This window comes from Lederbergia galactosidilytica (assembly GCF_017873565.1).
Classification (GTDB): domain Bacteria; phylum Bacillota; class Bacilli; order Bacillales; family Bacillaceae_C; genus Lederbergia; species Lederbergia galactosidilytica.
Genome location: NZ_JAGGKH010000006.1, coordinates 57,672 through 173,014, shown reverse-complemented (window position 1 = coordinate 173,014; position 115,343 = coordinate 57,672). Strand labels below are relative to the sequence as shown.

The following is a 115,343-nucleotide window of genomic DNA, read 5'->3' as shown; positions in this document are numbered from 1 at the left end:
TGTTAAACATCATGATTTACAGCAGACATTGCTCGCTATTACTTCGCAAAGGTTAGTAAAGTTAAGATGCCCTTTTTGTGGGTTTGAATGTTCCAAATATTGTATTCGTTCCCAAACAATGAAGAGAACAGGGATTTATGAACTTTTACATGGTCAATTTTTGCAAGCGGCAATAGAAGAATTAAAAGGTGGTGACATTATTTCTTTGTCATTATCCTTGCCAAAACTGATTGCAAAGGGGGTTGCGCTTGGCTATATTTCAGAAGTTGAATATGAAAAATGGATTGTCGATGAAAAAAATATCGATAAAAGATCAAGGACAGTTTTTTATTAGAGCAAGTGATATGTTGGAAAATGGTTATCCCTTTTTAGAAGTCTTTCAATTCTTTATAAATATTCACGAGCAACATCGTTCACTATTTGCATCCATGGTGAGAGAATTACAAGGAGGCGATCCTATCCATGAGGTTTTTATCAGACATGGATTTGATAATCAAGCATGTGCGGCAATTTATTTTGCGGAAAAACATGGATTTCTAGCAAAATCTTTTCAAGAAAGCGGAAATTATTTACTAAAAAAAGAACAACAGCAGAAAAAAATATTGAAATTAATTCAATATCCATGTGTATTGCTGTTTGCTTTATTGTTTGTAATATTTATTTTAAAAACCGTGCTATTACCGCAGTTTCAGCTTCTCTATCATACAATTGGTTTTCAACCAAATGGAATAACACAAACAATTCTTCATTTGGTTGACCATATCCCCATATATATCGCTATTTCTCTCTGTTTTTGTTTTCTCATCTTTTTCGGTATGAAAAGATATTTTGACAAAAGAACAGCTTTTGAAATAGCGGCATTCCAATCCACCATCCCAATCTACCAATCCTTCTACAAACTATACCAAACAATTTTTCTTGCCAGAGAGTGGAGCTTACTATTCCAAAGTGGACATTCATTAAATGAAATTATCACAATGATGGAGGCTCAAAATTTCCGTCCCCTTATGCAGGAAGTTGGAAAGCATTTGAAAAAGGAATTGCTATTGGGGAGCACTTTCCCAAACGCTCTTTCCAAACTCCATTTTATTGCAGATGAAATGGTTATGATTGTCGCTCATGGAGAAAAAAATGGTCGATTGGGCAGTGAATTACTTTACTATAGTCAAATTTGTACAGAGATATTAGAGGAGAAAATGCTGCGGTTTATGTCTTTTATACAGCCATTGATTTTTATTTTAATTGGATTAATGGTTGCAGTAATTTATATGTCAATCTTTTTTCCCATGTTTCAAATGATGGATTCAATTTGATATTAGAGGAGGAGAAATAGGTGAAATATCTTCGGAATCAAAAGGGATTTACTTTAATCGAGATGCTGATAGTATTACTCGTCATTTCCATAATATTACTCATTACTTTGCCTAATGTAACGAAGCATAATAAAACTATCAATGGAAAAGGCTGTGAAGCGTTTATATCTATGCTTCAAGGTCAGGTGCAGGCTTATCATATCGAGAAAAATCAATATCCAAAAGACTTTGAAGAGCTTGACGCGGCAGGATATCTTGAAACGGAACAAGTCACTTGTCCAGATGGTAGTGAATTGGAGATTGTGAATGGGAAGGTTCAACCGGTCAACCAGTCAGACTCATGAGATATTGCCGTTCAAACAAAGGTTTTACCTTGTTAGAGATGCTAATTGTACTATCCGTTTTATCTATTGTCCTGTTATTTAGTATTTTCACGTATCAATCATTTTCAGAGACGATGCAGAGAAGATTATTCATTACCCAACTTGAGGCAGATCTATATTATGCTCATGCCCATGCGATAAATAGAAAAGTTAGAGTTCAAATTCAATTTTCACCATCAAATAGACAATATGTAGTTGTAAATACGGGTACAAAAGAAACTTTATTACAGAGAAAATTTCCATCAACGATTTATATTCAAAAAAGTAATTTAACAAGCTTTACCATTAATGAGAATGGCAATATCTCTAATTTTGGTACGATTAATTTTCAACAAAATCAACATACGATTAAGTTGACATTTTATATTGGAAAGGGGCGTTTTAGCATTGAAGAATGAGAGAGGTTTTAGCTTTTTAGAAGGGCTGCTCTCTCTTTCCCTCCTTTTTTTAATCTGTATAACTTTATTACCTTTCGTTTTTTCGATGATGAATAAATTATCTGATGGGAAAAAGGAAATGATTGGCTACCGACTTTTATATGAATATGTGGAGCAACACCCAATTTCTGAATATCCGGAAAAGGAAAATAGATTGAGCCAAGGAATTCAATATGAATTATTTTATGAAGGAAAGGCTGGAAGTAGGAGAGCGTGTTTCCGTTATGAAGATAAGCAAAAATGTGTTCAATAATCAGTCAGGTTTTACTTTATTAGAAACGCTATTTTCGATCATGTTAATAACTTTAATCATGTCAATATTACCATTCATCCTGCAAACGATGTATACATTAGATAGTATCGTGGAGACAGATCAAGATTATGAATGGAATTTATTTATCATTGGATTACGAAAGGAGCTTAGAGAAGCTGAGCAAATTAATGTCTTGAGAGTAGAATCGAAAACAACGCTTATTTTAGAAAAAAGTAACCAAATAATTGCCTATGAGCCGTATGGCCGATCGATACGGAGGAATGTGAATAAACTTGGTCATGAAATTGTCCTACAAAAAATTCATAGGCTTGATTTTATATTGAATGAAGAAATGCTCCAGATAAAAGTCGAGTTTATAGACGGGCTAAAAGATGAAACAAGTTTTACTATTAAGGAGGCAGGATGATTATAAAGCAAGAAAAAGGAGCCATTTATCCTCTTGTTATGCTCGTTTGTGCGTTGGTTTTAATTTTTATTGGCGAAATGATATATATCTATACATCGGAATGGGGGTATATAAAAGAAATTCAATCTTATTATCAGAGAGAAATAAAGGAAATAATTCAACAAAATGAATTACAAATATAAAATAAAGAAAATTAATGATAGAATAGCGTTACATGAGAGTGTGAAACAAGGGGGAACATTGTTTTGAATGTAAAGGAACCGTTATTTATAATCGGGTTTATGGGGGCTGGAAAAACCTCAGTTGGTGAGAAATTAGCAGAAATTTGCGGATATTCCGTGATAGATACAGATCAAGAAATTGCAAGAAAGATGAAGATGGAGATCCCGCAAATATTTGCTCAGTATGGAGAAGAGAGGTTCCGGGAAATTGAGACCGAAGTATTAGTGGAGTTATCACAAAAATCTGTGATCACTACGACGGGTGGAGGGATAATATTAAAAAAAGCTAATCGGGAGGTATTAAAAACAGGTAAAACGATTTTTCTTCAAGCCGCTCCCCAAACTGTTCTTGAACGAGTCGGGTTAGATAGTGGTAGACCGCTCATTCAAAATAAAAGTCTAGAAGAGATTACTGAGATGTATCAAACTAGACTGCCTTTATATTTGGAGTGCGCGTCTTTTGTAGTGGATACAACAGATTTATCCATTGAAGAAGTGGCCAATACCATTAATAAAGAAATGAATGTTTGCTAACTCAATTGGTTATACTTTTTACAAAGGAATGATTTTCCAAAAAGTAGTTCCTAATTGTAGAGAGGTGAAGGCGATGTCGTTTGATGATTATATGAGATACATGACAGAGACCTTTATTAAACATTTTGAACGACCGAAAGCCGAACGCAAACAAATAAGATTAAAGCGGAAAGAGGCTAGTCCACCAAAATTATATCAATGGTTTGGACTAATGCCTTATTCGATTCGGATGATATTTAAAAGATAGGCCTAACTCATCAAGAGTAAGGCCTATCTCTTTTATAGAAGCTACAAGTTTTAAAATTTTATTGAGGTAGAGCATTTAAATAGAAGATCCCTCCATTAATAATTTCGATATTTATACGGGGCTCATATTGGTCTTGTAATGCTTTTTTTTCAACTTCGTAAGTTTCAGGTTTTTCATCTTGGTCTTCATAGAAATGATCTAAGAGCTCTAAATCTTGCTTCCAACGTAATTTCGCTTCTTCAGCCCACCGATGGTCTGCGGATTGAAGTTCTTTTTCTAAATAGGTCTCCATCCTTTTTAAACCACTTTCCGGTTTAATCATAGGGGATACTGTGAAGCAATAATCAGGAATTTTTGGCTGGAGATTTGTCTGCTCCATTTTATCAAAAAATTGGTCGATTAAAATTCCATTTATCAAATTTAAGCCAAGCGATCTTAGAATATCCTTCTTTCTATCACATTCATAAGAGATTTTAATATTTAGCATTAACCACGGGTGTAAAGGAATCTGTTTATTTATACTCACTTTATTAGGATTTTCATAAAGACGTATAAAGGCAGCTCTTTGCTTCGTAAGGGCAAAGAGCTGATGGAGACGTGGGGCCCCAAAATGGATTACTTCTCCTTTTAAGTCAGCTGGTGCTCGTTTAGGATCTGTAATTAAATGAACCTTCATTGGATTGGGTGTTCCACCGGTTTTTTCTAAATAAGTCCAGTAGAAGGGCCGATTCATTAAGGCTTTATCCATGTCAATTGTTAGTTGCACAGTCATATAGCTAGGTTCATTTTTTTCAATTTGGCAATCATTTTCTTTAAAAAAGGTTTCAAGATATTCGCGAATTTCACTCTGCTGCAATATTATCATCGTCCTTTCTAATAGTATCAGCAAATTGGATGATGGAAGAGAGATTCTCCATTTTAATTTTCATTTCGCCTTCAGAGTGGGAGGATTGAAAAATATCTTTCACATATTCTTCCATATTTAAGTGATCAAACTTTGTGAGGATTTCGTCCAATTCACCGACAATTCTTTCAAATAAATTTATTTTTTCATAAAGAAGTTTTAAAATATGCTCCTCGATGGTATCTTTGATCGAGAAATTGTAAATGTGAACATTATTTTCCTGACCTAAACGGTGTATTCTCCCGATTCGTTGCTCTAAACGCATGGGATTCCATGGTAAATCAAAATTAATAATATGGGAGCAAAATTGTAAGTTGATTCCTTCTCCACCCGCTTCAGTAGCAATAAGCACTTGGGCATGATTTTTAAATAGTTCCCGCATCCAATCTTTCTTACCACGTTTAAAACCACCTCTGAAAGGAACAGAGCGGATACCATTTTTTTGTAAAAACCATTGTAAATATAATTGTGTTGCACGGTATTCCGTAAAGATAATGACTTTATCATTAATCGATTGAATGAGTTCTAAAGCCTTTTCTGCTTTTGAGTTTTGTTGAACCAAATCAATTTTGTTTTTGACAAAATTCATTTTCTCGATAATTGTTTGAGAAGGATTGTCAATTTTATTGAACATATTTTTTAAAGTCAGAAAAACTGCTTCCCTACTACTACATGCCTCTCTTTTAAGGGTAAGAAGAGAAAAACCATGGGCAACAAAGCCATTTTCTACACTTTTCAATGAATCAATGGCATCATATAATTCTTTTTCTTCCTTTGAAAAATTAATCAAAACACTTTCCACATGGCGTTCAGGCCATTCAACTCCTGTTTCTCCTCTTCTATTTCGAATCATTACTTTATTTACTAATTCTTTTAAATATTCGTCTTGTTGAAGTGACGTTTTTTTGTTTTTATATTGATCTAAAAAGCCACTTTCAGATCCTAAATGTCCAGGTTTAAGTAAAGAAACAAGGTGAAAAATTTCTTCAATTTTATTTTGAATAGGTGTAGCAGTTAATAACAGGCAAAACTTTTTCTTAAGAGATTGGACAAATTGATAGTTTTTAGTTTTAGGATTTTTTAATTTATGAGCTTCATCGATCACGATAAGATCGTAATTTTGTTCAGCGATTATTTCTTGATGTGGGCTACGCTTAGCAGTGTCAATAGAGGAAACAACTACAGAAAATTGGTCCCACACATAACTTTTCCTCTGGGGAACAGCAGGAATGTGAAACTTTTCATTCAATTCGCTAACCCACTGAGAGACAAGCGACGCTGGTACTAGAATCAGAGCTTTTTTTACTAATCCCCTGATCATATATTCTTTTAAAATTAACCCAGCTTCGATTGTTTTCCCTAGCCCGACCTCATCAGCCAAAATCGCTTTGCCGTTCATATTTTCAACTACTTGTTGAGCGGTTTCTAATTGATGGGGCAAAGGAGTTAATTGTTGTAAGTATTTTGGTGCAACTAACCCTTCGAATGTTGGGATTGTTAAATGTTTTTCGGTTGTCATCGCAAGTTTAAAAAGCTGTAAATTAGCCCATGGGCCATCTTTTTCAAATTTTTCTACAAAATCTTTTTTCCACTCTTGGTCAAATTGTATTTTTACGGACATAAGTACCTCCTGTAACTCGATGAAACATATTAGAATATGGAGCCTATAAATCAAGTAGGTATTAGTATATCCAAAAAAGCAATAATATATTTTTACTTAGGAAGGAAAAGGGATAGAATTCAGATATTTAGGGGATTGGAATTAGAAATGATGAAGTGATCAGCCTTACTAATAATTGGAATAGGCGAGACTCCTACAGGGAATTAAGAAGGGCTACTGAAAAAGATAAAAAATTATCCCTTAACTGTAGCCCCACATATACCTTGTATTCCGCATACGAAAATCTGTCTCCTCAATTTTACCAAACGCCGATCTCATACATCCCATAGAAGTCTCCGTATCTGTAGCTGCTTTGAATCAAAAGATCGATCATTATATAGTTTTTCGGCACTTACTTAAGACGCGACAGTGGAAAAGGAAGCATCAAAAGCTAAATATGTGACTTCATATTAGCTTGGTGCCCATTAGCCGTCCTCGAAGGGGAGCATCATCCATTTGCGTCATTCTAAAGCTTTGTCGCATTATTTTTCGACAAGCGGAAATAAATTAGTTGATACTTAATAATGAATAGGATTTTGTTTAGATGTTTAAAACACCGCAGGTATCTGCGGTGTCTGGATTAACTATTATATTTTTTTGTGGCTTTTATTTTACCCGACCATTTTTTAAATCCACCTTGTAGATGGTAAAGCTGTTTGTATCCTTTTTTGTATAGCATTTGCCCGGCTCTCCCACTACGCATTCCACTTTGACAGTAAAGATATACTGGTTTATCAGGACGAATTTCTTTCATTCTATTTTTTAATTGCGAAATAGGGATGTTGCGCGCTCCTAAAATATGGCCGGCATCAAACTCATTTGGTTCACGCACATCAATAAGCTGTGCTTTTCGATAACCTGAACGAAATTCATCTTCTGATAGTGTGTTTAAAATTTTCTTTTGACGAAAAAAATTATATAGGGAAAATATGATGATAATCCCTAGAATAACAAGTAATGTGTATAAAGCTGTCAATTTTTTTCTTCCCCCCTCTGGTAAACAAGCCTATTTTTTATTATATTATTCAAGGCGGCCTTTATCAAAACTTTTATATGATTCATGAGAAATTTTAATATGATAGATGAATAACTGAAAAACAAATAGAAAAATGTCCAAAATCGTCGTTTTTCTTGTTAATTTCATAAACTATCCTCGTTTTTCTCGTGATATCATCCATTTTCGGATTTGACAAAAAGAAAAAGCATTTTACTTGATTTACAATATATTGTGTTTGATAATAGGTCAGAAACAATATATAGTGTTAGTAGAGATTATCTTATAAGAAATAATGTGTTTCTTAGGATGTAGAGAGGAGTTAGTTAAATGGCAACAGCTTTCCAACAATATTCGAATTTGAATATTGAAAGATTGAATAAGGATATTCGACAGTTTGAACAAGTGTTTCCCATTACAGCAGATATGAAGATCACTCATAAGGGAGTTTCTCGTCTCGTTATGATTGATCGATATGCCTTTAAGGATACAGAAAAACTAACATTAGCTGCCGGTGACTTTATCGTATTAACGATTAAAGATGATCCGAAATTTCCGGCAAGAGGATTAGGTTTTATCCAATCGATTGATTGGGAAGAGAATACAGCGAAAGTTCTTGTAGAAGAAGAATTCCGTAATTCTTTGGACGAAGCAGAAGAAAGAAAGACCGGCCTGATTGTTCGTCCACTTGACGTCATTGAAAAACCGTTGGAAGTATTTTATGAGCAAATTGCAAAAAGAAATGCTAATGGTTTAGCTGCAGTAGAAGAGACAGCAGAAAAAAGACAAGAATGGTTTGAGAAATTTTATCAAGAACTTTCAAGCTTGAATTTTATTCCAGCAGGTCGAGTTTTATATGGTGCTGGCTCTGAAACAGATGTAACTTATTTTAATTGTTATGTGATGCCATTTGTGCCAGATTCTCGAGAAGGTATTTCTGAGCATCGTAAGCAAGTAATGGAGATTATGAGTAGAGGTGGCGGAGTTGGTACGAATGGATCCACGCTAAGACCGCGGAATACACTTGCTCGTGGTGTTAACGGTAAATCCTCTGGATCTGTTTCATGGCTTGATGATATCGCAAAGCTTACACATTTAGTTGAACAAGGTGGGTCTCGAAGAGGGGCTCAAATGATCATGTTATCTTCCTGGCATCCAGATATTGTGGAATTCATCATTTCTAAAATGCAAAATCCACGGATTTTAAGATTTTTAATCGAAAATACAACAGATCCGATGATTAAAAAACATGCGAAAGATAAATTGAAATTTACTCCTTTAACCCAAACAGAAGAAGCAATGTACCAAGGAATTCTTAACTACCGTAATATGCCCGGATATGGCGGCTTTGATGAGTCTATTTTCCGTGAGGCTGAGGAAAAGTTAAACGAAGGTGGCACATATTCTGTGCATAATTCAGAGTTTTTAACAGGAGCTAATATTTCTGTTTGTTTAACTAAAGAATTTATGGATGCTGTTGATGCAGATGGCGAATATGAGCTTCGTTTCCCAGACGTTGAAAATTATGACGAAGAAGCTATGAAAATTTATAATGAAGAATGGCATAATGTTGGTGATGTACGTGAGTGGGAAAAGCTTGGTCATAAAGTGCGTACATACCGAAACATTAAAGCAAAAGAATTGTGGAATTTGATCAATATTTGTGCGACATATTCTGCTGAACCAGGGATTTTCTTTATTGATAATGCTAATGACATGACAAATGCAAAAGCATACGGTCAAAAGGTCGTTGCCACTAATCCATGTGGTGAACAGCCACTTGCACCGTATTCTGTTTGTAATCTAGCTGCTGTCAATCTTGCTAATATGGCAGATCGAGAAAAGAAAGTAGTAGACATTGAGAAATTAAAACAAACAGTTAGAATTGGTGTTAGAATGCAGGATAATGTGATCAATGCCACTCCATATTTCTTAGAGGATAATAAAACACAGGCGCTTGGAGAAAGACGTGTAGGCCTTGGTGTAATGGGGCTTGCAGATCTCTTAATCTATTGTGAAAAGGAATATGGATCTACTGAAGGAAATCAGTTAGTTGATCAAGTGTTTGAAACAATTGCTACAGAAGCCTATCGTGAATCGATTAAAATCGCTCAAGAAAAAGGAAGCTTCCCGTTCCTTCAAGGTAAATCAGAGGAAGATACAAACAGATTGCGTAAAGCTTTTATTGAAACGGGTTATATGAAACGGATGCCAGAAGATATTAGGGAATCTATTTTAGAACATGGTATTCGGAACTCACATTTACTTACTGTTGCTCCAACAGGATCTACGGGAACTATGGTAGGTGTTTCAACAGGATTAGAACCATATTTCTCCTTTACGTATTATCGAAGTGGTCGCCTCGGTAAGTTTATTGAAGTAAAGGCAGATATAGTGGAAGAATATTTGCAAGCAAATCCAGATACGGACCCAGACAATTTACCTGAATGGTTTGTGACATCTATGAGCTTAGCTCCTGAAGCACACGCAGATGTTCAATGTGTGATTCAACGTTGGATTGATAGTTCCATTTCAAAAACAGTAAATGCACCAAAAGGTTATGCAGTAGAGCAAGTGCAAAAGGTTTATGAGCGACTCTATCGTGGAGGTGCCAAAGGTGGAACGGTGTATGTAGATGGAAGCCGTGATTCTCAAGTTCTTACATTGAAGGCTGAGGATAATACAATGGAGACAAGTGAACAACTACAGTTTAGTGAACCAGTGGTACTTGTCGAGACAATCCAAGATCTTCGCTCAACAAGTGTTACCTTTGGATCTGAGGTTGGAGATACATGCCCAGTTTGCCGCAAAGGGAATGTAAAAGATATTGGTGGCTGTAATACTTGTGATAACTGTAATGCCCAATTAAAATGTGGCTTATAACCTATAGGTTTAAAAATCCCAAATCAATTTGCATTTGGGATTTTTCTATCTTAGCAAGAAAAATTCCACCTACAGTTGAGCTGTGGCTTTCACTCACAGTGCTGGGGCGTCTATTTATGCCCCTTATTAAGGAACTGAGGGACATGCTAAATGCAAGCACAGCGTAATAATAAAGGACTACAGTTTTCCGTTTTCGTCCGAAAGGCGATTAAGTTTTACTGACTCGAAAAGTGAGAAAATTCAGATCATCAGTAAGTGGACTTTTCGCATAAAGCTCAACATTGTAACTCATCAAATTCCAGCTTGTATTATGTTCTAAATCTCTTTTTATCCCCCTAGAATAGTAAAAGAACTGGTCAATAGGAGGGATAAGAATGGATGTCGATGGCGTCTTTTCTGGTGGCGGGATAAAGGGATATGCCCTTTTGGGTGCATGCGAGGTCTTGGAAGAACAGGGCATTACTTTTAACAGATTAGCAGGAACAAGTGCTGGCGCAATTATGGCTGCTTTTATCGCTGCTGGCTATACAAGTAAAGAAATTCTTAAAATCTTGAATGAAACAAAAATTTCCACTTTTTTAGATCAAAAGAAGACCATTATCCCTCTCCCTATCTCAAAATGGCTATGTTTGTATTGGAGAATGGGGCTGTATCAAGGCAAAACATTAGAGGACTGGATTCGCCAAAAATTGGCGAATAAAGGAGTGTATACTTTTTCAGATTTACCTAAGGGGAAATTAAGGCTGATTGCATCAGATATATCATCGGGAAAATTATTAGTGCTCCCAGATGACCTAGAGGGATTAGGAATTCCTAAAGAAACATTTCCAATTGCCAAAGCTGTAAGAATGAGTTGTGGACTTCCCTTTTTCTTTGAACCTGTAAAATTACATTCTCTATCAGGAAAAAGCATCGTTGTCGATGGGGGATTATTAAGCAATTTTCCGATCTGGTTGTTTGATGAGGATAACAAGAGAAAACGTCCCATCCTTGGAATTAAATTAAGTTATAAAGCGGATGAACAGCCAAAAAGGGAAATAAAAAATGCTTTATCATTGTTTGAGGCTTTATTTAGTACGATGAAAGATGTTCATGATGCGCGCTATATTTCAAGAAGGCATGAGAAGGATATTATTTTTATCCCTCTAGAAGAAGGTTTAACAACGGAATTTAATTTATCTGACCAAAAAAAAGACGTCCTTATTAAAACAGGACGTTTGAGAGCAAAAGATTTTTTAAAAACATGGACATATTAAGGGGGTTGTTCAAGAGGAAGAAGAGACTGCGAAGATGTAAGACTAGAATTTCAAGGGAACGCAAGTCTCAAGCAACAGAGTTATATAATAGTTGATTGTATTTTTCTCGCCTTTTGAACTTTTAAAAAATAGCCCGGTCCTTTTTTTTGCCTTTTTTTCCTTCGATTACAGTTAAATGGGCTGATGATTTTCTGCGAAGTGGTCGTTTTGAAGACTTAATAGTATGAGCGCTTTTTCTTGGCTGCTCATACCTCTTTTTAGAAAACTTCGCTGCTTTCGCATAAGATCTACTTTCCTTAAAACCCTGCTTTCTTCCCATAAAAGCACGAATAACAAGAAAAATAATCCCGGCGATGAGTATCGTGACAAACAGCTGAAGAAATAGACTTGCAGGATTATGATAAAGCCAAGTACCTAAACCAATTAAAGCAGTAATAATAATTCCACCAAATAACCAATTCCGTATGGTCAAGAATGCCACCTCCTCGGGATATTGAACAGTATTCCCAAAAAGAAAACCAAATATACCATTTTAAACCTTAGTAGAATAGAATGTATTTATTTCATTTTCCACCGAACTTAATAACTTAAACAATCATTCTTTTAGTGAGGTAAGATTCCAGTAATAACATCATAATATCTTGCTTTATCTCTATCTTACTAAAAAAACAAAAAATTCACCAGGAATAATTTTAAACGCCGGAAATGGGCAAGATAAAGCAGAGGTGAGGACAGTGGAAAATAAAGAACATAACAATCAATATTATATGTCATTGACTCAATTATCGGCGATAACAGGATTTGTCGCAGGGGTTGGGGGAGCTTTATTATGCTTTGCTGCACATTACTTCAATCTTACAAAAATTAAGCCATCATTTGTATTAATGATTTTTAGAGGAGACTGGAAAGATGGGTGGCTTGGGATTATTATCACCTGTTTAATTTATGGAGTCATTTCGATTGGAGTTGCATTTGGTTATTATATTTTATTAAAAAGAAAACACTCAATTATATGGGGTGGGATTTACGGAGCAGCTCTTTTCTGTCTTGTTTTTTTAGTGCTCCATCCTGTTATTCCAACTATTCAATTCATTACGAAATATAATCTAATCACTATTTTAACAGAAGCTAGTTTTTTTATTTTGTACGGGATTTTTATTGGTTATTCGATTTCATATGAATATAATGAACAGCAGTATTGGGAGAAAGAATCGCATTAATTTAACACTACATTCTAACTAGGTGCTAGTTGGCTTTTTATGGTAGAATGTTTTTGCGTACGATTTTGCTTTTAGGGTGTGAGGAGAATGAAGATACTCGTTTTAAATGGTCCTAACTTAAATATGTTGGGGAATAGAGAACCAGATATTTATGGGAGAGATTCATTAGAGCAATTGGAAAAGAACCTACATGAATTATGTCAGCAGGAGAAAGTGGAAGTAGACCTTTTTCAATCTAATTATGAGGGGGCTCTTCTTGATGAATTGCATAATGCAACGAAAAAGGGATATGCGGGCATTATTATGAATCCAGGTGCCTTTACGCATTATAGTATTGCCTTAAGAGATGGGATTGCTGCCATTGATTTACCCGTTATTGAAGTGCATATCTCAAATGTTCATGCTAGAGAGGAATTTAGAAGTAAATCAGTAACCGCTCCAGTTTCAATTGGACAAATTACAGGATTAGGACTTTATGGTTATGAATTAGCTCTTCTAGCTTTGAAGCAATACATACAAGGGAGAGGATAAGATGAGCAAGTTGGATAAAATCCGTTCATCATTCCAAGAACAAGGGATTGACGGAATTTTAGTGACGAGTCCATATAATTTGCGTTATATGACAAATTTCACAGGATCAGCTGGTATGGCTTTAATTTCAGGGGAACGAGCAATTTTTATTACAGATTTCCGATATACGGAACAAGCGAAAAATCAAGCTAGTGAATATGAAATTTCCATCCATTCAGGCTCGATTATTGATGAGATTGCGACGAAAGTAAAGGAATTAGGAATAACGAAATTAGGATTTGAACAAGATTATATGTCCTATTCTACTTGGGCGCAATATAATCAAGTAATTTCAGTAGAATTTGTCCCTGTTTCTAATTTAATGGAGCAAATGAGATTAATTAAGACAAATGATGAAATCGCTAAGATTAAAGAAGCAGCTGATATAGCTGATGCAGCCTTCAAACATATTCTTGATTTTATAAAACCTGGAAAAACGGAGTTAGATGTATCAAATGAATTAGAGTTTTTCATGAGAAAATGTGGCGCAACCTCTTCATCTTTTGATATCATCGTAGCTTCAGGAAAAAGATCATCAATGCCACATGGTGTTGCCAGTGATAAACAGATTGAAAAGGGCGATTTCGTAACGATGGATTATGGTGCTCTTCATAAAGGGTATGTATCTGATATCACCCGTACAGTTTCGGTGGGAGAGCCATCCGCTAAGTTAAAAGAAATTTATGATGTAACACTTGAAGCACAATTACGGGCAATGGAACAAATTAAACCAGGTATGACCGGAATAGAAGCAGATGCGATTGCTAGAGATTATATCATTGAAAAAGGCTATGGCGATTATTTTGGGCATTCACTTGGTCATGGGATTGGCTTAGAAGTGCATGAAGGACCCGGCCTTTCGAAGCGATCTAAAACGAAATTACAACCGGGTATGGTTGTGACAGTAGAGCCAGGGATATATTTACCAAATATTGGCGGTGTACGTATTGAAGATGATACACTTATCACAGCTAAAGGTAACGAAACATTGACCCATTCAACAAAAGATTTAATAATATTATAGTGTTTAAATAGTAATACTACAGACTAATGTAAATTTGGAGGAATAACGATGATTTCAGTAAATGAATTTCGTACAGGACTTACAATTGAAACAGATGGGGGCATATGGCGTGTAATTGATTTCCAACACGTGAAACCGGGAAAAGGAGCAGCATTCGTTAGATCTAAGCTACGTAATTTACGAACTGGTGCAATCCAAGAAAAAACATTCCGTGCCGGTGAAAAGGTAGAAAGAGCACAAATTGATAATAAAACTATGCAATACCTTTATGCCAACGGTGATATGCATGTTTTTATGGATAATGAAACATATGAACAAATTGAATTACCAGGAACTCAAATTGAGTATGAATTACAATTTCTGAAAGAAAATATGGAAGTTCATATTATTATGTACCAAGGGGAAACTTTAGGTGTTGATTTACCGAATACAGTCGAGCTCGAAGTGACTGAAACTGAACCAGGTATAAAAGGCGATACAGCTTCTGGGGGCTCTAAGCCAGCAACTTTAGAAACTGGTTTGACTGTTCAAGTTCCTTTCTTCGTTAATTCAGGAGATCGCCTAGTTATTAATACATCTGATGCTAGTTATGTCTCAAGAGCGTAAATGAACTCTTTTTAGGAAGTCGAGAATGCTTCTGGTTGTTTACAATTAAAATAAAAATAAAAAACGACTCTACATTCATTCATTGAATTAGAGTCACAGAGTGCAGACAAAAGGGTTGGAAATCAAAATGATTTCCAACCTTTTTGCTATTCATACAGGATCATTCTATGAAAAAGAGCCATAAATGCTCTCCTTATGGTTTCTATTACGCCATGGTAGGCAAGTACCAATCCCTTTTCATCTTTAACGTAATAACCACTTTCCGGGTCTGTTGTCGACTCCTTACTCTCCTTGTACTCTTCCTTATCAAACTTTTCCGGTGGGAATGGTTTTTTCCCATTCTTTTCCCGATCTAAGTTGAGCTCCTTTTGGAGCCTCTTCTCATAAGCTCGCATCCCTTTACGAACAACCTTCTTTTCAAACTTTCTTTTATTCGCGCTGGCTTTCACATGAGTCGAATCAATAAAGACAACATGGTCGGGGCTGAGAAGCCCGCGGTTTGCCACCTCGTTTAGAACTTTATAGAAGATCTGCTCGAATAGGTCTGTATCTGCAAATCGACGCACATAGTTTTTTCCGAACGTGGAACCTCTGTATGAAAGCCAAAGCCAAGGAACCAGGAATTGCCACATTCGTTTCAAGTTCCTTGATTGTCTGGCGCATGGAACGGATGCCGAAGGTATACTGAATGAATGTCATCTTGATCAGTACGACAGGATCTATGCTGGGTCTCCCAATGGTTGAGTAAAGATCTTCGACTAATGGATAGATAAAGGAGAAATCAATAGCCGCATCCAGTTTGCGCACCAGATGCTCTTGAGGATCAACTGCTCTATTGTCAGCATTTCTAGCTGTTCGCGTTCATTAATTTGATTTTTCGTCATCATATCCATCAACTCATTCAGTTAATAGAAAATACAGTTGATTGGAGCGGAGAGCGGCGACACCAGCGGGAACATCGCGAGCTGAAGACCCTGGACTGAGCGCAGCGAGGGAAGCGGCTGAAGCCGTGCCTGCGGAAAGCGTCCGCTCGCAGCGGAAATTAACCTTTCTAGCTTTATCTCTATTTTAAAGAAAAAAGACTCTACATTCATTCATTGAATTTGAGTCGTTTTTGTATGCGAAAGAATCATTTTCAATGGACTAAGTGGTTTTATTTTAGACTTTTCGTTTATTCTTACTAGGCAATAAAGTCTGCTCCTACAGATTTAATTATTACTGTTCCAAGCGTTTGCTGACCGAAAGATGTTTATTTCCTTTCCGCCGCGAAAATACATTCAGTGTCATCCTTGTGGCTCTTATCTCTCCAAGCAGAACATTTAGATCATCTTAAAAAGTAAATTTAGAATTTTATTTTATGGGTGTTGATTTAGGCCTCTTTTTTATTGATTTTTTCTAATAGGTTATTTCATATTTAGAGACAAGCTGAATACATATTAGATAGAGGATTGATAGAGGGGGAGGAACATATGAAAGCTGTGTTGCAAATGGTGCCTCGCCGAATTAATGAATTGATCACACAACTTCCTAGTCAAGTGTGGAATGAGATAGAAGAAATTAGACTGCGGATTGGAAGACAAGTGGAAATAGCTGCAAAAGGAAAACCTCATTTTCTTTCCTATATATTTACAAAAGAAGATGCGGAACAATTTATTGCAAAGCTGGCAAACCATTCATTTTATACACTTGATGAAGAATTGAGAAAAGGCTATGTCACCATTGATGGTGGACATCGAATTGGTTTAGCTGGAAAAGTCATACTTGAAAACAGTCATGTGAAAGCAATTCGCCATCTAGCCTCATTTAATATTCGCATCGCAAGAGAAAAAATTGGAATTGCAGAAAAGTATTTGCCGTTTTTGTATCAAGAAGAATGGAAAAATACAATGATTATTGGCCCACCTCAAACAGGGAAGACAACTTTATTAAGAGATATGGCCCGCATGATTTCTACAGGTGCTCCTCTTCGGAAAATTGCAGCAGCAAAAGTTGGTATTGTTGATGAGAGATCAGAAATTGCAGGTTGTGTCCATGGGATTCCTCAACTTCAATTTGGCCAAAGGGTAGATGTGTTAGATGCGTGTCCTAAAGCAGAGGGGATGATGATGCTCATACGTTCCATGAGTCCGAATGTATTAGTTGTAGATGAAATTGGTCGAGAGGAAGATCGAACAGCGATTATGGAAGCGGTCAATGCTGGAATCACCTTAATGATGACAACGCATGGTCATTCCTTTGAGGAAGTGAGAAAAAGACCATTACTGCAAGAGATTATGGATTCACACGTATTTGATCGATTTATTGAATTATCACGCTTTAACGGTCCAGGAACGGTAGCGGCGATTAAAGATGCAAATGGAAAGCCAATTAAATACAAAGAGTTGATCCATTATGTTTAAATTAATCGGCTCTCTCTTAATTCTAGGTGCTACAACAATTATTGGGTTCGAAATAGCAAGAGGATTAAGCGAGAGACCCAAACAATTGCAATTGTTTGCCGCTTCCCTTGAGACCCTAGAAACGGAAATTATGTATGGCCATACACCACTTGGAGAGGCATGTATAAAAATATCGAAGCAATTACCAAACCCTATTTCCGCCCATTATGTAAGATTTTCTAATTTTCTGCAGAAAGAGGAAATAACCGTTTATAAAGCATGGGAAGCAGCTCTAAAAGAAACTTGGAAGCAAACAGCATTAAAACAAAATGAATTTGAGATCCTACAACAGTTTGGCGCCAACCTTGGTAGGCATGATCGCGAGTCCCAACAAAAACAAATTATCTTAACACTGAATCATTTGAGCAGAGAAGAAAAGGAAGCAAGGGAAAAACAAAAGATTTACGAAAAAATGTCCAGGAATTTAGGCGTTTTAATAGGAGTGCTCATTATTCTTTTATTGTTATAAACCATCACAGCTATCATACGATAGCAATGAGTCCGATACGATTGCTTATGTTTTTTAATAAATAGGAGGTTGTGAGAATGGGCATAGAGGTAGATGTCATCTTCAAAATTGCTGGAGTGGGCATCGTTGTTGCTTTTTTGCATACGATCCTTGACCAAGTGGGAAAAAAAGAATATGCCCAGTGGGTAACTCTTTTTGGTTTTATTTATATCTTATTTATGGTTGTTACGATAGTTGACGGGCTTTTTCAAAAAATCCGTTCCGTATTCTTATTTCAGTGATAGGGGGAGTCCGTCATTGTTATGTTACAAATTGCGGGGATTGCCCTGATTACGACATTTCTTGTATTAGCAATCAAGGAGCAAAAGCCTGGTTTTGCTTTTTTACTTATATTATTTACGGGAACAGGCATATTCCTCTTTCTAGTTGATCAGATCCAGAAGATTATTATGATGATTGATACGTTAGCAGCCAACGCCAATGTCAATTCCATGTATGTAAAAACCATCCTGAAAATTATTGGAATAGCTTATATTGCGGAATTCACCTCCCATATTAGTAAAGATGCTGGCCTTGGTTCCCTCGCAGCAAAGGTAGAATTAGCCGGAAAAATATTAATATTAGCTATGGCAGTGCCGATTCTAACTGTTCTAATTGAAACAATCCTTGCACTTATGCCTGCCTGAAATGCACTTGTAGAACGGAGTGGAATATAGATGAAATTCCGCCATTGGATCATATTTTTATTCTCGATTTTAATATTTATAGGACCTGATCATGTTAGCGCTCAAGAGCAACAATCTATCGAAAGCAAAGAAGAGAGTACTTTAGATCGTTACATGGATGATTTAGGGCTTGAAGAATTAAATCAATACTGGGATAAAGTTGTTGAAAATTACGGGAATTATTTGCCCGAAAGCAAACGGGGCACGCTTGTTGAGTTTGTGAAAGGGGACAAGTCCTCTTCGATGCAATCCTGGGTGAACGGCATCATTGCATTTATTATTCAAGAAATATCACTCAATTTAAAACTTTTAGGTACACTGATGCTTTTGACTATTTTCAGCGTGTTCTTACAATCTCTCCATAATGCTTTCGAACAAGGGGCAGTAAGTAAAGTTGCCTATTCCATTATTTTTATGGTACTTATTATTATCGCATTAAATAGTTTTCGGGTAGCAAGTGAATATGCAATTGAAGCGATTGATAATATGAGTCAATTTATTATGGCTTTATTGCCGCTGTTACTGGCTTTGATTGCTTCTTCTGGAGGAGTGACTTCTTCAGGCTTTTACCATCCGATACTTGTGTTTTTAGTCAATATTAGCAGCTTGGTGATCAAAAATGGTGTTTTGCCACTTTTGTTTCTTTCGACACTATTAAGCATTGCTAATGCATTGAATGGAGAAATAAAAGTATCTCAATTAGCAGGCTTATTAAAAAAAGCGAGTGTTGGCTTGTTAGGAGCTTTTATTACAATTTTGCTAGGGGTGATGTCCCTACAAGGGGCAGCATCTGCAGTCGCTGATGGGGTAGCGATTAAAACAGCTAAGTTTGTAACAGGAAATTTTGTGCCCGTTGTTGGAAAGATGTTTACAGATGCAGCTGATACCGTTCTATCAGCTTCAGTTTTATTAAAAAACACCATTGGTATTGCAGGTGTGATTATTGTGCTTTTGATTGCTGCTTTTCCAGCTATAAAAATATTAATCATTTCATTTATTTACAAGCTCTCAGCAGCATTATTGCAACCACTTGGCGATGGTCCCGTTATATCTTGCTTAAATGCGGTTAGCAATAGCATGATATATGTATTTGCTTCATTGGCTATAGTATCATTCATGTTTTTTATAAGTATGACGATTATTATTACTTCTGGTAACATCACGATGATGGTGAGGTAGATTGATATGGAATTTATAAAAGAATGGATTCTAAATATTATTATCTTTCTCCTTCTATCCATGATTGTTGACATGCTTTTACCAGCAAACAATATGCGCAAATATGTGAAACTTGTGACAGGACTTCTCCTTATTTCAATCATTATCACACCCTTATTTCAATTATTATCAAGCGATTATGAACAAGTATTGGGAAATTTAACAAAGAAGATAGAAGTAAGTGAACAATCTACAGGAAATTTACTAGAAAAGAAAAAAATAGAGATACAAGCTTCACAACATGCATATACATTAGAGCAGATGGCTGTCCAAATGAAAAAGGAAGTGGAAAAGGAGTTGATGGATCATTATCAGGTCGTAATTAAACATATTAAAATCTCTGCCGATGCCGATATGGATCAACCAGAAGAACAGATCAATCATGTGGTGGTTCATGTAGCCCCTTCCAAAAATGAAATAGAGATTGTTGAACCAATTGTAATTAATACAAACGAAGAAAAGCCAAAGGAAAACAGTCATCCAAATAGTGAAATACTAACATTACTATCTAATCGATGGGAAATTCCTGCAGAAGTCATTGAAATTGTTTCGGGGGAGGAACCAGCAAAAGATGGCGAATCATAATAATCCGTTTCAATGGTTAAAGGAAAAATTAGAGAGCCTTAAACAAATGCCTCCCAGAAAAAATGGCGGAAAAACATCTTATCTTCTCATCTTACTCGCCTTAGGAGCTTTATTTATGATCATGGGCAGCATGTGGAACAATGATGGGGATGAACATCCAGCAGCCGTTTTAGATAAAACAGCTCCTGAAGAAAGTTCCGAAGCATTTGGCTCAAATCAATCGGAATCAAATGATGGGATGAAGTTATTTGAAGATCAGTATGAACAGCAGCTAAAAGAGGCTTTGGAATCAATTGTAGGAGTTCGAAGTGTAACCGTTATTGTCAATGTCTCAGCAACCGAAAAAAAAGTATTTGAAAAAGATACTATCTTAAGAAATCAGACAACTCAAGAAGGGGACACAAACGGAGGGACTAGACAAGTTGAAGACCAATCAAAAGAAGAACAAATTGTTATCATCCAAAATGGAGATAAAGAAACGCCTCTAACTTCAGAAACAAAAAAGCCAGATATTCAAGGTGTTTTGGTTGTGGCAGAAGGGGCGGAGAATATGCAAGTGAAAAAGTGGATTAGAGAAGCTGTGACAAAATCTTTAAATGTACCTGTTCACAAGGTTGCAGTTATTCCAAAAAAATCTAAGGGGGAATCTTAATGCTTTTGAAAAAGCAAACGGTTTGGCTATTAACAATGTTAAGTCTTGTGGTCGTATTATCGGTTTATTATGTTTTACAGGAACCAGCACCTAATGATTTGGCGACAAGTGGTAAAGAGGATGCCGAAAGCGCTAGTAACCAAATGAGTGATAAAGACTTAGAAATTCTGACTCAGGCGGCAGGTGATGAAGTCTATGAAGCAATTCGCATGGACTTGCAAGACAAGCGTGGCGAAGAAAAGATGAGTTTACAAAATCAATTGGGTGAGAAGGAATTAACAGCGGATGAAAAAAACAAATTATATGATGAAATGGAAAAAATTGATGAACTTACGACAAAAGAACAAATTATAGAAACAAGTATAAAAGGATTAGGTTATAGTGATGCATTAGTTGAAATTGAAAATCAAACAGTCAACATTTTAGTGAAGGCAGAAGAGCATTCAAAAGCGGATGCTGTAAATATTCTTAAAGTTGTTAAAGATGAGATCAGCACAAATTATGTACCGAATATCGAATTTGATACGAAATAAGCCAAGGACGGAGGGGAGAATCCCATCCGTCCCATTTCTTTTTTCATGTTTTTTTAAGAATAGGAAAGGAAGGATTGAATTTTTATTAGGTATTATATTATGATATTAGCAGCTACTCATAAATTTTAAGGAGTGTCATTATGTTGAAAATAGAAGAAATCCGCGAGATTATCAAATTAATTGATCAATCTTCCATAGAAGAATTTGTGTATAAACATGAAGGATCTAAAGTAGAATTGAAAAAGCGTACTAGCGTAGAAGTGGTTCAAGGGCCATCAATTAATACTATTCCTGCAGCTATTGCTCAGCCATCTACACCACCAGCAGTGGAAGTAAGTGCACCACAAAATAATGAGCAAGAAAATACTTCACAAGTTGAATCAGAACAATTTCATAAAATTGTTTCTCCGATGGTAGGAACTTTCTATATGGCATCTTCCCCTGATACTCCAGCTTACGTTGAAGTGGGTTCAACAGTCAATGAAGATTCGATTGTTTGTATCGTAGAGGCAATGAAATTATTCAATGAAATTGAAGCAGAGGTTGAAGGGGAAATTGTTGAAATCCTTGTTAAGGATGGTCAATTGGTTGAATATGGTCAACCATTATTCTTGGTCAAGCAAAAGTAAGGAGTATGGGCTATGATAAAAAAATTATTAATCGCCAATAGAGGCGAAATCGCAGTAAGAATTATTAGGGCATGTAAAGAAATGGATATTGAGACAGTAGCTGTTTATTCTGAAGCAGACCAGGAAGCTCTTCATGTCCAGCTTGCTGATGAAGCTTATTGTATTGGGCCAAATGCCTCTAAAGATAGTTATTTAAATACGTTAAATGTCGTAGGGGTAGCTAAATTAACAGGCTGCGATGCAATTCATCCTGGTTATGGCTTTTTAGCTGAAAATGCAGATTTCGCGGAATTATGCCGTGTATGTAATATTATCTTTGTAGGGCCTAGCCCAGATGCAATTTCTAAAATGGGTACAAAAGATGTTGCTAGAGAGACAATGAAACAAGCAGGGGTACCTATTGTCCCAGGTTCCCGTGGTATTATTGAAGATATTGAGGACGCCATTGATTTAGCAAATGAAATGGGATATCCAGTTATTATTAAAGCGACGGCTGGTGGCGGCGGAAAAGGCATTCGAGTAGCCCGGACAGAGGATGAATTAACGAAAGGAATTAAAATCACAAGACAAGAAGCTGAGACAGCTTTCGGTGATCCCGGTGTTTATTTAGAAAAATATATCGAGGATTTCCGCCATGTAGAAATTCAAGTTTTGGCAGATCAGTTTGGGAATGTCATTCATCTCGGTGAAAGAGATTGTTCCATTCAAAGAAGATTGCAAAAATTATTAGAGGAAACTCCATCTCCAGCTATTGATCATGAGACACGAGAAAAAATGGGCCAGGCAGCTGTTCAAGCCGCAAAAGCGGTAGAATATACTGGAGCTGGTACGATTGAATTTATTTATGATAGAGGGAGTCAAGAGTTTTATTTCATGGAGATGAATACGAGGATCCAAGTTGAGCATCCTGTTACAGAAATGGTTACTGGCATCGACTTGATAAAAGAACAAATTCGTGTTGCATCAGGGGAACAACTTCTTCTCAAGCAGGAAGATGTTGAATTTCGTGGTTGGTCGATAGAATGTAGAATTAATGCAGAAAACCCTGAAAAGAACTTTATGCCATCTGCTGGACGGATTGAAATGTACCTAGCTCCAGGAGGACCGGGGGTAAGAGTTGATTCTGGTGTATATCCAGGCTATACAATCCCGCCATACTATGATTCAATGGTAGCAAAGGTCATTTCTTATGGAAAAACCCGTGATGAAGCAATTGCAAAAATGAAGCGTGCCTTAGGAGAATTTGTAATTGAAGGAATTAAAACAACCATCCCATTTCATTTAAATCTATTGGAGAATGAAACATTTGTAAACGGGGACTTTAATACAAAGTTTCTTGAAATCCATGATGTAATGGGTCAAAAATAATTGGGGGTGCAAAGCGTGGAAGAAACATTAAATATGTTGGAAATGATTCAGGATGATGAACAAAGCCACGGTAAAATCGAAATCGCTCCAGAAGTGATTGAAGTCATTGCGGGGATTGCTGCATCTGAAGTAGATGGGATTGCGCAAATGCGGGGTAATTTCGCTAGTGGCGTTGTTGAAAAGCTAGGAAAGAAAAACCATGGAAAAGGTATCCGAGTTGAGTTAACAGATGAGGGAATTAAAGTAGACGTGTTCTGCTTGATGGATTTTGGTGTATCAATTCCCACAGTTGCCCAAAAAGTACAAGACAATATTAAACAAACGCTTTATAATATGACTGCTTTAGAAGCAAAAGAGGTCAATATTCATATCGTTGGGGTTACATTTGAAACCCAAAAATTAGAGCATGAAACAGGAATTGAAGAATAATTAGAAAAGCGAGGCAAGCTCGATAGAGGAGAGAACGGTTAAGGCCGCAACAATGATCGTCACACCGTCCTGACTCTACGCCGGGCGAGCTCAAAAGCCCATCAAAGGCTAAATTGGCCACATCCTGTGGCCACGCTGTTCTGACCCGCATCATACGGGCCTAAAGGAGATCTTATATTACATGAAAAGAAGAACTGCACGTGAGAAGGCATTACAAGCTTTATTCCAAATGAATATAAGTGGAATAGAAGCTGATGAGGCTATTGAAAATGTATTAGAAGATGAAAGCAAGGATCCTTTCTTACAACAATTAGTTGAGGGGACCATTCAGCATTTACCTGAAATTGATGCTGAAATCCAAAAACATTTAGAAAATTGGACACTGGATCGTTTAGCTAAGGTAGATATAACCATATTAAGAATAGGTATGTATGAATTACTGTTTAATCAAGAAATACCTGAAAACGTGGCAATTAATGAAGCCATTGAAATTGCAAAGATATTCGGTGATGATCGATCAGGGAAATTTATTAATGGAATCTTATCCAAAGCGAAAAAAGAAAGATAACTAATATCTAATCACTAAGCATATTAATCGCGTTTGGGTGTGTAGCACGTGTCTAGCATCATATAGTGTTGTGTTTGTAATCTATATGACATGCCAAATGGATACGGCTCCGCCCTTTTTTACATATAGGTTAGCATATTTAAAACTACCGTGCGACTTTTGGTGACTGCTTGTGAAAGTTAAGGTTGGCTTACCTAAGGATGTATCTGTCGTCTAGTTACAAATGGTGGGAATATGTTAAAAAACATGAAAAGCTGAAGCAAAAAGATAATGGACCATTCCCGGAATCTATTCCTATTTGTACATCGCTAATGGACGTTTATGTTAACCTTAAGACATTCAGGAGGGAAGAGAATGACAGCTAAATTAATTGATGGAAAGAAAATAGCCCAAGCAACCCGAGAAAATCTTAAAAAAGAAGTAGAAGAACTGATAGAAGCGGGAATAAAGCCAGGACTTGCAGTAATTCTTGTTGGGGATAACCAGGCTTCTCGAACATATGTTACATCCAAACAAAAAAGTTGCAAAGCGATAGGGATGGAATCGATTTTGATCGAACTTCCAGAAAGTATCACGGAAAATGAGTTGTTACAGCATATTGAAGAATTAAATAACCGTGATGATATTCATGGGATTTTAGTACAGCTACCACTACCCAAACATATTTCCGATAAGAAAGTAATTGAAACAATCTCTCCTGAAAAAGATGTAGATGGATTTCATCCTATTAATATTGGGAAAATGATGACAGGCCAAGACACATTTTTTCCATGTACACCTTTTGGCATTATGGAGATGCTAAAGTATGAAGGAATTACTATTGCTGGAAAAAATGCAGTTATTGTTGGGAGAAGTAATATTGTTGGAAAACCAATGGGCCAACTCTTATTGAACGACAATGCCACTGTCACTTACACGCATTCAAAGACAAAAGATTTAGCATCATGCACAAAAGAAGCAGATATATTAGTAGCCGCTATTGGTAAAGCAAAAATGATCACATCGGAATATGTGAAGGAAGGTGCCACTGTTATTGATGTAGGCATGAACCGTGATGAAAATGGAAAATTATGTGGAGATGTTGACTTTGCAGATGTTTCCAATAAAGCTGGCCATATTACTCCGGTTCCAGGTGGTGTTGGCCCTATGACCATTACGATGTTATTGTACAACACAGTGAAGTCAGCCAAAAATAAATTAAATCATCGCAATCAGGAAAAAAAACGAGTACAATAGAATTAAGAGCATAAATAGAAGCTGTCATCCAGTTATGGAATGCAGCTTTTATTATATGAATTGGAAATGTTATGTAATCAATATAAAACTTTCTCCTAGCTACTGAATGTCCAGTAACTAGCAATCTTATATAGAGTTTATGCTTCATTGATGAAATACAAAGTTTTATGCTAATCCAAAAACAAGACCTTTGTGCTCAAAGATGTTCATCCGTTAAAAACGGATTTAAGGGGAAGGTGAAGAAATGAAGAATCCATCCTATTTATCTGTCCAAGCCTTAACGAAATACATAAAAAGAAAGTTTGATGTGGACCCCCATTTAATGAATGTTTTTGTGAAGGGTGAAATTTCAAACTTTAAAAAGCATACGAGTGGACACTTATATTTCACCTTAAAAGATGATCAAGCAAGAATTATGGCTGTCATGTTTTCGAGGTCTGCTAGAACAATGAAATTTAACCCGGAAAATGGTTTGCATGTACTTATTAAAGGAAATATCTCGATATATGAACAATCAGGTCAATATCAAATCTATGTGCAAGAGATGTTGCCAGATGGGATCGGAGAGTTATTTCTTGCTTATGAACAATTAAAGGAAAAATTAGAGATAGAAGGGCTATTTCAATCTTCTCATAAAAAGCCAATTCCACCTTATCCGCAAAAGATCGGAATCATCACCTCTCCTACTGGTGCAGCCGTCCGAGATATCATTACAACAATCAAAAGACGCTATCCAATGGGAGAAATCCTCTTATTACCTGCTCTTGTACAAGGAATGCATGCAGGAAACTCAATCGTTGAAGCAATACAAGCTGCCAACAATCGTCGAGATATTGATGTGCTCATTGTGGGTAGAGGGGGTGGCTCAATTGAAGATCTGTGGGCTTTTAATGAGGAACCTGTAGTAAGGGCCGTTTTTCAATCCAGCATTCCCATTATTTCCGCGATAGGACATGAGACAGATTTTACGATTACAGATTTTGTTGCAGACTTACGTGCGCCTACACCCACCGGAGCTGCAGAACTAGCCGTCCCACATGTAGAGGAATTAACGGAGCGACTATTGAATTTACAAAATCGATTAAATCGAGGAATGGCTGAAACCATCCGTTCAAAAAAAATTCAACTGAATTATTTGCGGCAATCTTATATCTATCGTCACCCCCATAAAATTTACGAGCAAAAATGGGAGACGGTAGACCGCTGGATCGAGAGATTGCAAACATCTCAAGAACGTTTATTACGCCAAAAGATGGAACGTTTCCGTAAATTAAACCAGGCATTAATGGCACGTCATCCTGCTACAAAAATCGAATTACATAAGGAGAAGTTACGCTATCTTCGCGAACGATTAAATAAGCAGACACAATTTGTTATAAAGCAAAAACATCACACTTTCATGAACAATGTTTCAAAATTAGATGCTTTAAGTCCATTAAATATTTTACAGCGTGGTTTTAGTGTAGCGTATAATGAAAAAGGAAAGTTAATCAAGAATACGGAAGCTTTAAAATCTGGGGAAAAAATGATTGTCAGGGTTATGGATGGGCATTATTATTGTACGGTTGATTATGCGGAGAAAGGTGAAAGCAATGAAAGAAAACATGACATTTGAACAAGCGATAAATGAACTAGAAAAGATTGTAGGGCGTTTAGAATCAGGTGATATTCCATTAGAGGAAGCATTAAGCATTTATCAAAAAGGGATGGAATATTCCAAGTTTTGCCATGACCGGCTAAAAAATGCAGAAGAACAATTAACAAAAGTTTTAACTGATCATGGAGAGGAGGATTTTCATCTCCAAGAGGAGGAGCAAGAGTGAGCGTAAACCTAGAAGAATACTTCAACCATTATAAACAAAAACTTGATGAAAATCTTATTCATGCAATAGAGGAATTACCGGCACCAAAATCACTGAAAGATGCTATGAAATACTCGCTAAAAGCTGGTGGCAAGAGAATTCGTCCACTTTTGTTATTTGCCTCCATTCATGCATATGGGAAAGACCCAGAAATGGGGATGGCGACAGCATGTGCCTTAGAAATGATCCATACATATTCTCTCATCCATGATGATTTACCAAGTATGGATGATGATGATTTAAGACGCGGAAGGCCGACAAATCATAAGGTATATGGAGAAGCTCTGGCTATATTGGCAGGGGATGGGTTATTAACATATGGTTTTGAACTTATTGCGAATGACGAGAATCTAAATGATGCAGATAAAGTGTGGCTTATCCAATTATTGGCTAAAAATGCTGGTCCGGTCGGAATGGTTGGTGGACAGGTTGCAGATATCGAAGCGGAAAATAAGGAATTAACGATTAAAGAGCTAGAATATATTCATCATCATAAAACAGGGAAATTACTCTCTTTTGGTGTCTTGGCTGGGGCAAAGATTGCTGGCGCAAACGCGAACGAATTAAAATTATTCAAAGAATTTTCTCAGCATTTAGGATTGGCTTTCCAAATTAGCGATGATATTTTAGATGTAATCGGTGATGAAAAGGTGATTGGCAAGCCTGTTGGAAGTGATGACGGTAAGGCAAAAAGTACTTATCCAGCGTTACTCACTCTAGATGGTGCTAATGAGCAGTTATCTTATCATACCGAACAAGCTAAAGCAGCTTTAAATCTCACGAATCAAAATACAGACCTGCTTTATTATCTAACGGATTTAATTGCAGATCGCAATAATTAAATCCTACCAGTATAATTATATACAAAAGGCTTTTATAAGGAGAGAAGTAAATAGTAGGTTGGTTAAACTTACTGGTTATTTCTCTTTTTTCACTTGCTTGATTTCCTTCTTATTGATGAAAATTTAAATATATGGTATAATTTCGCTACATCGCCGGATGGTGCAGTATTCTAGTCAATCTACCGGTTCTGAAGGTGGGCCTAAAAATTCACTAAAGGGCATATCGATGAAGTTCCTTGTTCCGGCTTGAGGAGCCCAGCCTTGGGTCGGAGCTGGGAGTAAAGGTTTAAGGGCGATCCACAAAGGCATGTGGGCGTAGACCCTTTACCGCGGAGGCTTCACATATTCAGCTGGTAATTTGCACTGCATGAATAGTGGAGTATAGACCTGCAATGTGACAAAAGGGTATCACTAGCAGCGTAGCCTGCCTTGAGTGAAGTTAGAGGGGATTATGGTTATAAGAAATAAGACACGGTTGGCCATCGTACTTATTTTTTCCGTCCATATGAAATCTGCTTTGCAAAAGAGGCTAGGAACCAGGTTCAGGGTTGTTGAGGAAATCTCCTAGACTGTTCTTTGACGTAATAAGGGGATTATAGTGCGGACTAAGTGGTAATCCAGTCTGACATAAGGCGACTTTGTCAAAGCGAATTTAAAGGGAAACCGCCGAGATGGTGACATTCGGTATTTGTTTGGGAAAACCTACTGGACCTAAGCCGTAATTTTTACTCTTATTATGACCATCCGGCACACTAATGGAAAGAATGGAATTAAATGATTATGAAAGAAGTTGTACATAAATCAATGAAATGGAGCATCACGATAGCCGTTATCACATTTGTGTTAGCGGCTATTTTTTCAATCGCTTCCAATGGAGCCTTACACGGGGTTTCATGGACTTTTGGATTGATAATTGTGCTTTTTATTGCCATGATTGGGATAATATTTGATATGATAGGTATTGCAGCTACTGCAGCAAATGAAGTTCCTTTTCATTCCATGGCAGCGAGAAAAATTTATGGTGCTAAGCACTCTATTCGTATTATTCGAAATGCCGACCGCTTTGCTAGTTTCTGTAATGATGTGATTGGGGATATCTCTGGAATTATTAGTGGGACGGCGACAACATTAGTAGTCATTCAATTGGCTCAAAGCAACGATATTGCTAATAATTCCCCACTTGATTATGCTTTAAATGTAGGATTAACTAGTCTTATAGCTGCTATTACTGTAGGTGGGAAAGCTTTTGGTAAAACATTTGCTATCACCTATTCAAGAAATATTATTTTTCAGGTAGGAAAGGTATTACAATTTCTTGAAGAAAAAATACACCTTACAATCATAAAAGATCATAAGAAAAAGCAAACAAAGACAAAATCAAAGAAACGAAAGTGAGTGATCCAATTTGGATCTTTTATCTATTAAAGACCCTTCCTTTTTAAAAACTATGAATAAGGAGGAACTCCAGCAACTAAGTCAAAAAATTCGCGAATTCTTAATAGAGAAGTTATCGTGGACAGGCGGACATATTGGTCCCAATTTAGGTGTTGTTGAGTTAACAATTGCCCTTCATAAGTGTTTTGATAGTCCGAAAGATAAGATTATCTGGGATGTCGGTCATCAATCTTATGTGCATAAAATTTTGACAGGACGTGCAGATCAATTTGGTAGTTTGCGACAATACAAGGGTCTATGTGGTTTTCCGAAAATGTCAGAAAGTGAGCATGATGTTTGGGAAACAGGGCACAGTTCCACTTCTTTATCCGCTGCAATGGGAATGGCTATTGCTCGGGATGTAAAAAAAGTAGATTCACATGTTATTCCAGTTATTGGAGACGGAGCACTAACAGGTGGGATGGCTTTAGAGGCTCTAAATCATATTGGCGATAGTCAAACGAATATGACTGTCATTTTGAATGATAATGAGATGTCTATTGCGCCTAATGTTGGAGCATTAAATAATGTACTCGGAAAATTAAGAACAGCGGGAAAATACCAATGGGTAAAAGATGAATTAGAATATTTATTGAAAAAAATTCCAGCCGTTGGTGGTAAACTTGCTTCAACTGCTGAACGTGTGAAAGATAGTTTAAAATATCTACTTGTATCTGGGATGTTTTTTGAGGAAATGGGTTTTACTTATTTAGGACCGATTGATGGGCATAATTTCGATGAATTGTTGGAAAATATTCAATACGCTAAAAAAATGGAAGGCCCGGTTTTGCTTCATGTTATTACCAAAAAGGGAAAAGGGTTTAGTCCTGCGGAAGATGATAAGGTAGGAACATGGCATGGTACAGGTCCGTATAAAATGGAAACTGGGGATCTTATTAAGCCTGTTAATACAGCTCCAGCCTGGAGTGCGTTAGTAAGTGAAACTGTGCGTAAACTTGCTCGTGAGGACCAAAGGATCGTTGCAGTAACGCCTGCGATGCCGGTTGGGTCAAAGCTTGAAAAATTTGCTGAGGAATTTCCGGAGCGGATGTTTGATGTAGGCATTGCCGAACAACATGCTGCTACAATGGCGGCTGGGTTAGCAACTCAAGGGATGAAACCTTTCCTAGCGATTTATTCAACTTTTTTGCAAAGAGCATATGATCAAGTGCTTCATGATATTTGTCGGCAAAATTTAAATGTTTTTATTGGAATTGATCGAGCTGGATTAGTAGGAGCAGACGGTGAGACTCATCAGGGGGTATTTGATATTGCTTTTTTACGATCTTTACCCAATATGGTGATCATGATGCCGAAAGATGAAAATGAAGGGCAGCATATGGTTTACACGGCAAATCAATATGATGAGGGACCGATCGCCATGAGATTTCCACGCGGAAATGGTTATGGTGTCCCAATGGATGAACAATTCAGAAAAATTCCAATCGGAAGTTGGGAAGTTTTAAAAGAAGGTTCTACAGCAACAATATTAACCTTTGGAACAACAATTCCGATGTCTATGGAAGCAGCTTATCAATTAGAGAAGCAAGGAGTCTCCGTTCAAGTTATCAATGCCCGCTTCATTAAGCCGCTTGACCATGAGATGCTCGAAAAAGTTTTGAGTACTGGTACTCCTATCTTAACGGTGGAGGAAGCGGTACTTGAAGGTGGTTTTGGTAGTGCAGTTCTAGAATTTGCTCATGACCATGGCTATTCCAATACATCAATTGGGCGAATAGGGATTCCAGATCGTTTTATTGAGCATGGCAGTGTTAAGGAATTATGGAACGAAATTGGACTAACTTCTGATCATATTGTGAATAAAATAAAATCGATGCTCCCTGCAAAGAAAAAAAGGGCGTAATCATATGAAAATAAAGAAACAAAGACTAGATGTCTTACTCGTTGAAAGAGGTTTAGTAGAAACACGTGAAAAAGCCAAAAGGACTATAATGGCAGGGCTTGTTTTTTCCAATGAAACACGCTTAGACAAACCTGGAGAAAAGATCGCTATTGATCTCCCTTTGCAAGTAAAAGGGAACCCTCTGCCATATGTGAGTCGTGGTGGTTTAAAATTAGAAAAAGCTTTGGCTGAATTCCGATTAACTGTAAAAGATAAAGTGATGTTAGATATTGGTGCATCGACTGGAGGATTCACTGATTGTGCTTTACAAAATGGTGCGAAAATGGTCTATGCCCTTGATGTCGGTTACAATCAACTAGCTTGGGAATTGCGAAATGATCCACGTGTTGTGGTGATGGAAAGAACCAATTTTCGCTATGTTAAACCCGAAAATTTAGATGGAGGCATGCCGAGTTTTGCCACTATTGATGTGTCTTTTATATCTTTAACTCTGATTCTGCCTGTATTAAAAGGGTTATTAACACCTGAAAGTGATGTTATCGCGTTAATTAAACCTCAATTTGAGGCTGGAAGAGAAGAAGTAGGCAAAAAGGGAATTGTCAGAGAAAAAACGATTCATGTAAAAGTAGTAGATAAAATTAAACAATTTTCATTGCAACAAGGGTATGATATACAGAATGTATCGTTTTCTCCGATTACAGGGGGAGAAGGAAACATTGAATTTCTTATTCACCTTTCATGGTCTGGTTTTGTCAATCAAAATGGTAGTGGAAGTGACTTTTCTGCCATTTCCACGATAGAGGTTGTTGAACAGGCCCATAATCAATTCGGAAAATAACAAGAGGGATGTCCAATGGATACCCCTCTTTTGATTTTTAAGTCTTTTGTTGTATAATACAGTATAATTATACAGAATTACCTATCCAAAAATTGAAGGCGGTATGAGAATGACAAAAGGACAAAGACATATAAAAATACGAGAATTGATTGGGAAGAAGGAAATTGAAACGCAAGACGATTTGGTTGAAGAATTAGAAAATGCGGGATTCAATGTTACTCAGGCTACTGTCTCTCGAGATATTAAAGAACTGCATCTTGTAAAAGTTCCTTTATCAGATGGGCGTTATAAATATAGTTTACCAGCAGATCAACGCTTCAACCCGTTACAAAAATTAAAACGTTCCTTAACCGACTCGTTCGTAGGGATTGATTATTCACAAAATTTAATTGTCATGAAAACTTTACCGGGAAACGCTCAAGCGGTAGGAGCTTTAATTGATCAATTAGATTGGGATGAAATAATGGGAAGTATTTGTGGAGATGATACTTGTTTAATTATCTGTAGAACAGGGGAAGCTGCCGTTTCGGTTAATCAAAAATTCATTGATATGCTTTAAAAAGTGGCGCGCTTTTTCGGCGGCTTTGCTTTCTGTAAGGTGGAGTATAACGGTGTATCTTTTTTGAACATTATTCTAAAGAAAACAAAAGAAGAAATGTGAAATCTGATTGGAACTAGCTCTGCACATAGTCTAGGGAAGTTTGTAAGAAGCAAGTCTATCGGCGATACATTTTGTTCTAATGTCCAATAAAACGGCGCTTACGCTTTTCTTAGAAAAGGGGAATTTAATTTGTTACAGGAATTATCGATTAAAAATTTCGCGATCATCGATGAAATCCATGTTTCTTTTGAAAAAGGCCTTACAGTTTTGACAGGAGAAACAGGTGCGGGTAAATCAATTATTATTGATGCATTACACTTACTAATGGGTGGTCGAGGTTCTTCTGAATTTGTTCGGCATGGTGAAAAGAAGGCAGAAATTGAAGGTTTATTTGATTTAACACCAGAACATCCATGTTATTTACGTTCTAGCGAATTTGGAATTGAAATAGAAGATGGAATGTTGATTTTACGACGTGAAATATCTCATAATGGTAAAAGTGTATGTCGGATAAATGGAAAATTGGTGACAATTTCTATTTTGCGCGAAATAGGGAGTACTCTTGTTGATATTCATGGCCAGCATGAACATCAAGAGTTAATGGACGAATCACGACATTTATCTTTGTTGGATCAATTTGGCGGAGAAAAAATTGCGAATGCATTAATGAATTACAGAGAAATTTATACAACATATGTGAAAATACTTAAAAAAATAAACGATCTTAAGTTAAATGAACAACAAATCGCTCAGAGATTGGATATTTTACAATTTCAAGCTAAAGAGATTCAAAATGCTGATTTAAAACTAAACGAAGACGAACAGTTACTTGCGGAAAGAAAACAATTAGCAAACTTTGAGAAGATTTATGCGTCATTAAAAGCAAGTTATGAAGGACTACAGGGGGAGAAAGCTGGATTAGATTATATTGGACATGCTATGGGACACTTAGAAAGTGCGGCAGAATTAGATGATAAATACTCTGAAGCTTATGAAACGACTGCAAATAGCTATTATTTATTAGAGGATATCTCGACACAAATAAGAGAAGGCTTAGAGAATATGGAATTTGATCCTGATCGACTAAACGAAATTGAAGGTCGCATACATGAAATTAACCAATTGAAAAGAAAATATGGGGGAACGATTGAAGAAATTTTAGAATACGGAGCCAAAATTGAAGAGGAAATGGAAACTTTAACGAATCGTGAAGCTCGGATTGATGAGTTGGAGCGAAAACTAGATTCCATTAAGAAAGACCTAGCTGTGGAAGGGAAATATTTAAGTAAATTAAGAAAACAAATTGCAGAAATATTGTCCACATCCATTCATCGTGAACTAAAGGGACTTTATATGGAAAAAGCTATTTTTAAACCTGTCTTTACATTAGATGAAAAGCCTCATATAGAGTTTAAGAAAGATGGTATAGATGAAGTTATTTTTTATATTTCTACAAACCCTGGTGAACCATTAAAACCACTGTCTAAAGTGGCTTCTGGTGGAGAGTTATCCAGGATTATGTTAGCGCTAAAAACGATTTTTTCCAAACATCAGGGGATCACCTCTATTATCTTTGATGAGGTAGATACAGGTGTTAGTGGAAGGGTTGCACAAGCAATTGCCGAAAAAATAGCCAAGATCTCGCAACATTCCCAAGTACTTTGTATTACCCATTTACCACAAGTAGCAGCGATGTCTGACACCCATTTTTTGATCTCTAAAAAAGAAGAATTTGGAAGAACGAAGACCCATTTAACCAAATTACAAAAGAACCAAAAAATTAATGAAATAGCAAGAATGATTTCGGGTGCTGAAATGACGGAATTAACGAGAGAACATGCAAAGGAATTACTTGAAATTGCTGGTACTATAAAAAATACTTGAAAAGCTATCCTTTATTGGACAGCTTTTTTACTTTCTTCCACTTATAAATAAACAGCAACCGGGCTAAATTAAAGATGTGGGCTAGAAAGCGAGGAGAGTGAAAAGTACATGCATGATTGGATAAGAAAAGCTATAGGTGGAATTCTCCTTGTTTCACTTTTGATGTTAAGTCTTACTAAACCTGTCCAACAATTCATTCAAATACCGGGAAGTATTACTTTATTTGAAGGTCAAAAGCAATCCATAGTGAAAGCTAGCGCTATGACGGTTTCAACGCCATCTTCCGAGAAGGTGGATGTGGTGGAAAGTCAAAAAGCTATTTCATTAGAAGGGAAAAACCCAGGTACAGATGAATTTGTTTTAGAATTTGCGGGCATTCCGCTAAAAAAGGTTGATGTTAATGTTTTAAAGGATATGAAAGTATATCCTGGTGGACAATCTGTAGGGGTTAAGCTAAATACGTTAGGCGTTTTAGTAGTAGGGCACCATTTAGTATTAGCTGATGGAAAAAAGGTATCCCCTGGTGAGAAAGCGGGTATCCAGCTTGGAGATATTATTACAAAGATAAATGGAAAGAAAATTAATAATATGGCTGATGTAGCACCATTTGTAGATGAGGCAGGAAAAAAGCAAGAAGAGTTAGATATTTCTCTACAAAGAGGAAATGAGAAATTAAATACAACACTTCAGCCTATAAAAGATGATAAAGAAAAATCATTTAAATTAGGTTTGTATATACGCGATTCTGCTGCTGGGATTGGAACTATGACATTTTATGAACCAAAGTCCAATAAATATGGGGCACTAGGACATGTTATTTCAGATATGGATACAAAAAAGCCGATTGTAGTGGATAATGGGCAAATTGTAAAATCAACTGTTACGGCAATTGAAAAAGGCAAAAATGGGGCACCTGGAGAAAAATTAGCGCGTTTTTCAGCTAACCGAGAGGTGATTGGCGATATTACAACTAATAGTCCATTTGGGATCTTTGGAAAATTAAAGAAACCTATTACTAATGGAATTATGGATAAACCTCTTCCCATTGCTTTAGCACATCAAGTCAAAGAAGGACCAGCTCAAATTTTAACTGTAACAGATGGCGATAAAGTCGAGGCTTTTGATATTGAAATCGTTAGTACGATTCCACAAAAGTATCCTGCCACTAAAGGAATGGTTTTAAAGGTCGTAGATCCTAAGCTTTTAAAGAAAACAGGGGGTATCGTCCAAGGAATGAGTGGTAGCCCGATTGTCCAAGATGGAAAAATGATTGGAGCCGTTACCCATGTTTTTGTGAATGACCCAACCTCAGGCTATGGAGTTCACGTTGAATGGATGTTAAATGAGGCAGGAATTGATATATATAAGGACCAAGCTGATAAAGCTAGCTGAGGGTGCGCAATTGCGTTCCCTCTTTTTTTATGAACTCAAAAAAGAAATTGATGGACTAAAATAAAGAAAAATCGACAATATGAGGAAGTGAGTCGAATAAGGGCGAAAAATAAAGAAAAACAGAGCGTATGTAAGATTTTATAAAAAAAACAATAAATTTAAAGGATTTTTACTTTCTTTGGCGTATTTATCTATTAGTGTCAAAATAAGGGATCAACGGGTTAAGGAGGAAACAATTTGAAGAAAATTAAAGTATGTGTTGTGGACGATAATCGTGAGCTAGTTGGATTATTGGATGAGTATCTTTCTGCACAGGAAGATATCGAAGTTATTGGAACTGCTCATAATGGGCAAGAGTGTTTAGAACTATTAGCCGATGTTGAACCAGATGTTTTGGTTTTAGATATTATTATGCCTCATTTAGATGGATTAGGGGTATTAGGTAAATTACGGGATCTTAACAAACGTGTTCCAAATGTCATCATGTTAACAGCCTTCGGTCAAGAAGATGTCACAACAAAAGCTGTTGAATTAGGTGCTTCTTATTTCATTTTAAAACCTTTTGATATGGAGAATTTAGTTACTCATATTCGCCAAGTTAGTGGGAAAACAAGCGGAGTGAAAAGGAATACTAGTCAGATGAAACATCATTCGCCTGAACCTAAACCAGAAAAAAACCTAGAAGCTAGCATTACTTCTGTGATACATGAAATCGGGGTTCCAGCACATATAAAAGGGTATCTCTATTTAAGAGAAGCTATCTCAATGGTTTATAATGATATCGAATTGCTCGGTTCCATCACAAAAGTTTTATATCCAGATATTGCTAAGAAATTTAACACAACAGCTAGCCGAGTTGAAAGAGCGATCAGACATGCTATTGAAGTAGCATGGAGTCGAGGTAATGTAGATTCTATTTCATCTTTATTTGGTTATACGGTGAGCATGTCTAAGGCGAAACCAACCAATTCAGAATTCATCGCAATGGTAGCAGATAAATTAAGATTAGAACATAAGGCATCATAAATTTCATATTTAGCTGGGGTTCAAAAAGTGCAGTAAAAAGTGAGATCTTGTTGGGAAGCATGGCTTCCTTCGAATTGTCCAACATTGCGTTCCTCCGAATTTTAATCGGAACGTGCCAATGACTGGCAGTTCTTTTTACGGATCCCGTCCTATTATTTTCTTTTTTCAATACACAGTTTTACTCAGATTGGATCAGACAACGGTGGTGAAAAAATGACCATAATATTAGCACATCGAGGTGCTTCGGGAACAAAACCAGAAAATACAATGGAGGCATTTATAGCTGCAGAAAGGGCTGGCGCAGACGGGATTGAACTAGACGTTCAATTAACCTCAGATGGAGAAATTGTGGTGATTCACGATACCACTGTTGATCGCACAACAAATGGTAGCGGGCTTGTTAAAGACTTTACAAGAACATCTATGCAAAGTTTAAAAGCAAATAATCACTTTAAACATTTTTTTAAAAAAGCTAGTAAAATTCCAACCTTAATTGAAGTATTTGATTGGATGAAAGAAAATAGATGCCTGTGCAATATCGAATTGAAAAACAACATCATTCCTTATGAGGAGCTTGAAGAAAAAGTAGCTGCTTTAATTTATAAATATTCTTATGAGAAGCGTATTATCATTTCGTCATTTAATCATACTTCCCTTCAGAAAATGATAGAAATTTGTCCGGAAGTTGAAACAGCCCCATTATATAATCATCATTTATATAAGCCTTGGGAATATGCTTCAACAATAAAGGCAAATGGGATCCATCCAAAATTAAAAATAATGACAGATGATCTAATTAAAACAACAATGGAATTTGGCATTCATGTTCGGCCTTATACGATTAATAATAGGCGGGATATGAAAAGACTCTTTCAATTAAAATGTTCGGCTATAATTACTGATTTTCCCGAAAAAGCGGTGAGATTAAGAAAACTACAGCCCCATGAATAGGTGACATCCATATCTTTAACAGAGAGCCTTACACTGTGGCCTCTCCGCAAAATTGAGATATTAATGGATAAGGAGCCAAACTTTTATCTTTCCATCATAGACCAGACCGTTAAGGTAAAACAAATGTAGAGCTGTAGAGCTATATCGACTGTAAGCCTTTTTAAACAATAAAAAAGACGCAACTGAACGATACACTACTTTCAGTTTGCGTCTTTCTTATCGTCGACAAGTCCATTGTCAAGCTTGCCCAAGATTATTTTCCATCACTTTTATTAAAGCGATTTTGAACTTTATTTCTTTTCCGGTCACGATGTAGGACAAAGCCTGCTATAAAACCTAATCCTGCCACAAAAAGAATGGCACCACTTAGAAATTGTAACCATAGAAACGGAAAAGGCTTTTGTAAAATACCAAATAGCATATCTCGCATTAATTTAATCCCATATCCAGCTAGGATACCAGGAATAACTAATAAAATTAGCGCCACAATTCTACCCATATATAGACCCCTTCTATTTTTGAATTACTGATAATGTAAGCTCTCAGGAGAATCACAAATCAAAAAAATTTAGCCACTTATATTTTTTTCTGTATAAAAAAATCATAGTACACCTTAAAGATTTGTCAAGCAACGGGCTTTTCGTTACAATAATAAAGTAGGAATTAGTATTAGGTATCAATATTAGGTCATAATAGAGACACTTCTGGAGGCGCTCAAAATGAAAATATTTGATTATATGGTGAAATATGATTATGAACAACTTTTGTTTTGTCAAGATGAAGCATCAGGTTTAAAGGCGATCATTGCTATTCATGATACCACGCTTGGCCCTGCACTTGGAGGAACAAGAATGTGGACTTATACAACTGAAGAAGACGCTATTGAAGATGCTTTACGATTGGCGAAAGGAATGACATATAAAAACGCAGCAGCAGGTCTGAACTTAGGTGGCGGAAAAACTGTTATTATCGGGGACCCGAAAAAGGATAAAAATGAGGCAATGTTTAGAGCTTTTGGTCGCTTTGTGCAAGGGTTAAATGGCCGTTATATTACTGCTGAAGATGTCGGCACAACTGTCGAAGATATGGACTTGATTCATGAGGAAACTAATTTTGTAACGGGGATTTCACAAGCTTCAGGGTCATCAGGAAATCCATCACCAGTGACCGCTTATGGTTGTTATGTTGGAATGAAAGCTGCTGCAAAGGAAGCATTTGGCTCTGATTCTCTTGAAGGGAAAGTAGTAGCCGTTCAAGGTGTCGGAAATGTTTCGTTTGAATTATGTCGTTATTTACATGAAGAGGGTGCATCTTTAATTGTAACGGATATTAATAAGGATGCTGTAGATCGTGCGGTAGAGGCTTTTGGAGCGAAAGCAGTAGACCCAGATGAGATTTATGCAGTTGAGGCAGATATTTTTTCACCATGCGCTTTGGGAGCAATTATTAATGACCAAACGATTCCGCAATTAAAGGCAAAAGTGATTGCTGGATCGGCCAATAACCAATTGCAAGATCCTCGGCATGGTGATCACATTTATGAAATGGGAATTGTTTATGCTCCGGATTATGTGATAAACGCTGGGGGCGTCATCAATGTAGCGGATGAATTATATGGTTATAATCGCGAAAGAGCTTTAAAAAGAGTGGAAACCATTTACCAAAACGTTGCAAAGGTAATCGAAATTTCGAAGCGAGATCATATCCCGACGTATCTAGCTGCAGATCGGATGGCAGAAGAAAGAATCGAACAAATGAGAAAATCTCGTGGCCAATTCCTCCTTAATGATAAACATATTTTGGCTAATAGAATTTAATTTGAGGATCGTACAAACTTATAAGTGAGGGATATTGAATGGCTACTGAATATGATTTAGTAATCTTGGGAGGCGGAACAGGTGGTTATGTAGCGGCTATCCGTGCCTCACAGCTAGGATTGAAAACGGCTATTGTAGAACAAGATAAACTTGGTGGTACATGTTTACATAAGGGATGTATTCCAAGTAAGGCCATGCTTCGAAGTGCTGAAGTTTTCTCTTTGGCAAAGCGAAGTATTGAATTTGGCATCAGTACGGATCATGTGCATTTGCATATTGAAAGAGTGCAAGAGAGAAAAAATAAGATAGTAAACCAATTATTTAAAGGTGTTCAGCATCTTATTGAAAAGGGAAATATCGATGTTTATAACGGGATAGGTACGATTTTAGGGCCTTCTATTTTTTCACCATTACCTGGAACAGTGTCTGTCGAATTAGAAGATGATAATGAGCTTTTAATTCCGAAAAACCTAATCCTTGCAACGGGCTCCAAACCACGAACTTTACCTGGATTAGAAATAGATGGTGACACGGTGTTAACCTCTGAACATGCCCTAGAACTAACGCAATTGCCTAAATCAATTTTAATTATTGGTGGGGGCGCCATTGGTATAGAGTGGGCTTCAATGCTTGTAGATTTTGGAGTGGAAGTGACTGTATTAGAGTATGCGGATCATATACTGCCTAACGAAGACAAGGATATTTCTCGAGAACTTGCTAAAGTGCTTGAAAAGAAAGGAATTAAATTTATCACGAATGCAAAAGTATTAGCTGAAACGGTTCAGAAAAGCAGCGATGGAGCGACAATTCAAGTCGAGACAGGTGAGGGGATAAAGAGCTTTACCGGCGAAAAGATCCTCGTTTCTGTTGGAAGAGAGGCGAATATCTCCCAACTCGGCTTGCAAAACACAGACATTCGTTTGGAAAAGAATTTTATACAAGTAAATCGCAATATGCAAACCCAAGAATCGCATATATATGCGATTGGAGATATTATTGGTGGGTTACAACTCGCTCATGTCGCTTCACACGAGGGAATTTTAGCCGTTGAACATATCGCTGGATTGAATCCATCTCCTCTTGATTATCAAAATGTGCCTAGATGTGTTTACAGTTCTCCTGAGGTTGCTAGTATCGGTTTGACAGAAAAAGAAGCCTTGAATAAAGGGTTTAAAGTTAAAATAGGAAAATTCCCTTTTATCGCAAATGGAAAAGCTCTAGTTTTGGGTGATACGACAGGTTTTGTTAAAATTATAGCGAATCGAGAAAACCAGGATTTATTAGGAGTTCATATGATTGGCCCGAATGTGACAGACTTAATTTCTGAAGCCGGCTTAGCTCATGTACTTGATGCAACTCCATGGGAGGTTGGCACAATGATTCATCCACATCCGTCACTAAGTGAAACAATCGGTGAAGCTGCATTAGCTGTTGATCGCGCAGCAATTCATATATAAGAATGTATATAGTCAAATTTAGGGAGGGATTTATGTGACAAAAACCCGTCATGCTGAGCTAGGGCTTAGTAATGAAGATGTCTTGGAAATTTATGAAACAATGCTAATGGCAAGGCGACTAGATGAGCGAATGTGGCTCTTGAATCGTGCTGGAAAAATCTCCTTTGTCGTTTCTTGTCAAGGGCAAGAAGCTGCACAAGTGGGAGCAGCATTTGCCTTGAATCGTGAAAAGGATTATATTTTACCTTATTATCGTGATCTTGGGGTTGTACTTTCATTTGGCATGACAGCTAAGGATATCATGCTTTCAAGTTTTGCTAAAGCGGAAGACCCTAACTCAGGTGGAAGACAAATGCCAGGTCATTTTGGTGATAAGAAAAATAGAATTGTCACAGGCTCCTCTCCTGTCACAACCCAAGTTCCACATGCCGTTGGGATCGCTCTTGCCGCACGTATGAAGGGTGATGATATAGTTTCCTTTGTTACCTTTGGTGAAGGTTCATCGAACCAAGGTGATTTTCATGAAGGAGCCAATTTTGCTGGCGTTCATAAATTACCGGTCATCTTTATGTGTGAAAATAACCAATATGCGATTTCCGTCCCTGTTGAGAAACAATTAGCTTGTAAGCAAGTTGCTGATCGTGCTCAAGGATACGGCATGCCGGGATTCACGGTTGATGGACAAGATCCACTAGCTGTGTATGAGGCAGTAAAGATTGCTGCTGAACGAGCAAAGCGTGGGGAAGGTCCTACATTGATTGAGACAATGACACAGCGGAATACTCCTCATTCATCAGATGATGATCATCGTCATTATCGTTCGGAGGAAGAGTTAGCCCAAATACAGGAAAATGACCCTATTTCATTATTTAATCGTTATTTAACTGAAGTGGGCGTTTTGACTGAAGATATAGAAAAAGAAATACAAGGTCGTGTGATTAGACAAGTAAACGAGGCAACGGAATACGCGGAAAATGCACCATATCCGGACCCGGATACAATTCTAGATTTCGTTTATGCAGCGGAAAAACAGGGGGAATGAAACTATGACGGTCCTATCTTATATTGAAGCTGTTACTCTAGCTATGAAGGAAGAGATGGAGCGAGACGAAAAAGTCTTTATACTTGGGGAGGATGTTGGTAAAAAAGGGGGCGTTTTTAAGGCAACCCAAGGTCTGTATGATCAATTTGGTGAAAATCGAGTCATAGATACCCCACTAGCTGAATCTGCTATTGCTGGTGTAGGAATTGGGGCGGCAATGTACGGGTATAGACCTATTGCAGAAATGCAGTTTGCTGACTTTATTATGCCGGCGGTTAATCAAATCATTTCAGAAGCAGCTAGGATTCGCTACCGTTCTAATAATGATTGGAGTTGCCCAATAGTTATTCGGGCACCCTATGGTGGAGGAGTTGGGGGTGGGTTATACCATTCTCAATCAATTGAAGCGATTTTTGCCAACCAGCCAGGTTTGAAAGTTGTCATGCCGTCTACCCCTTATGATATAAAAGGATTATTAAAAGCAGCTGTTCGCGACGAAGATCCTGTCCTATTTTTAGAACATAAAAGAGCTTATCGGATGATTAAAGGAGAGGTTCCAACGGAGGATTATGTATTGCCAATTGGAAAGGCTGATGTAAAAAGAGAAGGTGATGATATTACGGTTATTACCTATGGCCTATGTGTGCATTTTGCTCTCCAAGCAGCCGAACGTTTGGCAGATGAAGGAATAGAAGCACATATTCTTGATTTGAGAACAGTTTATCCGCTTGATCAACAAGCTATTATAGAGGCAGCGGCTAAGACAGGTAAGGTATTACTTATTACGGAGGACAATAAAGAAGGCAGTGTGATTGGTGAGGTCGCGGCGATAATTGCTGAACATTGTTTATTTGAACTGGACGCACCAATTATGAGATTAGCTGGGCCAGATGTTCCTGCAACATCTTTTGCTCCAACTTTGGAAAAAAGCTTCTTGATTAATCCCGACAAAGTCGAAAAATCAATGCGTGAGCTCGCTGAATTTTAATGCAAGTAAGGAGGTTACATCTTGGCAACGGAAAACATCACCATGCCCAAGCTCGGAGAGAGTGTTACGGAAGGAACGATCAGTCGTTGGCTTGTAGAGCCAGGCGATCATGTTGAAAAATATGACCCAATCGCAGAGGTTATGACGGATAAAGTGAATGCTGAAATACCCTCTTCTTTTAAGGGAGTTATTACAGAATTAATTGCTGAGGAAGGAATTACCTTAGAGGTAGGAAAGAATATCTGTACAATTGAGGTGGAAAACAAAGATAACGCACAAAATCAGCAAGAGACAACCGCTAAAATAGGTGCGAAGCGGGAGGAAAATGTGCATATGCGTAATCAAAATGACGAAGCGCAAAAATTAAGGTTTTCGCCGGCTGTACTTAAACTTTCACAAGAACACCAAATCGATTTGTCACAAGTCGTTGGAACAGGTAAGAGTGGACGAATTACGAGAAAAGATGTATTGAAATTTATTGAATCTGGTGAAACTTCTATAGTTGATGAGAAAGCGAGCCAAATCAAAGAGCGAGAAGTTCAATCAACTCCAACCCAGAAACCACAAAGTCATCCGCTTGTTGCACCGAAACAAAAGATCCAAACAGGATGGGGAGATATTGAAATTCCTATTTCAAATGTAAGGAAAGCAATTGCGACCAAAATGGTTCGGAGCAAGGCAGAAATTCCCCATGCTTGGATGATGATTGAAGTGGATGTCACGAAACTTGTTCAATACCGTGATTCTTTGAAAGAAGAATTTAAACAAAAAGAAGGCTTTAATTTAACTTATTTCGCGTTCTTTATTAAAGCTGTCGCACAAGCATTGAAGGAATATCCAATGATCAACTCCGTGTGGGCTGGAGATAAAATAATTCAGAAAAAGGATATTAATATTTCAATTGCTGTTGCATCAGGTGACGAATTATTTGTGCCTGTAATAAAACATGCGGATGAAAAATCGATTAAAGGGATTGCCAGAGATATTGCTGATCTAGCTAATAGAGCTAGGGCGGGAAAATTAACCAATGAGGACATGGAGGGTGGAACCTTTACGATTAATAATACAGGTTCATTTGGATCTGTTCAGTCAATTGGGATTATCAATTATCCTCAGGCTGCTATACTGCAAGTTGAATCGATTATTAAGCGCCCTGTTGTTTTGAATGATGGGATTGCTATTCGTGATATGATCAATCTTTGCCTTTCATTAGATCATCGAATATTGGATGGGCTAATTTGTGGGCATTTTATGCAACGTGTTAAAGAAATTCTTGAAAATATCCCGAAAGAAAACACGTCTGTGTATTAAGGAATGACAGAGCAGGTGGTGAAAATTATCTGCTCTGTTTTATATTGATGCGTAATTTTCGAATTTATATGGAATTGACCATTGCTATGCCCCTATTCCGAATTTAGAGTAAGATTTAGCTGCCTTCCATAGGGATTTTCTGTGAAAAACAAAAAAGGACAGCCATTCGCTGTCCAAAACATCTAGGGAGTTTAGGGGTATGGATCTAGATGTATTACTAGAATACCCATTTTTTGGAAAGTTAAACCCCTTTTGCGAATAAGTTTAAGGATTTGTTAGAAGAAGTTTTATTTTATGATTTGCTAACATAAAATATAGCTACGCTTCCTTATGTCATGCCTTTCAAATATAATATTTGTTGCTTACTAAATTGCATTCAGGGGGAGTCCGGAAGCAAACGGCGGCCCTAGCAATGTTCGGATTAAGGCAGGGAATTTTAAAAATCTCACACATTCATAGAAAACTGATTATTTGCCTAAAAGGCTCAGAAACTGGTATGATATCAAAGAAGAATGCTTGTGCAAAGGAGTGTAAATGCAATTGAGTATGGATTTTAATCTTTATATGAATGATGTAGTAACTCAGGCACGTGAAGATATGGAAAGAGCAGGCTATACACAGCTTACAAACCCTGAGGAAGTTGAAGAGAAATTAACACAAGAGGGAACAACACTTGTGATGATTAATTCAGTTTGTGGATGTGCTGGCGGAATTGCTCGTCCTGCGGCGGCTCATGCTGTTCATTATGATAAACGACCTGATCACCTTGTGACAGTATTTGCCGGTCAAGATAAAGAGGCGACAGCAAAGGCTCGTAGCTTTTTTACCGATTATCCTCCATCTTCTCCATCCTTTGCTTTGTTAAAAGATGGTAAAGTTTGTACAATGGTTGAGCGGCACGAGATTGAAGGGCATGATCCTATGTCTGTAGTAAATAAGCTTCAACAATATTTTGATGAATATTGTGAAGAAGTTTGATGAAAATCCCTAACATATGTTAGGGTTTTTTGCCGTTTACACACTATGATAAGAAGTTTTTTCTATAATGCCTTAGCTGATTGGCTGAACTACTAGTATTGTTCTTTTGATGTATGGGGACTAAGTCACTAGCACAAGCTATAAATAAAAAGGGTGCTGTTAGTGAAGATTTGGATGATGATTTTTCTATTCGTTCCTACACCATTCTGGCCAATGGATGCCACATTACTACCAGGGGATTCGCTTATTATTGTGAACAAACAAACCAATGAGCTTGCTTGGATCGATCAAGGTAAAATAAAATTAAGAACTACAGTCGCAACAGGTAAAAGGAAGGATTGGACACCAGAGGGGCTCTTTACAGTTACTGTCAAAGCCAAGAATCCCTATTATCGAAAATTAAATATTCCCGGAGGATCTTCAAATAATCCGCTCGGCTCAAGATGGATCGGCTTTGATGCGAAGGGGACAGACGGACGAACTTATGGTTTACATGGAACGAATCAGCCTAACTCAATTGGAAGGTATGTTTCAGAAGGGTGTGTTCGCTTAGATAAAGAACCATTAGAATTTTTATATGACCAAATTCTAATTAACACAAAGATATTAGTCACAAATTCTTCATTATCTTTTGAACAACTTGCTCAATCGCAAGGAGTATTGTAAGGTTCAACTAATAAAGACTGATTACAGGATGTATTGGCTTCACCCTGTTGTTACATAATACACAGGATTTTTAGGGAATTAATTATAAAAGGTGAGTGACAAAAAGTCCTCACCTTCAGACTTCCCTAGAGGAAAGAAAGACCAGCTATAATCGTGGTTGCTATCATAGAAAAGATCATAAGATAAATGACGACTTTTTGAATTTTTTTATTGGACAATTTGAAGCACCTCATCATTATTTCTTTACAACCATTTTAGACGGAAAAGCAAGAGGATACAAGTCTATTCTTTAATTTTCCCTTATCAATCATACAAAAATAAACCGTTTATACCGATAAATTGAATTGTTTTTTTGCAATTCTATATCTGGCTAAGTTTTCAAATCGTTGTTTTCTCCTTAAATCGTGATAAAATTGTAAGATAAATAGTATTTACTGAATGACAATTTGGAGGTTTGACGTATATGGTTAATCAAGAACGAATCGTAAATGAATTTTTAGAGTTAGTACAGATTGATTCTGAAACGACTCAAGAAACCAATATTGCAAAAGCACTAAAGGAAAAATTCTCCTCTCTAGGTCTTGAAGTTTATGAGGATGATACGAAGGAAAAGACGGGTCATGGTGCTGGTAATTTATTTTGTACGTTAAAGGCTAATAAACAAGGGATAGACCCAATTTATTTCACCTGTCATATGGACACTGTAGTCCCGGGAAATGGAATTAAACCAACAATCAAGGATGGTTATATTGTTACGGATGGAACAACCATTTTAGGAGCAGATGATAAAGCTGGTATTTCCGCCTTATTAGAGGCGATTCGAGTCATTCAAGAAGACAATATCGAGCACGGAGATATTCAGTTTGTTATTACAGTAGGAGAAGAATCCGGATTAGTTGGAGCAAAAGCATTAGATCCTAATTTGCTGCAAGCAAAATACGGATTTGCTCTTGACAGTGATGAAAAGGTAGGAAATATTATTGTCGCAGCCCCAACTCAAGCCAAAATTACTACTCATATATATGGTAAAACGGCTCATGCTGGTGTTGCGCCGGAAAAAGGTGTTTCAGCGATTACCATTGCTGCTAAAGCAGTTTCTAAGATGCCACTTGGTCGTATCGATGAAGAAACGACAGCAAATATTGGTCGTTTTGAAGGTGGTAAAGCGACAAATATTGTGGCGGATGAGGTATTTGTATTAGCGGAAGCACGCTCTCTTGTCGCCGAAAAAATGGAAGCACAAGTAGAAGCAATGAAGAAAGCTTTTGAAGAAACAGCTAAAGAAATGGGTGGATCTGCCGATACTGTTATTGACATTATGTATCCAGGCTTTAAATACTCTGATGGTGATCTTGTTGTGGAAATAGCGAAAAAAGCAGCCAAAAAAATTGGACGTGAACCAAAATTATTAAAAAGTGGTGGAGGCAGTGATGCCAATGTTTTCGCAGGCTTTAATATACCGACAGTGAATTTAGCGGTTGGATATGAAGAAATTCATACAACAAATGAAAAAATGCCAGTTGAAGAACTAAGTAAATTAGCGGAGATGACTGTTGCTATCATCGAGGAAGTTTCCAATCAATAAGTAAGGCGAAATGTCTGTTTAGCGTGTACAAACTTTTTGGCAAAGGATGTAGTCTAAAGACAAAGACATGCCTTTCTAGCAGCAGGCTTAATCAGTGACATTCTGTCGCGGGTTAAGCCTGCACTATAGTACCAACCTGTATTTCGTAACGTCAATGGACTCGTATCCTTCGAGCCACTCGTCTTACTACCTATATTTAGATATAAAGGACGAACTGATGTTGCTCCTCATAGGAAAGAACCGAAAATTTGGCACTGGAACGAATCCAGTATTAATCAATTTTTCTCTCTTATCATGTAAAATCTCGGTAGGGAAACGGTCATGCCTGTTTTTCTAACCCTTTTTAGAAAGGATTGTGTAAAAAATTGTCTATGACGAGTGTTGTTTTTAGTGCCGGGAATGAAGAATATGCTATCCCTGTACAGTACATCATTTCAATTGAAAAAATGGAAGAAATTAATCCCATACCTCATCTACCTTCTTATGTAAGGGGAGTCGTAAGATCTAGAGATGAATTAATTCCCGTTTTAGATTTAGCAACGATTTTATATGAAAGCGCAACCCCGATGAATATGGAAGCGCGTCTACTTGTTATTCAAACGAAAGAATTTTCGTATGGTTTAGCTGTTCATGACGCTAAAGAGATCCTCGAAATTCCTTCTGAGGCATTGCAACAAGTTGGACTTGTCGCTTATCATAAAACCAAGTATTTTTCTTCTATCGCTAATTTACAAGATCGATTGATCACAATGATTGATCCTGACGAATTACTAAATGTTTTAGATGGTGTAAAAGAAATTAGAAATTATATGATTGAGTTACAGCAAGAAGCTTAATCACTAGTTTTATTTTTTTCAGAGGATGATTTAATGTGCAGCAATTCTATCCAAAAAAAGGCCGTGTTATTTTACATGTGGATATGAACAGCTTCTTTGCTTCTGTAGAAATGGCTTATGATCCAACATTGAAGGGGAAACCTTTGGCCATTGCAGGGGATGAGAGGCAAAGAAAAGGAATTGTTGTGACATGCAGTTATGAGGCACGGAAGTTTGGAGTCAAGACGCCGATGCCCCTTTGGGAAGCGAAGAAACTCTGTCCAAATTTACTTGTAAAGAGACCGAATTTTGAGCGCTATCGTCAAGCTTCACAAGCAATGTTTGAGCTGTTACGAACGTTTTCTGATTTAGTGGAACCTGTTTCGATCGATGAAGGATACATAGACATTTCAGCATGTCAAGAACTGGGAAGCCCTTTAGAAATTGCCAATCGAATTCAACAACTGCTGCTAAACCAATTAGATTTGCCTTGTAGTATTGGCATTGCACCGAATAAGTTTTTGGCGAAAATGGCTTCTGATATGAAAAAACCACTTGGAATCACAGTGTTACGTAAAAGAGATGTCCCTCATATTTTGTGGCCCTTGCCTGTAGTAGAAATGCATGGAGTCGGCGAAAAAACGGCGATAAAAATGGCTGATTTACAGATTAAAACAATTGGTGACTTGGCAAAAGCAAATGATATGCAGCTTCGCGCTACATTAGGGATTCGAGGACTAAAATTGAAAGAACGGGCTAATGGTGAAGACATTCGTGCTGTTGATCCCGACGCAGCAGCTGAAAATAAAAGTGTCGGTAATTCTGTAACTTTGCCGCAAGATTTAGCTATTCAGGCCGAGTTGCTTGCTGTTCTTGAGAAATTAGCTAAGAGTGTTTCAGATAGAATGAAGAAAAAAGGATACCTAACCATGAATGTGGCGATTACCATTCGTTATAAAGATCGTAAAACCATCACACGGGGAAGGAAATTACGCAACCCTTTGATTCGATCTGATGAGATCTTTTTGGAAGCTAAAAGTTTATTTATTGAAAATTGGAATGGACACCCGGTTCGTCTTCTAGGTATTACGGGGTTGGATCTTGTCGATGAAGATCAAGCCAATGAACAGCTTAATCTTTTTACATTTGAAAAAGCGGCAAAACTTGAGCCGCTTCATCAAGTGGTTGATCAACTTCGCGATAAATATGGTCATGCGATCTTCAAGAAAGGGAAGGACTTTGATTAAATATATATTATGTCATTTCCTTAAAAAGCTTTTTAATCCAGAAAAAATTCCCTTTTTTTTCTTTGTGGGCGGCTGTTGCTGCTCCTTTTTTTTAGAAATAAAGATCTCATCTTTTTCTATGGCATGGTTATATGTGAGCACTAATCCAATATTGGTATCAGCCGTATGATTGTTAATAATAGAAAAGGCTATTTGGTTGTTTCTTGCTATGGCGATATAGTCGGATATATAACTATAATCTAGATCCCCATTAAGTAATAATGTTGCTTTAGGATTTTCTTTCATCAATTGTACTACTTCTGGGTAGGTACCTTGTTCCATAACTTGCCCTTTAGTTAAGGCAACGACAATTCTTTCTCTTAAGGTTCCAAGGTATTTTTTGCGTTCTGCAGGTTTTATTTGCTTTTCCCCATACATACCCTTTTCAAGATAATCGTCTATATTTGTTCGATCCACGGTAAACACCTCCGCGATACTATATTCAAAAAAATGTTTAACTGTTAATGAGAATAGGAGGGGCATGGATTTGCAGCCCCTCCGACAATCAATAATCAGTTTTCATCATTTGTGACAGACCACCACTGGAATCCGTCTTTTTCTAATAATTGGTCAGCTTCCACTGGACCCATTGTACCGGCAGGATAATTAGGAAATGCTGCCTTGTTTTCTTCCCATACCCGGCTAATTTTATCAACGAAATTCCAAGAAAGCGCAACTTCATCCCAGTGTGTAAAGTTAGTTGCATCACCGCGTAGGCAATCATGAAGAAGTTTTTCATATGCTTCAGGTGTATTATACCCGGCAATATCATTCGTTGAAAAGTCCAGTTTTACTGGTTTCGTCTCCATAGAATGTCCAGTATTCTTTGCATTTAAGTGGAGAGTGATTCCTTCTTCAGGTTGAATATGAATGACAAGTAAATTAGGAGCCAACTTCTCATCAGAATTATAATATAAATTCATTGGCACATCTTTAAATTGGATAATGATTTTTGTTGATTTTGTTGACATCCGCTTGCCTGTTCGGATATAAAAAGGAACACCTGCCCAACGGAAATTATCAATCATTAATTTTCCTGCTACAAAAGTAGCTGTGTTAGAGTCAGGCTGTACATTTGTTTCTTCACGGTAACCAAGCGCAGGCTGCTCTGAATTGGTACTTGGTCCATATTGTCCGCGAACAAAATAGCTTTCAACTTCTTCATCCTTCATTGGTTTTAAAGCTCTTAAAACTTTTACCTTTTCACTGCGAATTTCTTGAGGTGTTAAGCGAATTGGAGGCTCCATAGCTAATAAGGCAACCATTTGTAGCATATGATTTTGTACCATATCACGTAGAGCACCACTATTTTCATAATACCCTCCACGTTCCTCGACACCTAAGACCTCGCTTGAAGTCACCTGGATATTAGAAATAAAGCGATTATTCCAAAGCGGTTCGAAAATGGCATTGGCAAAGCGAATCACTTCGATATTTTGCACCATTTCTTTTCCAAGGTAATGATCGATACGATAAATATCATTTTCATCAAACACATTACGAATTCGTTTATTTAACTCTTTAGCTGATTCCAAATCATGTCCAAAAGGCTTTTCAATGACAAGTCTATGGAAACCAGGAGTATCTGTTAATCCATCTTGTTTTAGATGTTCAGCAATCGTTCCGAAAAATTCAGGTGCCATAGCTAGATAGAAAATTCGATTCCCTTGTAAGGAATATTTTTCGTCCAAATCGTTCGCTAACTCTTTCAATTGTATGTAAGATGCAGAATCGGATACATCATGAGCTTGATAATAAAAACGAGAAATAAATGTCTCGACGTTTTCGGCTTCGGGAATAGAAGATAGCACAGAATCTTTCACATGAGCTCGTAATACATCATTGCTCCATGGTCTTCGCCCAACACCAATTACAGCAAAATGTTCGGCTAGTTGCCCTTTTGTAAAAAGGTGATAAAGGGAAGGATAAAGTTTTCTCTTCGCTAAATCGCCTGTTGCTCCAAATATTGTAATCAAAGATGCAGGTGTTTCTGATTGAATCATTTCGTCAACCTCACTTTTTTATAAGTAATACCTATATATTTATTTTATCAACTTTGTTGAAAAAACTCGACTATTGGATCAAAAATTTGCAAATTTCCCCTTAACCAGCTCATAATGGTAAAATATATGAAAACGATCATTTGGGGGTGCAGAATGGAACTTTTATTTTTAGGTACTGGAGCTGGGATGCCTGCCAAACAACGTAATGTCTCATCACTTGCGTTGATGTTGCTTCAGGAGCGAAATGCTGTATGGCTTTTCGATTGTGGGGAAGCAACCCAACATCAAATTTTACATACCTCATTAAAACCAGGGAAAATTGAAAAGATTTTTATCTCCCATTTGCATGGAGATCATATATATGGATTGCCTGGTTTAATCGGGAGCCGATCCTTCCAAGGGGGAACGACAGAATTGACCATCTATGGGCCAAAAGGAATTCGTGACTTTATCGAGGTCTCCCTTAGTGTCAGTCAAACTCGATTACGCTATCCCTTAACCATTATTGAAATAGAAGAAGGATGCATTTTCGAAGATGACCAATTTCTTGTTGAAACAGCTCTCTTAGATCATGGTATTCCGAGTTTCGGTTTTAGAATTACCGAACGAGATCGGCCTGGAACTCTTGATTCTGGACGTCTTAAGGCAAAAGGTATTCCCCCAGGTCCCATCTATAAAAAATTAAAAATGGGAGAATCCGTCCAATTAGATCATGGTGAAACTGTGTCAGGATTAGATTTTTTAGGCCCTGATATAAAAGGACGAATTATTACGATTCTTGGTGATACCCGTCCATGCGCTAATGCTTTACAATTGGCAGAAAAAGCAGATGTACTTGTCCACGAAGCCACTTTTGCTGCCGGTAATGAAGAAATGGCTGTGGAGTATTTTCATTCTACTACTACGCAAGCAGCCAATATAGCTAAAGAAGCTGGGGTTCAAGAATTAATCTTAAATCATATTAGCTCCCGGTATTTAAAAGCAGATTGGGATCAACTTGTGCATGAAGCGAGAAACATTTTCCCAAACACACAATTATCCAACGACTTTTCGCAAATGACGATTGCCCCACATAAATCATAATAGGGCAATCGTTTTTTGGTCCAGCTAAGATTTTTATCCAGAACATTTACTAATCTGCATTAATCAAAACATGTGCATGATTGTTTTAGTCCCAGCCTCTCCGATATTGCTCCGGAGCTTTAATGGCATAATTTAATTCTTTTGCAGCTTCTTTTGCCCAATAAGGGTTTTGGAGCAAAGCCCGCCCTACAAAAATAAGATCTGCTCGTTGATTTTGTAGAATTTCTTCAGCTTGGATGCCATTTGTAATTAATCCAACAGTTCCAGTTGGGATCTTAACAGCATGACGGATTTGTTCGGCAAATGGCACTTGGTAACCAGGATAGACATGGATTGAAGCAGGGACAACCCCACCTGAACTTACATCAATCAAATCTACACCTTGCTCTTTCAGCCACTGCCCGATTTGGATAAAATCCTTTGTATGTAGCCCTTCATTGTGATATTCATTTGCAGATATCCGGACAAACAATGGTCCATCCCAAACTTGGCGAACGGCATCAATGGTTTCACGTAAAAGCCGATAACGCTTTTCTTGTGTTCCGCCATAATCATCTGTACGATGATTCGTGAGCGGCGAGAGGAATTCATTGATTAAATATCCATGGGCAGCATGAAGTTCGATCACATCAAAATCAGCTTTTTTTGCCCGCTCCGCTGCAATGGCGAAAGCCTCAACGGTTTTCCTTATTTCTTCTATCGTCATTTCTTTTGGCGTTTTCATCTTGTCATCGAACGGAAGTGCACTTGGAGCTAGAATATCTCCTTCCAAGACGGCTTTTCTTCCGGCATGCGCAAGTTGAATGCCAGCTGCCGTTCCGTGTCGTTTCACTCGCGATGTTAATTTTTTTAAACCTGTAATATGCTCATCGCTCCAGATTCCTAAATCCTGAGGACTAATTCTCCCCTCAGGAACAACAGCTGTAGCTTCTACCATGATTAGGCCTACTTGCCCAACGGCTCGGCTTGTATAATGCGTGTAATGCCAATCATTAACCATCCCATCTTCCTGTTCACAGGAATACATGCACATCGGGGACATCACAATTCTATTTTTAAATGTCTTATTTTTTATCTGATAGGATTCAAATAATTTTATTGACATTATCGACCACTTCCTTTACTCCTTTAAAATATGACTGTGTACCATTATAGCAATGGTTGAAAAGAAGGGGTAGTAGGAAGCTCACGAACAATCAGAAAATTACTTAATTTGTTCGTGAAATAGAGCAGCTAATTTTTTAGATTGCTTTTCAGCTGCTAAAATACAATTGGCAAAAGTTTTTGCCACTTCCTGTTCCTGAAGAACTTTAAGACCTGCTTCTGTTGTTCCCCCAGGGCTAGTGACATTATCTCGTAATTCGGCCGCCTCTTTGCCTGTCTCCTGTAACATATGAATTGCCCCATTCATCGTTTGAATAATGAGTTGTCGAGCCATATCTTTTTCAATCCCTAATTGCTCGGCTGCTTTTTCCATCGCCTCGACGATATAATAAAAGTAGGCGGGACCGCTTCCGGAAAGGGCTGTAATGGCATCAAGCTTATTTTCCTCCACAATAACAGTACTGCCAATTGCTTTGAAAATCGTTTGGGCTAATTGCTGTTGTTCTTGGGAAACAAATTCATTAAAAGTAATGGCTGTCGCGGATTTTCCAACACTTGCTGAAGTATTGGGCATGACGCGTGCGACTGCATAATCGTTTTTTAGATTAGTAGAGATAGATTCAATCGATATTCCTGCCATCACTGAAACGATAAACATTTGCTTTGTGAGATAGGGGGACAGTTGTTGTAAAATCTCTTCAGCGTTCTTTGGTTTTACAGCTAAGATCACCATATCTGCGTTATGGAGCAGTGCTTGCAAATCATAAGTTATTTGCACTGCATATTGCTCCCGCAAACTTTCTAATCTTGCTTGTGCCTGCCGATTTGTCACCCACAGATTTTGAGGTGAACAGGCTTCCTTGTTTAGTATGCCTTTTAAAATAGCTTCAGCCATAGAGCCTGCCCCTATAAAGGCTATTTTCATTTTATTCACTCTCTTCTTTTGAAAATAAAAGGTAATCGGATAAAAGGAGGAATTCAATAGGAAAAACCGCTTATGAAATATGCCTGTTTCTACGGGTGCGTGGGGAGTTTCCTTATGGCAAAGCCACTGGATTTTTAAATAACTCTATCCTTCCGCAAGAGTGACATATCCTATTCGCTCATTTATCCTTCAATTCTGGAATTCCACACAATACTCCGAATACCCAAAATAAAAAACTTCCATCCAAGTTAGGATGAAAGAGCTTTTTTGACTTGTTTTTTGACTTGAAGTTATCTTTGATTATGCAAATCATCCTCGCGCTTGTCAAGAGGAAGTAGTGAAAAACTTATAAGCCTATTCGATTAGTGAGATTTCATTTATACTGTTGAATAGATAATAAACGTAATGAGGGATTGGCAATGGAGAAAAGTTTAACGAGGAAAAATAATCGAATACAAGGAAAAACAATTGTGATCACAGGGGCCTCAGGAGGGCTAGGTAGAGAACTTGCAAAGCAATGTGCTCAAAATGGAGCTAACCTTTTTTTGCTCGCTCGTCGAGAAGGAGAGTTAATCAAACTGGCCTATGAGCTCCAAGAAACATATAAAGTGGATTGTACAGCAATAAAAGTTGATGTAACAGCTACGAATGAAATACAGAATGTGTTCCAATATATTCGCGAACAAATAGGGAAGATTGATGTACTCGTTAATAATGCTGGTTATGGAATTTTTGCTGAGGCTGAATCGCTAGACTTAGAAGAAGTCGAAAAAATGTTTGCTGTGAATGTTTTGGGATTGATCACTTGCACAAAAGAAGCAATTCCTTTGCTACGTTCCAGTAAACATGCCCATATTATCAATATTGCTTCACAGGCAGGAAAATTAGCTACACCTAAATCAAGCGCTTATGCAGCTACTAAACATGCGGTTCTTGGCTATACGGATAGTTTGCGGATGGAATTAGCACCAGCTAGTATTTTGGTGACTGCGGTGAATCCGGGTCCCATTCGAACAAATTTTTTTGAACATACAGATCCAGAGGGGAATTATTTGGAGCAATTAGGAAAGGTCGTCTTGGAGCCTCATTATGTGGCGGAGCAAATAGTGAAAGCAATGCTTACATCAAAAAGAGAAATTAATTTACCATGGTGGATGAACTTCGCCGCCATTCTTCATACCCTTATGCCGAGAGTAGTTGAAAAAGTAGGGAAAAAGGCTTTTTATAAAAAATAAACATGGAGAGAAAGCTCACAATAAAGCGAGGAAAAAGTATGGAGCAATGTCTCTTGTATATAAGGCGATGGGTGCGAAGTCAGTTCGTTTCACGACTGTGGCGAACTACCCATCATTTTGGCTCAATATATTATGAATAAAAATTAGCCTGCATTGCTGGCCCCCTTTTCACTGAAATAGCAGCGATGGCTAAGGCAATCATTAATAATAGGTAAAAATTGGTGCTTGCAAAATGATCATTAAAGAGAAGGAGCTCACTTAAAGGGCTCCTTCCATTTTTTCAATTTGGAGGATTTTGTGAAAAGGTAGGGTTAGCACCATATGTCGATTGCTTACTTTCAGGGATGCCTCTTGGCTATTGATCTTTTTGATTTTACCAGAAAACTGCGCAGGTCCATATTTTTCCGCATAGGTTATAGTAATAGAACAATTTTGTTTGATAGCGGCTTGAATGATAAGGTCCATTTCTTGAAGTTGTTCTTCGGTGAGTTGCGGCATGTGAAAGAGCTCTTGGTTTCGTCGTTCTTTCAATAACTGCTCCTTATGTTCTGGTAAAATCATTCGGCTTGATTCCCACATTAAATTGTGTCCAGCTGTTAATTTATTTGCTTTCATTGACATTCTCCCTTCTAATGTTAAAGATCCATCATGACAATTTACTTATAATGGCCACCTATTTTTTCAGCTCTATGAAAAGCCTGCCCAGCTTCATTTAAAGAGGAAGCGCGAATTAAAGCGGTCGGTCCATATTTCAGATAAACAAAATCTAAAGCCTGATTGATTTTTTCCTTTTTTAGTTCAGAATTAAATAAATTTAATTGATATTGCTGGGCGATTTGTAATTGGGAAAGCGTTACTCCGATACTACGCACTGGTAAGCCATCCCAATATTTTTGAAAAAGTAGACAAACTGCATGAAAGATATCTAGGTCAAAATGGGTAGGAGTGGTTAATTTCAGCTGCCGCTGGAACCCTGTAGGGGTTTTGAAGCTAGTGCCCCGAACACTCAATGATACAGTGCCTCCCATATAGTCTTTAAAACGGGCGCGCCGGGCAACTTCCTCACTTAATTCAAGTAGGACTACCTTGATATCCTCTAGGCGATTATAATCTCTTGGTAATGTCATATGATGGCCAATAGCCTTTTGCTGATCATGGGTCTTGACAGTTACAGGGGAGTGATTGATGCCATTTGCTGTCTGCCAAAGTACCTCTCCATTAATTCCCCATCTTTTCTTTAAAATATGTAAAGGGAAGTTGGCTAAATGGCCAATCGTTCGGATACCCATACGTTTTAAATGTTGTTCCATCCTTCTACCGATCCCGAACATTTTCTCAATGGGAAGTTTCCACATATATTCCTCTATATTGTCAAAATCTAGTTGAAATATGCCGTCCTTATTTTTCTTAGCAAATTGATCACAAGCCATTTTAGCTAATATTTTATTAGGACCAATTCCAACTCGCGCTTTTATGCCAACTTTATTCAAAATAGTGGCTTGAATATTTTTGGCGATTGCCAATGGTTCTCCAAATAAATGCTGGCTCGCTGTGACATCTAGAAATTGTTCATCAATCGAGTATACTTCTACCAGGTCGGTAAATTGATTTAAAATATTCGTAATCTTGATGGAGATATCAACATAGAGTTGCATCCGTGGTCGGAGAATGATTGCCTGTGGGCATTGCTTCTGTGCTTCCCATAAGCGGGAAGCATTTTGTACACCATGTTTCTTTGCGAGTGGGCATGCAGCTAGAACTACGCCACTGCGTCTTTCTGGATCTCCAGAAATTATAACTGGCTGCTGAGCAAGTTCAGGATGAGCCGCTTTTTCTATTGATGCATAAAAGGATTGCATGTCTACTAGAAAAATCACTTTTTTCTTCATGTTCCTTCTCCTTCCAGAAAACAGTTTTAAGACTCTTGTAAAGTAGGATGAAACTGTATAAAATAATCTTTACAGTTTTTAGTTTTGAAAAATAATATGTGTCCCAACAAAACAAGGAACATACTTTCGTATTTATTATATACGAAAGTATGTTCCTTTAATACTGTAAAAAAAAGGAAGTTGGTGTAAAGAAGAAGGAAAAAGCGGTTTAATGGAAGCAAGATAAAACAATAAGATAACCTCCAAATTTGCCCATTTTCGGAATATACGGATGTCGGCAGTGAGTGTCATCCATACGCGTAAGCAGAAAAGGAGCAGAACCTTAATATCACTTTTGGTCAATAATTTGTATTTGTTACGGAATATGCGAAAGATAGAAGGGAGGACATAACAAAATTTCAAGTATAATAGACGAATCCTAGCGTGTACTATTAGCAATATTTAAAGCAAGAAGAAATGTAGGTTCAATGTGAAGTGAAACAAGCTTTTCAAAGTTCCTGGAAAATGTCTCAGCTAATGCATTAATAAGTTATAGCCTAGATCCAGGGATGGATCCTGAATTTAGGCTAATAGTATTATTGGTGTAACCCAAAAGCTTGTGCCAATAAACTTATTCCTTCTATGCGGTTATCGGCACCATAAAAATTAGGGATAATGGTGATTTCATTTGTCTGATATAGTTCAGCTATCTGTTTGATTTCCTCTTTAACTTGTTCGGCATTTCCAATGATCATGCGCTTTCGATTTTGCAGGACCTTTTCCTTTTCAACAAAGCTAAATCCCCGGTTTTTTGCAGTTTGAATAGATGGATAATAAGGCGGAGGGGTGGCAGACTCAACAAATAGCAACCATAAATCAAAAGCTTGTGCCAGTTCCATCGCTTTTTCTGTTGTCTCTGCAATAATAGCAAATACAGCTATCATAACTTTTGGCCTCTTGAGTAATAGCGAGGGCCTAAAATCTTTGCGGTAATGAGCTATGGCATCCAGTCCAGCTTTAGATGGTTTTGCGAAATGGGCAAAAGCATAAGCTGTTCCATTTTCAGCAGCCATTTTAGCACTATCTTTGCCAGTGCCTAACATCCACATTTCTGGAGTGGTCTCTATAACTGGGGTGGCGACCAGGCTGTTGAATCGATGATTTTCGAAAGTATGATTCGATAAAAATTTAGCTAGATCCTGTATTTGTTGTTCATAGGATACTCGTTTACCTTTTGTTTCGTTCAAGGCAAGATTAACAATTTGATAGCTAGGTGATCTTCCAATGCCGAGGTCAATTCGGTTGGGGTGCAATGCCTCAAGCATGCGAAAATTTTCTGCCACCTTATATGGGCTGTAATGAGGCAGCATGACACCGCCTGAACCAATTCGTATAGACTTAGTTGCTGTGGCGAGATGCATCATCAGCATCTCTGGACTACTGCCGGCAACAGATAACACATTGTGATGTTCAGCTACCCAGAATCGATGATAACCAAGTTTATCAGCGTACCGCGCTAATTCCGTCGTCTGCAGCAATGCCTGGCGTGCGTTAGTCCCCTCATCTATTGGGGAATAATCAAGTATATTTAATGTAAGCAATGTTGTATCTCCTTATCTAAACGATTGAACGTCTCTGCCCCAAATTTCCGGGTGACATCTAATCAACGTTTTGGCTCCATAAATATCTACTTCATTATCAGTTCAATATTAATGAATTGATTATATGCTTGTATTTATTATAGAGAAATTTTAAGGAGATCACAATTGGTCCAGTATTAAAGGAATCTTATATTATTCTGCTTTCAAGGTTTGTTTTTATCCAAATTAAAAATATGAGAAGGCGCAAGTAATTGTGAATGGCCAATTGGAAAATCTTTGGAGGAGCGAGAAAGATGATTGAAAAAGGGTATTTTTGTTGAGTCATAATCTGCATTCCTGTGAGAATATAAAGTTCATGTTAAGATAAAGGAAAGTGAACGAAAGGTGAGGAGAGTTATGAAGTTATTTATTACAGCAGAAGCGGAGAAACAAATAAAGAAAAAAATGAACACAGATTATTCTATTGTAACCTTAAAATATGAAACAGAGGGCTGTGGTTGTGCAGTTAGTGGTATACCTACCCTAGAATTAACTAACAAAGAAAATTTTATTGAAGAGGATTATTCAAAAATCCCAACTAATACAATGGATGTATATATAGAAAAGACAAAATTAGTTTTTTTCGATGATGAAATGAAAATTAACTTTTTACCAGAGAAACAAACTTTCCAACTTAGCAGTCCTAGCGAAATATTAAATGGGCGAATGAGTTGTCAATTAAAATAGGCGTAAAAATTAGAACCCGGACATCATGGATGATGTCCGGGTTTGTATAAAGGTGGGCCACAGTAATTCACTCAAGGAGTAATATCTTGGCCTGAGCTTATGTTAATTTCAAAAGTTTTTCTTTTAAATCATTTTCCATAGAAACAAGCTCTTGTTCGGCTTGAGCACGTTTTGTTCGGCCTTCTTGCTGAATTTTAATGGTTTCTTCTAGAGTGGAAATTAAATTAGCTTGAGTCTTTTTCAGTGTCTCGATATCAACAAGGCCACGTTCATTCTCACGTGCGGTTTCAATTGTATTGGATTTTAACATTTCCGCATTTTTTAAAAGCAAGTCATTGGTTGTCTGAGAGACTTGTTTTTGAGCTTCGACGGCCTGACGCTGGCGAATCAAGGTTAGTGCGATTGCGATTTGGTTTTTCCAAAGCGGAATTGCAGTCATAATAGATGTCTGAATTTTTTCGGCCAAAGCTTGATTCGTATTTTGTATCATTCGAATTTGAGGGGCACTTTGGATCGTGATTTGCCGGCTTAGTTTAAGATCATATAATCGTTTTTCAAGTCGATCAGTGAATTGCACCATATCATTCACTTCTTGATACATCATTTGATCATCGGTTGCTTCTGCTTTTTTCTTTAGTTCGGGAATTGTTTTAGTTCGTAATTCCTCAATTTTCAGTTCTCCTGCTGCAATATAAATATTTAAAGCCCGGAAATAATCTTTGTTTTTTTCGTATAATTGTTCTAGCGTTTTAACATCTGTAATTAATGTTTCCTTTGATTGATTAAGCTTTACCGTTATCCGATCAATCTGTGCACCTGTTTTCTGATATTTAGACATTACTTCTTGAATAGAGTTTGACATTTTACCAAACATTTTCGAGAAGAAATTTTTCTTTTCCGGGGTAAGCTCATCAGGGTTGACATCCTTTAGCTTTCCCATTAATTCATTCAAAATATCCCCAATGGGACCAATGTCCTTGTTTTGCACGTGATCAAGCATCGAACTAGAGAAATTTAATAATTGAGATTGAGCATTGGTGCCATAGGCAATAACCGCTTGATGATTTGTTGGATCAATTTGATTAGCGAGCTCTAGAGCGCGTTTTTTATTTTCCTCCGGGAGACTATCTACAAGTCTAACAGGCTTAGCTTCCTGGAGTTGAGGACTCTGTTCAGGTTTGATTAATTCTTCTTCTCCAAAGGGGTTTGCTAATAGGTCATCTAAACTATCAAATTTTAATTCAGTATCTTTATTTTGTTCACTCATTGTTTGGTACTCCTTTCATCGGTGTCGATTGGATTGTATTCAAGTTTTTTTAAGGAATGCTTAGCGACATCTAGTTCAAAATTTAGATCTTCCACATCTCGGGATAATACATGATAAATATCTTTTTTTACAGAATCACTCAAATCTTCGAGTGTACTTTGTGTTTCCTTAAGTGAGATATACATTTGTTCGTTTTTCACTGGCTGTGAGGCTAACATCGCGTAACGCTCGGAAAGCTCGACAATTGAATCTAAATGATAGAAAAAGAAACGTTCAGATTGATAAAATCGTCGTGGATCTTTATGAACAATTTGGTACATTCGTTTTGTTAATTTAGTGAGTTCGTATAATTGTTTAAAAGCACCCATCGAACGTACGGATAAAAAAGCTTTTTGGAGCCTAGCCATTTTTGATTTTGCATCTTGCATGTTTTTTTGAATGTAGGCATATTCTTTTCTTGTCAATTTATTTTTTTTCAAAAATTTATGATCGAAAAAGAATTTCACACCGAAAAAGGTGAGACCACCAATGAGGATAGAGCTTAGAGACGCACTCCAATAGGGTAAGTCAAAACCTAAAAACAATATGATCCATAACATGAATGTTTCGGCAGCGGAGAACATCCCTAATAAAAATAAAAGAATAGGTTTCAAGGCTACATCGACTCCTGTCTCATTCTTTTCCCTATTTGTAAATACGTTTTTTATACTAAAAAGTTTCAGCTATTTCATACTATTATAAGGAAAAAGCCGAACTTTTAAAAGCACTCCATTCTAAAATAGAAAAATTACCTAAATCTAGAATAAAAAAAGAATTATCTTGGTGACTAAATGCAAAACGCACAGAGACAATATGTCTCTGTACGTCTTTACTTATGCTTCATTTTCCACTTATTAAACTCAAGGAATTCACGGAACTCTTGTTTGGAAACACCAGAAGCCATCGCTTCTCGAACAAGCGCTTCCCAATCTTCATCCAAATGACCATCCGATATTTTTTCAGAATCTCCATGCAATAATGATTGAACAGAAACATTCAAGACAGAAGATACCTTTTCCAAGAATTGAATGGAAGGATTTGATTGAATGTTTCGCTCAATAGAGCTTAAATATGATTTTGCAATCCCAGCTTTTTCAGCCAGCTCTGATAAAGACATATTGTTTTGTTTTCGATATTTACGTATTCGTTCGCCAATCACGGATGTCTTCACCTTCCTTACACCCAATATTATATCATATAACGAAGGTGTGTTTCGTATTTCGAACAAACTATTTTGACAAACTTAATATATGACAGGAATTTAAATGGTAATTGTACTGGGTTAAATGATCGAGTGTAACATCTAGATAAAATGTTCTAGTAACTCTTCACTTTTTAGTAGTTGGTTAATACTAAGAACTAATATTTCACGATATCTTGTTTGGATCTTGAGAATTTGTCTTTTGCTCAACGGATTCTTTTGTTTCTGGACTTATATAATCGCGAAAAAAATCCCGGATTGTATCTGTGGACATCCCTGCTTCTAATGCTTTCAAAATTAAATCTCTCCATTCATGATCCAATGCTTTATTCGTTAATTTATCCATCTTTATACCCCCTAATTACCCAACAATGATTAGGTACCCCAGCTACCATAGTTATTTGTTCATGCATAGGAAATTTTAAAATCCTAGCACGTAGATAGATAAGTTGCTTAATGTCGCGGTTGTTGTCTAGCTCTAGGCGCTTGCGCATTTCTAATAACCTTAGGTCTGAGGTTTTGCGTCTCTGACTTTCGTCAGGTTTGCTCTTTTCTGTCTATTATAGAATTATATTCTAGAATAAGTATAAACGCTACAAAAGTCACAAACCTGAAAAAAATGTCGATGTCGATAAATTATCCGAAATTAGCTTAGAGATTATTTTTATGACATTTAGTAGGGAAGTTTGTAAATAAAAGCAAAGCAATCTTGTTTTATCGGGGTAATATTAAAAAATAACTTGAAATTTTGTAGGAAATTGATGGATTTTTTTAAATAGATCCCTGAGTGGTCATAACCTGAACCAAGCAAATAGATAATAGGTTGGTCCAGGTTATGTTTTGCAGGATTTTGCTGAATGGAGGAACAAATACTTTTCGTTCTGCCAATAAAATATTGCATAAGCTATTGAATCAATTTCATAATAGAGATTTTAGCCTACAAATCCGAACGACGTTGATTTACGCTTCAGGTGGACGTTTTCCGGGGGGGCGTGCGGTGAGCTTCTCACCTGTCACGCTAATCCCCCAGGAGTGGCACCTTCCGCTCCAATCAACTAAGTTAAGGAAATACATTGGATAACAATTCAATCTCCTTTAACAAAAACGTTCGTGTATGATCATTAATAAGCAATTATGAAATTGACTCTATTACAAAGGAAATTTGCATTTTTAGAAATTAGCGGTGATTTTCATACCGAGTTTCTTTTGTAATCCATTTTAAATATTCAATTTCCTCTTGATGTAGAGGTTCTGTATTAACGGCACGGGCATTATCTTTCACTTGCTCTACTGAACTTGCCCCTGTTACCACAGCAGCTACCGCTTTGTGAGCAAGATTATATTGAAGGGCAATTTCATTCAGCGTTCTGCCTGTTGTTAATAATTTAGCTTGAATACTTTTGATTAATTCCTTTACTTCTACAGAAGTATAATTTAAATAGCCTTCTAATTCCTCTGAATTTAGTTTTTCTAGTACTTTATCACTAAGTAATCCCTTTGCTACCGAGCCTCTAGTTACAACACTAATATTTTTGTCTTGCAAAAAAGCGAATAATTCCTCGGGACGTCGATCTAAAATGCTATATTGCATCATATTGCTTATAATAGCAGATTTCTCAGCAAATGATTTAATGACATTTGGTCGAATAGAAGAAATGCCATAGTAGCGAATTAGTCCTTCCCGCCGTAATTCTTCAAAAGCTTCAATCGTTTCCTCAGACGGATCATCGATTGTGCCGCCATGTAATTGATATAAATCAATATAGTCAGTTTGCAGGCGTTTCAAACTATTTTTAACAGCTTCCTTAATATAAGCTTTCGAAGGATCCCAATGCCAACCATTTTTTTGCTTATTCCAGCGGTTCCCCACTTTGGTTGCAATGATAACCTGATCACGTATAGGAGCTAATGCTTTTCCGACGATTTCCTCATTAACTCCATAATCATATAAATCTGCGGTATCAAAATAATTAATTCCTTCTTCAAAAGCAGTTTGGATAATCTTTTTAGCATGATCCCTGTTTGAGCTTAAAGACATGCAGCCAAGCCCCATTTCAGAAACCCAAAGATCTGAATTTCCCAATTGTCTCTTTTTCATCTTATCTCGTCCTTTCAGTCTTTCCCCATATCAGTAGCAGTAAGATCCCCCTGAAGAGTCAGTCTCCCTACTTTCTGGAGTTTCCCTTAACTTCATTTTACCTAAAAGTTGGTAAAGAAAACAAAATTAATGTTCTATAAATGCTGTGGTATGATAATAGTAGTTAGAAGTAAGGGGCGATTTACATTGAATAAATTTGAAGAAAAAACAATTCACAGTCAAGAAATTTTTAATGGTAAGATTATTAAATTGCAGGTTGATGAGGTTAAGCTTCCGAATGGAAAAATGGCGAAACGTGAAATTGTTAAACACCCGGGCGCTGTTGGAATAATTCCGATAACAAGTGATGGGAAAATTTTAATGGTGGAGCAATTCCGTAAGCCATTGGAACGATCTTTGCTAGAGATTCCTGCTGGGAAACTTGAACAGGGGGAAGAACCAGACATAACAGCGGCAAGGGAGCTTGAAGAGGAGACAGGATTTCGGGCAAATCAACTGGACTATTTGACCTCTTTTTATACAGCACCTGGTTTTTCAGATGAAGTGATTCATCTTTATATCGCTACAGATTTGGAAAAAGTAGAAAATCCACTGCCAGGCGATGAGGATGAATTTGTTGATTTGTTAGAAGTAGATTTAGAATCTGCGGCTACTTTTGTTGACGAGAAACGTATTTATGATGCGAAAACGGCGTATGCTGTACTTTATCTCCAAATGAAAAAGGTGTTAGGCTAATATGAGTGAAGTCTTTGCTGATTTACATATTCACATTGGAAGAACATATACAGGAAAAGCAGTTAAAATAACGGGTAGTAGGAATCTGACATTAACTAATATATTGCGTGCAGCCAAATATCCTAAGGGTCTAGACATAGTCGGAGTTATCGATTGTCATTCTCCCGAAGTGATCATGGAAATAGAACGGTTGATTCATGAAGAAAAATTAGTGGAAATGGAAGATGGAGGATTCCGCTATGAAGATGAAGTAACCCTTATACCTGGTACCGAGATAGAAGTATATGATGAAAATTGTCATGGACCGATTCATGTCTTAGCATATTTTCCCACACTCTCAACTTTAAAGGACTTTTCTGTTTGGCTTTCAGCTCGAGTGACGAATATCCAGTTAAGTACGCAGAGAATATATGAAAACGCTAAGCCATTACAAGAAAAGGTAAAAAGTCTAGGTGGATTATTCATTCCAGCGCATATTTTTACTCCTTTTAAAAGTTTATATGGCAAAGGAGTTGCTCGCACATTAACTGAGATATTAGAACCTAGTCTTATTGATGCTGTAGAGCTTGGATTAAGTTCAGATACTAAAATGGCAGACCAGATAACTGAATTGCATGACTATACATTTTTAACAAATTCGGATGCACACTCAACTCAAAAAATAGCCCGAGAATATCAAAAAATGGATTTAGAAACGCCTACATTTGCAGCTTTTTCTCTTGCCTTGAAGAATCAAGGCAAGAATAAAATAATTGCCAACTATGGTTTGAATCCCCGCTTAGGTAAATATTATCGGACAACATGTGCTGTTTGTTCCGAACCTATGGAAGGTTTCATTTGTTCCAGTTGTGGTTCTGAAAAGTATACCAAGGGCGTATCCGAACGTATTTCTGAGTTGGCTAATGCAAATGCAAATGCTAATAAGCCTAAGAGACCTCCCTATATTCATCAAGTGCCATTAGATTTCATTCCGGGTTTAGGGCCAAAAACGATGCAGAACTTACTAGATCATTTTGGAACAGAGATGGATATTTTGCATCGGGTGAAGGGGGAGGACCTCAAAGAAGTAGTTAATGCTCAACTTGCAGAAATGATTATCCAAGCGCGCGAAGGGCATTTACAAATTGCCGCCGGGGGAGGCGGAAAATATGGTAAGGTGAAAAAATCATAAGATCTTGTTACGGTGAAATTTCTCATGTTTGTCTGACATATTAACAGCCTGTCCCACATATGATGTAACAATCGTGGGACAGGAGGAAATATTCAATGCGCTATAGACTTTCAACAAACGTGATAACTCGTCATTTTCAAGAACATTCTTCTCTTTATACCTTTATGACTGTTTTATTTTTAATGGGGGTTATATTCGGTGCTGTGATGGTTAATAGTTTATCAGCCCATCAGAAGGAAGACCTTTTTTATTACTTAACCCAGTTTTTTGGGCAAGTAGGAGAAGGGCAAATGGTGCCACCTGAAGAGTTATTAAAATTAAGTTTTTTCCATAATGTGAAAATAGCCGGATTAATCTGGGTGCTGGGCATCTCAATAATTGGGTTCCCGTTAATTTTTTTATTGATTTTTTTAAAAGGTATTGTCGTTGGTTTTTCTATCGGTTTTTTAGTAAGCCAAATGGGATGGCAGGGTTTATTACTTTCCTTTGTCTCGCTATTGCCGCAAAATTTGTTCATGATTCCGGTGCTAATCTTTCTATCGGTTAGTTCGATTGCGTTATCTATGAAAATTATTAAAAAGGTCTTCATCAGACCGACATTTCACTTTCAATTTGTTCCGCTTTTTGCGAAATATGTAATGGCTTATGTAGGAGCGATCGCTGTTATTACAGTCGCGGCTAGCATTGAGGCTTATATTTCCCCTGCACTAATGAAGTCTATTATTCTCTCTATTAATTAATAAAGAAAGAAATTTACTTAAACCTTCGCACATTATAATTATTTTAGTTTGAATATGATCATCAATCTGATATAATTATAGTGGAGAATCGCGAGGGAGGATATTGAGGTATGGAAAGTCGCATAGAACGGATAAAGAAACAATTACATTCCGCAAGCTACAAGCTCACTCCCCAGCGTGAAGCCACGGTTCGGGTATTGCTTGAACATGAGGAAGATCATTTAAGTGCAGAAGATGTATATCTTTTAGTCAAAGAAAAATCACCCGAAATCGGGCTTGCAACAGTATATAGGACTTTAGAATTGTTAACGGAACTAAAAGTCGTCGATAAAATTAATTTTGGTGATGGTGTGTCGCGCTTCGATCTTAGAAAAGAAGGAGCAGCCCATTTTCATCACCATCTAATTTGTATTGAATGTGGAGCCGTGGAAGAGATTCAAGACGATTTACTGGAAGATGTGGAAAGGATTGTAGAAAGAGATTGGCGTTTTAAAATTAAAGATCATCGCCTCATTTTTCATGGGATTTGCTGGAAGTGCCAAGAAAAAACAGATTAAACCTTTTCCTGAATGGAAGAGGTTTTTTTATTGTCTCCAAACATTTGAATTGTTTATTTTGCTAAAAGTCCAATTTACTTTCTTTATTGAGAAAGGAGCACTTTTATTCACAATATAAAAGGAAAAGCTGTGCAATGTGATCACTTCATTTTTTTGTAAAATTTTAGTTAAAAAATTTCTCTCATCCCTAGGTTTAATGAATAAATGAAAACAAGCTTGGCATATGATGGTAATAGGAAAAGCGGAAACGCCTGTCCTACGACGTACAAATTTAGCGGCTTCAGAGAAGATAGGAAACACGGCGAAGGAAGAGCCGAAGTTGACTGTTGCTGTAAATTTAGTCGCTAGTCACTGAAGCTGGACAAGGAAAAGTGCAACTACTTGTTTTGCCGCCTCTACTAATAGGTCCTTTTACATCATGATCTCGTATCTGCCAAGCGTCATCAATGGACGTTAAAGCAAGTATAAAAATAGTAGTTAAGATAAAAGGATGAATAAAATGAGAAATATATTAAAAACACTTTTCGGAACATTGCGATTACTCGTTTTGCTTATTGGATGCACGATTCTCTTCTATTATGGTATTATGTGGATAAATCAAGAATATGAAAATTATCGGCGTTATGATGAGCCGGAGGGAAGTGCGGTAAAGGCCTTTCAACCAGAAAATCAAAAAAGTGATGCCTGGTTTTCGCGCCTAATCCTTTTTTACCAGAATGGAGAGTAATGGTTGTGCAAGATGAAATGCAAGATTTTATCCACTTTATGACAGTTGAAAAAGGATTGTCCCAAAATACAATTGTTTCGTATAAGCGGGATTTAAAACGTTATTTAGAATATTTACAACAGGTTGAACAATTACAGGCATTGAATGATGTGACTCGTATACATATCATTCAATTTTTAGGCTTTCTCAAGAAAGAAGGAAAGTCTTCGAAGACTTTAGCCAGGCATATTGCATCCATTCGAGCTTTTCATCAATTTTTATTAAGAGATAGGGTAGTAGATCATGATCCATCTGTCCATTTGGAAACACCAAAAATGGAAAGGAAATTACCCCAAGTATTAAGCTTTCAAGAAGTTGAGAATTTGCTCAATACACCTGATCCAATGACTTCCTATGGTATAAGAGATAAAGCGATGATGGAATTATTATATGCTACAGGCATAAGGGTAAGTGAGCTAATCAACCTAGATTTGGATAATGTTCATTTAACAATGGGTTTTGTTCGTTGCATTGGAAAAGGCGATAAGGAACGAATTATTCCCCTTGGTCAAATGGCTTCAGATGCTGTTGCCCATTATTTACGAGAATCTCGTCCTAAACTAAGAAAGACAAAATATAAAACAGAAGCTTTATTTCTGAATCATCATGGTAATCGATTGACACGGCAAGGTTTTTGGAAAATTATTAAAAAGTTAGCAACTGAGGCAAATATAGAGAAGGATTTGACCCCCCATACATTACGGCATTCCTTTGCTACCCATTTGTTAGAAAATGGTGCTGACCTAAGAGCAGTACAGGAAATGTTAGGACATGCAGATATTTCAACTACACAAATCTATACACATGTAACGAAAACAAGATTGAAAGATGTTTATACAAAATACCATCCACGCGCTTAACACTAAAGCAAGTGCCGTAGACTCTCTTTTTGATTCGATTGAATAGTTAAAATTGCGATGAGTTTTATGAAGAAGGGCTTTAAGTCTTTGATGTCTATGTTAAAACTGAAAAGTGAATAGATAACGAATATCATAGCAATAAATAAGAGGATATTGATACTTCCTATGTACACTGTGTCCTATTGACTAATAAAAATTGCTTAAGGTAGTTTTTATCATTGATTTAAGAGGGTATGTTAGCAATATGAACGTATTTTGTAGGAGGAATAGTCATGGACTACACAACTTTTAAAAAAATTCATTTAATTGTGCTAGATTCTGTTGGAATAGGAGAGGCGCCTGATGCTGCTAAGTTTAATGATGAAGGGGCAGATACATTAGGTCATATTGCTGACAAAATGGGTGGTTTAACATTACCGAATCTACAAAACTTTGGATTATCAAATATTAGAAAAATTAAAGGGATAGATCCAGTAGACAAACCGATTTCCTTTTATACGAAGATGCAAGAGGCATCAAATGGCAAAGATACGATGACGGGACATTGGGAGTTAATGGGACTCGTAACAAGTCATCCATTTAAAGTTTTTCCAAACGGATTTCCGGAGCTCTTGATTACTGAGATTGAGAAAGTATCAGGGCGATCAGTTATTGGAAATATACCGGCGAGTGGAACGGAGATTATTGAAAGACTGGGAAAAGAGCATATGGATACAGGAGCTTTAATTGTTTATACTTCTGCTGACTCAGTTTTACAGATTGCGGCACATGAAGAGATTGTTCCTTTAGAAGAATTATATCAAATCTGTGAAAAAACTAGGCAATTAACTCTGGAAGAGGAATTTAAAGTCGGTCGTGTCATTGCACGTCCTTTCATTGGAAAACCGGGAGAATTTCAACGTACAGCTAATCGCCATGATTATGCCTTAAAACCGTTTGCACCAACGGTTATGAATAAATTAAAAGATGCTGGATTTGATGTAATTGCCGTCGGGAAAATTCATGATATTTATGATGGAGAAGGCATAACAGAATCGATTCGAACGGAGTCCAATATGGATGGAGTTGATAAGCTCCTGCAAATGATGGGAAAAAACTTTACAGGTCTGAATTTTATCAATTTGGTAGATTTTGATGCCAAATTTGGTCATCGTAGGAACCCTGAAGGTTATGGACAAGCACTCGAGGAATTCGACAAAAGGATTCCTGAAATAATCAATCGAATGGGAGAAGAGGATCTATTGATCATTACTGCAGATCATGGAAATGATCCAACCCATCATGGAACAGATCATACAAGGGAGTTTGTACCGTTATTTGCCTATTCAAAGAGATTTTCTTATGGTAAGGAGCTGCCAATGCGGAAAACTTTTGCTGATATTGGAGCAACAATTGCCAAGAACTTTAAAGTAAAGTGGAATGGAAAAGGAACAAGTTTTTTAGAGAATTTACAAAAAGAAGTGTAAGTTTAGAAAAGCCGGAAAATGATTTCCGGCTTTTTCTTTTTGCCTTTGTATAAATCCATCTAACCTGGGAGAGAATGGGTTTATGGAAAACATTTCCGGTGGAGGGATTGATATGAAAAAAGTTGTAACTGTGTTTGTTGCATTATGTTTAATTCTTTCATTATATTCAGGAGCTGCATTTGCTGAGGAAAAGAAAACAGAGCTGGCGGAAGACTCAAAATCAGCAATCCTAATTGAAAGAGATACTGGGACGGTTTTATATGAGAAAAATAAGGACGAAAAGTACTCACCTGCTTCTATGACAAAAATTATGACAATGTTATTAATTATGGAAGCTATTGATTCAGGTAAAATCAAGATGGATGAAAAGGTCACAACTAGTGAGTACGCAGCTTCGATGGGGGGATCACAAATTTTTCTCGAGCCTGGCGAAGAGATGACCGTTGAGGAGCTTTTATTAGCAATGGCAATTGGCTCAGCTAACGATGCCTCAGTCGCATTAGCTGAGAAAATCGCGGGAAGTGAAGAAGCATTTGTCGACATGATGAACGAACGTACTAAAGAATTAGGTTTGAAAAATACCCATTTTAAAAACACGACCGGGTTACCCATTGAAGATCATTATAGTACAGCACATGATATGGCCATTATGGCAAAAGAGTTATTGAAGCATGAAGAAATTACTAATTTCACTAAGAATTATGAAGCCTATTTAAGAGAGGATACTGATAATAAATTTTGGCTAGTGAATACAAATAAACTAGTTAAATTTTATCCAGGTGTTGATGGCTTAAAAACAGGATATACAAGTGAAGCAAAGTATTGTCTAACTGCTACAGCAAAAAAAGATGGGATGCGAGTGATTGCTGTAGTCTTTGGTGCACCAACTTCAAAGAGTAGAAATGCTCAAATAACAAAAATGTTGGATTATTCTTTTTCTCAATATGCGACACATCCTTTGTATGAAAAAGGAAAGGCGATAGAAAAAGCAAAAGTTAGTAAGGGCAGTAAAAAATATATAGAAGCGGTAACAGGAGAAAACGCTTCGGTTCTCACAAAAAAAGGGGAAAAATTAGATAAGCTTACAGAAGAAATAGAATTGAATGAACATCTTAAAGCTCCTATTAAAAAAGGGGAACAAATTGGTGTTCTAAAAGTAAAAAAAGAGGGGAAAGAGCTAATTGAAGTGCCACTAGTTGCAAAAGAAAATGTGGAGAGAGCTTCATGGTGGCAGTTGTATAAACGTTCGTTCGGATTGTTTACAAAAACAGACTGAAAGAGCAGAGTTGCCATTGCTCCATAGAAGTAATGAATATGAAGATTTTTAATAGAAACAGTGCGAAAAAAATGCCGAATTTCTTCTAGTTTTGTCATTAGGAAGGATTTAGAGGGAAAAGAGTAGAAATCACTCTTTATACTTCTATATGCGAGGAGGATAAGGCAATTGAGTTTGAATATTGAATTGGACGTAAGACAGGACGTATTGTGTATACGACTGACTGGTGAACTGGATCATCATACAGCTGAAGAATTAAGAGAGAAGGTAAACCAAGCAATTGAAACCTACCAAATTCACCATATTGTATTGAATTTGGCGAACCTCACTTTCATGGATAGTTCCGGATTAGGTGTTATTTTAGGGAGATATAAACAAATTAAGCTTAAGAATGGTGAAATGGTCGTATGCGCTATATCGGCTCCGGTTAAAAGATTGTTTGAAATGTCGGGTTTATTTAAAATTATGAACTTAGAAAGCTCAGAGCAATTAGCTTTAGAAAGATTGGGGGTTGCATAGAATGAGAAATGAAATGCAACTACAATTTAGTGCATTAAGTCAAAATGAATCATTTGCTCGGGTGACAGTGGCAGCATTTATTGCCCAATTGGATCCAACGATGGATGAATTAACTGAAATTAAGACTGTTGTTTCTGAAGCTGTCACAAACGCCATTATTCATGGCTATGAGCAAAACCCAGCGGGGATTGTCTATATTTCAGCTGCCATTGAAGATGAAATGATTGACCTTATTATCCGCGATAATGGGATTGGGATTGATAATATTGATGAGGCAAGACAACCACTTTTTACAACGAAACCTGAATTAGAACGATCAGGAATGGGCTTCACGATCATGGAAAATTTTATGGACAAGATAGAAGTAGAATCGCAACCAGGTTCAGGCACCACGGTCCGTCTAACAAAATATGTAACGAAAAACAAAGCGTTATGCAATTAAGGAGCCGTGCCTATGGACGTGCAATTAAAAAAAGAGGCAAGAAAGGGCTTTTTGAGCGACTCAGAAGTAAAGGACTTCATTAAGAAAAGTCAAGAAGGGGATCAAAATGCAAGAGACATTCTTGTTGAAAAAAATGTTAGACTCGTCTGGTCAGTCGTACAACGATTCTTGAATCGAGGATATGATCCGGATGATCTATTCCAAATTGGCAGCATTGGTTTGTTGAAATCGATTGATAAATTCGATCTTTCTTATGACGTAAAGTTTTCAACATATGCAGTTCCCATGATTATTGGCGAAATTCAGCGCTTTATTCGTGATGATGGGGCTGTGAAGGTAAGTCGGTCCATTAAGGAGCTTGGTAACAAAATTAGAAAAGCAAGGGATGAGTTGGCCAAAAGGGATGGAAAGGTGCCAACGATTTCCGACATAGCTACTTATTTAGATGTTTCTCAAGAGGAAGTACTGATGGCCCAAGATGCCGGCAGATCTCCAGCTTCTATCCATGAGACAGTGTATGAAAATGATGGGGATCCGATTATATTAATTGATCAGCTTTCAGATGAGAATGATCATAAGTGGTTTGATAAAATTGCATTAGAAGAAGCAATAAGGGGACTTGATGAACGCGAAAGATTAATTGTTTATCTGCGCTATTACAAAGATCAAACGCAATCAGAAGTGGCTTCACGTCTCGGGATATCACAAGTTCAAGTTTCACGCTTAGAAAAGAAAATATTAGATCAGATGAAGGAACATATGGATGCTTGAAACATCCATATGTTCCTTCTTTTTTGGTAGGTCTACATGTACAAGTAGCTAATGCCTTTACTTGAGGTTTGGAGACTTACAAGCGGATCCTAAAATCCATCCTAACTGAATTTTATCCAATCTATGGAAAGCTTAGTGGAGCCTGCAGAGATTCACATCAGTATCATACGCTCTGTATAAAAGCGAAATGTTTACGACATACTAAGCGCTAAGTGCTAGAAAGAATAGGATAAGAAACAAAAGGTAAAGGGAATGAAAGGAGGATTTGACCATTGAGTAAGCTAGATCAGGAGAAAAAAATGCGGATCGATAAAAATCCTGACGTTATTGAGAAATATTTTGAAGACAGAGTAGGACTTGGAACCAGTTTTGATCTGGATATAAGAAAATTAGTTATATTGAAGAAAAGGGTCCATCTATATACGTTAAATGGTCTCTGCGATTCTCTAATGATAACGGAAATTATGAAAGAACTCCAGAAACTAAATGATACGGAAAAGGTGACATCTAAACAATACGAATTAATTGAGAATAGACTAAGCTCTTCATCTGTTGAGCCGGCTAAAACAATGGATGAAATGGTTGATCAAGTATTGTCAGGTTTGATGGCTGTTGTAGTAGAAGGGGCAGATAGGGCTCTCATTGTTGATGTTCGTAATTATCCTGGGAGGCAACCCGAAGAGCCTGATACGGAAAAGGTTGTTCGGGGTTCTCGAGATGGTTATGTTGAGAATATTATTGTCAATACGGCTATAACGAGAAGAAGAATTCGTGATGAACGATTAAGATTCGAAATTATGCAAATAGGGGAACGGTCAAAAACAGATGTTGCCATCGGTTACATAAAAGGAATTGCTAATCCTAGATTGGTTCATACCATTCGCAAGGAATTAGAAGCGATCGATATAGATGGCATTACCATGGCGGATAAAACCATTGAAGAGTATTTAATGAAGCAAGGGTATAATCCCTACCCTCTTGTTCGTTATACGGAGAGGGCAGATGTTGCTTCCATTCATTTGTTGGAGGGACATGTATTAATTTATATTGATACATCGCCAAGCGTTATGATTACCCCAACAACTTATTTTCATCATGTTCAACATGCTGAAGAATATCGACAGTCCCCCTCAGTGGGTACATTCGTACGTTGGACTCGTTTCATTGGGATTTGGGCATCTATTTTCCTATTGCCATTTTGGTACTTATTTGTAATGGACCCTACTTACTTGCCGGAACAATTATCATTTATAGGACCAAATGAGCAATCACATATTCCTTTAATTATACAGCTTCTTATTGCTGATCTTGGTGTCGAATTCTTACGGATTGCTGCTATACACACTCCAACCCCCCTTTCTACGGCAATGGGCTTAATTGCGGCAGTGTTAATTGGTGAAATCGCTGTTGAGGTTGGTCTTTTTCAATCGGAAGTCATTTTGTATGTTTCGATCGTTGCTGTGGGAACTTTTTCCACACCAAGTTATGAGCTCAGTGTAGCGAATAAAATGGTCCGAATGTTCTTATTACTATGTGTGGCTATATTTAAAGGACCAGGTCTAATTATTGGCTGTACATTGTATATAATTTATCTAGCGCAAAGCAAACCATTAGATGCTCCTTATCTATGGCCATTACTACCATTTAATCCTAAAGGCTTATTTAATATATTACTTAGACGGCCTGTTCCTGGCGCTGTGCTTCGTCCAAGTGTCGTTCGACCGCAGGATCGATTTCGCCAACCACCAAAAAATTGATGTTTATTGCATAAATATTTAGATTATGATAAAGTAATCCTACTTATCAGAAAGAGAATAATCTTCATTTATCCAACCGTTCAGGTTATTTCTAAGGTGGGGGAAAAATGCATTTATATGGAACAGCAAATATTAACGAGATCGGTCATTTGGAAATAGGTGGGGTGGATACCGTAACACTCGCTAAAAAATATGGTACGCCTCTTTATGTATATGATGTAGCTCTTATTAGAAAAAGAGCAAGGGCGTTTAAAAAGACATTCGAAAGCATGGGAGTTAAAGCACAAGTCGCTTATGCAAGTAAAGCATTTTCTACGATAGCCATGATTCAACTCGTTGAAGAAGAAGGCCTATCGTTAGATGTTGTTTCAGGTGGGGAACTATTTACAGCCATCAAAGCAGAATTTCCTAGTGAGAGAATCCATTTTCATGGAAATAACAAAAGTGAGTCCGAATTACTCATGGCTTTAGATTATCATGTTGGCTGTATTGTAGTCGATAATTTTCATGAACTGTATTTACTTGCGCAACTATGTGAACAGCGAAAACAGGAAGTAAAGGTTTTATTACGAGTGACCCCAGGAATTGAAGCACATACGCATGATTACATCCTAACAGGGCAAGAAGATTCAAAGTTTGGTTTTGATTTACAAAATGGGCAAGCAGAAGATGCTCTTACCTATGCCATACAAAATCAATATTTAGATGTACTTGGCTTACATTGTCATATTGGATCGCAAATTTTTGAAACGACAGGTTTTAAATTGGCGGCAAAAAAGCTTCTTGAAAAATTAGCTGAATGGAATGAGTCGCTTCTTTTTGAAGCATCTGTGTTAAATTTGGGTGGGGGATTTGGAATTCGGTATACGGATGAAGATGCTCCTTTGTCTCCCGAGTCTTATGTAGTTGAAATGATTGATGAAGTGAGAATTGAAACAGAGAGACTTGGATTGGCATTACCAGAAATTTGGATTGAACCAGGCCGTTCGATGGTAGGGGACGCAGGAACAACGCTATATTCAGTCGGTTCGCAAAAAGATGTACCTAATATTCGTAAATATTTGGCGGTGGATGGGGGCATGACAGATAATTTAAGACCTGCTCTTTATGATGCTAAATATGAAGCTATTTTGGCTAATCGAGCCAATGAGAAAACGACGGAAACTGTAGCGATTGCTGGAAAATGTTGTGAATCCGGAGATATGCTTATTTGGGATTTACCTTTGCCGGAGGCCGCGCCAAATGATATTCTAGCTGTTTTTTGTACAGGTGCCTATGGATACTCTATGTCCAACAACTATAATCGCATTCCAAGACCACCAGTTGTATTTGTGGAAAATGGAACGAGTCAACTAGTCGTAAAAAGAGAGTCGTACGAGGATTTATTACGTTTGGACTTGTCATATGTTGAAAAGTCACAAGTTTAACCCGCATATTGCGGGTTTCTTAAATGTTTGGAGACGACATCTATATCCTGACCAATTCTAAATTGTACACAGGCTTTAGCATATTTACCGATAAAGTGAAACTTTTTTTGTCATTTTTCGTCTATATAGGTATAAATAAGGTAAAATTGGGAAATAAAGTGTTTGCTACCTATTTTTTACAGTTAAAGATTAGAATCATTTGCTAAAACGCAGCATAGCCAGTACAATTAATCATGTAATTATAAAGAAGTAGTGATAGAGGATTAAGGGGTGTGCATTCTTGCGCAAAAAGAATATTACTTTATTTATTTTGATCTTAATTATGGCTATCGTATGGGGAATCTTATATTGGGTGTTTATTGCACCGAATGTTCGTATGACCAAATGAAGTGAACAAACTTTCCCGATGAAGTTATAATGCTTTGTGCAGTTTGCTAGCAGGAAATAAGAAAAATGAGGGATCTGTTATGTTAATTCGATACAAGAAAGCCTATGAAAAGATCGCGATGGGCCTTCTTTCCTTTATGCCGAATGAGAAAGATCTGAAAAAGCTCCAAAATACAATGAAAACATATGAAACAGCAGACAATTGGCAATTATTTTTGTGGAAAGATGAGGATATTACTGGACTTGTAGGTGTAGTACAGATGGAAGATGTTGTTGAAATTCAGCATATTTCAGTTAATCCTTCCCATCGACACGAAGGAATTGGTACAAATATGGTAAGATCATTAAAACAAATTTATCAAGATAAGAAAATTATACCTACTGATTATACGGCCAGTTTTTTTGAAAAATGTGAAAATATGGATGATGAAGAAAGCTCGGAGATGTCTTAATCCGAGCTTTTAAAAAACGGATTAAGGATATTATTGATTTTGTTACATATGTTCGTCTATCATTTACGGGGGGATCTAAATGGATATTAATTTCTCCTATCAAAAGCCTAATGATCCATTACATATTAGTCATCGTAAACGAGACACAAAAGATGCTATGCCTGATTATCATACTCATGTCGATCATTATGAAGTATACTATCTAATCAATGGAAAGCGAAAGTACTTTATTAACGATAAAACATATTATGTAAACTCAGGGAATCTAGTTTTTATAAATAAAGGTATTCTACATAGAACTTTTTATGTTGATCAATATGAACATGAGAGATTACTAATTAATTTTAATGATCAATTATTTGCCAATGAGAAAAATACCTATTCATCACTTTTACAAGCTGTTTTCAATCAAACCTTAATTATTCAGCTTAATCGTCATGAACAACAGGAAATTGAATATATATTATTTAAAATGATTAGTGAGATGCAAAAGGAAGAGGATTGTGTAGATCTATTTTTGAAAACGTTGTTAATTCAGCTGCTTATTTCTTCTGTGCGTTATTTAAATAGAAATACGGCAGACACACAAGAATTTACAGGTAGTGTATATCATAAAATGACAGATATTATTCACTATATTAATAAACATTATCACACTTCTGAACTGACCCTTGATTCTGTAGCAGATGAGTTTTTTATCAGCTCTTATTATTTAAGTAGAATTTTTAAAAAGGCGACAGGTTTCACCTATAGTGAGTATCTAAATCATGTACGGATTCAAGAAGCCCAAAGATTATTACGAGAATCAGAGATGAAAGTAATTGATATTGCTGGAAAAGTAGGCTTTAATAGTTTAACTCATTTTGGAAGAGTGTTTAAAAACCACACACGTTATACACCATCTTATTACCGGAGAATTCATAATAATTAGTTTTTAAGTTGTGTACAGAGAACAAAATATGTTGAAGATTTTACAATCTAGCAAAATATGTTTAGCGAAGTTCAGTAATTGCTTTTATTCTAAAAATGAAAACGAATTCAATGGATGTGAGAAATGATGTGGAGGTGGCAATCTTCTAACATAAAATATCGAAACCACCATTTCCTCAAAAAGATAAATGAGATTTGCATAGAAAAAAATAGAGCAGGAGGATAAAAAAGATGCAAACTGAATTTGGATGTTGTCTTATTATCGGATCATTTGTACCACAATCGAATGGGGACAATTCTATTAAGGGGAAGGTGACGCAACTACAAGAGGGTTTAGATTTATTAGCGGAAAATGGCTATGATTTTGCGGAATTAACGGTTCAATTTCTCACACAACTAACAGATGAGGAGTTTCAGCAGGCGAAAAAAGTAATTCAACAATCTCCTTTAGATATCCCTGTCTGTAATAGCTTTATTCCTCCACAATTAAAAGTTGTGGGCCCAACAGTGTCTTTTGCGGATTTAGATACCTATTTAGAGTTGGCGATGAAGCGAGTCCATGAAATTGGTGGAAAGCAAATTGTTTTTGGAAGTGGGGAAGCCAGGAACATTCCTGAAGAATTTTCTACAGCAGAAGCATATGAACAAATTACACAGTTTCTATCTCGTTGTGAAACATATGGTGCAAAGTATGGAATTACCATTGCGATTGAACCATTAAATAAAGCAGAAAGTAATATAATCAATACTGTAAAAGAGGCAATATCCCTTGCAGAAGAGGTGAATTTACCACATATCAAAGTACTAGCGGATAGCTATCATATGGACTTGGAGAATGAGTCCTTTACATTTTTAACCCAAGGAATAAAGGATGGGTGGATTTCTCATGTTCATATATCTGATCGAAATCGGCGATTTCCAGGAGAATTAAATGAGGAAGAATCAATGGATTTTTCTAAGCTTTTCCTTGTTTTACAAGAAGCAAAATATAAAGGTCGGATTTCAGCAGAATGTAATGCAGCCTCGCTTGTAGAAGTAAGTGCCCAATCACTACAGTTTGTTAAAAATACCTGGTTTGCGCAAGAGGAGGGTCTAACAAATGTGCAATCAGATTAAAATAAAAGTAGCAGCGGGAAACCATGACAGGGAACACTGTCCTGTTTCATTTCAATTGCTAAAAACATCTTTACCATTATTTGAAATAAATTCGCTTAATGTGCACATGTTTGATGAGAGTGGTGCTTCGGTAGCTGTACAGACCGAAGAAACAGAAGATACGATTGTACTACATTGGTTAATTCGAGAATTGGCTGCACAAGAAACAATCACTTATACAATTAAGTTTAATGAAGGCAAGCCAATAAATGAGTTAGGAAGTGTGGATATCTTCGAAAGAGAAAATAGGTTTGATATCTTAATAGATAATGAGCTTGCAACTTCCTATGTAATGGATCCGGCTTTAGCAAAACCTTATATTGGGCCGATTATTGGACCAAATGGCAAAAGTTATACACGGCTTGATTTTGAGACAACTGAGCATCCGCATCATAGATCGATCTGGCTTGGAATCGGGGATGTTAACGGAATAGATGCATGGAACGAACGACCAAACTATGGTAAGCAAAAAATTAATCATATTCGAGAAAAGTATGCTGGGCCAGTTTTTGCTAGAATCTCATCTGAAATAGAATGGACAAATTTTAAAGGGCATCCGCTTATGAACGAGCGCCGAACGTTTACCATTTTTAATACGCCAGCCGATGCTCGTCTTATCGATATATCATTTACCCTTAGTGCGGATTTTGGAAGAGTTGAACTTGGAGCAACAAAAGAAGCTGGGCCGCTAGGGATCCGAGTTGCTGAAACGATGAGTGTTGACCGAGGTGGGACAATTGTGAATGCTCATGGCTCTATAAATGAAGAAGAGTGTTGGGGCAATAGCGCACCATGGTGTGATTATTTTGGAAAGGTTGGAGGAGATATACTTGGAATTGCAACATTTGAAGATCCGCAAATAACTGAATTTCCAACGTATTGGCATATTCGCAATTATGGTTTAATTGCCCCGAATAATTTTTATTTTCGAGGTGGTCAGGTTTTAAACAAAGGTGAATCACTTTCTTATACCTACCGAATTTATTTCCACAGAGGAGATACACAAGAAGCCTCTGTTGCTGAGCGTTATCAAGATTTTATTCACCCGCCTAAAGTGAAAGTGATAAAAGATGATGAATGAAGAAAATGATCGTTACAAGTTAAAATTAAGCTATCCTGCTTCATGGTGGAAAAATATGTGGAGAGAAGCTTTACCGTCTGGGAACGGCAAGATTGGTACAGCTGTTTATGGAGGTATTAAAGATGAAACGATCCTTATGAATCATGAGGATTTATGGCATTTAGGGAAAAAAGATGAAGTTCCTGATGTCCGATATACTCTTGAAGAAACAAGAAAATTAATGACCGAGAAGAAGTATAAAGCAGCTAGTTGGAATTTGGCAAATACCTTAAAGGATAAAGGATATAAGACGCGTTTAGCTTCTAGATTACCGCTTGGAGCCTTGAAAATAACCATGGCTTGTGAACATGCTTTTAAAGATTACCGAAGAATACTCAATATGGAAACAGGTGAAATATCGGTCAAATGGAAGGATGGCCCAAAAAGTTATGAGCGGAAATTATTTGTCTCCCGTACGGATGATCTAATTGCATATGAGATTACCTCAACTTCCCCTTCAATTCAAGCGGATGTTCAATTAGCACTTCATAAAAGTGAAGCAAAAAAACTAATCGACATAGCTCCTCTACTTATGGAGGAGGCTGAAGAGATAGTGAAACCACCTTATTATTATTATGCAAGCAAAAATGAGGACGGAACAGACTTTGGGGCAGTTTTACGTGTCATTATGACGAACGGTGAAATGAAGGAAGGAAAAGAGCATATTCAACTAACCAATGCTGGCAAAATTCTCATTTTAGTAAAAGTATTTTTAAAAGGAGAGCGGCATAAGGATTGGGAAAGATTGAGAGATGAATTAGCCAATATCAATTGTGATTATAATGAACTACTTTGCCGACATGAAAAGATTCATAGGCGGTTATTCCACTCTGCAAACCTAAAATTAAGTAGGAACGTTGATCCACGTTCAAACGAAGAGCTGCTTCTTGAAGCATATAGTGGAGAAGCACCAACTAGCTTAATCGAAAAAATGTGGGCATATGGAAGGTATTTATTTATTTCAGGAACGAGACCAACAGGGCGGCCATTTGGCTTATATGGGCTATGGTTTGGAGATTATCGCTTAATGTGGGGCCATAATATGGCAAATGAGAATATCCAAATGATGTATTGGCATGCTAATGTCGGTGGTTTGATTGAATTTACACCTGCTTTATTTGCTTATTATGAGCAGATGATGGAAGATTTTAGAATAAATGCGCGGAGGTTATATGGATGTCGGGGAATTTTTATTCCTGCAGGCACTACTCCGGGAATTGGGGTGCCAAACCAAGTGGTGCCGGTGATTATGAATTGGACTGGTGCAGCGGGATGGTTAGCAAAACATTTCTATGACTATTTTTTATTTAGTGGTGACCGATCTTTTTTAAAGAAGAAGGCTCTGCCATTTATGCGGGAGGTGGCCTTGTTTTATGAGGATTTCCTTGTGCAAGGTGAAGATGGATTTTATCAAATCTATCCATCGGTTTCACCAGAAAACACACCGAAAAATCATATGCCACAAAACGGGCAACCATTAGCACACCCAATGCCAACAACGATTAATGCTACGGTTGATTTTGCGATAATGAAGGAATTATTATCCCATTTAATTGAGGGAAGTAAATTAGTTGACGAAAAAGCAACAGATAAGATTAATTACTGGGAAGAAATGTTAGCAAGAATTCCTGATTATCAAATTAATGAGGATGGAGCAATTCGTGAATGGATGCACCCTGATTTTATTGATCGTTATGATCACCGGCATTTATCCCATATTTATCCCATTTTTCCTGGGCAAGAAATCACACAGGAGGATAAACCTTATTTATTTCAAGCTTTTAAAACAGCTGTAAAAAAACGATTAATTGGTGCGCAAACAGGATGGTCGCTTGTCCATATGTCATCTATATATGCTCGAATGGGCGATGGAGATAAAGCGCTTGAATGCTTAAATGTATTGGCGCAATCCTGTTTAGTGAATAATTTCTTTACCTTGCATAATGATTGGCGCGGAATGGGGATCTGTATGGATTCGCAAACGGCTCCAGTTCAATTAGATGCAAATTTAGGATGGATCAATGCAGTGCAAGAGATGCTTATGTATGTTTCTCCCTCTGTAGTAAAAATATTACCTGCTCTTCCAGGAAAATGGAAGCAAGGAGAAGTTATGGATCTTTGTTTTACAACTGGGAAAATCTCGTTTTCTTGGGATACAGAAGAAAAAGTTTTTTTTGGAAAGATAGAGGCGCAAAGGGAAACAGAAATACGGGTAATATTACCTGAGTTTTGTAAATATAATTTGCAAAAATCCCCTATTATTAGGATGGTGACAGCGAACTGTTTGGATATTAAACTTAATAAAGGCGAGGTTTTGATCTTACAGTCAGTATAACTTCTTAAGCAGTTTCATGTACTGTAAAAAATTAACTTTTTATTTTCACCAGTGGAATAGAAATAGGCAATTTTTATTGAATAATTTATTTTGAACAAATAATGTGGAGCAATACTAGGCTCCTTTTTTTATACTGTTTGTAAGCGCTTTATAAAGAATGAAGGGGTGGTCAGTTTATGAGGAAAAATGGATTTATTTTGCTGTCAATACTGTTTTCTCTATTTTTAATTGTTGGTTGTTCATCTTCAAAAGGTAGCAATGAGTCAGCGGCTACTGGGCAATCTCCCAAGAGTGAGCAAGGACAAAAGCAAAAGGAAGAAGAAGGCGAATTTGAACCAGTTACTTTACTCATGATGACACATTGGAATGATGAACAATTTGCAACATATTTTAAAGAGCCTGTTGAAGCAAAATTTGATCACATCACATTAGAGCATGTGCAATCACGTTGGGATGAAATTGAGGAAAATGTGTTTGCCAAAAAGCTTTACCCCGATTTAATTATGACAAGTGTAAGTGCAGAATATCTTGAAATGGATTTATTACTTGATCTTACCCCATATATTGAAGAAACCAATTTTGATTTAGATCGATTAGAACCAAGCATTTTAAACTATTTAAAAGAACAATCTAATGAAGGCGAATTAAATGGACTTCCGCTCATTCGGCCAGAATATGCGCTTGTTTATAATCCAGATATATTTGATCTCTTTGGAGTTGACTATCCAACAGATGATATGACTTGGGATGAGGTAATTGAGCTCGCTCGTGAAGTAACTGGAGAGATGGGCGGCGTCCACTATCGTGGGTTACATCCTGGTAACTTTGACTTTATGATGCGACAAACGGAAACTCCAAAATTAGTGGATCCAGATACCCATGAACCGATTATCGATAAAAATGAAGCATTTAAAATATATTTACAGCGATTAGAAGAAATATATGCTATTCCGGGTAATTCATTTGATTCTGTTGAAGATATGAAAGATGTAAGAGGGGTCGACTTAATGAGACAAGGACAACTTGCAATGGCGGCTGATCGAGCATTCGCGGGTGCCTATGTAGGAGCTGCTGTTGAGAATGGCTTGAATTTTGATTTTGTGACGTATCCTCGTTGGGGGGGAGAATTCGGCGATTATGGACCGAATGAACCTGGAAATGGAATTGTAGCTACGACAACCTCGGAACATCCAAGGGAAGCCTTTCGGGTCATAGAATATTTATTAAGTGATGAATATCAAATGATCAAGTCTGAAAATGGAGATCTTCCCTCTGTCGTAACACCTGAGGTACGAGAAGCATTCATGAAAGGTCATGAACACTATGAAGATATATTAAAAGACAAGAACTTAGCGGCGATTACGGATGTTGAAGCTGCACCTCTACCGAGAATTTCTCAGTATGAAAGTGAGATCATGGAAGAAGTCGACTATAGGGAAGGAATTTTTGAAGGAAAAGATATTAATACAATTATTCGTGAAATGCAAGATAAAGCTGAAGGAAACGCGAAAAGTGTATTATCTAAAAACTAACATTTCATCAGCTAATCAACGGTAAGTATCTTGCCGTTGATTTTTTAATCAGTAAGTAAAAAATCGGTACGGGAATACATTGGATATGTTTATGTCTTTAGCAGTTAGATATGGAAATAAAGTAATGAATGATCCTAATTTTTTTAATCGCTTTTTTTATGAGCTGCTGCTTATGCTACGTCGGATACAAATATTTTGAGGAGAAACCCGCTAAGCCATTGAAATACTTTGATAGAAAGTCTTATTGACAAATTCATTTAAAAGAAAAAAGACTTTTTATAGAAACATTTTCAGACAGAAGTCTTGTTTTCATGCTTTTTACTATTAGGTGTTCTTCGCCATTTATGTTTAAATAATATTTGTACGGGAGTGTTTGTATCTGGATTTCCCCAATTTATGGACTTTTCATTACAGTATGACTGACAAAGAATATATAATTTTTTATCTTTGATAGGAAAGTTAATTGCCTTATATGGTTGATTTTTGCGCATTTTCTGGTGGCTGTCTTTTAATATTTTGATTAATTCAGGATAATGAATCCCAAGTCTATCCATTTCTAGATAGGAATTTTGTAAGAGCAAAAGAACCCTGTTCATTAATTTAATGGCACCTTTTCTGTTATTATTTCGATAATGGTAATAACTAACAGCTAGTTGGATAAGGCCAACCCAAATTGAATTTCGCTCCATTCCGTGATCCTTCCAGTACTCCTCAAGAACCTCATGACATTCAAAATAATCTCGATCAACATGGAAATGGTACAGATATTTTATATAGGATAAAGGAAAATCCATAACTCGTTGTCTCCTTTCAATTTCATTAAGTTCCCTCTGTATATATATTAAAAAACACTTTAAATATAGTTTAACATTATAAGAAAAACTAAAGTAGAGAATCTTGTTTTTTCTACTGTCACTGTTATATGATAAGAAAGAAAATACTCAACCGCTGTTTTAAGGTTGCGGTAAAATACGTCAATACGGGCTAAGAAGAACGTCTGAATAACTTTAGACAATAAGATTACTAAAGTAGGTATTGAAAACTATTAAGCAACTGAAGCTGTTGTTAACTTTTTTGTTAGTAAGTATTGATAGCTAAAATTTTATAATTTCCGAAACAGCAAGAAAAAATGTGACAAAATTTGGTGATAGAATGGAGTATCAAGTAAAGTTAGAGAAGTTTGAGGGGCCGCTTGACCTTCTTTTGCATTTAATTAATCGGTTGGAAATAGACATTTATGATATTCCTATGGCTGAAATTACTGAACAATACTTGGCATATGTCCACACTATGCAGGAGTTGGAATTAGATGATGCTAGTGAATATTTGGTGATGGCAGCAACCATGCTTTCGATTAAGAGTAATATGCTTTTACCAAACCATGATCAACCTGAAGATGACTACATATATGAAGATGAAGACCCACGTGATGAACTAGTGGAACAGTTAATCGAATATAAAAAGTTTAAGGAAGCATCTATTACCTTAAAAAATAAAGAGGCTGATCGGAGCCTTATGTATACAAAGCCTCCTTGTGATTTATCGGACTATACAAGGGGAACAGGCAACGAATTGAGTTTGGGGGATGTGACGTTAGCAGATATGCTTGGTGCGTATCATAAATTGATCCGTAGAAAGAAATTGCAAAAGCCACTGCAAACGAAAATTAGTTATCAGGAAATATCGATAGAGGATAGAATGACTGAAGTTTTGCAACAATTATCAACGCAAGCTAATCGTATTAGTTTTTACGAGTTTTTTCCATATGAAGATAAAGAACATTTGGTGATTACCTTCCTAGCCATGTTGGAATTAATGAAGCGCAACGAAATTATTGTAGAACAAACAAATATGTTTGGTGATATTTTTCTATCCTTGCGAAAGGAGCTTATCGCTATTGGAGGAAGATAAACAGTTAGGCATTTTAGAAAGTTTGTTATTTGCTGCTGGGGACGAAGGGTTATCTCTCAAACAAATTGGTGAGGCTATGGGAGTATCCGAAGAAAACTCTTTTCAATTACTTGATGCCCTTAAGAATAGGTATGAGGAAGATGAAGCAAGAGGAGTGACTATTGTTGCCTTTGCAGAAACATATCAACTTGTAACCAAAAAAGAGTTCTCAGATTATCTGAAAAAACTTGTTGAAAGTCCTAGTACTTCTTCTCTCTCTCAAGCAGGTTTGGAAACATTGGCAATTATTGCCTATAAGCAGCCTATTACAAGGGTCGAGATCGAAGTAATTCGGGGAGTCAAAACAGAACGACCGATTCAGACGTTAGTTTCTAAGGGGCTAATAAAGGAAGTCGGGAGAGCAGAAGGGACTGGAAGGGCCAAATTATATGGAACAACCAGTGAGTTTCTAGATTATTTTGGATTAAAGGATCTGCAAGAATTACCAGCACTTGAGGAAATTTCGAATGATAGCCATGCTGAGGAAGATGAAGCTGATTTATTCTTTTCATCTTTTAAAGAACAAATTGAATAAAGCACAAAAAAACTGTTGATATTTCAGCAGTTTTTTTTGGCTTAAAAATAGAGGCAGCATGCATAGTGCTATCTCTATCAATGATTTTCTTTAAATTAATCATATCAAAAAACAAAGGGCATAAACTTGTACAAATAGACTTAGTAAAAGCAGGGCACTCCCGAAATGCTTTATGAGCTCCGTAATACACGAGAGTAAAACATGTTTAGAGAGAGTGCTAGCAGTAGTTGCAAATTCCGGATGTAAAGCAGCAGATAGGTATTCTTTTTTGAGTAAATTCCAACTAAGTATCACTTAACAATTTTAAGTTGCATATTGGTTAGGTCAAGCATTGGGGAGCGAGGGAATGAAAGCTAGAAAACGAATATTAGTCGTGATTGTATTGGTCATGTTTTTCCAGTTAGGTATGCTTCCGAAAAAGGCTAAAGCTGTTTCGGTAAGTGCATCTGCAGCGATCCTGATGGATCAGGAAACGGGAAGAGTTTTATATGAACATAATGCTAATGAGACTCATCGAATTGCCTCTATCACAAAAGTAATGACAGCTGTTTTGGCTATAGAATCAGGCAAAATGGATGAGACTACAACAGTTAGCAAAAGAGCAATATATACAGAAGGTTCTTCAATTTATTTACAACAAGGCGAAAAAATTAAATTAGAGGACCTTGTTTATGGTCTCATGTTACGCTCAGGAAATGATGCAGCAACTGCTATTGCTGAACATATTGGAGGTAGTGTAGAGGGATTTGTTTTTCTCATGAATCAAAAAGCAGCGGAGATAGGAATGACTCATACTGCATTTGCGAATCCTCATGGATTAGACGATCATGAAGAACATTACTCAACGGCGTACGATATGGCTTTATTAACTCGTTATGCCATGATGAATCCAAAATTTCAAGAAATTTCAGGTACAAAATCATATACACTTACACGAGAGAATGGTGCACATAAATGGAAAAATAAAAACCGCCTTTTAACAGAGAAATATGAGTATTGCACTGGGGGAAAAACAGGCTTTACGAAAAGAGCAGGACGGACACTAATCACTACAGCAACTAAGGAGAACAAGGATTTAATTGCGGTGACATTAAATGCTCCTGATGATTGGACAGATCATATTTCTATGTATGAATATGGTTTTAAAACATATTCTCAGAAAACGATATTATCTAAAGGCTCACTTGCCTTAAATATAAAAGAAATGGAAGGAAAGAATTTTTTCCTGAAAGATTCGATCGTTTATCCTTTATCTGAGGAAGAGGTAGATAAAGTGAGAATGGAATATAAGCTGTTACCGGCAAAGCAATTAAAAAGTTTGCAAAAGGGAAAAGCTGGGATAGCTATTATGTACTTACAAGATGAACCTGTTAAAAAAGAAATAATATATTTAAAAGAAGAAGATCCTGAAAGTGAAAATTTGTGGGATTATTTTAAAAAACTAATGTTTAGCAGGGCAGATGCCCATGATTAATTATATTTGGATTGCAATGACGTTAATTGGATTAGTTTTTGCCGCAGTCAATGGAACGATGAAGGAAGTCAATGAAGCGATTTTTCAATCGGCAAATGAAGCGGTGACCATCTGTATTGGTTTAATTAGTGTCCTTGTATTTTGGCTTGGAATGATGCGGATTGCGCAGGAAAGTGGGTTGCTGGATAAGCTGTCAGCTTTATTTAAACCGATCGTATTAAAACTTTTTCCGGAAATTCCACCTGATCATCCTGCAGCTGCTTATATCTTATCGAATATTATTGCTAATATGCTAGGTTTAGGTAATGCAGCTACTCCGTTAGGAATTAAAGCAATGGAGCAATTAAAGGAACTTAATGGTGGGAAAGACACAGCTAGTCGCTCTATGATTACTTTTCTCGCTTTAAATACATCTGGTTTAACACTGATTCCAACAACAGTAATTTCAATTCGTATGAATTATGAATCTACAAATCCTACAGAGATCGTTGGACCGACTTTAATGGCAACAATTTGTGCTACGGCAGTAGCAATCATTGTGGATCGCTATTTTTATCAGCGCCGAATGAGAAAGGGCGTGAAGAAGTAGATGATGCAGATTATTTCTGTCGTCTCATTATGGATTATTCCAGTTATGATCGCAATCATACTAGTTCACAGTCTATGGAAGAAAAAACCAGCCTATGAAAACTTTGTGGAGGGTGGCAAAGAGGGAATTAAAATTGCCATTTCCATCATTCCATTTTTAATTGGGATGTTGGTCGCGATTACTATTTTTCGAGCATCAGGAGCTCTTGACTTTTTTATTCAACTGATCCGCCCAGTACTAGATTTAATTGGAGTGCCAGCAGAAATTGTTCCTTTAGCTTTTATCCGCCCAATCTCTGGAAATGCTGCATTGGGACTAATGACAGATATGATTTCTGTTCATGGACCTGATTCCTTGCTTGGAAGAATGGCATCCATTTTACAAGGGAGTACAGACACTACATTTTATGTGTTGACAGTCTATTTTGGAGCTGTAGGCATAAAAAAAATGGGTGATGCTTTAAAGGTAGGTTTGCTTGCTGATTTAGCAGGTATTTCCGCGGCTATTCTTATTACAACAATCATGTTCAGTTCATAAACTGGACATGATTGTTATTTTTTTTGATTGTATTCAATCCTCTTTCTTTGAATTTTAGGGTATATGTGTAATAATTCTAACAGAAAAACCATGAGGTGAAGAAAAAATGGAACGATTACAAAAAGTAATAGCGCATGCTGGTGTGGCTTCAAGAAGAAAGGCAGAAGAGCTTATTTTAACTGGCCGAGTAAAGGTAAACGGTAAAACAATCAGAGAGTTAGGCACGAAAGTATCGCCTACGGATAAAATTGAAGTAGATGAAGTCCCAGTTGTTCAAGAAGAAAAAAGATATTTTCTTCTTTATAAACCACGAGGAATTATTTCCGCTGTTTCCGATGATAAAGGCAGAAAAGTGGTAACAGATTTTTTTCCAAATATAGAAGAGAGAATATACCCTGTTGGTCGACTTGATTATGATACTTCTGGATTGTTAATCCTAACTAATGATGGGGAGTTTTCTAATTTGCTTGCTCATCCTCGATATGGGATTAAAAAGTTGTACATTGCGAAAGTAAAAGGGATCCCTACCAAAGAAGATTTGAAAAAGCTGGAGAAAGGCATCCATTTAGAAGATGGGAAAACTGCCCCTGCAAAAGTGAAATTAACTTCTACAGATAAGCGAAAAGGAACGGCCATTGTTGAAGTTACATTACATGAAGGTAGGAATAGACAAGTTAGAAGAATGCTGGAAGCCATTGGGCATCCGGTTATGAAATTAAAAAGAGAGCAATACGGTTTTTTAAATTTACATGGATTAAATGCAGGTGAGTCGAGAGAATTAACCTTGCATGAGGTTAAGCATTTACGGACTTTGGCGCAAACTGGAAAAATAGGGCATATTTAATACAAGCGGGCAAACATGAAGAAAGGCTCAACCTGGTTACTACTCACTGTAGCTATGTAAAGTCTGGTAACTCTATGTGACAAGTTCAGGAAAATTCAGTTTAAGTAGTGAAGAAGAAACAAAAAGGAACCCGAAGAATCATTTTCATCTTTTTATTTACATTCGATTAGGGGAAATTTCACATAAACTTCAAAACCAGTAACTTTGATAATGAATGCAAAGGTGTATAATGGATTCAGTGTGTATTGGCAAGGAGGGAAAAAAGGTGTCAGTAAAAAAGAAAAGACGTCTCTTAATGCGAACAGTTATATTAATTGTTTTATTTGCTGCTGTAGGATTTACCCTTTATGCAAGTTTGACAAAAGATAAATCACCAATTGTAGTAGGGGAAAAGGCACCAGATTTCGTTCTTACAGATTTAGAGGGGAATAAGCATCAGTTGTCTGATTATAAAGGAAAAGGAGTTTTTATTAACTTTTGGGGTACTTGGTGTGAACCTTGTAAAGTAGAAATGCCTCATATTAATACGCAATATAATGAGTATAAGAGTCAAGGCGTTGAAGTACTAGCAGTGAACATGGGTGAACCGACTTTATTAATAAATAACTTTTTAGATAAATATGATTTTACTTTTCCGGTTTTAGAGGACAAAAGTAAGGATGTGGCAGGTCTTTATAATATTTATAAATTGCCGGCGACCATTATAGTTGATTCAGATGGGGTCATTGTCGATATTGTAGAAGGGCAATTGCCTGAAGGAAGAATTAAAGCTATGATGGAGCAAATTAAGCCGGAATAAGGGAGTTATTAAGTAATGAAAGAAGTAAAATGTGAATGTGGGCATATTAACCCGATCGGAACGATTCTATGTGAATCTTGTGGACGGGCATTAACCGACCAGGCGAAAAAAGAAAAACTTCATGATATGCGTTATGAGGGGAGTGCTCGCAGATCCCAAACGTACAATCAAAAAATCATTGATAAGATTTGGAATTTCTTTTCTTCTGTTAAAGTTGGTGTTTGGTTAATCGTGATTACATTGGTGATGTCATCTTTTGGCACGATTTTCCCGCAAGTTATGTACATACCGCAAAATGCGGACCCATCCACATACTATACGGAAAAGTATGGGTTCTTTGGAACCATGTATTATGTATTCGGTCTATATGATTTATACAGTTCATGGTGGTATTTATTATTAATTGCTTCAATTGGGATTTCGCTAGTTATTTGTAGTCTAGATCGCTTTATTCCTTTGTACCGCGCTTTGAAAAATCAGCGAGTTAGCCGCCATGAAAGTTTTTTAAAGCGACAAAGACTTTATAATCGTGTTCAAAAAACGGATGAAACAGATCGTGATTTTGAATTGATAAAGCAAAGAATGAAAGAAAAAAGATATAATATCCGTGAAGAAGATGGACAAATCTTAGCGGAAAAAGGCCGATTTTCTCGTTGGGGGCCTTATGTTAATCATATTGGATTAATTATTTTCTTAATTGGTGCGATGTTGCGTTTTGTTCCCGGTATGTATGTAGATGAAACGATCTGGCTTCGAGAAGGGGAAAGAAAGATTATTCCAGGTACACATAAGCAATATGTATTAGAGAATAAGAAATTCATTCTTGAAACATATGAAAAAGGAACGGATAAAGAAGTTTATGATAATGCCCTTGATCGAGCTGGAGGGGTAGCAAAGAACTTCCAATCAGATGTTATTCTATATGAAAGAGATCCAGACCAAGCAGTTGGTTCTGAAGATGAATTAACGGAGAGAAAGCACGCGCAAATTCGCGTAAATGAGCCATTGAAGTTTGATAATTATGCTGTATATCAAACTGATTACAAATTAAATGAATTAAAGGCCATGACCTTTGAACTTGTAAACAAAGAATCAGAAGAGGCTAAAGGAGAAATCACTATAGATTTATTCGATCCTCAAAAAGAATATGATCTTGGAAATGGATATAAAGTTGAATTATTAGGATATTATCCTGATTTTACTGGTATTGACAAGTCAGGTGAACCACAGACAGACTCTGCTGTTCCAGATAATCCCGCTTTCATTTTTAATATGATTTCTCCCGATCATCCTGAAGGGGAAAACAGTTTTGTAGAAATTATGCGAACAACTGAGTTATTGGGAGAAACAGATTACAAAATGGCGTTTAAAGAGGTAAGCACCCGGAATGCAACCATTTTAACTGTGAGAAAAGATTTAACTTTATGGATTCTAGCGATCGGTGGGGCAATCTTTATGATAGGTGTTATACAAGGATCATATTGGAATCATCGACGTATTTGGTTGCAAAATAAAAATGGAGATATTTTAATAGCTGGACATACTAACAAAAACTGGTTTGGTTTAAAGCGGGAAGTAGCCACTATCCTAAAAGATACCTCTGTGCCAGAACCGCTTGATCAACATGAAATGAGGAAAGAACAAATAGCTGTTAGTGAATGAAATAAGTAGAATGCTTAACCTGTCGTCTATACTTTCCCCTGTATGTTGTGGTACATTCTGACAAACGTCCTGTTGATTTCTACACAGACGTACACACTAAAATGTAGTGGAGGGCCGATTAGGGCAATGGACAAATGACTAGAATCTAGAATAGAGGGTTAGTTATTTGATACTAGCCCCTGCCGTCTTCTGTTAGACAACTTGATAAGCTTGAAAGGCGGACTCGGTTTCTCCTGTATGAGTGATTCCAGTATGAAGAAATTATTGCTTTGAAATTTTTGTGATTTCTTAGCTAAGAAAAATAAAGTAAAAGAAAGTGGGAATACAAATGTCTAATTTAGTACAGATAAGCGGTCATCTGTTAAATATCGCCTTTATAATGTACTTAGTGGCCGTCTTTTTCTTTGGAGGTGCGATACGAGACAAGAGAGCAAGGGCAAAACAAAAGGGAACGAATATGTGGTCAAAAATCGCAATAACTATTACGATCCTAGGTTTTATTGCGCAACTAGGCTATTTTATAACTCGATGGATTGCGGGGGGACATATCCCACTAAGTAACCTATATGAATTCACGACGTTTTTTGGCATGATGTTAGTAGGAGCTTTTATATTAATTTATTTTATCTATCGCTTGAATGTTTTAGGTTTCTTTGCTTTGCCAATTGCTATGCTTATCATTGCATACGCAAGCATGTTTCCATCAGATATCGCACCACTTATTCCAGCGTTGCAAAGTGAGTGGTTAATCATCCATGTATCAACAGCTGCCATTGGTCAGGCAATTTTATCGATTAGTTTTATTGCTGGACTTATTTATCTTTTAAAGGTAGTAGATACTTCCAAATTAAGTCTTAAATCTTTTTCACTTGAGTTTATTATGTACATATTGGTTGTCGCGCTCGGTTTTATAATTATTACGACTTCATTCTCGATGGCAAATTATCAAGCCGATTTTAGTTGGGTAAATCGGGAAGGTCAAACATTGGAAGCCAATTATCAACTACCAGCTCTTGTAGGTCCACATGAGGCAGAAAAAATTGGTGGGAATGGCATGGAGCCACTAGTTGAAATGCCGGCACTTGTTAATGCCAAGAAGCTAAACACCGTTATTTGGAGTACACTAGTTGGAACATTATTATATCTATTATTGCGATTAATTTTTAGAAAGAGTATCAGTGCAATATTTCAGCCATTAGCACGAAAGGCGAATTTAGATTTAGTCGATGAGATTGGTTATCGATCTGTTCTAATCGGTTTTCCGGTATTTAGTCTTGGGGGACTCGTTTTTGCGATGATTTGGGCGCAAATAGCTTGGACCCGTTTCTGGGGATGGGATCCTAAAGAAGTATTCGCCCTTATCACATTCCTGTTTTATGCCGTTTTCCTCCATTTACGCTTATCCGTAGGCTGGCATGGAGAGAAATCAGCTTGGCTTGCAGTGGTAGGTTTTGCAATCATCTTATTTAACCTTATCTTTGTGAACCTCATTCTTGCTGGATTGCATTCCTATGCGTAAAATAGAAGTTAGGGTTAAAAGGGGAGATCAGCCATACTAAAGGTATGTTCATAGTGAAAAAGTGCTCACACCCTCAAAGTGCGAGCCTTTTTCTTATTTGATACTTGAAATAGCCAGATTATTTAGGGAGGGTACATAATGAATCAGCAAGTGAAAATTCTTGTAGTTGATGATGAAGATCGTATTCGTAGATTGCTTAGGATGTATTTAGAGAGAGAAAATTATGTAATTGAAGAAGCTGGTGATGGAAATACTGCCCTAGAACTTGCTTTAGAGCATAATTATGATTGTATATTGCTTGATTTAATGATGCCGGAAAAAGATGGTATTGAGGTATGTAATGAAATACGGGAACAAAAAGACACTCCTATTATAATGTTAACGGCCAAAGGAGAAGAATCGAACAGAGTACAAGGATTTGAAGTAGGTGCCGATGATTACATCGTTAAACCATTTAGTCCACGTGAAGTTGTATTGAGAGTGAAGGCGCTCTTAAGACGCTCTACGCAAACTGGTTACAAAGGTTCTACTGCTACAGCGAGAGATATCATTGTCTTTCCTTATTTATCGATTGACCATGATGCTCATCGTGTAACAGCAAATGGACAAGAAGTTAACTTAACACCAAAAGAATATGAGTTGCTTCATTTTTTGGCAAAATCTCCTGACAAAGTATTTGATCGTGAGCAGTTATTGAAAGAAGTATGGCAATATGAATTCTTTGGTGACTTACGAACAGTGGATACTCATGTGAAAAGACTTCGGGAAAAATTAAACCGTGTTTCTGAAAAAGCAGCAGGAATGATTGTAACTGTATGGGGCGTAGGGTATAAATTTGAGGCTAATGAATGAGACTTTGGAGAAGTGTAGTAGGGAAACTATGGATGACAATACTTGTATTGGTTTCCTTTGTATTAATTATCTTAACTATTTTACTTCTAGAGTTTTTTGAAAAATACCATGTTAGTCAAATTGAACAGGAATTGGCTAATCAGGCTAATAAAGTTTCTAGTATTTTAGAAGCCCATGCTGGTGATGGGCTTGGAGAAGAAATTGTTTTTGAAATAGTGGATAAACCATTAGGAGTTATCATTGCTTATAATGAGGAAGATTTTCGTCTCTCACCCGATGCACCGGAACAAGATATAAAACCAGCAAAAAATTTATTAAATGACCCTGACGTAATGAAGGTTTTTACTGGTGGAAAACACATAGTAAAGGAAATTTCGCAGACCGAATATCCGAATAGAGTAAGTCGATATGAAAATGTTATTGTCGCTGCGGCTCCTTTTCAAATCAATGATCAAAATGGGGCAATCCTTATTTATCAGTCATTGTCTGTATTAAAAGACACAACACAGAAAACAACAAGGATCATCTTGCTTTCTGCAGGAATTGCCATCGTTTTGACAACTTTTTTCGCTTTTTTCCTCTCTACAAGGATTACTGCCCCGTTAAGAAAAATGAAAGAAGCTGCATTTCAAGTATCGAAAGGGGAATTTGATACAAAAGTTCCTTTCTTAAGTCACGATGAAATTGGAGAATTGGCGATAGCTTTTAACCAAATGGCCAAAAGATTGAAAATAAATATGAATGTCTTAAGCCAAGAAAAGGAGCAACTGAAAAGCATTTTAAGTAGTATGGCGGATGGAGTCATGACATTTAGTAAGAGTGGAGATGTACTGATTACTAATCCTCCTGCGGAACGATTTTTGCAACAATGGCATAATGAAGGGAAGACCAGCAAAAATTTAATCCCAGGCGAACTAGCTGATCTCTTGGCACAAGCAATATCGACTGAAACAGAACAAACGGAAGAATTAAAAATACAAGGTCGCTATTATGTTGTCATTGTCAGCCCCTTATATACACAGAATCAGCAAAGTGTTAGAGGAGCTGTCGCAGTTATCCGAGATATGACGGAGGAGAGACGACTTGATAAGTTAAGAAATGATTTCGTCTCCAATGTTTCGCATGAATTGCGAACGCCAATTTCTATGCTACAAGGATATAGTGAGGCTATTATTGACGACATTGTCGATTCTGAAGAGGAAAAGAAAGAATTGGCTAAAATTATTTATGATGAATCTTTACGGATTGGTCGACTTGTTAATGAATTATTAGATTTGGCTAAAATGGAAGCAGGCCATATGTCTTTAAATTATGATAATCTAGAAATTGGTGCATTTATTCAACGAATTATGCATAAATTTGGTGGCATAGCGAAGGAAAAACAGGTAAAATTAGAAAGTCAGTTAAGCGATAACCAGTTGTTTTCTATGGACCCTGATCGGATAGAACAAGTTCTAACGAATTTGATCGATAATGCCATTAGACATACAGCTGAAAATGGGTGTGTAACTGTTACACAAACAAGAAATGCCGCTGGTATAACGATAAAGGTTTCTGATAATGGAAGTGGGATACCGGAAGAAGATTTACCTTTTGTTTTTGAAAGATTTTATAAGGCAGATAAAGCTCGGACGAGAGGAAAAGCTGGTACGGGCCTAGGTCTGGCGATTGTCAAAAATATTGTAGATGCCCATAAAGGGGAAATAACGGTGCAAAGCATAGTTGATGTAGGAACAACTTTTATTATCTTTTTACCCAACGCTAAGTGAAAAATGTTGAATACTGCAATTAAATCTTGTTCCACAAGAAACGATAGCTGGTTAACTAACGGATTGAATAACTTGAAAAGGTTGTTTAATCCGTTATTTTTTTGAGTGAATCAGCACGGTTGAGTTAACGAAGTTTCCTAAAATAGAAGTATGTGCACCATCTGCTTAATTAAAAGGGTAATCAGAAAGTAATGTCGAATTGAGATATAGCTTCTTGAATATTACCAAGGGAATTAACTCCTTTTCCGCAGAGTTTACAGGATGTTAGATTATACAGACCGTTGAAATAGGAAGACGTTGTGCTTGAGCCTACCGCCAGACAAGCGTGTAATTAAGTTTTAAACCTCTAGCGACCGGAAGTTCCCATCAACGTCTTTATTGAGAATGCCAAAACTATAAAATAAGCGAGATTTTATTACGTCTTGATACAAAATAGTCTGTTTTCCTGTGGAAGGACTTCGGAAGACAAGAGGAACACAACATTCGTCCACGGAAGGCGAAGTATATAGAACAATACTGTATTTATAGTAGTTTTTTGACTCCGCTCTTTGTTTCCGCAGGAGGCTAGTATTTTCCAATGATTAGGATGGCTGATTACTTCATATTTTCTGCATGATCATCCGGATACCTAATAAAAAAGTCAGAACATGTAACTTTTATAAATAAAAAACGACTAATATAATAGCGGGGGAGGGAAGGAAATGGACTCCGTGTTTGATGAATTGTACGATAAATATCATCAAGATCTTTTTCAGTTTCTATTTTACATGGTGAGAAATCGGGAAGAAGCTGAAGACTTAGTGCAAGAAGTGTATATCCGAGTAATCCATTCTTATAAACGGTTTGAAGGGAAAAGTAGTGAAAAAACTTGGCTCTTTTCGATTGCCAAAAATGTAGCCATTGACCATTTTAGAAAACAAAAAAATTGGAAACAAAAGATATATGATAAATTTGATTGGGATCGTGGGGGCTTAAAGGATGTAGCTCCACTACCGGAAGAAATTACGATCCAAAATGAGGATATGAAACTATTATTTCATTGTTTAGGAATGTGCACAACGAATCATCGGCTTGTTATCATTATGCGATTTATGAATGACTTTTCTGTGGCAGAAACAGCTCAAACACTGAATTGGTCCGAAAGTAAAGTCAAAACTACTCAACACCGTGCATTAAAGGCACTTAGAGAAAAAATGGAATTATATGCGATGAAGGGAGGCCCATTTCATGCCTGATGATGTTCAACATAAAAAGATTATTCGACTGATTAAGCACCTTCCGGAAGCAACAGATCCACGCACAAAAGAAGAAATCTACCACAATCTGAAGCATAACATGGAAAAGAAGCCGAACAGGAAAAAGCGACTTATTGTAATTCCTGCCTTATCTTCTCTTGCTGTAATATTGATTTTTCTTTTGATTTCGCCGACCTTATTCCAAAAGGCAACATATGATGAGACACCTATTACAAGTCGCCAAGAGGCTAATATTTTTTCAGATTCAGCAGAATCTGCGAAGGAAAGCAAGAATAAAGCGATAGAATCAAATGAAAATTCAACCACAATGCAAACAGAGGATAAGACTGAGCATGCTTCATTAAGAACAGCCCTTTACAAAGAGGATGTAGATAATAAAACTGTATTAACTTATGCAAGTCTTACGAATGATGAAGGATTAGTTCCAGTTTCCGTTAGTATCCTTGTGTCTAAAGAAGAATCGGAATGGTTTGAGCAATATAAAAAGGGAGCGGAAATTATCGAAAAAGAAGCACCAAATTTAATGAATATCATTCCTATTTTAAACTCGATAAAGATTGAAAATCCAACGAACGCACGTGTAATTATTGATGATGAATTCAGAGAAAACTTTGGTTATCAAAATGGTTTAGAAGATTTTATTCAAAATACATTCCAATTAACCGATATTCAAAAGGTCCAATTTACAGATCAAGACGGAAATCCAGTTGAATTTGGAAACATTGGAATTGTTCCTGATCAAACAATTGAGAAGGAACCACATCGAGCGCAATATTTATATGAAACGGATAATGGAGAAGCTTTTATTGTATCTGATAGTAATTCGTCTAGAGATAATTTTAATGCGACATTACATGTCATGAAAGACAGTCCTAATGAGAATTTAGAAGCCATTATTCCGCGTGGTATTAATTTTGAAATCGTTCAAGAAAAAGAAGATGTTGTTACCATTTTATTTAATCAACCAATCGAATTTGCAAGAGGGGATCAACAAGAAAATATGTGGATGATTGAAGGGATTTTACTAGCAGCAAAAGATTTTGGTTTCAAAGCGGTACAGTTCGAAGGAATTGAGCCCCAACAGTGGCAAGGCTTTAATTTTGAACAACCTGTAGAGGTTCCGCTAGCTCCCAATAGAATAAAGTAAGCACATCCCTTCACAAATAGTTATACTTATTGTATAATAAATTTGAAAATAAAATACGATTCATCTTCGGGGCGTGGTGAAATTCCCGACCGGCGGTAATGAAACAACGGTTTCTAAGCCCGCGAGCTTCTTTGAAGCAGGATTTGGTGTGATTCCAAAGCCGACAGTATAGTCTGGATGGGAGAAGATGGAGGTTGCCTTGTGTTTAAACAAAGGGATCATGTTTTCATGATGACTAATTTTCAGACGGTTATTATGTTTACTTACCTAGTTTAAATACTTATTTAAGCATCCGGATATTCTCCCTCAAAGTAGCCATTCTTTGGGGGTTTTTATTTTGTGATAGCTTATAGGGTGCGTGTTCAAATTGGAGAAGATACTTATTTCTACCTAGGATTGAACAGCTACTTACAGGCAAACCTTTCTTCATCGAGGGATGGATCTCTAAGGAGAGAGGATTTTGAGAAAATTTAATGTTAGATCGTTTGTTATCATCGGAATGTTTAGTAGTTTGGCGTTTGTGCTCATGCTTATTAAATTTCCGATCCCGCCATTTCCACCTTATTTAACAGTTGATTTCAGTGATATTCCCGCATTGATAGCCGCCTTAATACTAGGACCAACGGCAGGAATACTTGTAGAATTATTAAAAAATATTTTAGACTATTTTATTTCTGGGAGTGCTACGGGAATCCCAATTGGAAATTTGTCTAATTTTATTGCGGGAGTTTTATTTATTTTACCGACGTATATGGTCTATAAACGTTTAAAGGCGAAATGGGGATTAATGGTCTCACTTAGCATCGGGACAATATTTATGGCTGTATTTATGAGTGTCCTTAATTACTTCTTTTTCTTACCAGCGTTTATGGGGCTTGCTGGTTGGGAACCAATGAGTAATGAGGCTTTGCGTGAATTAGTAGTTATAGCTGTTTTACCGTTTAATATTATTAAAGGACTTATTGTTGCGGCCGTATTTTTACTTGTTTACAAACGTCTAAATAACTGGTTAGGTAAACAGATTTCATATAAAAATACTTAATAAAAACGGAGATGCTTTTATATTGCATCTCCGTTTTTATTATTTGCTTAAAAATGAAAAATTCTTGTGTTAATCCTCATATTTGAAAGGATTCCCATCAAAAGGGCCTTCAGCTATTTTAATCGATTCTGTCGGGCATCCCTCGAAAGCGTCCATTAAATCATCTTCTAATATATCAAGAACAGCTTCTGTTCCGGTATTATCATCAAGGATCACATACGCTAATCCTTCATCATCATAATCATATATATCAGGTGCCGATAAGCCACATGCACCACAAGCAATGCACGTATCCTGGTCTACAATTGTATATTTCGGCACGGAATTTCCCTCCATCCTAGTATTAATAATAAAATACCTCCATATTATTTTATAGCTAGTTTAACGGCTTTTCAATCTTTCAAGATTAGAAACATCACTAAGAATATAAATCGCGTTAGGAATAAATGGGTATGGAAATGCAAGTGTAAAAAGAATTTTTTTTACGGTATTCGACACTTTATCTTATCATATTATTCTCTGAGTAGTTTGATTTAAGTTTGACTCATGAATATTTGGAAGATCACAAACAATTTTTGTTTCTTTAGACCTGGGTCGAGAGAACTGTTTAGTCATTAAATTTATGCTCATACTTAAAACCCTGTAATTCTCTCTCCGCAAACTATATATTTTTGTTACATAGGAAGACCTGGTTTGCCTCTGCTTAACCTATTATCGACTTTTGTCGAAATTTTACAGAATGATAAAGACATAGTCGAAATACCACTTTCATGGTAAAATATTGTAAGAACAGGGGAAGGAGAGAGTCGAGAAAGATGACATTTTTATCTGCGCTCCTATTAAAATGTTTGCAAGAGCTTAATGAAGAAAGAACCATTTATTCGATTTACCATTTATTAGTAGGGAAAAAGTCATCACAGACTTTACAAGATGCTCATCTTTTTCAATTAGCGCCTTTTTTTAAAACTTTACCGAATCTACGACGTTCGCAATTTAATCACGATATTCAATTTTTAATCAAACAGCATTATGTGGATTATAATCCTAATACTTTGATGGGCCGTGTAACAGACAAAGGAAGTAAGGCTTATTTAGCGTATTTTGAAAAAACAACCATTCCTCAATATTTAAATGGTTTAAAATTTCAGGATACAACACTTCCAATGTGGAAAAGACTCACCTTATTAGTGCAAGTCTTATCATACATGAATCATGTAGAGAACCGTTATTACCCAGTCACAAGAGATCCTGACATTCAAATGTGGGTAAAGGGCTATTTATACAATCATAAAAGGAAAATGGGTGATCTAGCACCTATTTTGCATGAAGAACTAACAACATTATTAAAAACACCATTTCCAGAGGATCCTGTTACAATCATTTGGAGATTAAGTGGCTATCAAATGATCGGCTATACAGATAAGCAGACAGCTGAATTTTTAAATTTAGAACAAACTGAATATCATTTTCGCTTTTTAAATGCTCTTCACTATTGTATAGAGCAAATCGTAGCAAATCCTAATCAGTTTCAGATTATGTATTCCCTTGTGAAAGATCTATATAAAAGGATCCCGCTAACTAAAACAGCTGCAAAAACAGCAGAACTATTGGCGATGAATAATACGGTAAGAAAAGTGGCATTCTTACGAAATTTAAAACAAAGTACAATTGAAGATCATATCATTGAAATAGCAATGAATGATCCTTCGTTCTCAATTGAACCGTTTATCGGTCCTCAATTGGCAAAAGAAATTGTAGCGGCAGCTCAGCAATTGAAAGTAAAAAAGCTTAAGCCGATTAAGGAACAAATCCCGGCTGCAACCTATTTTCAAATCCGTCTTGCTCTCGCAAGGTTAGGAGGAGAAGGATGACAAAGGAAGAAGTTTTAAAGAAAATATTTGGTTATGATTCCTTTAATAATGGTCAAGAGGAAACAATTGATGCTGTCTTACAAGGTCATGATGTATTAGCAATGCTTCCAACAGGCACGGGTAAATCTTTATGTTACCAATTGCCTGCTTATCTTTCCAAAGGATCCGTATTAATTGTTTCTCCTTTGATATCTTTAATGCAAGACCAGGTTGAACAATTGCAAATATTAGGGGAACGTAGAGTTATAGCTATCAACTCATTTCTCAATCGAACGATGAGGGAGAAAGTATTACGACAGTTAAATCGCTATCGTTTTATTTATATGTCACCTGAGATGTTAGGAATGAGGAATATTATAGACCATTTAAAACAGATAAAAATAAGTTTATTTGTTATTGATGAAGCCCATTGTATTTCTCAATGGGGATATGATTTCAGACCAGATTATTTAAATTTAGGAAAAATACGTAAATCAATCGATGATCCACCAACACTTGCTTTAACCGCTACAGCTCAACCAGAAGTACGAGAAGATATTAAACAGCTTCTTCAATTAAATAAACCAAAAGAGTACGTCTATTCTATTGATCGCCCTAATATTAGTATGGTTGTAGAGAGGTACGATCATTTTACAGAAAAAAAGCAGAGATTGTTGGATTTAGTGCGTAATTTTCAAAGACCGGGAATTATTTATTTCTCAAGTAAACGTCTTACGGAGGAATTTGTAGAATTTTTCCAACAAAATGGTATTACAAAGGTCGCTGCATACCATGGAGCAATAGATCAGGAACAACGGATATTAATACAGCAACAATTTTTACATGACCAACTTGAAGTTGTTTGTGCAACAAGTGCCTTTGGAATGGGCATTAATAAAAAGAATATTCGCTTTGTCATTCATTATCACATGCCAGGGCAGATGGAATCATATATTCAAGAAATAGGAAGGGCTGGAAGAGATGGCCAGGCAAGCATTGCCCTCCTTCTCTATGCATCTGGGGATGAAATGTTACCTATCCGACTTATTGAACAAGAGCTCCCTGAAGATTGGCAAATCAATGCTTATGAACAACTAACTGATTTGAACGATACTACAAAAATAATGGCAGAATTAAAATTGACGGAAACACAGCTACGTTTTCTCGAATATTATTCATCCGTTTTTTGTGATAATCCAGATAGAGCGGGTAAAGTAATAGAAATAAAGAATACCCGAAGGCAATTGAAAATGAGTAAGCTATGGGAAATGTCAAATTGGATCCATGCAAAAGAGTGTCGACGGAAGAAGGCCTTAACCTACTTTCAAGAAATAGAACACTCCTCTCCAAAGTTATGCTGTGATATTTGCCAAGTGGAGCTGACTGATCCATTTTTCACAAGTAAAAAGGAAGAGGACCTGGATAATAGGCAGTCTTGGGAATGGCGATTGCAAAAAATATTGTTAGAAAAGTGAGTAGAAATGAAAAGTAGAAAGCAAGCTGAATTAATCAAGAGTTTAACAGAGAAAGAGATCATTTTAAGTGTTATTTTCACACAAGTGATTCTTTTGATTATCGCATCTATTTTAAGTCCCTTTTTCTTAAAAGATTGGCACTCATTTCTTAGGTTTTTTCAATGGGATTTTAAATGGGTATTCATAGGAGTTATTAGTGGGCTAGTTGTTGTATGCATAGATTTATTTTTGATGAACCGGCTTCCACAACGTTTTTATGATGATGGTGGGATCAATAAGAAAATATTTGCTAACCTTAATTTTGTTCAAATGATCGGCTTGGTTTTAATTGTAGCGATTGCTGAAGAATGGCTATTTCGAGGAATCATTCAAACTAAGTTTGGGTTAATCCCAACAAGTATTATTTTTTCTGTAATCCATATGAGGTATTGGACACATTGGTACTTAATCGTCAATATCTTCGTGTTAAGTGTTTGGATTGGCTTGGTTTTTGAATGGTCAGGGCAGCTTTTATGGCCTGTCATTTTCATGCATTTTATAATTGACTTTTTGTTAGGAATCTCTATTCGTTTAAATGCTAAGCGGAAAGTGGGGAATGAAGTATGACTGTACAAAAGAATGAGGAATACAAAAGTGAACTTCCATCTCGTGCGGAACTTCATGGTAGGAAAAATAAAAATAGAAAAAAAACGGAAGAGAAGAATGAGACTCAAAAGAAACGGAAAATATCAATTCCCTTTGTATTAGTCATTATATTATTATTAATGCCTGTCGTGGTTATGATTTATGCCAATAAAGATAAAATTTCCATTGCTAAAACAACAAGTGGCCACTCTGGAGAAGAAATTTTATTTGAGGAAGCGTCAGATACGACGATTCATTCAGTAGTAAGTGATGAATCTAGCGAAAAGAGGACAAATCAAGAAGATGAAGAGGATCAAAAAGAGAAGAGTGACAATACAGAGGAAAAAAATGAACCGAAAGATAAAGAAACTGATAAAAGTGAGCAGCAATCGAAAGAAAAAGTAAAGAAAGATGAAAATAAGCAGGATGAGGAAATAAAAAATAAGGAAAACAAAGAGACATCACCCCCTAAGAAGGAGCCAGAAAAGGAAAAACAGGAATCAACTCAAGATCAACCTCCTGTTCAAAACGAAGGTGGGGAAGTTTATCATACAGTTCAACCTGGTGAAACCCTCTTTCGAATTGCTATGAATTATTATCAAAGTCAAGAGGGAATTGAAAAGATTCGCCAAGCGAATGGCCTCTCAGGTAACGAGATATCTGTAGGACAAAAATTAAGAATTCCACAATCATAATAGACATAGAGCGACTCCCAAACACATAAAATTATAATATAGATGTGGAAGGGAGTCGCAGATATGGAATCTTTCTTACTTGAAGAAGGGGACAAGATGGACCCAACAACAAAACAGCTTTTACAAAGCTTGATTGATCGAAAGTCTAAACTTAATCGATATAAACAATTGCATTTTATCTTATTTTCGACAGCTATCTTATTCAGTGCTGTTCTTTTTTATACAGTTTATAATATGGCAGTTTTACCATTTCAAACCTCTATTTTCGATCTAATTACTTTTATTTTACAAAAAAATCATTTTATATTTTTATTATTGATCGCTTTTAGTTTATTCGGTGCTGTAAAAATTGTTTTCGAAAAAAAGACGAAAAGTGAAAAAGATTATCATGCACTAAGATGTGAAGTCATAGATAAAAGTGGAGATTTATGGAAAGGAGAACAATGGGAAAATAGACATAAAATTTATGAGAAAATGAAGAAAAGTTATGATATTAACTTATACCATCAAAGCAAGTAATTATTTTATTAAGAATGATTACTTGCTTTATCTTTGATTGATGGTAGCTTTATCAAGCTACTATTTAGAACACCTGTTGTAAAGCGTATTATAGTCAATATGAAACTTTCCTCTTTTTTAAACGTATACTATGTTATTAAGGAAAGAAAGGATTTTTTTATGAATTCATTTCCGAAAGGAATTCATTTTTGTTATGAATGGCGTTCATATCAAGCAAAAGTTCTGGAGAAATTAGAAGTCCTTTTAAAGAATAAACATTTGCATCTAGTGGCTCCGCCTGGGTCGGGAAAAACCGTTTTAGGATTAGAGGTTATGCTCCGTTTAAATAAACCGACTTTTATTATTGCCCCAACCATTGCGATTAGAAATCAGTGGGCAGAACGATTTGTTGACTTATTTCTACAAAATAACCAAAGACCTGACTGGATATCAACGGATATTAACGATCCTGCATTTGTAACAATTACTACTTATCAAGGTTTACATAGTCTTTTTCATAAAAAACCAATTGAAAAGGAACTGATGAAAGAAGCTGATGATGAGGAGGAAGTGCATTTCATTGAATCCTCCCATGAAAAAGAAAAAATAATAAATCGATTAATGGATTTGCAATTTGGGACTATTATCTTGGATGAAGCACATCATTTAAGAACAGCATGGTGGCAAACGACAATGGAATTTCGTGATCGTTTAATAGAGCCTACAACAGTTGCCTTAACCGCAACACCACCTTATGATGTTGGGTTAACCGAATGGGAGAAGTATATCAAGCTTTGTGGTCCTATAGATGCGGAAATTCATGTGCCTGAGCTTGTACGGGAAGCAGAATTATGTCCTCATCAAGATTATATTTATCTTTCTAAACCTTCTGCTGCAGAGGCTACTCCTATCCAAACCTTTCATCAAGCTGTTACTGTTTTTCAGCAGGAATTATTTCGAAATAAGCAGTTCATTAAGAAGGTTGAACAACATCCCTGGATTGCAAAAACCAATGATTATATGGGTGAAATTTTGGCTCGTCCAGCCTACTTTTCTAGTATGTTAATTTTCTTGAAAGCGGTTGGGAGTGATCATTGGCTTGAAGCTTTGCGGAAATTAGATTGGAACGGAAAGAAGCTACCTACTCTTGAACTAGAGTGGTTAGAAGAATTATTAACAGGAGCTCTTTTTCACGATGCTTACTTTGAAAAAGAAGAATATATAAGCAAAATTTATAAGGATTTGTCTAGAATAGGTGCGGTTGAAAGAAGAAAGGTGTATCTGCGCTCCACTACAGCGATCAAACGGACATTGATTCATAGTACCTCGAAATTAGCAAGTATCGATCAGATTGTTTCCTTTGAGGCCAGAAATTTAAAGGCAGATTTACGACTTGTTATTTTAGCCGATTATATTCATCTTCAAGATTTGCCGAAACAAGTAGATGATGAGGCACCTTTAATGCGTTTAGGAGTAATTCCCATATTTGAACATCTTCGCAGGCAATTGGGGAATGACTTGTCACTTGCTGTTTTAACTGGCTCCATTGTGATTGTACCAGTAGCATCATTGGATATTTTGGACAAACATGCTAAAAAAGAGCGGCTTGATTATACTACGCAAACATTATCTCATGATCCGCACTATGCCATAGTGAAATGGACGACATCTTCACGACAGAGAATGGTCAGTGTATTAACGAAGGTATTTTCAGAAGGTGGTATTCAATGTTTGGTGGGTACAACCGCATTGTTAGGGGAAGGGTGGGATGCGCCAAGCATTAATGCACTTATTATTGCGTCTTATGTTGGCACCTTTATGTTGTCCAATCAAATACGTGGGAGAGCGATACGGACTGAAAAAGAAAATCCTCATAAAACAGCGAATATTTGGCATCTTGCTTGTGTAGATTTTGGAGACTTGGATGGTGGTCATGATTTTCAGTCGATAACTAGGCGTTTCCACTCTTTGATTGGATTAGATACACAAAAGGAAAAAATCAGTACTGGGATTGACAGGATGAATTTGCTGCCACCCCCTTTTTCTCAGGAAGGAATCGAACAGCAAAATAAATGGACGTTTAGCCGGGCTGAAAAGAGAAAAGATCTTTTCATGAGCTGGAAAAAAGCTGTGCAAGTGGATGGTGAAAAAAAGGAAGTTGTCTATTTGGATGCGAAAAACTTGCCTCGTCCCTTCATATTCAAAAATACACTAGCCTCTTTGCTTATTATTGGCCTTTTCGTATTTACGGAAATTTTTCATTCAGTATTAGTTGAAACGTCAAGAACTGGACATATCCAAGAGTCCTTTCGTCTTATAATCGCTTTAAGTTTAGGGACAATTTTTGCGACTCCGTTTTTGTATAAAGCAGTAAAAGGATTTTTGAGAAATCCAACCATTGAAAAAAATATGCGCCAAGTAGCGAAGGTCGTTTACAAAACTTTATATCAGATTGGCTTAATAGAAACAAAAATAGAGGATAATGAAATACGTGTAGAAAAAGATGTGAAAGGCCATATTAGTTGTTGGTTGGAATGTGGTTCAACACATGAACAAAAGCTCTTTTCCCAGGCTCTACAAGAATTAATAGATCCAATTGAAAATCCACGCTATTTATTATTTAGGCAATCAGGAAAGCGTTGGTGGAAAAAAGTTGACTATCATGCGATTCCTGAAGAAATCGGACGTAAGAAAGGACATGTTGAATTTTTCTTAAGTGAGTGGAAAAAGCGAATCGGATCCGCAAAAATAATTTATACTCGTACACCTGAAGGTAGGAAATCACTTCTTACGGCGAGAATGAAGGCGATGTCTGCTATTTTTGTGAAGAAATCACAAAGAATTAGTGAATGGCGCTGATTCAAAGGAGACCACTTAAACAGGTCAATAGGCGTGGTCACAATAACGTCGTTTCAGATTGATACTTAGCTATTTATCCTACAAAGCAGGAGGTTGTAGCTTTGTTTTGTACTATAGCCGGTACTAATTTACCATTGCAGAGCAATATGTAAAGTGCAGCAGCCCTTTCCATTTTCTGCATTACTTAACTCAAATATAATCCCATCAGGATTAAAGTGGCTTATGACCGGGATTGAAAGCCCAGTAGATTGAATAAGCTCTTCAACTTTCTTTTTATTTGATTGTTGTGCGGCATCGATTAATTCATGTGCAAATGTTGAGGAAGAATTAATTTTATTAATCAATAAGCTTGCTTGGGTCATAAGCAACTGAAATTTTTGCGCAGATTGATGTAATTTTTCAATCTTAACAGGTGGATATAAATTTTGTTTTCTTCCCATATGATTAGGTTGGTTCTTGAGCGGGTATGGTGGATATGGGCAATAACGGCATGGAAAATAATACAAAACAATCCTCTCCCTCTGTTACTGTTTATACAATGTATGTAGTTTTTTACTTTAAGTTCATTTAACTTATAATATTAGGCACACAGTCATTTCGATATTGAGAGTAAAGAAGACTGACTTTGAAAATTATTAGTATGTAGAAGAAAATCTGCAATGAAATATAGTATCTTTATGAGACTAAGGCCGCTACGAAGTTATTCACAGTCGTTACGCATAAACCTGACGCAAGGACACTGCGTAATGAGCCATACCCTGTGTGAGACTCATTCTCCCACAGGGTCTAACATATTCAAGCCGCAGGGGAGGCATCCCGTCTTAAAAATTCATTCACTATCATCCTCCTAGACAATTCTTATGAAACAATAATCAATCTCCATAAAATCATGATATGATAAAAATGAGTTGGACACTTTATTAGTATGAACTACTATTATAAAGCTGACAGAGATAAAGAATGAATGGGGGATTTTCTTGATCATAATATCGGTCTGTATCATCTTAATCATAGGGATTTGTCTAACAATTTACATGGTAAGAACTGCCTTTGAAGATAATGTGTGTACGGAAGTGCTTCTATTTGAAAATCTTCCTCATTCATTGGAAGGAAAATCGATTTTTTTTATCTCTGATATTCATCGTAGGAAAATCTCATCTGATTTACTGAACGAAAAACCGGATTGGATTGTCATTGGCGGTGATCTAGCTGAAAAGGGCGTGCCTTATTCAAGAATTGCCTATAATTTGTCTATATTAAAAGCAATAGCACCAATTTATTTTGTTTGGGGAAATAACGATTATGAATTGAGTGAAGAACAACTGCGTGAACATTTCGTTCGCTTTAATGTGAGGGAATTAAAAAATGAAGTTTATGAAATGCCTAACAAGGAGTTGGCCTTTATCGGTGTTGATGATGTAACAACACAGGAATTACCGCCAATTGAATCTATTCTAGAAAATGCTGAGCCGAATAAATTTCAAATTATGTTAAGTCACAATCCAGCTATTCTAGAGATGTTACCTGAGGATCACCAAATTTCTCTCATATTAAGTGGGCACACCCATGGAGGACAGATCCGAATCTTTGGGTTAGGACCTTATAAAAAGGGCGGTATGAGTGTAAGGAATGGTACTCGTCTTTTGGTCAGCAATGGATACGGCACTTCTTTATTGCCTTTGCGCCTTGGCGCCAAACCTGAGACGCATTTATTAATTTTAAAAAAGGATGAATAAGCTGAAAGATTGCACTCATACTCAGACATCTATATTGATAGAGGATGATCGTTAAATAACCTAGAACCCAAGAAGAGAATAGCATTCCTCCTTTTTTAGAAAGCATCCGTTATCCTTTTAACACATTCCCTTTTCGCATTTCTAGTCCTGACAAATTTTCACTCTTTATGTATGGTAACATCAGCTCGTCATTCGCCCCCACCGTATTTACTCTATATTGTTAACAGTCTTTAAATATATACGTTGCTAATCTGGTACATTCGCTTTTCGATGAACCATCTTTATGAAGTTACATAGTATGGAGGGAAAGAGCAACTTCAGGGGGCGGTTTCGTGAAGCTGGAGCGCATAGCACTAAATCAAATTAAATATTCAATTTCGTTTGATGAACTATCCTTTAAAGGAATGACCGAAGAAGAAATGTTAGAAAAGCCGTACGTATGGGACGCTTTATTCGATAGAATGCTTGATGAGGCATGCCGTATGTATAATTTGCAGGATTGTGAAGCAATGGCTGTTGAAATTTATTCTATGAACGCAAACGAATTAGTTTTAATATTAACTTTAGATGATGATGATATGGTTGATTTCCCAATAGGGATTCATGAACCAAGTATTATATTTGAAAATGATTTCGTTATATTCGTTTTTGATTCGATTGATGATTGTATTTTCTTAGCCAAAAGAATGTCCGATTTAGAGCGGCTGCAAAGTATCAGTTCTTTGTATATGTTTAAAGATCAATATTACTTAGTGATGATGAAAGGGAATATGAGGCAAGAGAGTTTATTGGCTTTGGGGGAAGAATATGGAGAGCGAAGTACTTACACATGGGCGTATTTAGAAGAATATGGAAAAACCATTATAGATAAAACAGCGATGCAAACCCTCTATGCAAATTTTTAATCAAATTCATTGCACTCATTTTTGAAATCTCCTATCATATAGATGGGAGATTGCGTTATTTTCCTAGGATGGATGGCCCAAATTCGCAATCGATGTCCAACTCTACGTGCTTTAGAATTACGGACAAACATATGTTAAGGAAAAGCAAAGAGGATCTTACTTTATTTGCTTGCCCACTGATAAGTAGTCGCCTTGCGTGATTGTTCATAAGAATAGGAGAGTCTTAAAATGCAAAAAGAAGAATGCATTATTATAGGTGGCGGTCCTTGTGGATTAGCCGCTGCCATTGCTTTAAAAAACATCGGGAAAAATCCACTTGTGATTGAAAAAGGTAATATTGCTAATGCGCTATACCATTACCCAACCCATCAAACATTTTTTAGTTCTAGTGAAAAACTAGCCATAGGAGATGTGCCGTTTATCACAGTAGAACGTAAGCCAAAAAGAAATCAGGCACTTACATATTATCGTGAAGTAGTAAAACAAAAGGATGTAAGAATTAATCGTTATGAATCAGTGTTAAATGTAAAACAAGAAAAAGATGTATTTACAGTAGAAACATCGAAAGAAGAATATGAAGCGAAATATATAATTGTCGCGACTGGTTATTATGATCATCCTAATTATATGAATGTCCCAGGGGAAGATTTAGATAAAGTGCTTCATTATTTTAAAGAAGGACACCCTTACTTTGACACCGATGTAGTAGTGATCGGAGGAAAGAACTCTGCTGTAGATGCTGCGTTAGAACTTCATAATGCTGGAGCAAGAGTAACTAATTTATATCGAGGGAACGATTATTCTGTTAGTGTAAAACCGTGGATATTACCAGAATATCAGGCTTTAGTTAAAAATGAAGAAATTAAATTAGAATTTAATGCACATGTTTTGGAAATAACTCCTCACTCTGTTCGTTATCAAGTTGGGGATGAAGTCAAAGAAATTGACAATGACTTTGTTTTTGCAATGACAGGTTATCATCCGGATCATCCATTTATTAAAAAAATGGGAGTAGCGATTGATGATATTACTGGAAGACCACAATTCAATCCAGAAACAATGGAAACCAACATCAAAAATTTATTCATTGCAGGCGTAATTGCAGCTGGGAATGAAGCAAATGAGATCTTTATTGAAAACGGACGTTTACACGGGGGACTTATTGCGAACTGTGTACAGGATAGATAGTTTACAGCAGTTTTCTAGCTATCCCCTTCCGCAATCTGTGTTCAAATTTTACTATACTCATTAAACTTACTTTGTGAATAGCTAGCATAAGAAGACCGGCCAGTAATGGATCATACTTATTATTGATCGGAACTAAATAACTGATTGCATCACTATTAGGTAAGCAAAGGGTAGCGGTTAGCTGTCCCTGTAAAGGAAGATGGCCTACCCCATTTAAAACGCCAGTGAAAATAAAAAATAGACACGCTGGCATGAGAAGAAGAGAGCTTTTAAAAATGAAGCTCTTTTTTTGCTTTACTTGGTTAATGGTTGGATAAACGAGTGGTCGCCACATATTCATAGATAAATAAAACAGCAAATAAAGGTAAATTTTATGAATATAGGGATATTGGGTAAAGGTCTGTAAGATCATTTGGAAGTGATAAACGAAGAATAGAATGGCAAAAGAGTAAAGTGCCGGAACTGGCTGAATTAGTAAATATTTGATCCACCTAATCAATTTAAATTGCTTTAAATATTTGTATAGAGAGAGAGGGATTCCTAATAACAAGAGTGGTGGAATAATAAAATAATGAATACTCATAAACAGCATGTGTGAACTAAAATAGAGGTGGCTTAGGATGGTAAGAGGACTATTAATAGTTAAATAGGTTAAAAATAAACCGGTGTAGAATATTAAGGGCTTCGATGAACAAAGCTTCAGGTTAGTGGCCCGTTTGATAAGGACCCCATAAAGAATCGCGATAAAGCTTAAAATTATAAAGAAGATGCCACTCCACTCATCGCTGACAAGCATATATAGAGAAAACATATAGCCACCTCCAAGTTTTCTATAAATATGTCTTATCTTCATTTTTTATGAATGGTCAGGCTTATTGCTGCATAATAATCATTACTCTTCAAAATCACAAACAGGATCTTGGAAAATTTTATTTAATTTTTGGGGATCAGCAGTTTTTGTTAAAGTAATTAACAATTTAATTCTTGCTTTTTGCCCATTTAATCCATTGCTGAAAATAACTCCCATTTCTTTCAGCTGCTTTCCTCCACCTTGATAATCATAGACATCTTGAGCAACTCCCTTAAAACAACGAGAAACGACAACGATAGGAATATTAGCTTTTATTAATCTTTCGACTCCCGGTAGGCAATAAGGTGGTAAATTTCCTTGCCCTAATGCTTCTATCACAACACCGTCATATTTTTTATCAAAAATAGCATCAAGCAAATCTGCTTCCATTCCCGCATATGCTTTTAGGAGTGCAACTCTTTTGGATATTTGTTGAGGATTATATTTTTCTCTATATAATGGCTTATAATGAAACAAAATTTCTCGTTTTGTCACTAAACCGATAGGCCCATATTGTGGACTTTGAAAAGTTGAAACATTACTCGCATGTGTTTTTGTTACGTTTTTTGCAGCATGAATTTCATCATTTAAAACAACTAAGACCCCTTTATTTTTCGCTTCACTACAACAGGCCACACGTATTGCGGAAATAAAATTGTATAACCCATCTGAGCCAATCTCATTACTTGACCGCATGGCTCCAGTGAGAACAATGGGAA

General features: G+C 36.8%; 118 protein-coding genes, 1 pseudogene and 2 riboswitches (2 of these 121 cut by a window edge). Of the genes and pseudogenes, 95 read left to right on the top strand and 24 right to left on the bottom strand.

Going from position 1 to position 115,343, the window contains the following annotated elements; all coding sequences use genetic code 11:
• From comGA to J2Z23_RS08315, 9 genes are all read left to right on the top strand, one after another.
• On the top strand, positions 1-334 hold the end of the coding sequence (gene comGA / locus J2Z23_RS08355) for a competence type IV pilus ATPase ComGA (RefSeq protein ID WP_057983149.1). The gene continues 764 nt to the left of window position 1, outside the view; only the last 334 of its 1,098 coding nucleotides appear in the window; the start codon falls outside the window, past its left edge; the stop codon is at positions 332-334.
• Positions 291-1,313 (top strand): competence type IV pilus assembly protein ComGB, encoded by a 1,023-nt coding sequence (gene comGB, locus J2Z23_RS08350; RefSeq protein ID WP_209973663.1) that lies wholly within the window; start codon positions 291-293, stop codon positions 1,311-1,313. Before comGA ends, comGB begins: the two co-directional genes overlap by 44 nt.
• Positions 1,314-1,333: 20 nt before the next feature.
• Positions 1,334-1,657 carry a competence type IV pilus major pilin ComGC gene (gene comGC, locus J2Z23_RS08345; RefSeq protein ID WP_057994325.1) on the top strand — a complete coding sequence of 108 codons (324 nt, stop codon included), beginning with the start codon at positions 1,334-1,336 and terminating at the stop codon, positions 1,655-1,657.
• Complete coding sequence (gene comGD / locus J2Z23_RS08340) at positions 1,654-2,094, top strand: competence type IV pilus minor pilin ComGD (RefSeq protein ID WP_057983222.1); 441 nt, start codon at positions 1,654-1,656, stop codon at positions 2,092-2,094. Before comGC ends, comGD begins: the two co-directional genes overlap by 4 nt.
• Positions 2,084-2,386, top strand: a complete 303-nt coding sequence (locus J2Z23_RS08335; protein WP_209973661.1) for a hypothetical protein — start codon at positions 2,084-2,086, stop codon at positions 2,384-2,386. Before comGD ends, J2Z23_RS08335 begins: the two co-directional genes overlap by 11 nt.
• Positions 2,358-2,813 (top strand): competence type IV pilus minor pilin ComGF, encoded by a 456-nt coding sequence (gene comGF, locus J2Z23_RS08330; RefSeq protein ID WP_209973687.1) that lies wholly within the window; start codon positions 2,358-2,360, stop codon positions 2,811-2,813. Before J2Z23_RS08335 ends, comGF begins: the two co-directional genes overlap by 29 nt.
• Positions 2,810-2,995, top strand: coding sequence for a hypothetical protein (locus J2Z23_RS08325; RefSeq protein WP_057983228.1), 186 nt, complete (start codon positions 2,810-2,812; stop codon positions 2,993-2,995). Before comGF ends, J2Z23_RS08325 begins: the two co-directional genes overlap by 4 nt.
• A 63-nt stretch (positions 2,996-3,058) precedes the next feature.
• Positions 3,059-3,568, top strand: a complete 510-nt coding sequence (locus J2Z23_RS08320; RefSeq protein WP_082881198.1) for a shikimate kinase — start codon at positions 3,059-3,061, stop codon at positions 3,566-3,568.
• A complete protein-coding gene (locus J2Z23_RS08315) occupies positions 3,558-3,815 on the top strand; it encodes a YqzE family protein (RefSeq protein ID WP_057983232.1) in 258 nt (85 codons plus the stop codon). The genes J2Z23_RS08320 and J2Z23_RS08315 overlap by 11 nt, the downstream gene beginning before the upstream one ends.
• Before the next feature lie 58 nt (positions 3,816-3,873).
• Here the strand turns inward: J2Z23_RS08315 and J2Z23_RS08310 are convergent, their stop codons facing one another.
• From J2Z23_RS08310 to J2Z23_RS08300, 3 genes are all read right to left on the bottom strand, one after another.
• Positions 3,874-4,680, bottom strand: a complete 807-nt coding sequence (locus J2Z23_RS08310) for a YqhG family protein (protein ID WP_318249092.1) — start codon at positions 4,678-4,680, stop codon at positions 3,874-3,876.
• Positions 4,658-6,340, bottom strand: a complete 1,683-nt coding sequence (locus J2Z23_RS08305) for a DEAD/DEAH box helicase (RefSeq protein ID WP_057983236.1) — start codon at positions 6,338-6,340, stop codon at positions 4,658-4,660. Before J2Z23_RS08305 ends, J2Z23_RS08310 begins: the two co-directional genes overlap by 23 nt.
• Positions 6,341-6,959: 619 nt before the next feature.
• A complete protein-coding gene (locus tag J2Z23_RS08300) occupies positions 6,960-7,355 on the bottom strand; it encodes a rhodanese-like domain-containing protein (protein ID WP_057993823.1) in 396 nt (131 codons plus the stop codon).
• Positions 7,356-7,703: 348 nt separating this feature from the next.
• Between J2Z23_RS08300 and J2Z23_RS08295 the strand changes: the two genes are divergently transcribed.
• Both J2Z23_RS08295 and J2Z23_RS08290 read left to right on the top strand, forming a co-directional pair.
• Positions 7,704-10,256, top strand: a complete 2,553-nt coding sequence (locus tag J2Z23_RS08295; RefSeq protein WP_057983240.1) for a vitamin B12-dependent ribonucleotide reductase — start codon at positions 7,704-7,706, stop codon at positions 10,254-10,256.
• Between the two features lie 374 nt (positions 10,257-10,630).
• Complete coding sequence (locus J2Z23_RS08290; RefSeq protein ID WP_057983242.1) at positions 10,631-11,512, top strand: patatin-like phospholipase family protein; 882 nt, start codon at positions 10,631-10,633, stop codon at positions 11,510-11,512.
• Between the two features lie 121 nt (positions 11,513-11,633).
• On the opposite strand, the gene J2Z23_RS08285 is transcribed toward J2Z23_RS08290, so the two are convergent.
• On the bottom strand, positions 11,634-11,984 hold the full coding sequence (locus J2Z23_RS08285; protein ID WP_209973659.1) for an SA1362 family protein: 351 nt from the start codon (positions 11,982-11,984) through the stop codon (positions 11,634-11,636).
• Between the two features lie 262 nt (positions 11,985-12,246).
• Between J2Z23_RS08285 and J2Z23_RS08280 the strand changes: the two genes are divergently transcribed.
• The 4 genes from J2Z23_RS08280 (at position 12,247) to efp (ending at position 14,932) form a co-directional block, all read left to right on the top strand.
• The gene (locus J2Z23_RS08280; protein WP_128738424.1) at positions 12,247-12,732 is read left to right on the top strand and encodes a YqhR family membrane protein; all 486 of its coding nucleotides are present in this window, start codon (positions 12,247-12,249) and stop codon (positions 12,730-12,732) included.
• Between the two features lie 87 nt (positions 12,733-12,819).
• Positions 12,820-13,263: a type II 3-dehydroquinate dehydratase gene (aroQ, locus tag J2Z23_RS08275; protein ID WP_057983247.1), complete on the top strand. Its 444-nt coding sequence runs from the start codon at positions 12,820-12,822 to the stop codon at positions 13,261-13,263.
• Between the two features lies 1 nt (position 13,264).
• The gene (locus J2Z23_RS08270; RefSeq protein ID WP_057983249.1) at positions 13,265-14,326 is read left to right on the top strand and encodes a M24 family metallopeptidase; all 1,062 of its coding nucleotides are present in this window, start codon (positions 13,265-13,267) and stop codon (positions 14,324-14,326) included.
• A gap of 48 nt (positions 14,327-14,374) precedes the next feature.
• Entirely contained in the window at positions 14,375-14,932 is a 558-nt protein-coding gene (efp, locus tag J2Z23_RS08265; protein WP_057983251.1) for an elongation factor P, read from the top strand.
• A 212-nt stretch (positions 14,933-15,144) separates the two neighbouring features.
• On the opposite strand, the pseudogene J2Z23_RS08260 reads toward efp, so the two are convergent.
• A pseudogene (locus tag J2Z23_RS08260) lies at positions 15,145-15,819 on the bottom strand (transposase); the annotation flags it as partial.
• 582 nt (positions 15,820-16,401) lie between these two features.
• Between J2Z23_RS08260 and spoIIIAA the strand changes: the two are divergent.
• The 24 genes from spoIIIAA (at position 16,402) to J2Z23_RS08140 (ending at position 38,476) form a co-directional block, all read left to right on the top strand.
• Positions 16,402-17,331, top strand: coding sequence for a stage III sporulation protein AA (spoIIIAA, locus tag J2Z23_RS08255; RefSeq protein WP_057983254.1), 930 nt, complete (start codon positions 16,402-16,404; stop codon positions 17,329-17,331).
• Positions 17,324-17,839, top strand: a complete 516-nt coding sequence (spoIIIAB, locus tag J2Z23_RS08250) for a stage III sporulation protein SpoIIIAB (RefSeq protein WP_057983256.1) — start codon at positions 17,324-17,326, stop codon at positions 17,837-17,839. The genes spoIIIAA and spoIIIAB overlap by 8 nt, the downstream gene beginning before the upstream one ends.
• A 77-nt stretch (positions 17,840-17,916) precedes the next feature.
• Positions 17,917-18,120 carry a stage III sporulation protein AC gene (gene spoIIIAC / locus J2Z23_RS08245; RefSeq protein ID WP_057983258.1) on the top strand — a complete coding sequence of 68 codons (204 nt, stop codon included), beginning with the start codon at positions 17,917-17,919 and terminating at the stop codon, positions 18,118-18,120.
• A gap of 21 nt (positions 18,121-18,141) precedes the next feature.
• Positions 18,142-18,525, top strand: coding sequence for a stage III sporulation protein AD (gene spoIIIAD / locus J2Z23_RS08240; protein WP_057983260.1), 384 nt, complete (start codon positions 18,142-18,144; stop codon positions 18,523-18,525).
• 30 nt (positions 18,526-18,555) lie between these two features.
• Positions 18,556-19,743, top strand: coding sequence for a stage III sporulation protein AE (gene spoIIIAE / locus J2Z23_RS08235; RefSeq protein WP_209973657.1), 1,188 nt, complete (start codon positions 18,556-18,558; stop codon positions 19,741-19,743).
• A 6-nt stretch (positions 19,744-19,749) separates the two neighbouring features.
• Positions 19,750-20,367 carry a stage III sporulation protein AF gene (spoIIIAF, locus tag J2Z23_RS08230; protein ID WP_209973655.1) on the top strand — a complete coding sequence of 206 codons (618 nt, stop codon included), beginning with the start codon at positions 19,750-19,752 and terminating at the stop codon, positions 20,365-20,367.
• Complete coding sequence (gene spoIIIAG / locus J2Z23_RS08225) at positions 20,354-21,019, top strand: stage III sporulation protein AG (protein WP_057983266.1); 666 nt, start codon at positions 20,354-20,356, stop codon at positions 21,017-21,019. Before spoIIIAF ends, spoIIIAG begins: the two co-directional genes overlap by 14 nt.
• Positions 21,019-21,552: a SpoIIIAH-like family protein gene (locus J2Z23_RS08220; protein WP_057983268.1), complete on the top strand. Its 534-nt coding sequence runs from the start codon at positions 21,019-21,021 to the stop codon at positions 21,550-21,552. Before spoIIIAG ends, J2Z23_RS08220 begins: the two co-directional genes overlap by 1 nt.
• Positions 21,553-21,692: 140 nt before the next feature.
• Positions 21,693-22,181, top strand: a complete 489-nt coding sequence (accB, locus tag J2Z23_RS08215; RefSeq protein WP_057983270.1) for an acetyl-CoA carboxylase biotin carboxyl carrier protein — start codon at positions 21,693-21,695, stop codon at positions 22,179-22,181.
• A gap of 12 nt (positions 22,182-22,193) precedes the next feature.
• A complete protein-coding gene (accC, locus tag J2Z23_RS08210) occupies positions 22,194-23,549 on the top strand; it encodes an acetyl-CoA carboxylase biotin carboxylase subunit (RefSeq protein WP_057983272.1) in 1,356 nt (451 codons plus the stop codon).
• Positions 23,550-23,564: 15 nt separating this feature from the next.
• Positions 23,565-23,978 carry an Asp23/Gls24 family envelope stress response protein gene (locus tag J2Z23_RS08205; protein ID WP_057983273.1) on the top strand — a complete coding sequence of 138 codons (414 nt, stop codon included), beginning with the start codon at positions 23,565-23,567 and terminating at the stop codon, positions 23,976-23,978.
• A 181-nt stretch (positions 23,979-24,159) separates the two neighbouring features.
• Positions 24,160-24,546 carry a transcription antitermination factor NusB gene (gene nusB / locus J2Z23_RS08200; protein WP_057983275.1) on the top strand — a complete coding sequence of 129 codons (387 nt, stop codon included), beginning with the start codon at positions 24,160-24,162 and terminating at the stop codon, positions 24,544-24,546.
• Positions 24,547-24,900: 354 nt separating this feature from the next.
• On the top strand, positions 24,901-25,782 hold the full coding sequence (gene folD / locus J2Z23_RS08195) for a bifunctional methylenetetrahydrofolate dehydrogenase/methenyltetrahydrofolate cyclohydrolase FolD (RefSeq protein ID WP_057983278.1): 882 nt from the start codon (positions 24,901-24,903) through the stop codon (positions 25,780-25,782).
• A 244-nt stretch (positions 25,783-26,026) separates the two neighbouring features.
• A complete protein-coding gene (gene xseA / locus J2Z23_RS08190; RefSeq protein WP_064467633.1) occupies positions 26,027-27,397 on the top strand; it encodes an exodeoxyribonuclease VII large subunit in 1,371 nt (456 codons plus the stop codon).
• Positions 27,375-27,605: an exodeoxyribonuclease VII small subunit gene (xseB, locus tag J2Z23_RS08185; RefSeq protein ID WP_057983282.1), complete on the top strand. Its 231-nt coding sequence runs from the start codon at positions 27,375-27,377 to the stop codon at positions 27,603-27,605. Before xseA ends, xseB begins: the two co-directional genes overlap by 23 nt.
• Positions 27,602-28,486 carry a polyprenyl synthetase family protein gene (locus tag J2Z23_RS08180; RefSeq protein WP_209973653.1) on the top strand — a complete coding sequence of 295 codons (885 nt, stop codon included), beginning with the start codon at positions 27,602-27,604 and terminating at the stop codon, positions 28,484-28,486. Before xseB ends, J2Z23_RS08180 begins: the two co-directional genes overlap by 4 nt.
• 780 nt (positions 28,487-29,266) lie before the next feature.
• Positions 29,267-29,881 carry a hypothetical protein gene (locus tag J2Z23_RS08175; protein ID WP_057989616.1) on the top strand — a complete coding sequence of 205 codons (615 nt, stop codon included), beginning with the start codon at positions 29,267-29,269 and terminating at the stop codon, positions 29,879-29,881.
• Positions 29,882-29,891: 10 nt separating this feature from the next.
• Positions 29,892-31,784, top strand: coding sequence for a 1-deoxy-D-xylulose-5-phosphate synthase (gene dxs, locus J2Z23_RS08170; RefSeq protein ID WP_209973650.1), 1,893 nt, complete (start codon positions 29,892-29,894; stop codon positions 31,782-31,784).
• Positions 31,785-31,788: 4 nt separating this feature from the next.
• Positions 31,789-32,622: a TlyA family RNA methyltransferase gene (locus tag J2Z23_RS08165; RefSeq protein WP_209973648.1), complete on the top strand. Its 834-nt coding sequence runs from the start codon at positions 31,789-31,791 to the stop codon at positions 32,620-32,622.
• 109 nt (positions 32,623-32,731) lie between these two features.
• Complete coding sequence (ahrC, locus tag J2Z23_RS08160; RefSeq protein WP_057989593.1) at positions 32,732-33,181, top strand: transcriptional regulator AhrC/ArgR; 450 nt, start codon at positions 32,732-32,734, stop codon at positions 33,179-33,181.
• A 231-nt stretch (positions 33,182-33,412) separates the two neighbouring features.
• Positions 33,413-35,107, top strand: a complete 1,695-nt coding sequence (gene recN, locus J2Z23_RS08155) for a DNA repair protein RecN (RefSeq protein ID WP_209973646.1) — start codon at positions 33,413-33,415, stop codon at positions 35,105-35,107.
• A gap of 108 nt (positions 35,108-35,215) precedes the next feature.
• Positions 35,216-36,499 (top strand): SpoIVB peptidase, encoded by a 1,284-nt coding sequence (spoIVB, locus tag J2Z23_RS08150; RefSeq protein ID WP_209973644.1) that lies wholly within the window; start codon positions 35,216-35,218, stop codon positions 36,497-36,499.
• A gap of 237 nt (positions 36,500-36,736) precedes the next feature.
• Entirely contained in the window at positions 36,737-37,525 is a 789-nt protein-coding gene (gene spo0A, locus J2Z23_RS08145) for a sporulation transcription factor Spo0A (protein WP_057989588.1), read from the top strand.
• Between the two features lie 213 nt (positions 37,526-37,738).
• Positions 37,739-38,476, top strand: coding sequence for a glycerophosphodiester phosphodiesterase (locus J2Z23_RS08140; RefSeq protein ID WP_057989586.1), 738 nt, complete (start codon positions 37,739-37,741; stop codon positions 38,474-38,476).
• A 253-nt stretch (positions 38,477-38,729) separates the two neighbouring features.
• Here the strand turns inward: J2Z23_RS08140 and J2Z23_RS08135 are convergent, their stop codons facing one another.
• Positions 38,730-38,975, bottom strand: coding sequence for a DUF2627 domain-containing protein (locus J2Z23_RS08135; protein ID WP_209973642.1), 246 nt, complete (start codon positions 38,973-38,975; stop codon positions 38,730-38,732).
• 220 nt (positions 38,976-39,195) lie between these two features.
• Here J2Z23_RS08135 and J2Z23_RS08130 point away from each other — a divergent pair, with 220 nt between their 5' ends.
• From J2Z23_RS08130 to J2Z23_RS08100, 7 genes are all read left to right on the top strand, one after another.
• Entirely contained in the window at positions 39,196-40,293 is a 1,098-nt protein-coding gene (locus J2Z23_RS08130) for a Leu/Phe/Val dehydrogenase (protein WP_057989582.1), read from the top strand.
• A gap of 38 nt (positions 40,294-40,331) precedes the next feature.
• The gene (gene lpdA, locus J2Z23_RS08125; protein ID WP_209973640.1) at positions 40,332-41,750 is read left to right on the top strand and encodes a dihydrolipoyl dehydrogenase; all 1,419 of its coding nucleotides are present in this window, start codon (positions 40,332-40,334) and stop codon (positions 41,748-41,750) included.
• Between the two features lie 100 nt (positions 41,751-41,850).
• Complete coding sequence (locus J2Z23_RS08120; RefSeq protein ID WP_174517110.1) at positions 41,851-42,792, top strand: thiamine pyrophosphate-dependent dehydrogenase E1 component subunit alpha; 942 nt, start codon at positions 41,851-41,853, stop codon at positions 42,790-42,792.
• A 4-nt stretch (positions 42,793-42,796) separates the two neighbouring features.
• Positions 42,797-43,780 carry an alpha-ketoacid dehydrogenase subunit beta gene (locus J2Z23_RS08115; RefSeq protein WP_057989575.1) on the top strand — a complete coding sequence of 328 codons (984 nt, stop codon included), beginning with the start codon at positions 42,797-42,799 and terminating at the stop codon, positions 43,778-43,780.
• Positions 43,781-43,801: 21 nt separating this feature from the next.
• Positions 43,802-45,091, top strand: a complete 1,290-nt coding sequence (locus J2Z23_RS08110) for a dihydrolipoamide acetyltransferase family protein (RefSeq protein ID WP_209973638.1) — start codon at positions 43,802-43,804, stop codon at positions 45,089-45,091.
• Between the two features lie 540 nt (positions 45,092-45,631).
• Positions 45,632-46,069 carry a BrxA/BrxB family bacilliredoxin gene (locus J2Z23_RS08105; RefSeq protein ID WP_165589675.1) on the top strand — a complete coding sequence of 146 codons (438 nt, stop codon included), beginning with the start codon at positions 45,632-45,634 and terminating at the stop codon, positions 46,067-46,069.
• A 162-nt stretch (positions 46,070-46,231) separates the two neighbouring features.
• Positions 46,232-46,735: a L,D-transpeptidase gene (locus J2Z23_RS08100; protein WP_420798615.1), complete on the top strand. Its 504-nt coding sequence runs from the start codon at positions 46,232-46,234 to the stop codon at positions 46,733-46,735.
• Between the two features lie 125 nt (positions 46,736-46,860).
• Here J2Z23_RS08100 and prli42 read toward each other — a convergent pair whose 3' ends face one another.
• Positions 46,861-46,968 carry a stressosome-associated protein Prli42 gene (prli42, locus tag J2Z23_RS22570; protein WP_274380104.1) on the bottom strand — a complete coding sequence of 36 codons (108 nt, stop codon included), beginning with the start codon at positions 46,966-46,968 and terminating at the stop codon, positions 46,861-46,863.
• 230 nt (positions 46,969-47,198) lie between these two features.
• On the opposite strand from prli42, the gene J2Z23_RS08090 reads away from it, so the two are divergent.
• The 3 genes from J2Z23_RS08090 (at position 47,199) to J2Z23_RS08080 (ending at position 50,382) form a co-directional block, all read left to right on the top strand.
• A complete protein-coding gene (locus J2Z23_RS08090; RefSeq protein ID WP_209973636.1) occupies positions 47,199-48,320 on the top strand; it encodes a M20/M25/M40 family metallo-hydrolase in 1,122 nt (373 codons plus the stop codon).
• Positions 48,321-48,691: 371 nt separating this feature from the next.
• Complete coding sequence (locus J2Z23_RS08085; RefSeq protein ID WP_057989610.1) at positions 48,692-49,156, top strand: chemotaxis protein CheW; 465 nt, start codon at positions 48,692-48,694, stop codon at positions 49,154-49,156.
• A 35-nt stretch (positions 49,157-49,191) separates the two neighbouring features.
• Complete coding sequence (locus J2Z23_RS08080) at positions 49,192-50,382, top strand: DNA polymerase IV (protein WP_209973634.1); 1,191 nt, start codon at positions 49,192-49,194, stop codon at positions 50,380-50,382.
• 12 nt (positions 50,383-50,394) lie between these two features.
• Here the strand turns inward: J2Z23_RS08080 and J2Z23_RS08075 are convergent, their stop codons facing one another.
• Together J2Z23_RS08075 and zwf are read right to left on the bottom strand one after the other, a co-directional pair.
• A complete protein-coding gene (locus J2Z23_RS08075) occupies positions 50,395-50,838 on the bottom strand; it encodes a YueI family protein (RefSeq protein ID WP_057989608.1) in 444 nt (147 codons plus the stop codon).
• A 95-nt stretch (positions 50,839-50,933) separates the two neighbouring features.
• Positions 50,934-52,424, bottom strand: a complete 1,491-nt coding sequence (zwf, locus tag J2Z23_RS08070) for a glucose-6-phosphate dehydrogenase (RefSeq protein WP_057989566.1) — start codon at positions 52,422-52,424, stop codon at positions 50,934-50,936.
• Positions 52,425-52,577: 153 nt separating this feature from the next.
• Between zwf and rnz the strand changes: the two genes are divergently transcribed.
• Entirely contained in the window at positions 52,578-53,507 is a 930-nt protein-coding gene (gene rnz / locus J2Z23_RS08065) for a ribonuclease Z (protein WP_057989564.1), read from the top strand.
• Positions 53,508-53,592: 85 nt separating this feature from the next.
• Here the strand turns inward: rnz and namA are convergent, their stop codons facing one another.
• Both namA and proC read right to left on the bottom strand, forming a co-directional pair.
• On the bottom strand, positions 53,593-54,612 hold the full coding sequence (gene namA / locus J2Z23_RS08060) for an NADPH dehydrogenase NamA (RefSeq protein WP_209973632.1): 1,020 nt from the start codon (positions 54,610-54,612) through the stop codon (positions 53,593-53,595).
• Between the two features lie 99 nt (positions 54,613-54,711).
• Positions 54,712-55,536 carry a pyrroline-5-carboxylate reductase gene (proC, locus tag J2Z23_RS08055; protein WP_209973630.1) on the bottom strand — a complete coding sequence of 275 codons (825 nt, stop codon included), beginning with the start codon at positions 55,534-55,536 and terminating at the stop codon, positions 54,712-54,714.
• A gap of 419 nt (positions 55,537-55,955) precedes the next feature.
• On the opposite strand from proC, the gene J2Z23_RS08050 reads away from it, so the two are divergent.
• Positions 55,956-56,771: an SDR family NAD(P)-dependent oxidoreductase gene (locus J2Z23_RS08050; protein ID WP_057989559.1), complete on the top strand. Its 816-nt coding sequence runs from the start codon at positions 55,956-55,958 to the stop codon at positions 56,769-56,771.
• A 258-nt stretch (positions 56,772-57,029) separates the two neighbouring features.
• Here J2Z23_RS08050 and J2Z23_RS08045 read toward each other — a convergent pair whose 3' ends face one another.
• The 3 genes from J2Z23_RS08045 to J2Z23_RS08035 form a co-directional block, all read right to left on the bottom strand.
• Complete coding sequence (locus J2Z23_RS08045) at positions 57,030-57,386, bottom strand: YolD-like family protein (RefSeq protein WP_057989557.1); 357 nt, start codon at positions 57,384-57,386, stop codon at positions 57,030-57,032.
• A 41-nt stretch (positions 57,387-57,427) separates the two neighbouring features.
• Positions 57,428-58,660, bottom strand: a complete 1,233-nt coding sequence (locus J2Z23_RS08040; RefSeq protein ID WP_209973628.1) for a DNA polymerase IV — start codon at positions 58,658-58,660, stop codon at positions 57,428-57,430.
• Between the two features lie 575 nt (positions 58,661-59,235).
• Positions 59,236-60,240 carry an LLM class flavin-dependent oxidoreductase gene (locus J2Z23_RS08035; RefSeq protein WP_209973626.1) on the bottom strand — a complete coding sequence of 335 codons (1,005 nt, stop codon included), beginning with the start codon at positions 60,238-60,240 and terminating at the stop codon, positions 59,236-59,238.
• Positions 60,241-60,636: 396 nt separating this feature from the next.
• Here J2Z23_RS08035 and J2Z23_RS08030 point away from each other — a divergent pair, with 396 nt between their 5' ends.
• Entirely contained in the window at positions 60,637-60,966 is a 330-nt protein-coding gene (locus J2Z23_RS08030; protein WP_057989548.1) for an iron-sulfur cluster biosynthesis family protein, read from the top strand.
• A gap of 97 nt (positions 60,967-61,063) precedes the next feature.
• Here J2Z23_RS08030 and J2Z23_RS08025 read toward each other — a convergent pair whose 3' ends face one another.
• From J2Z23_RS08025 to J2Z23_RS08005, 5 genes are all read right to left on the bottom strand, one after another.
• Positions 61,064-62,233, bottom strand: a complete 1,170-nt coding sequence (locus tag J2Z23_RS08025; protein ID WP_057989547.1) for a toxic anion resistance protein — start codon at positions 62,231-62,233, stop codon at positions 61,064-61,066.
• The gene (locus tag J2Z23_RS08020; protein ID WP_064467628.1) at positions 62,230-62,886 is read right to left on the bottom strand and encodes a 5-bromo-4-chloroindolyl phosphate hydrolysis family protein; all 657 of its coding nucleotides are present in this window, start codon (positions 62,884-62,886) and stop codon (positions 62,230-62,232) included. The genes J2Z23_RS08025 and J2Z23_RS08020 overlap by 4 nt, the downstream gene beginning before the upstream one ends.
• A gap of 215 nt (positions 62,887-63,101) precedes the next feature.
• Positions 63,102-63,431, bottom strand: coding sequence for a helix-turn-helix domain-containing protein (locus tag J2Z23_RS08015; RefSeq protein ID WP_057989544.1), 330 nt, complete (start codon positions 63,429-63,431; stop codon positions 63,102-63,104).
• A 208-nt stretch (positions 63,432-63,639) separates the two neighbouring features.
• Complete coding sequence (sinI, locus tag J2Z23_RS08010; RefSeq protein ID WP_209973624.1) at positions 63,640-63,819, bottom strand: DNA-binding anti-repressor SinI; 180 nt, start codon at positions 63,817-63,819, stop codon at positions 63,640-63,642.
• A 29-nt stretch (positions 63,820-63,848) separates the two neighbouring features.
• Positions 63,849-64,031: riboswitch (cyclic di-GMP riboswitch) on the bottom strand.
• A gap of 619 nt (positions 64,032-64,650) precedes the next feature.
• Positions 64,651-65,571, bottom strand: a complete 921-nt coding sequence (locus tag J2Z23_RS08005) for an aldo/keto reductase (RefSeq protein WP_057989540.1) — start codon at positions 65,569-65,571, stop codon at positions 64,651-64,653.
• 186 nt (positions 65,572-65,757) lie between these two features.
• Between J2Z23_RS08005 and J2Z23_RS08000 the strand changes: the two genes are divergently transcribed.
• The 20 genes from J2Z23_RS08000 (at position 65,758) to J2Z23_RS07910 (ending at position 85,969) form a co-directional block, all read left to right on the top strand.
• Entirely contained in the window at positions 65,758-66,306 is a 549-nt protein-coding gene (locus J2Z23_RS08000) for an NUDIX domain-containing protein (protein ID WP_057989538.1), read from the top strand.
• A gap of 1 nt (position 66,307) precedes the next feature.
• Positions 66,308-67,477, top strand: a complete 1,170-nt coding sequence (locus tag J2Z23_RS07995) for an endonuclease Q family protein (protein WP_209973621.1) — start codon at positions 66,308-66,310, stop codon at positions 67,475-67,477.
• A 95-nt stretch (positions 67,478-67,572) separates the two neighbouring features.
• Positions 67,573-68,217: a stage II sporulation protein M gene (gene spoIIM, locus J2Z23_RS07990; RefSeq protein ID WP_057989534.1), complete on the top strand. Its 645-nt coding sequence runs from the start codon at positions 67,573-67,575 to the stop codon at positions 68,215-68,217.
• A 110-nt stretch (positions 68,218-68,327) separates the two neighbouring features.
• Positions 68,328-68,774, top strand: a complete 447-nt coding sequence (gene fur, locus J2Z23_RS07985) for a ferric iron uptake transcriptional regulator (protein WP_057989532.1) — start codon at positions 68,328-68,330, stop codon at positions 68,772-68,774.
• 223 nt (positions 68,775-68,997) lie between these two features.
• Positions 68,998-69,129 (top strand): hypothetical protein, encoded by a 132-nt coding sequence (locus tag J2Z23_RS22565; RefSeq protein ID WP_274387260.1) that lies wholly within the window; start codon positions 68,998-69,000, stop codon positions 69,127-69,129.
• A gap of 144 nt (positions 69,130-69,273) precedes the next feature.
• Positions 69,274-69,501, top strand: coding sequence for a YqzK family protein (locus tag J2Z23_RS07980; protein WP_057989531.1), 228 nt, complete (start codon positions 69,274-69,276; stop codon positions 69,499-69,501).
• Positions 69,501-70,400, top strand: coding sequence for a site-specific tyrosine recombinase XerD (gene xerD / locus J2Z23_RS07975; RefSeq protein ID WP_238482664.1), 900 nt, complete (start codon positions 69,501-69,503; stop codon positions 70,398-70,400). The genes J2Z23_RS07980 and xerD overlap by 1 nt, the downstream gene beginning before the upstream one ends.
• A gap of 272 nt (positions 70,401-70,672) precedes the next feature.
• Positions 70,673-71,866: a phosphopentomutase gene (deoB, locus tag J2Z23_RS07970; protein ID WP_057989529.1), complete on the top strand. Its 1,194-nt coding sequence runs from the start codon at positions 70,673-70,675 to the stop codon at positions 71,864-71,866.
• A gap of 112 nt (positions 71,867-71,978) precedes the next feature.
• Entirely contained in the window at positions 71,979-73,142 is a 1,164-nt protein-coding gene (locus tag J2Z23_RS07965) for a D-alanyl-D-alanine carboxypeptidase family protein (protein ID WP_057989602.1), read from the top strand.
• 168 nt (positions 73,143-73,310) lie between these two features.
• Positions 73,311-73,661 carry an anti-sigma F factor antagonist gene (gene spoIIAA / locus J2Z23_RS07960; protein ID WP_057989528.1) on the top strand — a complete coding sequence of 117 codons (351 nt, stop codon included), beginning with the start codon at positions 73,311-73,313 and terminating at the stop codon, positions 73,659-73,661.
• A 1-nt stretch (position 73,662) separates the two neighbouring features.
• The gene (spoIIAB, locus tag J2Z23_RS07955) at positions 73,663-74,103 is read left to right on the top strand and encodes an anti-sigma F factor (RefSeq protein ID WP_057989526.1); all 441 of its coding nucleotides are present in this window, start codon (positions 73,663-73,665) and stop codon (positions 74,101-74,103) included.
• Between the two features lie 12 nt (positions 74,104-74,115).
• Positions 74,116-74,874, top strand: coding sequence for an RNA polymerase sporulation sigma factor SigF (sigF, locus tag J2Z23_RS07950; protein WP_209973620.1), 759 nt, complete (start codon positions 74,116-74,118; stop codon positions 74,872-74,874).
• A 299-nt stretch (positions 74,875-75,173) separates the two neighbouring features.
• Entirely contained in the window at positions 75,174-76,631 is a 1,458-nt protein-coding gene (locus tag J2Z23_RS07945) for a spore germination protein (RefSeq protein WP_057989600.1), read from the top strand.
• A gap of 107 nt (positions 76,632-76,738) precedes the next feature.
• Positions 76,739-78,058, top strand: a complete 1,320-nt coding sequence (gene lysA / locus J2Z23_RS07940; protein ID WP_057989522.1) for a diaminopimelate decarboxylase — start codon at positions 76,739-76,741, stop codon at positions 78,056-78,058.
• 467 nt (positions 78,059-78,525) lie between these two features.
• Entirely contained in the window at positions 78,526-78,897 is a 372-nt protein-coding gene (locus J2Z23_RS07935) for a GNAT family N-acetyltransferase (RefSeq protein ID WP_057989520.1), read from the top strand.
• A gap of 79 nt (positions 78,898-78,976) precedes the next feature.
• Positions 78,977-79,828 (top strand): AraC family transcriptional regulator, encoded by an 852-nt coding sequence (locus tag J2Z23_RS07930; protein ID WP_064467626.1) that lies wholly within the window; start codon positions 78,977-78,979, stop codon positions 79,826-79,828.
• A 230-nt stretch (positions 79,829-80,058) separates the two neighbouring features.
• Positions 80,059-80,943 (top strand): sugar phosphate isomerase/epimerase family protein, encoded by an 885-nt coding sequence (locus J2Z23_RS07925; RefSeq protein WP_209973618.1) that lies wholly within the window; start codon positions 80,059-80,061, stop codon positions 80,941-80,943.
• Positions 80,927-82,063 carry a DUF6807 domain-containing protein gene (locus J2Z23_RS07920; RefSeq protein WP_209973616.1) on the top strand — a complete coding sequence of 379 codons (1,137 nt, stop codon included), beginning with the start codon at positions 80,927-80,929 and terminating at the stop codon, positions 82,061-82,063. Before J2Z23_RS07925 ends, J2Z23_RS07920 begins: the two co-directional genes overlap by 17 nt.
• Positions 82,053-84,437, top strand: coding sequence for a glycosyl hydrolase family 95 catalytic domain-containing protein (locus J2Z23_RS07915; protein ID WP_064467625.1), 2,385 nt, complete (start codon positions 82,053-82,055; stop codon positions 84,435-84,437). Before J2Z23_RS07920 ends, J2Z23_RS07915 begins: the two co-directional genes overlap by 11 nt.
• 176 nt (positions 84,438-84,613) lie before the next feature.
• The gene (locus J2Z23_RS07910; protein WP_057987847.1) at positions 84,614-85,969 is read left to right on the top strand and encodes an ABC transporter substrate-binding protein; all 1,356 of its coding nucleotides are present in this window, start codon (positions 84,614-84,616) and stop codon (positions 85,967-85,969) included.
• A gap of 290 nt (positions 85,970-86,259) precedes the next feature.
• Here J2Z23_RS07910 and J2Z23_RS07905 read toward each other — a convergent pair whose 3' ends face one another.
• Positions 86,260-86,763 (bottom strand): DUF309 domain-containing protein, encoded by a 504-nt coding sequence (locus J2Z23_RS07905; protein WP_057994913.1) that lies wholly within the window; start codon positions 86,761-86,763, stop codon positions 86,260-86,262.
• A 358-nt stretch (positions 86,764-87,121) separates the two neighbouring features.
• Between J2Z23_RS07905 and J2Z23_RS07900 the strand changes: the two genes are divergently transcribed.
• The 14 genes from J2Z23_RS07900 to J2Z23_RS07835 all read left to right on the top strand — a co-directional run bounded on the left by J2Z23_RS07900 (position 87,122) and on the right by J2Z23_RS07835 (position 101,944).
• Positions 87,122-87,880 carry a segregation/condensation protein A gene (locus J2Z23_RS07900; protein ID WP_057987874.1) on the top strand — a complete coding sequence of 253 codons (759 nt, stop codon included), beginning with the start codon at positions 87,122-87,124 and terminating at the stop codon, positions 87,878-87,880.
• Positions 87,867-88,454, top strand: coding sequence for an SMC-Scp complex subunit ScpB (gene scpB, locus J2Z23_RS07895; RefSeq protein WP_057987850.1), 588 nt, complete (start codon positions 87,867-87,869; stop codon positions 88,452-88,454). Before J2Z23_RS07900 ends, scpB begins: the two co-directional genes overlap by 14 nt.
• Positions 88,455-88,800: 346 nt before the next feature.
• On the top strand, positions 88,801-89,928 hold the full coding sequence (locus J2Z23_RS07890) for a D-alanyl-D-alanine carboxypeptidase family protein (RefSeq protein WP_209973614.1): 1,128 nt from the start codon (positions 88,801-88,803) through the stop codon (positions 89,926-89,928).
• Positions 89,921-90,517 (top strand): nucleoside recognition domain-containing protein, encoded by a 597-nt coding sequence (locus J2Z23_RS07885; protein WP_057987855.1) that lies wholly within the window; start codon positions 89,921-89,923, stop codon positions 90,515-90,517. The genes J2Z23_RS07890 and J2Z23_RS07885 overlap by 8 nt, the downstream gene beginning before the upstream one ends.
• 3 nt (positions 90,518-90,520) lie before the next feature.
• Positions 90,521-91,054 carry a spore maturation protein gene (locus tag J2Z23_RS07880; protein ID WP_209973685.1) on the top strand — a complete coding sequence of 178 codons (534 nt, stop codon included), beginning with the start codon at positions 90,521-90,523 and terminating at the stop codon, positions 91,052-91,054.
• A 106-nt stretch (positions 91,055-91,160) separates the two neighbouring features.
• Complete coding sequence (locus J2Z23_RS07875) at positions 91,161-91,898, top strand: pseudouridine synthase (protein WP_057987857.1); 738 nt, start codon at positions 91,161-91,163, stop codon at positions 91,896-91,898.
• A 265-nt stretch (positions 91,899-92,163) separates the two neighbouring features.
• Positions 92,164-92,697 carry a thiol-disulfide oxidoreductase ResA gene (gene resA / locus J2Z23_RS07870; RefSeq protein ID WP_318249264.1) on the top strand — a complete coding sequence of 178 codons (534 nt, stop codon included), beginning with the start codon at positions 92,164-92,166 and terminating at the stop codon, positions 92,695-92,697.
• Positions 92,698-92,712: 15 nt separating this feature from the next.
• Positions 92,713-94,359: a cytochrome c biogenesis protein ResB gene (gene resB / locus J2Z23_RS07865; protein ID WP_057987861.1), complete on the top strand. Its 1,647-nt coding sequence runs from the start codon at positions 92,713-92,715 to the stop codon at positions 94,357-94,359.
• Between the two features lie 328 nt (positions 94,360-94,687).
• Positions 94,688-95,878, top strand: coding sequence for a c-type cytochrome biogenesis protein CcsB (gene ccsB, locus J2Z23_RS07860; protein WP_057987863.1), 1,191 nt, complete (start codon positions 94,688-94,690; stop codon positions 95,876-95,878).
• Between the two features lie 138 nt (positions 95,879-96,016).
• Positions 96,017-96,730 carry a response regulator transcription factor gene (locus J2Z23_RS07855; protein ID WP_057987865.1) on the top strand — a complete coding sequence of 238 codons (714 nt, stop codon included), beginning with the start codon at positions 96,017-96,019 and terminating at the stop codon, positions 96,728-96,730.
• The gene (locus tag J2Z23_RS07850; protein WP_057987867.1) at positions 96,727-98,499 is read left to right on the top strand and encodes an ATP-binding protein; all 1,773 of its coding nucleotides are present in this window, start codon (positions 96,727-96,729) and stop codon (positions 98,497-98,499) included. The genes J2Z23_RS07855 and J2Z23_RS07850 overlap by 4 nt, the downstream gene beginning before the upstream one ends.
• 701 nt (positions 98,500-99,200) lie before the next feature.
• A complete protein-coding gene (gene sigX / locus J2Z23_RS07845) occupies positions 99,201-99,734 on the top strand; it encodes an RNA polymerase sigma factor SigX (RefSeq protein WP_057987869.1) in 534 nt (177 codons plus the stop codon).
• Positions 99,727-100,902, top strand: a complete 1,176-nt coding sequence (locus tag J2Z23_RS07840) for a hypothetical protein (RefSeq protein WP_057987872.1) — start codon at positions 99,727-99,729, stop codon at positions 100,900-100,902. The genes sigX and J2Z23_RS07840 overlap by 8 nt, the downstream gene beginning before the upstream one ends.
• A gap of 58 nt (positions 100,903-100,960) precedes the next feature.
• A riboswitch (FMN riboswitch) is annotated at positions 100,961-101,095 on the top strand.
• Between the two features lie 267 nt (positions 101,096-101,362).
• The gene (locus tag J2Z23_RS07835; RefSeq protein ID WP_057989212.1) at positions 101,363-101,944 is read left to right on the top strand and encodes an ECF transporter S component; all 582 of its coding nucleotides are present in this window, start codon (positions 101,363-101,365) and stop codon (positions 101,942-101,944) included.
• Positions 101,945-102,013: 69 nt separating this feature from the next.
• Here J2Z23_RS07835 and J2Z23_RS07830 read toward each other — a convergent pair whose 3' ends face one another.
• Positions 102,014-102,265, bottom strand: coding sequence for a ferredoxin (locus J2Z23_RS07830; protein WP_057989213.1), 252 nt, complete (start codon positions 102,263-102,265; stop codon positions 102,014-102,016).
• 494 nt (positions 102,266-102,759) lie between these two features.
• Between J2Z23_RS07830 and J2Z23_RS07825 the strand changes: the two genes are divergently transcribed.
• The 6 genes from J2Z23_RS07825 (at position 102,760) to J2Z23_RS07800 (ending at position 109,945) form a co-directional block, all read left to right on the top strand.
• Positions 102,760-103,815 (top strand): YpbB family protein, encoded by a 1,056-nt coding sequence (locus J2Z23_RS07825; RefSeq protein WP_057989215.1) that lies wholly within the window; start codon positions 102,760-102,762, stop codon positions 103,813-103,815.
• Positions 103,812-105,269: a RecQ family ATP-dependent DNA helicase gene (locus tag J2Z23_RS07820; RefSeq protein ID WP_057989217.1), complete on the top strand. Its 1,458-nt coding sequence runs from the start codon at positions 103,812-103,814 to the stop codon at positions 105,267-105,269. The genes J2Z23_RS07825 and J2Z23_RS07820 overlap by 4 nt, the downstream gene beginning before the upstream one ends.
• A 6-nt stretch (positions 105,270-105,275) precedes the next feature.
• A complete protein-coding gene (locus tag J2Z23_RS07815; RefSeq protein ID WP_209973611.1) occupies positions 105,276-105,875 on the top strand; it encodes a CPBP family intramembrane glutamic endopeptidase in 600 nt (199 codons plus the stop codon).
• Positions 105,872-106,588 (top strand): LysM peptidoglycan-binding domain-containing protein, encoded by a 717-nt coding sequence (locus J2Z23_RS07810; RefSeq protein ID WP_209973609.1) that lies wholly within the window; start codon positions 105,872-105,874, stop codon positions 106,586-106,588. The genes J2Z23_RS07815 and J2Z23_RS07810 overlap by 4 nt, the downstream gene beginning before the upstream one ends.
• 63 nt (positions 106,589-106,651) lie before the next feature.
• A complete protein-coding gene (locus J2Z23_RS07805; protein ID WP_057989223.1) occupies positions 106,652-107,107 on the top strand; it encodes a DUF2663 family protein in 456 nt (151 codons plus the stop codon).
• A gap of 159 nt (positions 107,108-107,266) precedes the next feature.
• Positions 107,267-109,945, top strand: a complete 2,679-nt coding sequence (locus J2Z23_RS07800; protein WP_064467459.1) for a DEAD/DEAH box helicase family protein — start codon at positions 107,267-107,269, stop codon at positions 109,943-109,945.
• A gap of 128 nt (positions 109,946-110,073) precedes the next feature.
• Here the strand turns inward: J2Z23_RS07800 and J2Z23_RS07795 are convergent, their stop codons facing one another.
• The gene (locus J2Z23_RS07795) at positions 110,074-110,385 is read right to left on the bottom strand and encodes a YuzC family spore coat inner layer protein (protein ID WP_064467458.1); all 312 of its coding nucleotides are present in this window, start codon (positions 110,383-110,385) and stop codon (positions 110,074-110,076) included.
• 537 nt (positions 110,386-110,922) lie between these two features.
• Between J2Z23_RS07795 and J2Z23_RS07790 the strand changes: the two genes are divergently transcribed.
• From J2Z23_RS07790 to J2Z23_RS07780, 3 genes are all read left to right on the top strand, one after another.
• Complete coding sequence (locus J2Z23_RS07790; protein ID WP_057989227.1) at positions 110,923-111,681, top strand: metallophosphoesterase; 759 nt, start codon at positions 110,923-110,925, stop codon at positions 111,679-111,681.
• A 332-nt stretch (positions 111,682-112,013) separates the two neighbouring features.
• Entirely contained in the window at positions 112,014-112,586 is a 573-nt protein-coding gene (locus J2Z23_RS07785) for an adaptor protein MecA (protein WP_057989228.1), read from the top strand.
• Positions 112,587-112,814: 228 nt separating this feature from the next.
• A complete protein-coding gene (locus J2Z23_RS07780) occupies positions 112,815-113,774 on the top strand; it encodes a YpdA family putative bacillithiol disulfide reductase (RefSeq protein ID WP_057989231.1) in 960 nt (319 codons plus the stop codon).
• A gap of 1 nt (position 113,775) precedes the next feature.
• Here the strand turns inward: J2Z23_RS07780 and J2Z23_RS07775 are convergent, their stop codons facing one another.
• Entirely contained in the window at positions 113,776-114,570 is a 795-nt protein-coding gene (locus J2Z23_RS07775) for a cytochrome c oxidase assembly protein (protein ID WP_238482668.1), read from the bottom strand.
• Between the two features lie 96 nt (positions 114,571-114,666).
• Positions 114,667-115,343: the 3' portion of an asparaginase gene (locus J2Z23_RS07770; protein WP_082881164.1), read on the bottom strand. Its footprint extends 316 nt past the window's final position; only the last 677 of its 993 coding nucleotides appear in the window; its start codon lies beyond the right edge, outside the window; its stop codon occupies positions 114,667-114,669.

Excerpts from the sequence above, each read along its gene's own strand:
- comGB (WP_209973663.1), top strand. The coding sequence starts at position 291 with ATGAAAAAAATATCGATAAAAGATCAAGGACAGTTTTTTATTAGAGCA.
- comGD (WP_057983222.1), top strand. The coding sequence starts at position 1,654 with ATGAGATATTGCCGTTCAAACAAAGGTTTTACCTTGTTAGAGATGCTA.
- comGF (WP_209973687.1), top strand. The coding sequence starts at position 2,358 with ATGAAGATAAGCAAAAATGTGTTCAATAATCAGTCAGGTTTTACTTTA.
- J2Z23_RS08325 (WP_057983228.1), top strand. The coding sequence starts at position 2,810 with ATGATTATAAAGCAAGAAAAAGGAGCCATTTATCCTCTTGTTATGCTC.
- J2Z23_RS08315 (WP_057983232.1), top strand. The coding sequence starts at position 3,558 with ATGTTTGCTAACTCAATTGGTTATACTTTTTACAAAGGAATGATTTTC.
- J2Z23_RS08310 (WP_318249092.1), bottom strand. The coding sequence starts at position 4,680 with ATGATAATATTGCAGCAGAGTGAAATTCGCGAATATCTTGAAACCTTT.
- J2Z23_RS08305 (WP_057983236.1), bottom strand. The coding sequence starts at position 6,340 with ATGTCCGTAAAAATACAATTTGACCAAGAGTGGAAAAAAGATTTTGTA.
- J2Z23_RS08295 (WP_057983240.1), top strand. The coding sequence starts at position 7,704 with ATGGCAACAGCTTTCCAACAATATTCGAATTTGAATATTGAAAGATTG.
- J2Z23_RS08290 (WP_057983242.1), top strand. The coding sequence starts at position 10,631 with ATGGATGTCGATGGCGTCTTTTCTGGTGGCGGGATAAAGGGATATGCC.
- aroQ (WP_057983247.1), top strand. The coding sequence starts at position 12,820 with ATGAAGATACTCGTTTTAAATGGTCCTAACTTAAATATGTTGGGGAAT.
- J2Z23_RS08270 (WP_057983249.1), top strand. The coding sequence starts at position 13,265 with ATGAGCAAGTTGGATAAAATCCGTTCATCATTCCAAGAACAAGGGATT.
- efp (WP_057983251.1), top strand. The coding sequence starts at position 14,375 with ATGATTTCAGTAAATGAATTTCGTACAGGACTTACAATTGAAACAGAT.
- spoIIIAA (WP_057983254.1), top strand. The coding sequence starts at position 16,402 with ATGAAAGCTGTGTTGCAAATGGTGCCTCGCCGAATTAATGAATTGATC.
- spoIIIAB (WP_057983256.1), top strand. The coding sequence starts at position 17,324 with ATGTTTAAATTAATCGGCTCTCTCTTAATTCTAGGTGCTACAACAATT.
- spoIIIAC (WP_057983258.1), top strand. The coding sequence starts at position 17,917 with ATGGGCATAGAGGTAGATGTCATCTTCAAAATTGCTGGAGTGGGCATC.
- spoIIIAD (WP_057983260.1), top strand. The coding sequence starts at position 18,142 with ATGTTACAAATTGCGGGGATTGCCCTGATTACGACATTTCTTGTATTA.
- spoIIIAE (WP_209973657.1), top strand. The coding sequence starts at position 18,556 with ATGAAATTCCGCCATTGGATCATATTTTTATTCTCGATTTTAATATTT.
- spoIIIAF (WP_209973655.1), top strand. The coding sequence starts at position 19,750 with ATGGAATTTATAAAAGAATGGATTCTAAATATTATTATCTTTCTCCTT.
- spoIIIAG (WP_057983266.1), top strand. The coding sequence starts at position 20,354 with ATGGCGAATCATAATAATCCGTTTCAATGGTTAAAGGAAAAATTAGAG.
- J2Z23_RS08220 (WP_057983268.1), top strand. The coding sequence starts at position 21,019 with ATGCTTTTGAAAAAGCAAACGGTTTGGCTATTAACAATGTTAAGTCTT.
- accB (WP_057983270.1), top strand. The coding sequence starts at position 21,693 with ATGTTGAAAATAGAAGAAATCCGCGAGATTATCAAATTAATTGATCAA.
- accC (WP_057983272.1), top strand. The coding sequence starts at position 22,194 with ATGATAAAAAAATTATTAATCGCCAATAGAGGCGAAATCGCAGTAAGA.
- nusB (WP_057983275.1), top strand. The coding sequence starts at position 24,160 with ATGAAAAGAAGAACTGCACGTGAGAAGGCATTACAAGCTTTATTCCAA.
- folD (WP_057983278.1), top strand. The coding sequence starts at position 24,901 with ATGACAGCTAAATTAATTGATGGAAAGAAAATAGCCCAAGCAACCCGA.
- xseA (WP_064467633.1), top strand. The coding sequence starts at position 26,027 with ATGAAGAATCCATCCTATTTATCTGTCCAAGCCTTAACGAAATACATA.
- xseB (WP_057983282.1), top strand. The coding sequence starts at position 27,375 with ATGAAAGAAAACATGACATTTGAACAAGCGATAAATGAACTAGAAAAG.
- J2Z23_RS08175 (WP_057989616.1), top strand. The coding sequence starts at position 29,267 with ATGAAAGAAGTTGTACATAAATCAATGAAATGGAGCATCACGATAGCC.
- J2Z23_RS08165 (WP_209973648.1), top strand. The coding sequence starts at position 31,789 with ATGAAAATAAAGAAACAAAGACTAGATGTCTTACTCGTTGAAAGAGGT.
- ahrC (WP_057989593.1), top strand. The coding sequence starts at position 32,732 with ATGACAAAAGGACAAAGACATATAAAAATACGAGAATTGATTGGGAAG.
- spoIVB (WP_209973644.1), top strand. The coding sequence starts at position 35,216 with ATGCATGATTGGATAAGAAAAGCTATAGGTGGAATTCTCCTTGTTTCA.
- J2Z23_RS08140 (WP_057989586.1), top strand. The coding sequence starts at position 37,739 with ATGACCATAATATTAGCACATCGAGGTGCTTCGGGAACAAAACCAGAA.
- J2Z23_RS08135 (WP_209973642.1), bottom strand. The coding sequence starts at position 38,975 with ATGGGTAGAATTGTGGCGCTAATTTTATTAGTTATTCCTGGTATCCTA.
- J2Z23_RS08130 (WP_057989582.1), top strand. The coding sequence starts at position 39,196 with ATGAAAATATTTGATTATATGGTGAAATATGATTATGAACAACTTTTG.
- lpdA (WP_209973640.1), top strand. The coding sequence starts at position 40,332 with ATGGCTACTGAATATGATTTAGTAATCTTGGGAGGCGGAACAGGTGGT.
- J2Z23_RS08120 (WP_174517110.1), top strand. The coding sequence starts at position 41,851 with ATGCTAATGGCAAGGCGACTAGATGAGCGAATGTGGCTCTTGAATCGT.
- J2Z23_RS08115 (WP_057989575.1), top strand. The coding sequence starts at position 42,797 with ATGACGGTCCTATCTTATATTGAAGCTGTTACTCTAGCTATGAAGGAA.
- prli42 (WP_274380104.1), bottom strand. The coding sequence starts at position 46,968 with ATGAGGTGCTTCAAATTGTCCAATAAAAAAATTCAAAAAGTCGTCATT.
- J2Z23_RS08090 (WP_209973636.1), top strand. The coding sequence starts at position 47,199 with ATGGTTAATCAAGAACGAATCGTAAATGAATTTTTAGAGTTAGTACAG.
- J2Z23_RS08085 (WP_057989610.1), top strand. The coding sequence starts at position 48,692 with ATGACGAGTGTTGTTTTTAGTGCCGGGAATGAAGAATATGCTATCCCT.
- zwf (WP_057989566.1), bottom strand. The coding sequence starts at position 52,424 with ATGATTCAATCAGAAACACCTGCATCTTTGATTACAATATTTGGAGCA.
- rnz (WP_057989564.1), top strand. The coding sequence starts at position 52,578 with ATGGAACTTTTATTTTTAGGTACTGGAGCTGGGATGCCTGCCAAACAA.
- namA (WP_209973632.1), bottom strand. The coding sequence starts at position 54,612 with ATGTCAATAAAATTATTTGAATCCTATCAGATAAAAAATAAGACATTT.
- proC (WP_209973630.1), bottom strand. The coding sequence starts at position 55,536 with ATGAAAATAGCCTTTATAGGGGCAGGCTCTATGGCTGAAGCTATTTTA.
- J2Z23_RS08050 (WP_057989559.1), top strand. The coding sequence starts at position 55,956 with ATGGAGAAAAGTTTAACGAGGAAAAATAATCGAATACAAGGAAAAACA.
- J2Z23_RS08045 (WP_057989557.1), bottom strand. The coding sequence starts at position 57,386 with ATGAAAGCAAATAAATTAACAGCTGGACACAATTTAATGTGGGAATCA.
- J2Z23_RS08040 (WP_209973628.1), bottom strand. The coding sequence starts at position 58,660 with ATGAAGAAAAAAGTGATTTTTCTAGTAGACATGCAATCCTTTTATGCA.
- J2Z23_RS08030 (WP_057989548.1), top strand. The coding sequence starts at position 60,637 with ATGAAGTTATTTATTACAGCAGAAGCGGAGAAACAAATAAAGAAAAAA.
- J2Z23_RS08025 (WP_057989547.1), bottom strand. The coding sequence starts at position 62,233 with ATGAGTGAACAAAATAAAGATACTGAATTAAAATTTGATAGTTTAGAT.
- sinI (WP_209973624.1), bottom strand. The coding sequence starts at position 63,819 with ATGGATAAATTAACGAATAAAGCATTGGATCATGAATGGAGAGATTTA.
- J2Z23_RS08005 (WP_057989540.1), bottom strand. The coding sequence starts at position 65,571 with ATGAAAAAGAGACAATTGGGAAATTCAGATCTTTGGGTTTCTGAAATG.
- J2Z23_RS07995 (WP_209973621.1), top strand. The coding sequence starts at position 66,308 with ATGAGTGAAGTCTTTGCTGATTTACATATTCACATTGGAAGAACATAT.
- spoIIM (WP_057989534.1), top strand. The coding sequence starts at position 67,573 with ATGCGCTATAGACTTTCAACAAACGTGATAACTCGTCATTTTCAAGAA.
- fur (WP_057989532.1), top strand. The coding sequence starts at position 68,328 with ATGGAAAGTCGCATAGAACGGATAAAGAAACAATTACATTCCGCAAGC.
- J2Z23_RS22565 (WP_274387260.1), top strand. The coding sequence starts at position 68,998 with ATGATGGTAATAGGAAAAGCGGAAACGCCTGTCCTACGACGTACAAAT.
- J2Z23_RS07980 (WP_057989531.1), top strand. The coding sequence starts at position 69,274 with ATGAGAAATATATTAAAAACACTTTTCGGAACATTGCGATTACTCGTT.
- xerD (WP_238482664.1), top strand. The coding sequence starts at position 69,501 with ATGGTTGTGCAAGATGAAATGCAAGATTTTATCCACTTTATGACAGTT.
- deoB (WP_057989529.1), top strand. The coding sequence starts at position 70,673 with ATGGACTACACAACTTTTAAAAAAATTCATTTAATTGTGCTAGATTCT.
- J2Z23_RS07965 (WP_057989602.1), top strand. The coding sequence starts at position 71,979 with ATGAAAAAAGTTGTAACTGTGTTTGTTGCATTATGTTTAATTCTTTCA.
- spoIIAB (WP_057989526.1), top strand. The coding sequence starts at position 73,663 with ATGAGAAATGAAATGCAACTACAATTTAGTGCATTAAGTCAAAATGAA.
- sigF (WP_209973620.1), top strand. The coding sequence starts at position 74,116 with ATGGACGTGCAATTAAAAAAAGAGGCAAGAAAGGGCTTTTTGAGCGAC.
- J2Z23_RS07945 (WP_057989600.1), top strand. The coding sequence starts at position 75,174 with ATGCGGATCGATAAAAATCCTGACGTTATTGAGAAATATTTTGAAGAC.
- lysA (WP_057989522.1), top strand. The coding sequence starts at position 76,739 with ATGCATTTATATGGAACAGCAAATATTAACGAGATCGGTCATTTGGAA.
- J2Z23_RS07935 (WP_057989520.1), top strand. The coding sequence starts at position 78,526 with ATGTTAATTCGATACAAGAAAGCCTATGAAAAGATCGCGATGGGCCTT.
- J2Z23_RS07930 (WP_064467626.1), top strand. The coding sequence starts at position 78,977 with ATGGATATTAATTTCTCCTATCAAAAGCCTAATGATCCATTACATATT.
- J2Z23_RS07925 (WP_209973618.1), top strand. The coding sequence starts at position 80,059 with ATGCAAACTGAATTTGGATGTTGTCTTATTATCGGATCATTTGTACCA.
- J2Z23_RS07920 (WP_209973616.1), top strand. The coding sequence starts at position 80,927 with ATGTGCAATCAGATTAAAATAAAAGTAGCAGCGGGAAACCATGACAGG.
- J2Z23_RS07915 (WP_064467625.1), top strand. The coding sequence starts at position 82,053 with ATGATGAATGAAGAAAATGATCGTTACAAGTTAAAATTAAGCTATCCT.
- J2Z23_RS07910 (WP_057987847.1), top strand. The coding sequence starts at position 84,614 with ATGAGGAAAAATGGATTTATTTTGCTGTCAATACTGTTTTCTCTATTT.
- J2Z23_RS07905 (WP_057994913.1), bottom strand. The coding sequence starts at position 86,763 with ATGGATTTTCCTTTATCCTATATAAAATATCTGTACCATTTCCATGTT.
- J2Z23_RS07900 (WP_057987874.1), top strand. The coding sequence starts at position 87,122 with ATGGAGTATCAAGTAAAGTTAGAGAAGTTTGAGGGGCCGCTTGACCTT.
- J2Z23_RS07890 (WP_209973614.1), top strand. The coding sequence starts at position 88,801 with ATGAAAGCTAGAAAACGAATATTAGTCGTGATTGTATTGGTCATGTTT.
- J2Z23_RS07885 (WP_057987855.1), top strand. The coding sequence starts at position 89,921 with ATGATTAATTATATTTGGATTGCAATGACGTTAATTGGATTAGTTTTT.
- J2Z23_RS07880 (WP_209973685.1), top strand. The coding sequence starts at position 90,521 with ATGCAGATTATTTCTGTCGTCTCATTATGGATTATTCCAGTTATGATC.
- J2Z23_RS07875 (WP_057987857.1), top strand. The coding sequence starts at position 91,161 with ATGGAACGATTACAAAAAGTAATAGCGCATGCTGGTGTGGCTTCAAGA.
- resB (WP_057987861.1), top strand. The coding sequence starts at position 92,713 with ATGAAAGAAGTAAAATGTGAATGTGGGCATATTAACCCGATCGGAACG.
- ccsB (WP_057987863.1), top strand. The coding sequence starts at position 94,688 with ATGTCTAATTTAGTACAGATAAGCGGTCATCTGTTAAATATCGCCTTT.
- J2Z23_RS07855 (WP_057987865.1), top strand. The coding sequence starts at position 96,017 with ATGAATCAGCAAGTGAAAATTCTTGTAGTTGATGATGAAGATCGTATT.
- J2Z23_RS07850 (WP_057987867.1), top strand. The coding sequence starts at position 96,727 with ATGAGACTTTGGAGAAGTGTAGTAGGGAAACTATGGATGACAATACTT.
- sigX (WP_057987869.1), top strand. The coding sequence starts at position 99,201 with ATGGACTCCGTGTTTGATGAATTGTACGATAAATATCATCAAGATCTT.
- J2Z23_RS07840 (WP_057987872.1), top strand. The coding sequence starts at position 99,727 with ATGCCTGATGATGTTCAACATAAAAAGATTATTCGACTGATTAAGCAC.
- J2Z23_RS07825 (WP_057989215.1), top strand. The coding sequence starts at position 102,760 with ATGACATTTTTATCTGCGCTCCTATTAAAATGTTTGCAAGAGCTTAAT.
- J2Z23_RS07820 (WP_057989217.1), top strand. The coding sequence starts at position 103,812 with ATGACAAAGGAAGAAGTTTTAAAGAAAATATTTGGTTATGATTCCTTT.
- J2Z23_RS07815 (WP_209973611.1), top strand. The coding sequence starts at position 105,276 with ATGAAAAGTAGAAAGCAAGCTGAATTAATCAAGAGTTTAACAGAGAAA.
- J2Z23_RS07810 (WP_209973609.1), top strand. The coding sequence starts at position 105,872 with ATGACTGTACAAAAGAATGAGGAATACAAAAGTGAACTTCCATCTCGT.
- J2Z23_RS07805 (WP_057989223.1), top strand. The coding sequence starts at position 106,652 with ATGGAATCTTTCTTACTTGAAGAAGGGGACAAGATGGACCCAACAACA.
- J2Z23_RS07800 (WP_064467459.1), top strand. The coding sequence starts at position 107,267 with ATGAATTCATTTCCGAAAGGAATTCATTTTTGTTATGAATGGCGTTCA.
- J2Z23_RS07795 (WP_064467458.1), bottom strand. The coding sequence starts at position 110,385 with ATGGGAAGAAAACAAAATTTATATCCACCTGTTAAGATTGAAAAATTA.
- J2Z23_RS07780 (WP_057989231.1), top strand. The coding sequence starts at position 112,815 with ATGCAAAAAGAAGAATGCATTATTATAGGTGGCGGTCCTTGTGGATTA.
- J2Z23_RS07775 (WP_238482668.1), bottom strand. The coding sequence starts at position 114,570 with ATGCTTGTCAGCGATGAGTGGAGTGGCATCTTCTTTATAATTTTAAGC.